The sequence below is a fragment of the Gracilibacillus massiliensis genome (genome assembly GCF_001458115.1).
Classification (GTDB): domain Bacteria; phylum Bacillota; class Bacilli; order Bacillales; family Amphibacillaceae; genus Gracilibacillus; species Gracilibacillus massiliensis.
In genome coordinates this window covers 575,336-690,678 of the sequence record NZ_CZRP01000013.1, presented here as the reverse complement: position 1 = coordinate 690,678, position 115,343 = coordinate 575,336, and the positions used below count along the sequence as shown (strand labels likewise).

77 protein-coding genes and 1 pseudogene (2 of these 78 running past the window's edge) are annotated in these 115,343 nt (G+C 36.0%); 63 read left to right on the top strand and 15 right to left on the bottom strand.

Annotation, left to right across the window (positions count from 1 at the left end; genetic code table 11):
• Both BN3107_RS15375 and BN3107_RS15370 read left to right on the top strand, forming a co-directional pair.
• Positions 1–6,122, top strand: the 3' portion of a protein-coding gene (locus BN3107_RS15375) for a Cna B-type domain-containing protein (protein WP_058308511.1). Its footprint begins 1,165 nt before the window's first position; only the last 6,122 of its 7,287 coding nucleotides appear in the window; its start codon lies beyond the left edge, outside the window; the stop codon is at positions 6,120–6,122.
• Between the two features lie 258 nt (positions 6,123–6,380).
• The gene (locus BN3107_RS15370) at positions 6,381–6,635 is read left to right on the top strand and encodes a hypothetical protein (protein ID WP_058308510.1); all 255 of its coding nucleotides are present in this window, start codon (positions 6,381–6,383) and stop codon (positions 6,633–6,635) included.
• Positions 6,636–6,771: 136 nt separating this feature from the next.
• Here the strand turns inward: BN3107_RS15370 and BN3107_RS15365 are convergent, their stop codons facing one another.
• Positions 6,772–7,914, bottom strand: a complete 1,143-nt coding sequence (locus BN3107_RS15365; protein ID WP_058308509.1) for a response regulator — start codon at positions 7,912–7,914, stop codon at positions 6,772–6,774.
• Between the two features lie 369 nt (positions 7,915–8,283).
• Positions 8,284–11,367, bottom strand: coding sequence for a hybrid sensor histidine kinase/response regulator (locus tag BN3107_RS15360; RefSeq protein WP_058308508.1), 3,084 nt, complete (start codon positions 11,365–11,367; stop codon positions 8,284–8,286).
• 272 nt (positions 11,368–11,639) lie between these two features.
• On the opposite strand from BN3107_RS15360, the gene BN3107_RS15355 reads away from it, so the two are divergent.
• Positions 11,640–13,106, top strand: coding sequence for an MFS transporter (locus BN3107_RS15355; RefSeq protein WP_058308507.1), 1,467 nt, complete (start codon positions 11,640–11,642; stop codon positions 13,104–13,106).
• Between the two features lie 17 nt (positions 13,107–13,123).
• Positions 13,124–15,151: a glycoside hydrolase family 3 protein gene (locus tag BN3107_RS15350; RefSeq protein WP_058308506.1), complete on the top strand. Its 2,028-nt coding sequence runs from the start codon at positions 13,124–13,126 to the stop codon at positions 15,149–15,151.
• A gap of 47 nt (positions 15,152–15,198) precedes the next feature.
• Here the strand turns inward: BN3107_RS15350 and BN3107_RS15345 are convergent, their stop codons facing one another.
• Entirely contained in the window at positions 15,199–16,413 is a 1,215-nt protein-coding gene (locus BN3107_RS15345; protein ID WP_058308505.1) for an AraC family transcriptional regulator, read from the bottom strand.
• A gap of 332 nt (positions 16,414–16,745) precedes the next feature.
• Here BN3107_RS15345 and BN3107_RS15340 point away from each other — a divergent pair, with 332 nt between their 5' ends.
• Positions 16,746–17,537 (top strand): REP-associated tyrosine transposase, encoded by a 792-nt coding sequence (locus BN3107_RS15340; protein ID WP_316245038.1) that lies wholly within the window; start codon positions 16,746–16,748, stop codon positions 17,535–17,537.
• Between the two features lie 50 nt (positions 17,538–17,587).
• Here the strand turns inward: BN3107_RS15340 and hpaB are convergent, their stop codons facing one another.
• Positions 17,588–19,009 (bottom strand): 4-hydroxyphenylacetate 3-monooxygenase, oxygenase component, encoded by a 1,422-nt coding sequence (hpaB, locus tag BN3107_RS15335; RefSeq protein WP_058308504.1) that lies wholly within the window; start codon positions 19,007–19,009, stop codon positions 17,588–17,590.
• Between the two features lie 172 nt (positions 19,010–19,181).
• Between hpaB and BN3107_RS15330 the strand changes: the two genes are divergently transcribed.
• Positions 19,182–19,622, top strand: a complete 441-nt coding sequence (locus tag BN3107_RS15330; RefSeq protein WP_058308503.1) for a cell wall hydrolase — start codon at positions 19,182–19,184, stop codon at positions 19,620–19,622.
• A gap of 105 nt (positions 19,623–19,727) precedes the next feature.
• Positions 19,728–20,372 carry a ThuA domain-containing protein gene (locus tag BN3107_RS15325; protein WP_058308502.1) on the top strand — a complete coding sequence of 215 codons (645 nt, stop codon included), beginning with the start codon at positions 19,728–19,730 and terminating at the stop codon, positions 20,370–20,372.
• A gap of 133 nt (positions 20,373–20,505) precedes the next feature.
• Here BN3107_RS15325 and BN3107_RS15320 read toward each other — a convergent pair whose 3' ends face one another.
• The 7 genes from BN3107_RS15320 to BN3107_RS15295 all read right to left on the bottom strand — a co-directional run bounded on the left by BN3107_RS15320 (position 20,506) and on the right by BN3107_RS15295 (position 27,840).
• Complete coding sequence (locus tag BN3107_RS15320) at positions 20,506–21,945, bottom strand: response regulator transcription factor (protein ID WP_058308501.1); 1,440 nt, start codon at positions 21,943–21,945, stop codon at positions 20,506–20,508.
• Positions 21,926–23,746, bottom strand: coding sequence for a sensor histidine kinase (locus BN3107_RS15315; protein WP_058308500.1), 1,821 nt, complete (start codon positions 23,744–23,746; stop codon positions 21,926–21,928). The genes BN3107_RS15320 and BN3107_RS15315 overlap by 20 nt, the downstream gene beginning before the upstream one ends.
• Before the next feature lie 111 nt (positions 23,747–23,857).
• Positions 23,858–24,307 carry a glycoside hydrolase family protein gene (locus tag BN3107_RS20160; RefSeq protein WP_231735351.1) on the bottom strand — a complete coding sequence of 150 codons (450 nt, stop codon included), beginning with the start codon at positions 24,305–24,307 and terminating at the stop codon, positions 23,858–23,860.
• Between the two features lie 87 nt (positions 24,308–24,394).
• Entirely contained in the window at positions 24,395–24,778 is a 384-nt protein-coding gene (locus BN3107_RS20155; protein ID WP_231735349.1) for a glycoside hydrolase family protein, read from the bottom strand.
• 37 nt (positions 24,779–24,815) lie between these two features.
• Entirely contained in the window at positions 24,816–25,631 is an 816-nt protein-coding gene (locus BN3107_RS15305) for a carbohydrate ABC transporter permease (protein ID WP_058308499.1), read from the bottom strand.
• Positions 25,628–26,509, bottom strand: a complete 882-nt coding sequence (locus BN3107_RS15300; RefSeq protein ID WP_058308498.1) for a carbohydrate ABC transporter permease — start codon at positions 26,507–26,509, stop codon at positions 25,628–25,630. Before BN3107_RS15300 ends, BN3107_RS15305 begins: the two co-directional genes overlap by 4 nt.
• Before the next feature lie 62 nt (positions 26,510–26,571).
• The gene (locus BN3107_RS15295; protein WP_058308497.1) at positions 26,572–27,840 is read right to left on the bottom strand and encodes an ABC transporter substrate-binding protein; all 1,269 of its coding nucleotides are present in this window, start codon (positions 27,838–27,840) and stop codon (positions 26,572–26,574) included.
• Positions 27,841–28,130: 290 nt separating this feature from the next.
• On the opposite strand from BN3107_RS15295, the gene BN3107_RS15290 reads away from it, so the two are divergent.
• The 18 genes from BN3107_RS15290 (at position 28,131) to BN3107_RS15205 (ending at position 61,033) form a co-directional block, all read left to right on the top strand.
• Entirely contained in the window at positions 28,131–29,189 is a 1,059-nt protein-coding gene (locus BN3107_RS15290) for an ABC transporter substrate-binding protein (protein WP_058308496.1), read from the top strand.
• 174 nt (positions 29,190–29,363) lie between these two features.
• Positions 29,364–31,163 carry a cache domain-containing sensor histidine kinase gene (locus tag BN3107_RS15285; protein WP_331456364.1) on the top strand — a complete coding sequence of 600 codons (1,800 nt, stop codon included), beginning with the start codon at positions 29,364–29,366 and terminating at the stop codon, positions 31,161–31,163.
• 15 nt (positions 31,164–31,178) lie between these two features.
• Entirely contained in the window at positions 31,179–32,378 is a 1,200-nt protein-coding gene (locus BN3107_RS15280) for a response regulator transcription factor (protein ID WP_058308495.1), read from the top strand.
• Positions 32,371–34,248: a substrate-binding domain-containing protein gene (locus tag BN3107_RS20040; RefSeq protein WP_058308494.1), complete on the top strand. Its 1,878-nt coding sequence runs from the start codon at positions 32,371–32,373 to the stop codon at positions 34,246–34,248. Before BN3107_RS15280 ends, BN3107_RS20040 begins: the two co-directional genes overlap by 8 nt.
• Positions 34,249–34,459: 211 nt before the next feature.
• Entirely contained in the window at positions 34,460–35,989 is a 1,530-nt protein-coding gene (locus tag BN3107_RS15270; protein WP_058308493.1) for a sugar ABC transporter ATP-binding protein, read from the top strand.
• Positions 35,970–36,974: an ABC transporter permease gene (locus tag BN3107_RS15265; RefSeq protein ID WP_058308492.1), complete on the top strand. Its 1,005-nt coding sequence runs from the start codon at positions 35,970–35,972 to the stop codon at positions 36,972–36,974. The genes BN3107_RS15270 and BN3107_RS15265 overlap by 20 nt, the downstream gene beginning before the upstream one ends.
• Positions 36,971–38,014, top strand: a complete 1,044-nt coding sequence (gene yjfF / locus BN3107_RS15260) for a galactofuranose ABC transporter, permease protein YjfF (protein WP_058308491.1) — start codon at positions 36,971–36,973, stop codon at positions 38,012–38,014. Before BN3107_RS15265 ends, yjfF begins: the two co-directional genes overlap by 4 nt.
• Positions 38,015–38,208: 194 nt before the next feature.
• On the top strand, positions 38,209–42,111 hold the full coding sequence (locus BN3107_RS15255) for a PA14 domain-containing protein (protein ID WP_058308490.1): 3,903 nt from the start codon (positions 38,209–38,211) through the stop codon (positions 42,109–42,111).
• A 121-nt stretch (positions 42,112–42,232) separates the two neighbouring features.
• Entirely contained in the window at positions 42,233–45,367 is a 3,135-nt protein-coding gene (locus BN3107_RS15250; RefSeq protein WP_058308489.1) for a family 43 glycosylhydrolase, read from the top strand.
• A gap of 148 nt (positions 45,368–45,515) precedes the next feature.
• The gene (locus BN3107_RS15245) at positions 45,516–50,528 is read left to right on the top strand and encodes a family 43 glycosylhydrolase (protein ID WP_058308488.1); all 5,013 of its coding nucleotides are present in this window, start codon (positions 45,516–45,518) and stop codon (positions 50,526–50,528) included.
• Between the two features lie 165 nt (positions 50,529–50,693).
• Positions 50,694–51,617, top strand: coding sequence for an ArsR/SmtB family transcription factor (locus BN3107_RS15240; RefSeq protein ID WP_058308487.1), 924 nt, complete (start codon positions 50,694–50,696; stop codon positions 51,615–51,617).
• A 227-nt stretch (positions 51,618–51,844) separates the two neighbouring features.
• On the top strand, positions 51,845–53,149 hold the full coding sequence (locus BN3107_RS15235) for an extracellular solute-binding protein (protein WP_231735348.1): 1,305 nt from the start codon (positions 51,845–51,847) through the stop codon (positions 53,147–53,149).
• Positions 53,150–53,223: 74 nt separating this feature from the next.
• Positions 53,224–54,105, top strand: a complete 882-nt coding sequence (locus tag BN3107_RS15230; protein ID WP_058308485.1) for a carbohydrate ABC transporter permease — start codon at positions 53,224–53,226, stop codon at positions 54,103–54,105.
• Positions 54,106–54,969 carry a carbohydrate ABC transporter permease gene (locus BN3107_RS15225; RefSeq protein ID WP_058308484.1) on the top strand — a complete coding sequence of 288 codons (864 nt, stop codon included), beginning with the start codon at positions 54,106–54,108 and terminating at the stop codon, positions 54,967–54,969.
• A gap of 17 nt (positions 54,970–54,986) precedes the next feature.
• Positions 54,987–56,762, top strand: coding sequence for a glycoside hydrolase family 2 protein (locus BN3107_RS15220; protein ID WP_058308483.1), 1,776 nt, complete (start codon positions 54,987–54,989; stop codon positions 56,760–56,762).
• 67 nt (positions 56,763–56,829) lie between these two features.
• On the top strand, positions 56,830–57,825 hold the full coding sequence (locus BN3107_RS15215; protein ID WP_148434754.1) for an acyltransferase: 996 nt from the start codon (positions 56,830–56,832) through the stop codon (positions 57,823–57,825).
• 305 nt (positions 57,826–58,130) lie between these two features.
• Positions 58,131–60,281, top strand: a complete 2,151-nt coding sequence (locus BN3107_RS15210; protein ID WP_058308481.1) for a family 43 glycosylhydrolase — start codon at positions 58,131–58,133, stop codon at positions 60,279–60,281.
• A 266-nt stretch (positions 60,282–60,547) separates the two neighbouring features.
• Positions 60,548–61,033 (top strand): HIT family protein, encoded by a 486-nt coding sequence (locus BN3107_RS15205; protein WP_058308480.1) that lies wholly within the window; start codon positions 60,548–60,550, stop codon positions 61,031–61,033.
• A gap of 190 nt (positions 61,034–61,223) precedes the next feature.
• On the opposite strand, the pseudogene BN3107_RS20380 reads toward BN3107_RS15205, so the two are convergent.
• Positions 61,224–62,791, bottom strand: a pseudogene (locus BN3107_RS20380) (IS1634 family transposase).
• A gap of 13 nt (positions 62,792–62,804) precedes the next feature.
• Entirely contained in the window at positions 62,805–62,984 is a 180-nt protein-coding gene (locus tag BN3107_RS15190) for an HTH domain-containing protein (RefSeq protein ID WP_058308478.1), read from the bottom strand.
• Positions 62,985–63,527: 543 nt separating this feature from the next.
• Here BN3107_RS15190 and merR point away from each other — a divergent pair.
• The 3 genes from merR (at position 63,528) to BN3107_RS15175 (ending at position 67,149) form a co-directional block, all read left to right on the top strand.
• Positions 63,528–63,920, top strand: a complete 393-nt coding sequence (gene merR / locus BN3107_RS15185; protein ID WP_020220203.1) for an Hg(II)-responsive transcriptional regulator — start codon at positions 63,528–63,530, stop codon at positions 63,918–63,920.
• Between the two features lie 24 nt (positions 63,921–63,944).
• Complete coding sequence (gene merA / locus BN3107_RS15180; protein ID WP_041094406.1) at positions 63,945–65,585, top strand: mercury(II) reductase; 1,641 nt, start codon at positions 63,945–63,947, stop codon at positions 65,583–65,585.
• A gap of 241 nt (positions 65,586–65,826) precedes the next feature.
• Complete coding sequence (locus tag BN3107_RS15175) at positions 65,827–67,149, top strand: ISL3 family transposase (protein WP_039671354.1); 1,323 nt, start codon at positions 65,827–65,829, stop codon at positions 67,147–67,149.
• Positions 67,150–67,246: 97 nt separating this feature from the next.
• Here BN3107_RS15175 and BN3107_RS15170 read toward each other — a convergent pair whose 3' ends face one another.
• On the bottom strand, positions 67,247–68,167 hold the full coding sequence (locus tag BN3107_RS15170; protein WP_058308477.1) for an AraC family transcriptional regulator: 921 nt from the start codon (positions 68,165–68,167) through the stop codon (positions 67,247–67,249).
• A 192-nt stretch (positions 68,168–68,359) separates the two neighbouring features.
• Between BN3107_RS15170 and BN3107_RS15165 the strand changes: the two genes are divergently transcribed.
• The 19 genes from BN3107_RS15165 to BN3107_RS15070 all read left to right on the top strand — a co-directional run bounded on the left by BN3107_RS15165 (position 68,360) and on the right by BN3107_RS15070 (position 88,579).
• The gene (locus tag BN3107_RS15165) at positions 68,360–69,343 is read left to right on the top strand and encodes an aldo/keto reductase (RefSeq protein WP_058308476.1); all 984 of its coding nucleotides are present in this window, start codon (positions 68,360–68,362) and stop codon (positions 69,341–69,343) included.
• 27 nt (positions 69,344–69,370) lie between these two features.
• Positions 69,371–70,222 (top strand): aldo/keto reductase, encoded by an 852-nt coding sequence (locus BN3107_RS15160; RefSeq protein WP_058308475.1) that lies wholly within the window; start codon positions 69,371–69,373, stop codon positions 70,220–70,222.
• A 459-nt stretch (positions 70,223–70,681) separates the two neighbouring features.
• On the top strand, positions 70,682–71,041 hold the full coding sequence (locus BN3107_RS15155) for a hypothetical protein (RefSeq protein ID WP_148434752.1): 360 nt from the start codon (positions 70,682–70,684) through the stop codon (positions 71,039–71,041).
• A complete protein-coding gene (locus tag BN3107_RS15150) occupies positions 70,995–71,717 on the top strand; it encodes a flavodoxin (protein ID WP_187371038.1) in 723 nt (240 codons plus the stop codon). Before BN3107_RS15155 ends, BN3107_RS15150 begins: the two co-directional genes overlap by 47 nt.
• 96 nt (positions 71,718–71,813) lie before the next feature.
• Entirely contained in the window at positions 71,814–73,013 is a 1,200-nt protein-coding gene (locus BN3107_RS15145; protein ID WP_058308473.1) for a sugar efflux transporter, read from the top strand.
• A gap of 432 nt (positions 73,014–73,445) precedes the next feature.
• Positions 73,446–73,811 carry a nuclear transport factor 2 family protein gene (locus tag BN3107_RS15140; protein ID WP_082631327.1) on the top strand — a complete coding sequence of 122 codons (366 nt, stop codon included), beginning with the start codon at positions 73,446–73,448 and terminating at the stop codon, positions 73,809–73,811.
• A 247-nt stretch (positions 73,812–74,058) separates the two neighbouring features.
• The gene (locus BN3107_RS15135) at positions 74,059–74,475 is read left to right on the top strand and encodes a cupin domain-containing protein (protein ID WP_058308472.1); all 417 of its coding nucleotides are present in this window, start codon (positions 74,059–74,061) and stop codon (positions 74,473–74,475) included.
• An 87-nt stretch (positions 74,476–74,562) separates the two neighbouring features.
• Positions 74,563–74,886: a carboxymuconolactone decarboxylase family protein gene (locus BN3107_RS15130; RefSeq protein ID WP_058308471.1), complete on the top strand. Its 324-nt coding sequence runs from the start codon at positions 74,563–74,565 to the stop codon at positions 74,884–74,886.
• Between the two features lie 297 nt (positions 74,887–75,183).
• Positions 75,184–75,603, top strand: coding sequence for a MerR family transcriptional regulator (locus BN3107_RS15125; RefSeq protein WP_077065141.1), 420 nt, complete (start codon positions 75,184–75,186; stop codon positions 75,601–75,603).
• A gap of 130 nt (positions 75,604–75,733) precedes the next feature.
• Positions 75,734–76,489 (top strand): carboxymuconolactone decarboxylase family protein, encoded by a 756-nt coding sequence (locus tag BN3107_RS15120; RefSeq protein WP_058308470.1) that lies wholly within the window; start codon positions 75,734–75,736, stop codon positions 76,487–76,489.
• Between the two features lie 95 nt (positions 76,490–76,584).
• Complete coding sequence (locus BN3107_RS15115) at positions 76,585–76,992, top strand: cupin domain-containing protein (RefSeq protein ID WP_058308469.1); 408 nt, start codon at positions 76,585–76,587, stop codon at positions 76,990–76,992.
• A 16-nt stretch (positions 76,993–77,008) separates the two neighbouring features.
• A complete protein-coding gene (locus BN3107_RS15110; protein WP_058308468.1) occupies positions 77,009–77,875 on the top strand; it encodes an aldo/keto reductase in 867 nt (288 codons plus the stop codon).
• A 752-nt stretch (positions 77,876–78,627) separates the two neighbouring features.
• Positions 78,628–82,020, top strand: coding sequence for a family 78 glycoside hydrolase catalytic domain (locus tag BN3107_RS15100; RefSeq protein WP_077065140.1), 3,393 nt, complete (start codon positions 78,628–78,630; stop codon positions 82,018–82,020).
• Positions 82,021–82,087: 67 nt separating this feature from the next.
• Positions 82,088–82,315: a hypothetical protein gene (locus BN3107_RS15095; RefSeq protein WP_058308466.1), complete on the top strand. Its 228-nt coding sequence runs from the start codon at positions 82,088–82,090 to the stop codon at positions 82,313–82,315.
• A gap of 120 nt (positions 82,316–82,435) precedes the next feature.
• Complete coding sequence (sipW, locus tag BN3107_RS15090) at positions 82,436–83,047, top strand: signal peptidase I SipW (RefSeq protein ID WP_058308465.1); 612 nt, start codon at positions 82,436–82,438, stop codon at positions 83,045–83,047.
• 35 nt (positions 83,048–83,082) lie between these two features.
• Positions 83,083–83,670, top strand: coding sequence for a CalY family protein (locus BN3107_RS15085; RefSeq protein WP_058308464.1), 588 nt, complete (start codon positions 83,083–83,085; stop codon positions 83,668–83,670).
• Positions 83,671–84,126: 456 nt separating this feature from the next.
• Entirely contained in the window at positions 84,127–85,173 is a 1,047-nt protein-coding gene (locus BN3107_RS15080) for an autoinducer 2 ABC transporter substrate-binding protein (RefSeq protein WP_058308463.1), read from the top strand.
• A complete protein-coding gene (locus BN3107_RS15075) occupies positions 85,163–86,947 on the top strand; it encodes a cache domain-containing sensor histidine kinase (RefSeq protein WP_058308462.1) in 1,785 nt (594 codons plus the stop codon). The genes BN3107_RS15080 and BN3107_RS15075 overlap by 11 nt, the downstream gene beginning before the upstream one ends.
• Positions 86,948–88,579, top strand: a complete 1,632-nt coding sequence (locus tag BN3107_RS15070; protein WP_058308461.1) for a response regulator — start codon at positions 86,948–86,950, stop codon at positions 88,577–88,579.
• 126 nt (positions 88,580–88,705) lie between these two features.
• Here BN3107_RS15070 and BN3107_RS15065 read toward each other — a convergent pair whose 3' ends face one another.
• Positions 88,706–89,569, bottom strand: coding sequence for an AraC family transcriptional regulator (locus tag BN3107_RS15065; RefSeq protein WP_058308460.1), 864 nt, complete (start codon positions 89,567–89,569; stop codon positions 88,706–88,708).
• A gap of 234 nt (positions 89,570–89,803) precedes the next feature.
• Between BN3107_RS15065 and BN3107_RS15060 the strand changes: the two genes are divergently transcribed.
• The 16 genes from BN3107_RS15060 to BN3107_RS14985 all read left to right on the top strand — a co-directional run.
• Complete coding sequence (locus BN3107_RS15060; protein ID WP_231735344.1) at positions 89,804–91,306, top strand: L-fucose/L-arabinose isomerase family protein; 1,503 nt, start codon at positions 89,804–89,806, stop codon at positions 91,304–91,306.
• Between the two features lie 193 nt (positions 91,307–91,499).
• Positions 91,500–93,023 carry a sugar ABC transporter ATP-binding protein gene (locus BN3107_RS15055; RefSeq protein WP_058308458.1) on the top strand — a complete coding sequence of 508 codons (1,524 nt, stop codon included), beginning with the start codon at positions 91,500–91,502 and terminating at the stop codon, positions 93,021–93,023.
• Complete coding sequence (locus BN3107_RS15050; RefSeq protein ID WP_058308457.1) at positions 93,023–94,015, top strand: ABC transporter permease; 993 nt, start codon at positions 93,023–93,025, stop codon at positions 94,013–94,015. The genes BN3107_RS15055 and BN3107_RS15050 overlap by 1 nt, the downstream gene beginning before the upstream one ends.
• Position 94,016: 1 nt before the next feature.
• Entirely contained in the window at positions 94,017–94,991 is a 975-nt protein-coding gene (locus BN3107_RS15045; protein WP_058308456.1) for an ABC transporter permease, read from the top strand.
• Between the two features lie 66 nt (positions 94,992–95,057).
• The gene (rhaS, locus tag BN3107_RS15040; protein WP_058308455.1) at positions 95,058–96,146 is read left to right on the top strand and encodes a rhamnose ABC transporter substrate-binding protein; all 1,089 of its coding nucleotides are present in this window, start codon (positions 95,058–95,060) and stop codon (positions 96,144–96,146) included.
• 211 nt (positions 96,147–96,357) lie between these two features.
• Positions 96,358–98,145, top strand: a complete 1,788-nt coding sequence (locus tag BN3107_RS15035; RefSeq protein WP_058308454.1) for a cache domain-containing sensor histidine kinase — start codon at positions 96,358–96,360, stop codon at positions 98,143–98,145.
• A 14-nt stretch (positions 98,146–98,159) separates the two neighbouring features.
• Positions 98,160–99,653 (top strand): response regulator transcription factor, encoded by a 1,494-nt coding sequence (locus BN3107_RS15030; protein ID WP_058308453.1) that lies wholly within the window; start codon positions 98,160–98,162, stop codon positions 99,651–99,653.
• A gap of 108 nt (positions 99,654–99,761) precedes the next feature.
• Positions 99,762–101,114, top strand: coding sequence for an ABC transporter substrate-binding protein (locus tag BN3107_RS15025; protein ID WP_058308452.1), 1,353 nt, complete (start codon positions 99,762–99,764; stop codon positions 101,112–101,114).
• 87 nt (positions 101,115–101,201) lie between these two features.
• A complete protein-coding gene (locus BN3107_RS15020) occupies positions 101,202–102,062 on the top strand; it encodes a carbohydrate ABC transporter permease (protein WP_058308451.1) in 861 nt (286 codons plus the stop codon).
• Complete coding sequence (locus BN3107_RS15015; RefSeq protein WP_316245037.1) at positions 102,062–102,925, top strand: carbohydrate ABC transporter permease; 864 nt, start codon at positions 102,062–102,064, stop codon at positions 102,923–102,925. The genes BN3107_RS15020 and BN3107_RS15015 overlap by 1 nt, the downstream gene beginning before the upstream one ends.
• Positions 102,926–102,948: 23 nt before the next feature.
• Positions 102,949–105,594, top strand: a complete 2,646-nt coding sequence (locus tag BN3107_RS15010) for a family 78 glycoside hydrolase catalytic domain (protein WP_058308450.1) — start codon at positions 102,949–102,951, stop codon at positions 105,592–105,594.
• A gap of 178 nt (positions 105,595–105,772) precedes the next feature.
• The gene (locus BN3107_RS15005; RefSeq protein ID WP_058308449.1) at positions 105,773–109,915 is read left to right on the top strand and encodes a glycoside hydrolase family 3 protein; all 4,143 of its coding nucleotides are present in this window, start codon (positions 105,773–105,775) and stop codon (positions 109,913–109,915) included.
• A gap of 155 nt (positions 109,916–110,070) precedes the next feature.
• The gene (locus BN3107_RS15000) at positions 110,071–112,089 is read left to right on the top strand and encodes an alpha-L-rhamnosidase-related protein (RefSeq protein ID WP_058308448.1); all 2,019 of its coding nucleotides are present in this window, start codon (positions 110,071–110,073) and stop codon (positions 112,087–112,089) included.
• 22 nt (positions 112,090–112,111) lie between these two features.
• On the top strand, positions 112,112–113,680 hold the full coding sequence (locus tag BN3107_RS14995; RefSeq protein WP_148434748.1) for an alpha-L-rhamnosidase-related protein: 1,569 nt from the start codon (positions 112,112–112,114) through the stop codon (positions 113,678–113,680).
• Positions 113,681–113,762: 82 nt separating this feature from the next.
• Entirely contained in the window at positions 113,763–114,344 is a 582-nt protein-coding gene (locus tag BN3107_RS14990) for a thioredoxin family protein (protein ID WP_058308446.1), read from the top strand.
• 288 nt (positions 114,345–114,632) lie between these two features.
• Positions 114,633–115,343 carry the 5' portion of a peptidoglycan-binding protein gene (locus BN3107_RS14985; protein ID WP_058308445.1) on the top strand. The gene runs 93 nt beyond the window's last position, so only the first 711 of its 804 coding nucleotides appear in the window; it begins with the start codon at positions 114,633–114,635; its stop codon lies beyond the right edge, outside the window.

The window sequence follows — 115,343 nt, the reverse complement described above, 5'->3', positions numbered from 1 at the left end:
CTAGAGATTTTGTCATCCATGAGTTAACTCTTGGCTATGATGGAGACAAAACGGTTGGTGAGGAAGTCTTACCTGGATCAGAATCAGTAGCTGAAGATGAATTTGAAGTGGAATTAGGCACTATCGCTCCTTATACGGGTTATCGTATTCAATATACAACAACCATTGAAGATTACTCGAAAGATTCGTTTACCAATGATGCATCATTTAATTATGGTGGTGAAAGCTTGCCTGCACAAGCTACAGTCGATGGATTGACAAGAAGTAATCCAATTGAAAAATCAGGCTGGCAAGTGGGTGACGAGGATAAAATCAGGTGGCAAATAGATATTAATAAAAATGGAAGTTTAATTAATGATGCTATAGTAGAAGATAGCCTACCTGACGGGTTAACTGTCGACTCAGAAAGTATTGAGATTGTGCGCATTACACAAAATGGTGATAGCTGGTCGGAAGGGGATGCTTTTGAAGATGAATTCACTGCATTTCCGATCGAATTAGGCGAATTAGGACAAGAGGATGCCTACCGTATTAAATTTGAAACAGATGTTGATTGGGGAGAGGTAGAGGAAGGCATCTACCAAAAAGAAAATGGCTTCTTAAATACGGCAACACTTTTTGACGGTACAGATGAATTAAATGATGATGATGCAACTGTTACTATTGACAGAGATCCTGTCCTGCGAAAAGTAGGAAGATCTAATGTCAATTATGACGACAAAACGGTTACCTGGACCATTCATGTGAACGAAGCAAGACATCCAGTTGGAGAAGCGGTGTTAACAGATTTAATTCCAGAGGGGTTAGAAATTAGTGAAGATGATATTGTGATCACGGATGAGAATAATGAAGCGTTTATTCCTGATGACATTACGCTTGATCCTAATGCTGATGATGGAACAGAGGTTGTTATTGACTTAGGGTATGTAGGAACTAAACAGCTTACCGTTACTTATACAACCAATATTACCGATTTTACGATTAATTCTTTTGATAATGGTGTTGGTATGACTGGTGATGGTATCGGTGTAGATGGTGAACACGGTAATGCAACAATCAACCCAATAGGTAATAGCTATACGAAAAGTTTTGCAGGAATAGACTATGCTGCAAAGACGATCGATTGGAGATTAAATGTAAACCCAGTAAGGGAAGCCATTGACTCTTTAGTAGTAGAAGATACCTTTCCGAATAAAGGGATGATCTTACTTCCGGATACAGTAAAGGTTACCCAGAGTGGAGAACCATTGACAGAAGGTACAGATTATACGCTTGCTCCTAGAACTGAAGATGGTGAAACAGGCTATCATAAAGGGTTTATCATAGAGCTTCAAAGTGTGGCATTACCATTAGATGATGGTCAGCTTAGAGTTACGTATCAAACTTCTTATGATCCACAGAAAGAGGTAGATGGTAAGACGCTTGATCCACATGTGGGTGATGGACAGGATAGAGTATATATCAACTACGCTGATTTTACTGGGCAAACCGAAAATGGTAATCCTATTACACAAGAAGACGAAGCAAATACAAAGGTAAGAGAAGACTCTTGGAACAGTGGTAAAAAAGAAGGTCAACTTGTACATGATGATGGTGAAGGAAACTTAGTTAATGGTTGGGAAAGCGGATCTGAAAGAAAAATCGCTTGGCAGCTATATACGAATTATCAAGAACAAAATCTTGGATCAGATGTTACCATAACAGATACTTTAGCTTATGAAGGAGAAATCGATGAAGGTAGTATCCAAGTATCTGTTTATAACGTAAATTCTAATGGAACTACTGAGATTACTGATGAGGTCTTAGCTTCTGATAGCTACTCCGTAGATGTGGAAGGTAAACAATTCAGCTTAACTTTTGCTGACGGGTTTAATGTATCGAAAAGGTATGTGATTGAATTTACAACCTCCGTACCAGACATTTCAGAACCACACTATACGAATAACGCAACGGTTAAAGTTGGGGATAAAGAATATCCATATTCTTCAACACTTAACTATGATAAACATAACCGTTTCTTAGCAAAGGAAGCAGTCGGTGTTGATGGAAATAGTGTTTTCACAGGCGATGAAATAGAGTGGGAAGTCAACGTCAACGAAAGTCTATCAAACATTAAAGAACCTATTATTACTGATACCATTAGTGCAGGTCTTGTTTATGTAAATGATAGCCTTGAAATTGTCAGATTAAAAGGAACCGATGAAATCATTTTAGAAGAAGGAACAGATTATACGCTTAATGTAAGTACAACAGCAGATAATGAGAATGTACTAACGATTCAACTTAATGATGAATTGGAAGACACCCTAACCTTGAGGTATTCTACTGTCGTAACTGAAGAAGACGGTGCAGTGAACAATGCTATCTCATTAGATGGATCAGCAATAGAAGAGAAATCTGTGGAATCACAGGAGCTTCAAGCAAGAGTATTCTCTAGCATAGGTGGCGAATGGGCTAAAGATAGAGGGGCATTACGAGTAACTAAAGTCGACTCTGAGACAAAAGAAGTAATAGAAAACAATGAAGAAGCGACCTTTGTGCTTGAATTTGAACTAAATGGTGAAAGACAACAATTTGGTGAGTACACCACAGAAAATGGAGTACTGGAAGTTGGAAATTTACCACTTAGAACCTATTACTTAACAGAAGTAACAGCACCAAATGGCTATGTTTTATCTGAAGAAGAGAAAGAAATAGTGGTCGATACTGGCTACAACAACAATGAAGAGAATATAGAAGAAGTAACTTTTGAAAACACCAAAGAAAAAGTAGATATCACAGGAACAAAAGTCTGGGAGGGCGGTCCAAAACCAGCCATTGATTTACAATTGTATCGTAATGGTGAAGTATTTGAAGAGCCTCAGACTTTAGAAGAGGGTTCAGAAGCATACACTTGGTCGAATTTAGATCGAACAGATATCGATGGTAACGAGTATACCTATACGGTAGATGAAGTGGACGTTCCTGAGAATTACGACAAGACAATATCAGCAGATGGTCTAACCGTTACAAACACTTTTGATGCAGGAGAAACGAGTATTGATGTAGAAAAAGTTTGGGAAGATGCAGAAAACCAAGATGGTATCCGTCCAGCATCTATTATTGTTAGATTGTTTGCAAATGATGAATCAACAGACAAGGAATTAACTTTGAACGAAGCAAATAACTGGAAAGGTACATTTACCGAATTACCAGAACTTGCTCAGACAGGTAAAGAGATTGACTACAGCATTAAAGAATATAGCATAAATGAAGGAACTGAAATTCAAGGTGTAGAAGGTTACGAAATAACAATGACTGGCAACCCTAGTGAAGGCTTTGTGATTACCAACAGTCATACACCAGAGTTAATCGATCTAAACGGTACAAAGACATGGAATGACGCCGATAATCAAGACGGCAAACGTCCAGAAAATATTACAATTCGTTTATTAGCCAATGGAGAAGAAGTAGACGATGTTGAATTATCAACAGAATCAGATGAAACTTTTACCTTTACCGATCTACCAAAATTTGCGAATGGTGAAGAAATTAATTACACTGTTCAAGAAGAGCGTGTTGCTGATTATTCAACGGTAATTGACGGAATGGATATTACCAACAGCTATACTCCAGAGCAAACAAGTATCAACGTAGTGAAGAACTGGGACGATGCTGATAATCAAGATGGTATTCGTCCAGATGCGATTACAGTAAAGTTACTGGCGAATGAAGAAGAAACAGGTCAAGAATTGGTCCTTAATGAAGCAAATAATTGGCAAGGTGACTTCATCGAGCTGGATGTATATGCGGATGGCGAAATGATTGAATACAGCATTGAAGAAATAGCCGTAGAAGGATATCAAACAAAAATAGCTGGTGACCCTGACGAAGGTTATGTAATTACCAACAGCCATACACCAGAGCTCATTGATTTAGCAGGAACCAAGACATGGGATGATGCTGACAACCAAGATGGTAAACGTCCGGAATCCATCACGGTTCGTTTATTAGCAAATGGTGAAGAAGTTGATAATGTTGAGGCAACAGCAGAAACGGATTGGGAATTTGCATTTACCGATCTGCCAAAATTCGTAAACGGTGAAGAAATCAATTATACAGTTCAAGAAAAAGGTGTAGCAGATTATTCAACGACAATTGATGGTATGGATATTACCAACAGCTATACACCAGAACAAACGAGTATCAATGTCGTGAAAAACTGGAATGATGCAGCGGATCAAGATGGTATACGTCCAGATGCGATCACGGTGAAATTACTGGCAGATGGGGAAGAAACGGACCAAGAATTGACATTAAATGAGGCAAACAACTGGCAAGGCGACTTCACAGAACTGGATGTATATGCAGATGGTGAAGTGATTGACTACAGCATCGAAGAAGTAGCCGTGGAAGGTTATGAAACAGTGATAGTTGGAAATCCAGATGAAGGTTATGTAATTACCAACAGCCATACACCAGAGTTAATTAATTTAACTGGTACAAAGACATGGGATGACGTCGATAATCAAGATGGCAAACGCCCAGAATCTATTACAATTCGTTTATTAGCCAACGGAGAAGAAGTAGACGATGTTGAATTAACAACGGAATCAGATGAAACTTTTACCTTTACCGATCTACCAAAATTCGCAAACGGTGAAGAAATTAATTACACGGTTCAAGAAGATGGTGTAGTAGATTATTCAACGACAATTGATGGAATGAATATTACCAACAGCTATACTCCAGAGCAAACAAGTATCAATGTTGTGAAAAACTGGAATGATGCAGCGGATCAAGATGGTCTACGTCCAGATGCCATCACAGTGAAATTACTGGCAGATGAAGAAGAAACAGGTCAAGAATTGGTTCTTAATGAAGCAAATAACTGGCAGGGAGATTTTACAGAGCTGGATGTATATGCAAATGGTGAGACAATTGACTACAGCATCGAAGAGGTATCCGTAGAAGGCTATCAAACATCAATAGCTGGAGATCCTGAGAAAGGCTATGTGATTACCAACAGCCATACGCCAGAACTAATAGATCTAAGTGGTAAAAAGTCATGGGATGACGCTAACAATCAAGACGGCAAACGTCCAGACTTGATAACGGTTCGTTTATTAGCTAATGGCGAAGAAGTAGACGATGTTGAATTAACAACGGAAATAGATGAGACTTTTACCTTTACCGATCTACCAAAATTCGCAAACGGTGAAGAAATCAATTACACGGTTCAAGAAGATTATGTAGAAGGCTATTCTGTTGCAATTGATGGATTGGATATTACCAACAGCTATACTCCAGAACAAAAAAGTATTAATGTAGTGAAAAGCTGGAACGATGCGAATAATAAAGAAGCACGTCCAGATTCCATTACTGTTAATTTATTAGCTAATGGAAATGAAGTGGATTCAGTAGAATTGAACGCATCAAACAATTGGCAAGCAGATTTTGAGGCATTAGACATCTATACAGGAGGAGAAGAAATTGACTACACTGTTAAGGAAGAAGAAGTACACGGTTTTGTAAGCACCGTTGAAGTAAAAGATAAAAACAGTGTTATCATTGTTAACAGTCCTAAAAAAGTTAGTGTGGGTGACTATGTATGGTTTGATAAGAATAAAGACGGACTTCAAGATGACACAGATATTCCAATCCAAGGCGTAGTTTTAACCCTTGAAGATGAAGATGGCAACCCTGTAACAGATGTTTACGGTAATCCAGTTGAACCAACAACAACTGATGAAAAAGGTTGGTATACATTTGATAACTTACCAATTGATAATACTTATATCGTGAGAATTGACAGGGAAGCATCTGCTAAAGCTTTAGAAGGATATGAACCAACCTTAAATAAAGTAGGCAATGATGTAGCAATCGACTCATCTACCTGGTTTGCAACATCTCGTTATTTAACAGAAGATGAAGAACGTGATCCAACGCTAGACTTTGGATTTGTAAGAGAAAAATCGGAAGAATCAACAAATCCTGAAGACTCAGCTGATTCAGAAAATACAAGTAACGAAGAATTACCTGATACAGCAACAGGAACCTTTAACTTGTTAGCAATCGGTTTAGGTCTATTAGCCTTAGGCATAGTGTCTATGATCGTATATAAACGCAGAAAACTTTCATAACAGTTACGCGTAAAAAGCTCTCACTTTTTTGGTGAGAGCTTTTTACAAATTTCGGAATATACATGAGATAATGATTCAAAATTAGGTGAATATAATAAAAAAAGTTTTTTCATCAGTATTGGACACTTGTAAAAAGCATCCGTCCAAAAGAGGTAGAAAAATTCATAAACAAACTGATCCTAAATGATGATATTTGCGTTAGCCCTAAAGAAGATCAGGATATTACATAATGCAAATAAAATATGAGGTGAGAAAGAAATGGAACGAGTTAAAAAAATATTAATGAATGAAAAAGAGATATTACTTAAAAGGATTAGTAATGAAGAAAATCATATCAAAAAAACTAATGCAGATTTAAAAATTACACACAACAAAAATACGATTTCTTTATTTATTAATGAAAAAGAACGAGCAGATGAACAAATCAAATCTTATAAAAAATCTCTTGAAGAAATAGAAGCAGCGATCGAAATAATAAATGAAAAAATAACGACTAGCCAAGGCATCTTGTAACACAGAGATAAATGTCCGTAAGCCCCCTACTTCAATTTTTGAGTAAACAAAGAAAATCAGTGGGGGATAAAAGACGCTAAACATCTGTTTGGCTAACGTTCTAATAGAGATCATTAGCCCCCACTGATTAAAAATATTACTTTATTTTGTTTTTTATCGATTTAGACGACTTCCAGCGACGATACCACTCTACAACCTCGTCACTCAATGGTAAATTAAATTCCGCTAAAGCATTTTGAAGCTGATTATATTGGTGATCCACTAATACCCCATATCCCTTTGACGCATAAATTTTCATTAAATTAAAGTTCACTTCTTCATCTTCCGGAGCTACATCAGAAAGTTTAACAAACCATTTTGCAGCCTCTTCGAAGTATTGATGCTTCATATAATAGTTTGCAATTTCACGTGCATGCTTTATCCATAACTTCTCTAAACGATAGCGTTCTCCTTCAACCCATATGTAATCAAAGCCATTAAGATAACTACCATTATAATAACTCATAATTTGTTCATGATGTTCTATCGTTGTAATATCGATTGCTGGAGCAATATTAAGTTCTTGCTCCCAAACTTCTTTATCAATACTAGTGTCTGATAGCTTTAAGATATAACCGTTTTGAATATTTCTTACAGAGATGTATGAATTGTACTTCGAAATTGCTTGACGTACTTGATAAATCGTGACATACAATAGAGACGTCGCTTTTTCGACCTTTAAATTAGGGAAAAGTAATTCAATTAATTCGGATTTAGAGACAATCGTACCCTGATGATGAAGTAAATATAAAAATAACTCTTGAGCATTCGTTGTTCTCCAGGCAATTATTTCTTTATCATCATGTAATTGAAACGTAAATTCCCCTAATACATTAATCGCTAAATGATGCATGTTTTCATTTTTTTGGACCTGATTATATTGGAGATAGCTCTCAATACGATCCATTGTTTTTCTTAATCGACTGATTTGAACAGGTTTTAATAAGTAATCCAATGCATTTAATTCAAATGCGTGAAGGGCATATTTATCGTATGCAGTGACAAAGATAATTGGTAGATGTGGTTTAATTTCCGCAATTTTTTCCGCTAATTTTAATCCGTTAAGACTTGGCATTTTTATATCAAGGAAAACAACATCAGATTTCTTAATCTTTTCTGAGATTTCATTTATATTAGCGTGTGAATATTTACCTATTATATTAACATTTCTCACTATTTTTAATTGGTGTTCTAAAAAATCGAGTGCAAGTGGTTCATCATCAAAGAGAATGATGTTCATTTATTTATCCCCCTAAGCCATTTCTTTAACGATAGTACTATTAGACTAATTAACAGTAATTGTTTAGAAAATGTATAGTTCCTAACGTTACAATATTTATGTTTAGTAGAATATTGCTTGTTTAGGGGGGTGGAGTTAAAATATTCATTTTATTCCTATATCTGTATACTATTTATTTTACATGACTATGTACATTTAATCAAAAATTAAAAGGGTATATTTATAGTAATTGTATAATTTTTTTGCAATGATTCTAATATCTCTCTTAGAAAGAAAATAATATATAAATGAAAGCGTAAACATAACACCTCCCATTGACAAAAAAACAGTGGGCGTAATAAAACGCCCACTGTTTGAATCCACACTCGATTAATAAGCTTGAGATTTTTCTTTTAGAGCTATCGATTTTGGTATCGTTATACTAACCTTTGTTCCTATCTGCTCTTTACTACTTATTACAAGTCCTTGTCCAAATAATTTTTCTAATCTTTTGTTGGTATTTACTAAACCAATACCCTGTTGTTTTCCTTGCTGAGTCATGATCTCTTTTATTTTATCCTCCGACATGCCTACACCGTCATCTTCTACAGTAATTTCAAAGCTGTCTTGCGTATTAGTGCCCATAATTGTAATTGTCCCACCTGTATTCTGTTTTAAGATACCGTGTTTCAATGCATTTTCCACTAATGTCTGAATGGATAAAGGAGGTACCTGAATTTCTTCACTTTCTTCCATTTGCCATTCAACATTAATCCGGTCTTGAAAACGTTGCTTATTAATATAAATATACGATTGAACCAGATGGAGTTCATCCTTTAAAGGAACTAATGGCAATGTATTTTTGACATCAAAGCTTTTATATAGATAGTTTCCAAATTCATTAAGTAGAGCAGTCATTCTTTCTGAATCGATGGTACTAAGCGATGCAATCGTATTTAATGTATTAAAAATGAAATGTGGTTTGATTTGCGCCTGTAACCACGCTGCTTCCATGTGCAGTTGTTTTTGTATCGATTGTTGTATGTCTGTTAAAGCTTTGACACGAGCTTGTAATTCTAATGCATCTACTGGTTTGGCAATATAATCATTAGCACCTGACCGGAAACCAGCATAAATATCTTCTGGTTGATTTCTTGCGGTTAATAACAAGACAGGTAATTCAGAAATAGCGTATTTATTTCTGATTTGTTTTGTTAATTCATAACCAGAGATGTGGGGCATCATTACATCGGCAATGATCAAGTCCCAATTATTTTCCTCTATTAAATCTAAAGCTTCTCGAGGGTCCGTCGTGCTTACGATCTGATAGTCAAGTTCCAATAAATTTTTTATCACTTTGACATTGATCGGATCATCATCCACAACTAATAATTTTGGATGATTACTGTTTGTAGTGTTAGATGCTACCAATTCGATTGGTTGATTCGAATGTAACAGTAGGGCATCAGATGTCGATGGATTTTTGAGTTCTGTGCCGCTTGCTAAAGGAATATCGATGGCAATCGTCGTACCTTTTCCTAATTGTGAATCAACACTTATCCTTCCATCATGGAGTTCTACTAATTGTCTACAAATATTGAGTCCTAAGCCGATTCCACCACTATCTGTTTCTGCTTTGCTCAATTTTTCATATGGTAAGAAAATGCGTTCCAATGCGCTTTCACTGATTCCAATACCAGTGTCACGAACGGTAATGATAGCGTAATCCTTTTCCTGCTTGGCACTAACAGTAATGGAGCCAGTATCCGTAAATTTTACAGCGTTATGAACAAGGTTAAAAAGAATACGAATGATGCGATTTTCATCTGCGAGAATGGGTGGAAAAGATGTAGATACCGCATTATTCATTTTAATTGATTTGTTATCTGACATAAATTGAACCATTTCCATTACAATCGATGAAATTTGATGTAAATCAATCGCTTCTTTATTTAATTGCATTTGTTTTTCTTTTAATCTGGTAATATCTAAAAGGTCATTCAAAGTAAATGTCAGTTGATGACCAATCCGAACTAATAGATTCAGGTTATTCGTTGTTTCAGAGTCGAGGGTCTTTGAATATTTATTTATAATAGCTTGAGCAATATTTATCATGCCATGTAAAGGGTTCCTGATTTCGTGTGACGTATTGGCCAGAAATTCATCTTTTTTCTTATCTTCTTCCAATAATTTAGCTGTTTGTTTTTTGGTTAGTTCTACTAAATGGATATGTCTTCTAAAAAGAAGGATAGCAATTAGTAAAATGGAAATTAGAAAATCAAATGGGTAGAATGGAAATTCAATTTGACCAGTTTGAATGGCAGCGCCCCATATAATATTCGATGTATAACTGCAAATGAACAGTAGGATGAAAATGGCGTTATTATCCCCATTACGGATGTGCTTTAGCGTTGTAACAAACATATATGAAATAGATATAAAATAATATAAATATAGAATCATGACTAAAATAACGAAGTGTTCAAAAGGAAAAAGAAACAACGTTAATGCTGATAATAGAATATTACTTACAGATAGAATTCTTATAAAAGTAAGATGTGTCTTATACAATTGGTGAATAAAATGAATCAGCACATATAACGTAGCAATGAAGATAAACATAAGTAACCGAAATGAAAACTCTGTGCTAAAAGGTAATTGAATAAATACCTCATCATCTATTAAGTTACCAATTGCCATTAATGAAAGCATGGAACCGAAGTAGATTAATTCTTTCTGAGATTTACCTTTTCCTAAAAAGAAGAGTGCAAAAGCATAAAAGGCATGTAACAAAAAGATGACGATAACTGTCAGTTGAAAAAATTCTAATCTATTTGTTTCCTTTGTGATGGCTTCGTCGGTACCAAAAGAAATTGATTTGTTGATACCACCGAAGAAAGGTATTTCATAATTGGATGCTTGGATAATAATATCTAACTCGTTTTTTTCTTCGTCTATGTAAAACAGTGAAGTCAGGGGGCCACGAAAGGTTGCAGCTTCTTGTTGCTCTGTTGTTGGGTTGTTAATAGTAGCTAGTGTTTCACCATTTATAACGATATTAGCAGCAGTATGGATATTATTCGTTCGAAGTCCAAAAAAGTCCGTTTCGGTATTAGGTAGAAGGATTTTAAGGTGATAACTACCATAGCCATAGCCAGAAGAAATCGGATGATTACTATTTAGCGTGTCACTCCAGTCTCCAGGAACTTCTATAGAGCTTTTACTTACTAGATTGGTTCCATTTATATCATTGATAAATTTCTCCGGATAAAAGTCCCATTCCCCATTTAAACTAATCGTCTCATCGTTGGTAAGCTCCCATTCCGTTAGATCAAGAATACCATTTTCAACTAAAGGTTGATCTGGCTTCTCATGATAATCAATCCAAACTAATCGAAAAGTAACAAGCAAAGAAATAAACACAATTAATATAATAAATATTTTAAAATATGTAAGTCGGTTTTGGTTTAACATGATCCTTTTCACTCCATCCATAATGCTCATAGTGATTTTATCATGAAACATGGGGACGGTTCTACTGTTTCATAATGAAACAGTAGAACCGTCCCCATGTTTCAATGTCAAAATAAACTGTATTTGATCAAAATATTTCTAATGGATTGAATTGTTGGTTGTTATAATAAGTTTCAGTAAGCGTTATCAATCATCTAGACCTTAGTTATATTTTTTTGCATCTAATGAAAGTGTTTTCAATTGGTGTAAAGCATCAAAGAGGAGGAAGCGATATGTCAGAAGTTACGTTGGATAATCAAACAAATTATAATACCTCAAAATGGTGGAAAATAGGGTTATTTGCCTTAAATAATACTGCTACGAATCTCTATTTATTTATTATCGGCTTTGTCTCGTACTATGTGACAGGTATTGCTGGTTTAGCAGTGGTAGCAGCAAGTGCAATTATCGGAGGAAGTAGGGTATTTGATGCGATTACCGACCCTATTATCGGGTTTATCATCGATAAGACAGAAGGAAAGTTCGGTAAGTTTAGACCACTTATGATCGCAGGTAATATTATTTTAGCAGGTTCTGTTTTGATCATTTATAATGTAACGCATTTATTACCTGAATCTATGCAATTGATTTTCTTTGCACTTATGTATGGGATTTATATTATTGGCTATACCCTTCAAACCGCTTGTACCAAGGCTGCACAGACGGTATTAACCAACCACCCGAAGCAGCGTCCATTATTCACAATATACGATTCGATCTACAGTATTGGTGTTTTCACTGGTGGTCAAATCTTCGTTGCTAATTATTTAATGGAAAAGTATAACGATAATTTTACGATGGAACTTTTTGCCGAATTAAACATGTATGGTATTGCTTTATCCGGATTATTCACGATTTTGGCGACGATAGCGATCTGGCAAAAAGACCGAAAAGAATACTTTGGATTAGCGAAAAACAATGTAAAAACTAGATTTCGTGATTATTGGCCAATTTTAAAAGGAAACCGAGCACTTCAAATGTTAGTACTGGCAGCGTCAACCGATAAAATTACGGTAATGGTGATGCGGCAGCCGGCAGTATATGTCATGTTCTTTGGCATTATGATGGGGGACTATGCGTTAAGTGGTACAATGTCAGCGATAACCATTATCCCAGCGATTTTGATTACCTTTTTAGGGGTAAATATTGCAACCAAGACAGGTTTAAAAAGTGCTCTCGTTAAAGCAACATGGATCGGAATTCTATCGGCAGCCTTCTTATTTATCTTTTTCTTAATAGTCGACCCAAGCACGGTGACACTTGATAATTTAGGAATTACCACGATTATTTTCTTAATTGCCTATAGTATTCTGCAAGGGATTGAAAAATTAACCACACCGCTTGTGATGCCAATGATTGCAGATGTAGCAGATTATGAAACCTACAAGTCTGGAAGATATGTTCCTGGTATGATTGGGACGGCTTTTTCATTAATCGATAAGGTGATGTCCTCCTTAGCACCAGTGATTGTCGGGTTAGCCGTTGGTTTCATCGGTTACAAAGATGAATTTCCACAAGTAGGAGAGGCGCTGACGCAACCATTATTAATCACTACGCTAATTCTAATGTTTGGTGTACCCATTTTCGGATGGATGATTTCACTGATTGCGATGAAATTCTATCCATTGGATCATACAAAAATGGCGAAAATTCAACAAGCAATATCAGATATGAAGAAAACAGAGGAAAGTGACACGTAATACGAGGAGGAGAAAACATGCATGGACAAAAAGTAACAACGAGAGTAAAGGATATGATCACTGTCAATGGTAAACAGTACCGGGATTTAAATGGGAATGGCGTACTGGATCCGTATGAAAATTGGGAGCTTCCCGTTCAAGAAAGGGTAGAGGATCTAGTATCGCGTATGACTTTGGAAGAGAAAGCTGGCTTAATGATGATATCTTCACAATATATGCCAAATTCCGCAAAGATCCCAGGAGAAAATAAGTTAAAAGATACAGATGAAACAGGCTTATTAAATGAAACAGATGTCGTATTAAAAACACACCCATTCTCGAAACCAGGAGATGATAACTATGAATTACCAAAACCTTTGTTATACAATGCTGGAACAACAAAAGGGATACTTGATTTAAATTTAAGATATTTTATTGTTCGTGATAATCCCGAAGCTAAAGATTTGGCGAAATGGACGAATAAAATTCAAGAGGTGGCGGAAAGCTCCCGATTAGGAATTCCAGCTGTAATGGTATCCAACCCCCGAAATCATATCGGTTATTTGTATCATGGGATGATGGAAGCGTCAGGGCAGTTTTCGATTTGGCCAGGGGAATTAGGACTAGCTGCTACTAATGATGAAAAGTTGGTGAAGGAATTCGCTGAAATTGCGGCCAAAGAATGGCGAGCAGCAGGCCTTCATAAAATGTATGGTTATATGGCGGATATCTCAACAGACCCACTTTGGATGCGCTATAATGGCACTTTTGGTGAAGATCCTGATCTTGTATCAAAAATGATTCGTTCCGTGATCACAGGTTTTCAAGGTGAAAAATTAGGAGGAAATAGTGTAGCGATGACAACGAAACATTTTCCTGGCGGTGGAGCACGGCATAAAGGATATGATCCTCATTATCCGTGGGGCAGCTTTAACCCATATCCGACAGAAGGAAGTTTGTATCGTTATCATATTCCACCTTTTCGAGCGGCTGTCGAAGCAGGAACATCATCGATCATGCCATACTATTCTTATCCTAGCAATCAGCATAGCGCGCAACAATTGAAAGAAGATCAAGCCTTTGAAGAGATTGGTTTTGCTTATAATAAAGCGATTATTCAAGGTATCTTAAGGAAAGAACTAGGATTTAAAGGCTATGTCAATTCAGATACCGGGATTATTAATATGATGCCATGGGGCGTCGAGCAGTTATCTGCAGAAGAAAGATATGCGAAGGCAATTGAAACAGGTGTTCATATGTTTTCAGACGAAGCAGATCCTTCTACATTATTAAGAGCTGTAGAACAAGGATTGGTTAGTGAGGATAAATTGGATCAATCGGTTACGTATCTGCTGACAGAAATGATGGAATTAGGTTTATTTGAAAATCCATATGTCGACGAGCAGAATGCCCAAGCGGTTGCCAAAAGTAAGGAATCTCAGAAGTTAGCAGATCAGGCACATCGGAGGTCGATGGTTTTACTCAGAAATGATCAAGATCTGTTACCAATAAAAGACGAGCGATTAAAAGATATGACGTTATATGTTGAAGTTTTCCAAAAGGATGGAGCGGTCCAGGAGAGCGACAAATTAAAAGAAGCGATCCACCATCATGAGCCAGATTTGGTGATAACCGATAACCTAGAGGAAGCGACAGATGCTTTATTGCTTGTTTCTCCAACCCCTGTAGCTGATCGTCCGGATCAACCATTATCAGTAGCGTTAGGGTTAGAAACAGGTGTGGATGTGACACGTATCAAAGAGATTGAAGAAAAAGTTCCAACTCTTTTAGGTATTAACATGACGAATCCATGGTTAATCGGTGAAGTGGAATCAGGTGCGAGTGCGGTATTTAGTACTTTTGGTATCAAATATGAGCCATTAATTGATGTGCTTCGTGGAAGGTTTAATCCAACTGGAAAGCTGCCGTTTACGATTCCAGCAAATCAAAAAGTATTGGATAATAGTCCTGGGGATATTCCGGGGTCTGCTAAAGGGAAAGACTATGTGTATCGGGACAAGCATGGGAATGCGTATGGGTTTGGATTTGGCTTGTCTTATGAATAAAATACTAGGAGGAGAAGGGTTAGCATTGTGCTTTCCCTTCTTTTAGGTTAATAATAAGCATGTTCCTTTTGATATTGAGCTGGAGGCTTTTGATAGTATTTTTTAAATACTTTTGTAAAGTAATTGAGGTCATAGAAGCCAACATATTCACCAACCTCTTGTACTGAATGCTGGCTGAACTCAAGCATTTGAGCGGCTTTATCCGCACGAGCATGATTGATATAATTAGGAATCGATTCGTGTACCTCCTTATTAAAGGTACGTGATAAGTGAGAGGTACTCACTCCTGTATATGCAGCTAATTGATCTAATGTCAGCTCATCACTTAAATGAATTTGTATGTAGTTCACAACTTTTCGAACGAGTGGTGAGAAATTTCGTAAACTGTATTTTTTAACAAGACGACAATATTCTTTAATCATCTCAATACCTAATTGCTCCAATTCGAAGACATTTGTCGATGCTTCAATCAGAATCGCATAATGATTGGAAATAGAGTCCAGATAAATTGGATGCACACTCGCTTGCTCAGTGGCAATTCGGAGGTGGGTATTATGAACAAATGCCAGATTTTTCTGATTACGTAATGGATTGCGGTTGCGCTTAATCACTTTTAAATGTTCTTTAAGTGTTAAATGGTGCTCAATGGCCTTTGCAGTATTTCCATATTGCACTTCCAAATTCAATTGGTTGATCACCTCATACCTTTTTTCTAATAAGGGCATGATTGATTCAGCATAATCTTTTTGTTCAGTATCCTTATCCAATGATTTATCTGCTTTCTCTAATACAATTTCTTTAACGATAGGATCTGATTTCATGTGGAGCAGCTTGTTGATAATAGTTTTTGCGACAAAAAGTAACTCGGTACTTCGACAGACGGGTAGTGACTCATAATAGGTATAAAAAGCTAATGAGTAAGAAATAGGAAAATGATTCTCCTGCATTAACTCCTCCGCTATTTCCTTTGTTATTTCTTGTTCAATGAATGGCCCGAAAACGACAACATGTTCAGGATCAGCATAAAAAGTAATATAATTCATCATCAAAGAATCTTTATAATGAGTAATCATTCCTTGACTCGGGAGTGTCATCAATTTACTTGTCATTTGCTGTTTTTGACGAGCAGACAAAAACAACGGCAACTGATCCTCATAATCACCCTTCAAACTCTCAAGATCAGCACCCAAAACCAACACCCTAAGCGAAAACAACCCACCCATCAAATCATCAATAAAAGAAACCAACTCATCCCACTTCATGTAATCAACCTTTCTGCAGTAAGTGAAACACGGGGACGGTTCTCGTGTTTCACTTTTGATATATTTTGGCGAAATCCTTTTTGAAATGTTGAACTTTAGGAAGGATTTTCGGTTACTTTGTAGAAATATATATATGTGTGCAACTCTTTGGGCAAACTCACGATATTGCAATTATCTGTTCCCTCTCACGCGCATCCTGTCCACCTTTTCCTTTAACGATCCATTATTTTTTCTCCCAATAAGAAAAACTAATCCTGTTCTGACCTTCGAATGAATTTTTAAAACCTATAACACTTTCACCGTAATGCCTTTAAAAAATATGTTATGTAAATGTGGTGATTAAAATCCCTCGTCAAGCCAGAAAGAAAAGTAAAAGTGGTATCTATCATGTCATGCTTAGAGGTGCCAATAAGCAAGAAATCTTTCATGACGATGAAGACAATGTGAGATTTTTGGATATTTTAATCAAGTATAAAAAGCAAGTAGAATGCCATATTTTTGCATGGTGTCTGATGAATAACCATGTCCACCTACTATTAAAAGAAGGTAATGAAGAACTATCGATAACAATGAAACGTATTGAGGTCAGTTATGTCCATTATTATAACAGGAAATACAAAACAACTGGACACCTTTTTCAGGATCGCTTTCGAAGTGAAAACGTAGAAACGAAACGGTACTTCATGACGGTTTTGAGATATATTCACCAGAATCCTGTGAAAGCCGGCCTTGTCTCTCGAATAGAGGAGTGGGCTTGGAGTAGTTGCTCTGGATACTATGATAAAGGTAGTTCTCATAAGCATTTACTTGATAGTGATGTGGTACTGAACATGTTTTCAGGTGATAAAGCAATTGCACTGGGGCATTTTCGTAAGTTTAACGAGCAAAACAATAATGATAGTTGTTTTGAAAATCAGGCTAAAAAGGTGCGACATTTAACAGATGAAGAAGCAAGGGATAAAATAAAAAGAGTTCTCGGTTCTAGAAATCTTGCTCAGGTAAAAAGTTTGCCTAAAGCCGAACGAGACGATCTTTTGCGAAGAGTGAAAGAAATAGAAGGTCTATCCCAACGACAAGGCTCAAGGATTTTAGGAGTTTCGGTTAGCTTGATTCATCGAGCGTAATGAAACAGGAGGAACCGTCCCCCCTGTTTCGGAGGAACCGTCCCCCTGTTTCACCCCAAAAATCGTTTGACATAATCTGTTTGCTTTTTGATGTCATAATTTTTGTAGAGTTCTCTGGCTAGGTGGTTGGGATTTCCGAGGAAAAAGCGTTCATATTGAGTTTGTCTGCTGCCGAATGCACTCATGGTGGCGTCCCATGCTAGTCGAAATAATTGTACTCGGTCTTTTGCGTTTAATGTCGCACTTTGTAAATATTGATCTAAATCGGTTTTTATCTCCGATTCAAAGTCTGCTTCGGTTGGGATCGATACTAATCCGCTGGAACCTAATAATTGGATGATTTCAGATAGGCGAGCACACACTTTTGGATAAAGAGCTGTCGCTACTTGTAAGGGTGCAAGCTCAGGGCGCATCAACGCAAACTCATCCGTTTCAGCATTGACTTCCGCTTTTATGATCAGTGCTTCCATCGTTTCGAGCACTGTAATCATTTCTGCCATCATTTCCTGAACATGCGGATATTCCTGAATATTTATCGCATCCACAATTGATTCTGCGAGTCCTATTAAAAAGTCAGTTTTAATAATTTGCCTACTCACAATCTGATGTAATGTAAATGGAAGAAAAGCACTGTCGTTTTTAAACGTATTGGATATTTCGGTATTATGATAAAAAAACACTCGATCCCACGGAACGACTACATCATCAAATACTACCAAACTATCAGATTCTTCAAATCTCGAACTGAGCGGATAATCATACGCAGACTCACCATCAACAAAGGAATCTCTGCTAATAAATTTCAATCCCTTTGTATCGCTTGGAATAGCAAAGGCAAAGGCGTAAGCTTTATCCGTGATTCCACCTGGAGAAAAGACGATAATCTCATCTGTCAGTCCTCCTTGTGTTGCGAGTAATCGTGCTCCTTTAATTACGATGCCTTCTTTTGTCTCATTTACAATTTTTGCAGCTATCGGTTCTTTAGAATCTTCAAAGTAAAGGGCCGAGCGATTGACCTGTGGATTTATAAATGTATGTGTAAAAGAGAGATCTTTTTCTCTTGCCTTTTCATAGAAATCAATTAAATGCTGTGGAAAGCAATTTTCTTTTCCACTTAGTAGTTTAGCGGATGAAGCAAACGTCATAAGTATGGTATTCATATAGTCAGGACTTCTACCAAGCATGCCTCCACTTAGCTTTGCCCATTCTTGCACCATTTTTCTTCGCTGAATAAGATCTTCCTTGGTAACGGGTTGTAAATAAGAGACGCCAATCGGATGACCTGTTACGGGTGATCGATACGTCATAAAATCCTTTTTGTGTTGTAAGTCATAAAGAGCGGCTTGGCTTTTGATCACTCCTTTGAAGGCAGAATGATTGATAATATCGTCTATTCGTTGTCCATTATGCCAAAGCTCTATTTTGAGGTTTTGTAATCGATGCGTATAGACATTTCCAGTTATTGCAGGCATATATTCACCCCTTGCTAAAAAATGAACTCAGATTATTATACAAATATTTCAGGAAAATGTTACGAGAACAAAAAATAGTCTTTTGTATATGATAAAAATGACTATCTAAATAAGTAAGTGAGCTTAATGAAACAGGAGAACCGTCCCCATGTTTCACAGGAGGTGATGATGAATGCCGAGGGTTAAATACACTTCGAATGATGTTAATCTTATGGCGAGGATGATGCGTGCGGAGGCTGAGGGTGAGGGGCGTCTTGGGATGTTGATGGTTGGTAATGTGATTGTGAATCGTGCGAAGGCGGATTGTTTGGATTTTGAGGATTTACGGTCGATTCGAGATGTGATCTTTCAAGTGCAAGGTGGTAACTATTCCTTTGAAGCAGTTCAAAAAGGAAACGTTTTTTATAACCGGGCAAGAGGTGTAGAAAAAAGGTTAGCGGAACAAACGCTAAAGTATTGGCGCCAACATCCTTCTAAATATGCACTATGGTACTTTAATCCGTATGGTGAGTGTCCACCTACATGGTATGATCAACCATTTACAGGACAATTCAAACAACATTGTTACTATGAACCACAGGCAAATACTTGTGCAAGTGTTTATAGATGGTAAAACAAAAACCCCATATAATTTATTGGGGTTTTTGCTTTGTATTTAATTCTTTTGTAGAATGTAATGATAACGCTTTAATTTGATTTCAACAAGGAGGAGAGAAACGTGGCCAAAAAAATATTAGCTGTTTTAGGTGATTATTATCATCGAAAAGATTGGGCAGTACATGCGCTTGAATCTGCTATACAATCTATCGAGGAGACCGTTGTGCTAGAATATAGATCTGTTGATCAACTTGTAGAAAGCTTAGCCAGCAACCCAGATGCCGTCATCTTGTTTGCCGAAAATCGAATAAATCCAGAGGATGAACAGGTTAAAACATGGATGGATGAAGAGGCAGCATCCGTAATTGCTAAGTATGTAGAAAATGGTGGAGGTTGGTTGGCTTGGCATTCTGGCCTTGCTAGTTATGATAATGTTCAGGCTTATACATCCATGCTTCATGGTCAATTCAAATACCACCCACCAGAACATCAACAAGTAACATATAGGGCAAAACCGAACTCTGTAATAATAGAAGAAGGAACGAGCTTTACGATCCTGGACGAACATTACTTTGTGGAGTGTGATGAAGAGAAGACTAATGTGTTTTTGACAACAGAGTCCGTAGATGGAAAGTCGATTGGAGGGTGGAATCATCGGTTTGGAAAAGGGGATGTGATTTGTCTGATACCAGCACATTTGGAAGAAGGATTAATGGATGATAATGTTCAAAGGCTTTTAACAAATTGTGTAAAGAAGATTTTGTGATAAATCATAATCGTTTGAGATGAAAAACAGCCTTACCATATATTGCTATGGATAGGCTGTTTCATGTTGATAAAGTTATAACTCTATTTTTAACGACAATTATACAGGATATTTAAATATAGATTTGTATGGTTTAACGATTACGATATTTTTTGGGACTAATCCCATAGTATTTCTTAAAGACATTACTAAAATGACTCTCTTCATCCATGCCAATTTTTTCACAAATCTGATAGATCTTTAAATCAGTATCTGTAAGTAATTCAGCAGCTTTTTCCATTCTTACTTTTGTTACATAAGCCCAAAGTGTTAATGAAAATTCAGTTTTGAATAATTTGCTTAATTGGTATTTATCGATATGAAACTGATCTGCTAATAGCTGTAAAGATAAAGGCTCAATATAATAATGATCAATATATTTTTTAATGTTTTGAATGCGCTTTATTTTATCTGAAGAATCACTATTTTGTTTTAGTATGTCTTCCACAGCTTTTACGATCCAGATTTTAATGTCATCATATGTTTTATTTTGCAATTGAAGAGATTCCACTGTAGCTTTTGATGAAGCAGGCATTACTGTATCTACAATATCACAAATATATTCCAGCACATATGTTGGGTGTAGGGATTGCTCTTTAAAATTATTTAAAATCTCGTTCAACTCATTCGTAATATCGGTGTCTTTCATATAGTCATACTCGATACTTTTTTTAAACGTGTTAAAAAAGTGTTCCGTATTAAGGGCACGTTGGTAGCGGAACGGTTGATCATGTTCCTGAAATTCATGAATGGTATTAGGTTGATAAAAACCCATATCTGAAAAAGTTTTGGCTAATTCACCCATTTCTAAAAATTGCGTAATGTAAGAACACGGTGGACTTATACCTGCGAAATATTTTAATCCATTTGTAGCTTTGTTTAGATCATTGTTTAATTGTTGAATCGTTAATTGGTTCATAGGATCTTTTATAAATAGATATACTTCCGTTGCATTTAGTTGTATAACAACAAGATCCCAATTTTGTAAATGCTGCTTGAATGTGTTTGTTGCTGAACCATTTAGTAATTTTAAATACAGTATTCTATATTCAGTACTATTTAGGTGATCAAAAAGCTGTTGTAGCTCTGTAAAGTCTTCTTCATTGTTTCCTCTAATCAATAGATTATAAAACCTATCATGAAGCAAATTTGACTTTTCGTTGTTAATTTCACTAATGTAATTCTTTACTACTGCTACCAGTTCTGTTTCATCTACTGGTTTTAGAATATATTTTTTCACATCTAACTCGATCGCATTTTGTGCATATTCAAATTCATTAAATGCGCTTAGAATAATGGTTTTAGGAATAACATCATTCGATTTCTGAAGATGTTTTAATACATCAATACCACTCATTTTGGGCATTTCAATGTCTAGAACTAACAGATCTGGCTTTTCTGTACGTAAAAGATGAAGTGTGTCTTCACCATTATAAGAATGGATGACTTTTTCAAATCCTAATGTTTTCCAATCAATCACTCCGGTTAAGTATTGATGAAGGGATTTCTGGTCATCAGCTATCAATATTTTCATTGAAGACACCTCCCTTATTGTCTAAAGGTATTTTGATAAACACTTTCATATATTTTCCCTCTTCACTCTCTAAAGATAATCCATATAAATCGCCAAACTCTAGTTTAATACGCTGGTTTAAATTAAAAATGCCAATGCTTTGAGTTTCGATGCTTGAAAGTGAGAGTGCTTTATTCATTCTATCCAATGCTGTTTGCTTCATACCAACCCCATCATCGGTAATGATGATATTGAGTGATTGTTGCATTTTCTGTGTGTGTATACGAATTTCGCCGCCATCTTCATTAAATCCATGTTTAATTGTATTTTCAATGATCGGTTGAAGGGTTAATCTTAGCACTTTCGTAGTTAACAATTCCTCATCTATATCGATTGCTAGCTTAATTGGTTCTTGAAATTTTTTATTAATGATATATAGGTATTCTTTGATGTATTCAATTTCTTCTTTTAATGTAACAAGTTGGTGTGTTTGATTCATCCCATATCGTAATGATTTACTTAGAGCCAAGATGATTTGGTTGGCTTCTTTTTTATTTCCAAATACAATTTCTGTTTGCAATAATTGTAAGGTATTAAAAATCATATGTGGATTCATTTGTGAGTGTAACGATTTAATCTCACTTTCTTTTAGCGAAATTTCAGTAAGGTAATTGTTACGGATCAGAGTTTTAATTTTTTTCATTAAATTGAAATATATGTTATAAATAGAATTCAGTTCATATAGTTTGTACTCACGTTCAGGAATATTGAAATTTTCATCCAAGTCATTGTTAATGTCATTCAACATGTGTTGGAATGGTTTAGAAATCTGTTTCGAAATCAGAAAGATTACCAAAATATTGACCACTAAACTGATTAATAGTATGTTTAATAATTTGTCACTTAATTGGTTCGTATTTTCAGTGATTTCATTTAAATTTGTAGCATGTACTAATTTCCACCCTTGAATAGAACTAGGCAGGGAGACCACGATCGATTGTTCTCCATTTAATTTACCTTCTGAATATTCAAGGCCTTCCTTACTTCTTGTTGTCGCATCATCTAACGCGAATGCACTTCCGATTAATTGATTATCTGAATGAGCTAAAATCGTATTATCTTCATCAAGTAAAAACAGTTCTCCTCGATTATAGGGATTAAAATTAAAAAAGTCTTGAATCATTGCAAGCTCCAAATTAAGAATGACAGAACCTATTACGGTTCGTTGGTAACTATGAATAGGGATGCTCAAGGAGATAGTGTATTCATCGTGTTCACGGTATTCATCTAAATAGTACACTTGTTGATGTAATCCTAAGCTTTTAATTTGTGTATTTTTATTTGCAAGAGCATTTTGAAACCATTCCAACTCATTAAAATCAAATTCCCAGTCAATTGTTTTCGAGCCAATTAAATTATAGTAGTATCCGTTCTCCCCAAGTATTAAAATATCACGGATAATTGGTTTGTATTCACTAACACTCGAACTAACTTGATTAATGTTTCTTTTATAAATAAGCTGTTGACCGATGTCCATATCTTCATGGTTGATAATAGACTGAATCACAGATCGATTACGTGATAGGATGAATAAGGGTTGCTTGACCTCATCAATCATATTGTTCAATCCAACAGATGCCTGCTCTACGATTTTGTAATTAAAGAAGAGCGCTTCTTCTTTAATGGCATTTGTCGAGTCCCTTATCATTGTAATACCCACAATTAAAATCATTAAAATATTAATGAAAGCGAAACTAACAAAGATATGCAACACGATACTTTTCTTAGAAAAAAAGGATGGGAATGAAATTTTTCTATTCATGGTTGTAAGCACCTCATAGATGAAATGTGTAATGCAAATTTTAACTCCACGTTTCTTTTTCATATAGAAAGATGGTGCTAACCAACTGGGGGTTAACACCTGCTAAACTTTCTAAAGTATAAGACGAAAATCTTTGTTACGGTCACAGATAATTTTACCATTGTTATGTTCCAATTCTGCTATTTGGATAGAAGATCGTTTACTGTGATAGGATTGATTAGGGTCCTTACCACGTTCAGGATGAGTAAAATAAAAGATATAAGCTTTATCTTGATTGACTAATACATCGGCATGATAACCATAACCAGTATCATCAGGTCTGGTACCATCTTGATCTAATATGGTACTATTATAAGTCCAGTCTTGACCATTTTCGGAACGATATACAGCTTGTCCGTCCCATTTATCTACGATTAACCAATAGCTATCCTTCCATTGAAAGACGTTTACTCCTTCATGTGGAAAGTCGGTAATTACTGGTCCAATCACTTGCCAGTTATATAAGTCACTACTATCTGCGCAATACGTTTCACTATTATTTCCTTCATCTTTATACCACATTCGATAGCGTCCGTCTGGGAGTTGGTGGATAGCAGCATCAATCACATAATTGGAGCTTAAGGACAACGTTGATTCAAAATGCCAATCCTATAAATCTTTACTGGTATAATGTAAAATATGGCGTTGATGGCCTTCCCATTTGCAAGGAACCCCAGTTATATAGCTAACATACATGTGATAGGTATTGTTCGCAAAAATGATTTCTGGTGCCCAAAAAGTATTTCGACCTTTTTCAATGTCTAGATTCTCGATAATTCCCCGATATAACCAATCGACGCCATCTTTTGATGTGGCAATTCCTAAATCTGTTCCATGCACCCAAGAAAAGTCATCGGCAGGACTTGTTGCTCTTCTGTTAGTATAAACCATCCACCACTGCTTTTCTAGGTGATTCCAAATGATAGTCGGATCTGCAGCACCGTCATAGATAGGATCTCTGAATAGCGGGGCTTTCACTTCTTTGTTTTCCATTTTTAGCCCTCCCAATTATAATAATTTTAAATGATTCTTAGCCTTTGACAGCTCCACCCACTAGTCCTTTGACGATATATTTTTGCATCGTTAAAAAGAAAATAACCATCGGTATTAATACAATCACACTCAATGTCATAAATAAGGGCCAATCGACAGTATATTGACTCCGTGCGTTAAAAATTTCTAATACTAATGTATTTTTACTTGGAGAATTAAGAAATAAATTGGGTGCAAGGAAGTCATTCCATACCCACATTGTTTGAAAAACAGCAATCGTAACAATAATTGGTTGTAATAGTGGAAGAATAATCTTCCAAAAGATCCCGAAAACACTGCAACCATCAATTGTTGCTGCTTCAATTAAATCTTTAGGAATCGTTCTCATGTATCCCATTGTTAAAAAGAAGCAGAAGATCGTTCCAATCATGTAAACAAATACAAGACCATATAGTTTGTCAACGAATTGAAAATTGACCATTAATTCAAATAAAGGAATCAAGGTTGTCTGAAAAGGGATTAGAAAACCTGCAATTAAATACATCATGATCACTTTATTCCATTTATTCATGTTAAAAACTAAAGGATAAGCTGCCATTGCACCAATAATGATCATTAAAAGAATCGAAAAAAACGTGACAAAGAAAGTATTCCAAAAGCTTTGTAACAGTGGTACTTGGGTAAATACTTCAACATAATTGTCTAAATAAATCTCCTTAGGCAAAGCTAAAGGATTTTGAGCTGCTTCTTGTGGCGATTTAATTGTATTTACTAAAATATAATAAAAAGGAATAATCATGATAATCGTGATCGGAAGCATTACCAAGCTTAAGATAATATTACTTTTTTTCATTGTATTTTTTCCTCCCTTTTTTGCATAATGGTCACTTGGAATATAGTGATGAATAGAACAAGTACAAAAAAGACAATCGATAAGGCAGAAGCAAGACTAAAGTTAGACTCAGCAACCCCTCGTTGGATAATAACTTGTGTAAGTGTATACGTTGAATAACCTGGTCCACCACTTGTTAAAGCAAAGGGCATTTCATATACTTTTAAACCGTTTGTTAATAGTAGCATTACACTTATTGTCATGGCAGGCGCTAATAATGGAACGGTGATTTTTCGGAATTTTTGCCAAGCGTTTGCTCCATCAATTTCGGCTGCTTCATAAAAGTCTTTTGGTATTGCTTGCAAGAAAGCTAAATAAATAATGGCATGCCAGCCCGTTTGATTCCAAGTTGCCACAATAATCGTTGATATTCTCGCTAGGTCTGGATCAGACAACCAAGGAATTGGTCCTATATTAAATAATGTTTCTAATCCGTTATTTAATACTCCTGTAGAAATTGGTGATAGAATAAACCCCCATACGAAACCTAATAGTAAAGTACTTGGTATCGCAGGAAAGAAAAAGGCTGCTCTAGCAAAATTGCGTCCAATAAACTTCGTGTCCAACACAATCGCTAATGGTATTGCTAATACTGTAATAATAATTGTTGACAAAATTGCGTAATATAATGTGAAGCCTAAACTTTGGACAATAGCGGAATCACTAAATAATTTAATATAATTATCCAAGCCTACAAAGCTGAAATTCCGGTCATACCCTCCAAAGTCAGTCAAACTATAATAAAAAGCTTTCAACAATGGATAGACCATTAATAGTGTATAAACAATTAAAATTGGTATTAAAAATATTTGATATTGCCATTGGAATCTTGATTTCATTGTTATACCTCCCATCATGAATAGGGTGCAGATCATGATCTACACCCTTCATTTGTCAATGATTAATTACCTTCTAATTCATTCAATCTTTGATCAAGTCTATTAGTTATATCTTCAGGTGTGCTGTTTCCCATAATCATATCTTGGATGCCAACGATGAATTCTTGGCTTAGCTCATTATTATGTCTTGGCCAAGATATTTGTGGTAAATAATATCTATTATCTAACAATGCTTCACTAATTAATTCAAGGCTCGGATGTGTTTCTGCCTCATATCCATCTGCAGTAATGAAAGCGCCTGTTCCTTCATATATTAATTCCAGACCCTCTGGACTTGATAGGTATTCTAAAAAAGTTTTTGCTGCTTCCATATTTTCTGTGCTCTTATTGATAGCATAACCTGGAGAAGCTGCACCAGAAGCAAATAGTGTTCCTTCTTCAGTTCCAGGGATTGGCATTACGCCAAATTCAAGATCTGGATTCCCTTCTTCAATTGCATTAATATTCCATGGCCCTGTCATAAGCATTGCAACGTTTTCATTAATAAATTCACTTAGTATTTGATCACCGTTCAGACCTAAAGCTGCTTCTTTGACAATTCCTTCGGTAAATAATTGATTATAGGTTTCTAAAACAGATGTCCATTCATCTGAAAAAGTTGTTTCTCCGTTAAACAGTTGTGTGTCATAATCAGGGTTATCGGAAATGATTTCGGCACCGGATAATGCGGATAAACTCCCTGGAATTTCTGATTGAAATGTATCATAAAAAGGTGTTACGCCAAATTCTTCTAATTGTTTACCTATTTCAATGAACTCTTCCCATGTTTGTGGTTTTGGGTCAATACCTGCTTCCTCAAATATTTTTTTATTGTAGAATGCTCCACCACCCCATGAAGAAACAGATAATGCATACGTTTTTCCATCCTGTGAGTAAGCTGCTTTATTTGCTTCACTAATAGGCTCCATAAATGCTTCATCGGTTAAATCGACTACGTAATCTCCTTGTATTAGATCATTTCTGTTTTCGGCAGCCATAATAAATACGTCTGCTGCTGAATCAGATAATAATCGTGTTTGCAAATTTGAGATATAGCCTTCAACAGGTGGTGCATGAGAGAATTCAATCTCAATTTCCGGGTGTGCCTCTTCGAATCCTTCTATTACTGGATTCATAGCTTCTTCCCCGTCCCATGAAAGGAAGCTAAGTGTAACTTTCTCCTCGCTAGATTCAGTTTCAGTAGTATCATCACTTTCCGCTTCATTTTCTGAGCTACTACATGCGACGAAAGTTAATAATGAGAACAATAAGATGAACAATAATTTTTTCATTGATGAAACCCCCATTTGATTTATTTTTGCTTCTTGTTCATCATAAAGCGAACTGGTTTGAAAGTTAATATAAATTATTGGTGAAAAAGTTATAAAAAATTGTATACGGTTTCAATTTGAGTAATGCTTATATTTTGAACAGTATTTTAGAATTACTGATTACGCTTTTTAAAATGTTTGATTAATAATGAACGGAAATTTATAAATAAACAAATATTATTGTAAATACTTTTATAGTGTTCCCTTTTAAACTAAACAGGAGTCAAAAATTAATAAAAGGGGAGAGTTACATGAAAAGTATCAAGCAAGTGTTGATGATTTTTGTTACGGTGTTATCATTAGTTTTTATTCTTTCAGCATGTAATACAGAGAACACAAATTCTTCTAATGAAGACACTACTGCAGAGGAGAATAATGAGGAAACAACAAATGATAGTGAAGAAAGTGAAGGTGAAGAATCCTCTGATCCAATTGTAGTTGGTTTTTCACAAATTGGCGCAGAAAGTGGCTGGAGAACAGCTGAGACAGAATCGATCAAAGAAACATTAGAAAATGATCCACAGTTTGAATTGAAATTCTCGGATGCTCAACAAAAACAAGAAAATCAAATAAAAGCACTTAGAAATTTCATCGCGCAGGAAGTAGATATCATTGCTTTAGCGCCTGTAGTAGAGTCAGGGTGGGAAACCGTCTTAACGGATGCGAAAGACGCAGGTATTCCAGTAATCTTATTAGATCGTGGTATTGAAGTAGAAGACGAAACTTTATACACCAGTTTTATTGGTTCTGACTTTATTCTTGAAGGTGAAAATGCAGCTAAAGAATTAATTAACCTAATTGGTGAAGATGTAGAAACAAATATTGTAGAATTACAAGGTACGGTAGGAGCAAGTGCTGCAAATGATAGAATGGAAGGATTTGCGAATGTAATAGAAGAAAATGATAATTATAATATTATAAAATCGCAGACAGGAGAGTTTACAAGATCAAAAGGGAAAGAAGTTATGGAAGCCTTTTTGAAATCAGATGGGGAAAATATTGATGCGGTTTATGCACATAATGATGACATGGCACTTGGGGCTATTCAGGCGATTGAAGAATATGGTTTAAAACCAGGTGAAGATATAAAGATTGTCTCTGTTGATGGAATTAGAGATATTTTTGAAGCAGTAGTTGCCGGAAAAGCAAATATCATCGTCGAGTGTAATCCGTTGCTAGGGCCACAATTAGCACAGGCTGCAAAAGATTTAATGGATGGTAAGGAAATTGAGAGATGGATTAAAACAGAAGAAACAGTATTTGTAGGTGCTGAAGAAGCAGAAGCAGCCCTACCTGATCGTAAGTATTAAAAAGTTTAAAAAATCGGGATTGTTTTTGCAATCCCGGTTTTTATGCATCTGTTAAAACGGACAAATAGAATGGAAGAGTACGAACTTCAAACCGTTTTATATAAATTGCCTCTTGATAAAATGTTCTTAATAATGAATAATAAAATTTAACACGGTATAACCATTCATAATACCTTGATAATTTTCGTTAACATTTTTAAAAAAGGGGGAAGACCCATCAATGTAAAAAAGGTCGTCTACTATTTTAATAATAGAAGTATTCGATTCAAGCTCTTATTTTATTTTTTTATAATTATTATTTTATGTGTATCTACTCTAAGTTTTTTGGGAGGGAATATTTATAAAGATTCGCTTGAGGAAGAAGCGAATATGCATACGGATCAAATGATTAATCAAGCTTGGACTAATATTAAAACAATGATCGAAGAAAATGAGAATATTATTTACTACCTTTTTCAAGAAGAAGCAGTGAAAGCATTTATGTTAGATGTAGATTCTTCTGATCAGATAATCAAAGAGAAAATGAAGGTTTATAAAGAGAAACATCCCGAAATTGCAGGTATTTTAGTCTTAAATAAGCAGGATAAATTCTTAAGTAATGAGATTAATCGTATATCAAGAGATCCACTTACAAAAGAGCCGTGGTATCTAGAGGCGATTCAGTCACCAAATAAAATTCATTTGGTAAGTAATCCGATCGGTAGAAATATAAAAAATAATTCCAATTATCAGGTCAACAATGTTCTTACACTTGTAAAGGCATATAAACACCCTATTACAAATGAGGCGATAGGTGTTATATTAATTGATTTAAAATTAGATTTTATAAGGGATATAATCGAATCTATTAAGCTGGGGAAAAGTGGATTTGTATTTATTACGGATGAAAATGGAAAAATTGTGTATGCACCTGTTAATGATATTGTCTATCGAATCCATCCCAATTGGTTGGTAGAGCAGAATCGATCACCAATCGAAAAAACAATAAATGGAGATAATTATCAAATTATTTATAATACAATCTCAGATATTGAATGGAAGGTTGCTGGTGTGTTTTCATTAGACGAGACGACAAAAGTGGTATCTGAAGTTCAAAAACTCACATTTGTAATTGCTCTAATAACTTTGGTTGTAGGATCTATGTTCTCGTTGTTTTTTGCGAGTATGATTACCAAACCTGTTAATAAATTAAAAACATTAATGGGAAATGTTGAAGAAGGAAGGTTTGATCTAAGGTTTCATTCCAAATATACAGATGAAATAGGGCAATTAGGAAAAAGCTATAATAAAATGATAGACGAAATAGAACGTTTAATTGAACTGGTATATAAAGAACAGAAAAGTAAACGAGAAGCGGAACTAGAAATTTTACAAGCACAAATTAAACCACACTTTTTATATAATACTTTGGACACAATTCAATGGATGGCAGATGAATACGGGGCTACAAAAATAACGGATTTAGTGAATGCGCTTACAACCTTATTTAGGATAGGATTGAATAAAGGTAAAGAATATATCACTGTAGAGGAAGAAGTGGAGCATGTAAAAAGTTATCTTATTATTCAACTGACAAGATATCAATCAAAGTTAGAGTATGAAATAAATATAAATGAGAAAGTAAAAGGGTTCCAAGTTTTAAAGCTGATCTTGCAACCCCTAGTGGAAAATGCCATCTATCATGGAATTAGAAATAAAAGAGGGAAAGGGAAGATCCTAATAGATATTGATTCAAAAGATGACAAACTCTTATTCTCAGTACATGATACTGGAATAGGTATTAAAAAAGATAAATTATGGGAAATAAATAATTATTTAAAAACAACAGATTCTAATGAGTCGAAGGGTTATGGGTTGTTTAATGTGAACGAAAGAATTAAATTAACATACGGATCTGATTACGGGGTGGAAGTAGATAGTGACTTTCAAAATGGGACAACAGTAAAGGTAATCCTTCCTCTTAAGACATTTTAGTCAAGGAGGCTAATTATGTGGAAATTATTTATTGCTGAAGATGAAGATATTATAAGAAGAGGCTTGAAAAAATCACTAGATTGGCAATCATTTTCTATTAATGTTGTAGGCGAGGCAGAAGACGGAGAAGAAGCTTTGGAAAAAGCGAAGGAATTGCAGCCTGATATACTTTTTGTAGATATAAATATGCCTTTTTTAAATGGGTTAGAATTAATGGATCAGCTACGTGTCCTCTTACCTGATGCTGTCTTTATTGTAATATCAGGTTATAATGAGTTCACTTATGCACAAAAAGCAATACAGATGGGAACGCTTGATTATATATTAAAACCAGTTAAGAAGCCAGAATTAAAACTAGCAATAGAGAGAGCAATTGAAGTTTTAGAGAATAAAACGAGAAATAAGTTACGCGAAAGCCAGTTGGAAGGGAATAAACAGTTTCTAAAAGAAAAATTCTTGTTAAATTGGAGTCTGGGCCTTTATCTAGATGAGACACTTGAAAAACATGCTAATTTATTTGGAATCCCTTTAACCAAAAATACAGGTTTAACGGTTTTCAAAGTAATTAAAGAGATTAATATCGGAAGTAGCGAGCAGAACTGGAATGATGTTTTGTTAAGCTTTTCAATAAAAAATATTATGAGTGAGCTTTTAAGTGATTTTGAATCCTTTGAAATATTTGAAGACCAATCCGGGCATATTGTCTTATTGGTTCCTGATATTGATACAGAAACATTACTTGATATAAATCGAACCATTGTAAAACATTTAGAACGCTTCTTAGGGAAGGTGGTTACATGCAAGGAGTGTTTATTATCAACTTTTATGGATTTTCCTTCTGAATATAAAAAAATGATAAGAGATTTAAAATCAGCAAACAAAATGACGCCGATTGTGGCATTAGCTAAAAACTATATTGATCAACATTTTCATAACCATTCTATCTCTTTAAAGCAGGTTGCGAATTATGTGCAAGTCAATCCCACATATTTAAGTAAACAAATCAAGAGTGATATTGGTGTTTCCTTTGTGCAATATCTTACTAATGTTCGAATTAACAAAGCATTATATCTGATGAAGGATCCGTATCTGAAAATATATGAAGTAGCTGAAATGGTGGGATATAGTACCCAACACTATTTTTGTAATGCATTTAAAAAAGTAGTTGGATTTTCGCCTACAGAATACCGTACAGGGGAAAAAATAAATGAGTAAAAGAATTGTGCTGACTATTATAGGATTAGCAATTCTTATCATTGTATTTTTAATGGAAACGAATGGTGTGTACAATGTTAATTCCAATTCTGAAGCAGAAGTCGACTATGTAATAGGGGTGTCACAACCTAATCTAGTAGAACCATGGCAAATTTCTATGTATGAAGAGTTACAAAAAGAAGCGTCTCAGTATTCGAATATTCGGATGATCTATACAGATGCAGCTTTAAGTACCGAACAACAAATGGAGGATATCCATACGTTGCAGGAATATGATATTGATTTGCTAATTGTTTCTGTTGAAGATTCTCAAGAGATGACCCCGATTATCTCAAGTGTATATGAGGATACACCAGTAATTGTGTTAGGAAGAGGTGTGGAGGGCTATAATTATACACTTTATATAGGCACTGATCATTATTTAATAGGGGAAATGGCTGCAGAGGCCACTAGAGAATTATTAGGAGATAATGGTGGTGAAATCATTGAGGTTCAAGGCTTGAAAAGTGCGTTGCAAGCGGAAGAAAGAAGTCGTGGATTTAGAGAGCGAATTGATGAATGGGATACATTAAAGATTTCAAATACTCTTGTCGCAAATTGGCAACGTGATAAAGCGGAGGACGAATTAAAGAAACTCTTTAAATCTAGTAATGTAAATCCTGATCTTGTTTATGCGCACAATGATGCGATGGCTTTAGGAGTATATAGAGCACTTGACTCCTTAGGGTTAAAAGAAATAAAAATTATCGGTAGTGATGGAGTAGATAAGCCGAATGGAGGACTCCAGTTAGTTAAACAAAATATCATAGACACGACTTTTATAACGCCAACAGGTGGAAAACAAGCTATGTTATACGCAGTCCGCATTTTAGCAAAAGATACTGAAATACCAAAAAAGATTATATTAAGAAATCATGAAGTAAATGACGATAATGTGGACAGTTATTTGGCTGAAAAGAGTGACTCGCCCGATATTGTTTCGTCTGACGAGAAAGTTACATTGGGATTTGCGCAAGTAGGAAATGAAAGTGCTTGGAGGTCGGCAAATACTGATTCGATAATAAAAGCAGCTGAACAGGAAAACGTAGATCTGCAATTGAAGAATGCAAATAACAATCAAGAAAGACAAATCGAAATCATTAGAGGTTTTATCGAACAAGAAGTCGATGTGATTGGTTTTTCACCGATGGTAGAACATGGTTGGGAAGAAGTTTTAGCAGAAGCAAAAGCGGCTGGTATTCCTGTCATACTTTCAGATAGAGAAATAAAGGTCGAAGATGATTCACTGTGGACTACTTTTATCGGTTCTGATTTTGTAGAAGAAGGAAGAAGAGCTGCACAGTGGGTAGTAGATCACCAAAAAGCCAGTCAAGAAAAAGTTAATATTATTGAGCTAGAGGGAACAAAGAACTCGGCACCAGCAGTAGATAGAAAACAGGGTTTTAATGAAGAAATAGAAAACGAACAAAATCTACAGGTTATTGATTCGTTATCAGGTGATTTTACTTTGGAAAAAGGGCGAGAAATGATGGAATATGCTTTATTAAAATATAGTACTAAAATAGATGTTGTATATGCTCATAATGATGATATGGCAATGGGTGCAATTGAGGCTATTGAGCAATATGGTTTACGGCCTGGGGTAGATATAAAGGTTATTTCGATTGATGCTACAAATAAAGCCTTTAAAGCATTGAGTACAGGGAAATTAAATTTTGCAGTAGAGTGTAATCCATTGCTAGGTCCACAAATTATGCAAGCTGCCAAAGAATTAAAAAATGGTCAGGAAATACCTGTGAAAATTATTACATCCGAGGAGACGTTTACCCAGGATGAAGCTAAAAAGGAAATGAAAAAACGAAATTATTAGTATTACCATTATTAACCCCGCTCACTAACAGTGAAGCGGGGTTATCTTTTTGAAAGATAAGCAATCATGACATTGCAGTAACTTAGTTCGGAAATGTGTAAATAATCACTTTTATTTTTAAATACAAATTTACTACGAAAAATTATACTTTAAGTAAGCCTGTTCTTACATTATAGCAATAGGTTAAAACAGATATAAGAGGGTGTTTTATGTGGTTTCTGACTACTTAATAAGAGCGGAAGGAATAAACAAAGTATTTCCCGGTGTCAAAGCATTATCTGACGTATATTTCACCTTAAAAAAAGGAGAAATTCATTCGCTTATGGGCGAAAATGGTGCAGGTAAATCAACACTAATTAAGGTGCTTACAGGGGTTCATAAAATGGATAATGGTTCCTTATTTTTTAAAGAAGAAAAAATAAATATCAATTCTCCTCAAGACGCACAGAATAAGGGAATAAGTGCAGTTTATCAAGAAGTGAATTTATGTGAAAATCTCTCTGTTGCAGAAAATATTTTTATTGGAAGAGAGCCAATGCGAAATGGAAAAATCAATTGGAAACAAATGAATGTAAGCGCAGAGCAATTACTGTTCACAAGATTGAATATAGACATTGATGTAACGAAGGTTCTATCTGCTTATTCTACAGCCATTCAACAAATGGTAGCGATCGCAAGAGCGGTAGATATGTCTAGTGGGGTTCTCATTCTTGATGAGCCTACTTCAAGCCTCGATAAGAATGAAGTCAACCAGTTATTCAAGGTGATGAGGGTTTTGAAAGAAGAAGGGATGGGCATTATCTTTGTTAGTCACTTTTTGGAACAAGTCTATGAAATATCTGATAGAATCACTGTTTTACGAAATGGCCACTATATAGGAGAGTATCAAACAAAGGAACTACCTAGAAAAGATTTAGTCTCGAAAATGATAGGAAGAGAGTGGGAGGAGAGCTCAAATCAAAAACACAAAAGTGAGAAGCAAACCTCAGCTGAAGTACTTTTAAGTGGAAAAAATCTCGCAAGAAAGGGTTCGATTCTCCCACTCGATATCGAGTTACGTAAGGGAGAAGTATTAGGCCTAGCTGGTTTGTTGGGGTCAGGGAGAACGGAGCTAGCAAAGTTAATCTTTGGTATTGATAAACCTGACCAGGGAGTACTGTATCTTAACAATGAGAAGATTCGGTCTTTAAACCCAAAATCAGCTATTGAAAGAGGGTTCAGCTTCTGTCCAGAGGATCGGAAGGTAGAAGGAATCATAAATGATTTAACCATTCGTGAAAATATCATTCTCGGATTACAAACAAAAAAAGGATTATTAAAATATATCCCTATGAAAGAACAAGAAAAGATCGCAAACAAATATATCGAATTATTACGAATCAAAACCCCAAGCATGGAACAACGAATTGATAATTTAAGTGGTGGAAATCAACAAAAGGTTATTCTAGCCAGGTGGCTAGCGACAAACCCAACTTTACTTATCCTTGATGAACCAACTCGTGGAATTGATGTTGGATCAAAACAAGAAATTAGACAATTAATTTTTGATTTAGCAAAAGAAGGCATTACGATTTTGTTCATTTCTGCTGAACTTGAAGAAACGGTCGCTTGTTGTGATCGAGTCATTATTTTAAGGGATCGCAACAAAGTTGGAGAATTACAAGGTGAGATAATGACAGAGTCTAATATTATGGACATGATAGCTAAAGGAGATGAAATAGATGAAGCAATCCCTTCTTAGATTTTCGAGACGAAAGATATTTTGGCCGTTAATAGCTTTAGCGTTGTTACTTGTCTTAAACCTTATTATAGATCCTAGTTTTTTCCAAGTTGAAGTAAAAGACAATCATTTATTTGGAAGTCTTATCGATATATTAAATCGCTCGATACCCTTAGTCATCATTTCAATTGGCATGACACTCGTTATTGCAAAAGAAGGTATCGATATTTCAGTTGGTTCGGTATTGGCAATCTCTGGTGCTACAGCAATAGCAATTATGGAACATCAAAATGTTTGGGTGGCATTAATCATAGCATTGATTGTCGGAATTGTCTGTGGTTTTTGGAATGGGGTTCTTGTTTCGGTATTTGAAATTCAACCAATGGTAGCAACATTAATTTTACTTGTTGTCGGTAGAGGAATTGCGCAATTAATAACAGGAGGACAAATATTAACCACTGATAATGGGATCTATGATTATATTGGAACAGGTTTTTTGTTTGGTTTTCCATTTCCTATTTATATCGGTATATTTGTTTTTCTAATTATGATTTTTTTAAAGAGACGTACGGCGATGGGATTGTTTTTAGAATCTATTGGTAATAACATGACAGCCAGTAAATTTGCAGGCATTCAGCCTAAAAAAATTATCCTAATAGTTTATACGATAAGTGGACTTTGTGCGGCAATCGCTGGGATTATTGTCAGTGCAAATGTCAGTAGTGCGGATGCTAACAATGCGGGATTATGGCTTGAACTTGATGCCATCCTTGCGGTTGTAATCGGTGGTACATCTATGCGAGGCGGTAGGTATTTTCTAGGTGGAACAATTGTTGGAGCCCTATTTATACAGACTTTATCTACAACGATTTATTCAATTGGGATAAATCCACAAGTGGTGATGGTCGTTAAAGCAGTGGTCGTCATTCTTGTTTGTTTAATGCAAGCTGAATCCTTTAGAAAAATGTTTGCAAATTTCGGTAAAAAGAAGGTGCTATCCACATGAGATTTTTTAACATAGCTTTAAAGGAAAATCATATTTTTATCTTGGCTACAACCGTTCTACTTGTTTTGTTATACGGATATGGGTCTTTATCCTTTACTGGTTTTTTTAGTTCACAAGTTTTTCTGAATTTATTTATTGATAATGCTTATCTGATTATTGTCGCTACCGGAATGGCATTTGTCATTATTACTGGGGGAATTGACCTTTCGGTGGGAGCTTTTGTTGCATTTATAAGTATGGTTTCCGCTACTTTACTGGATATGGGTTTTAACGCCTTTTTAGTTATTTTCCTTACCCTTTTTATCGGGGTGTTGTTCGGGGGGTTTCAAGGTTTCTTGATTAGCCAATTTGATTTACACCCCTGGATTGTAACGTTAGCTGGTATGTTTTTAGCTAGGGGTGCTAGTTTTTTAATTAATACGGAGAGTATAGTCATATCGAATGAAACCTTTAGTTATCTTTCGAGTGCGAAAGTACCTATTTTTGGTGGTTATTTAACGATTGGGGCAATAATTTCGTTATTTGTCGTTGTTATCGCAATCTTTATCGCCAAATACACGAAGTTTGGCCGGAATGTGTATGCGATTGGCGGTAACGTAAGCTCAGCCAAACTAATGGGACTTCCTGTCAAACGAACAACTATTTTAGTTTATATGTTTTCAGGATTTTGTTCTGCTTTAGGTGGTTTTGTTTTTACTACCTATATGTTATCAGGATATGGTTTGCATTTAATGGGCATGGAAATGGATGCAATTGCTGCATGTGTAATAGGAGGTATCTTATTAACTGGTGGTTTCGGGTACTTAATAGGACCTTTGTTAGGCGTCTTGAGTATGGGTATTATACAAACGATTATTATGTTCCAAGGGACCCTTAGTTCTTGGTGGACAAAAATAGCGGTTGGCTTTTTGCTTTTTATCTTTATTGTTCTTCAACGCCTTGTTGTCTTGAATAGACGAAGGAAGGAGACGAAATTCAGTAAGCAAACGACTTCTAAAAGAGAGCCAGAAGCACGGGCTGTAAATCAGCTAGATTCGTAGTGACATTCCTTAAATGTTAACAGCATGTAACTACTTATACAACCATTGTTCATTATAAAGAATTAAACGTGCGTTTTTAAATTCGTAATTCACCATTGGATAGTGAGGGAGGTGATATAAGTGTAATTGAGAATGAGAATATAGGTTTGTCAGCGAGATTTTTTATTTTAATATGCATTTTAAGGAGGAATTAAATGAATAACAAATGGATTTATTTTCTGTTTATTATGATCTTTATGCTGCTGTTCCCGTTATCAAACGTAATAGCAGAATCTGAAGACGATCTGCAACAGGGGTTAAAGGGAGAATTTTATACGAGTTCCAATCCAGGTGCTTTTGATTTTGCTAATCATACTGGAACGGTAGTATCTCCTAACATCAACTTTGGGGATTTAGAACAACTATTAGAACAATTAACGGGCCAAACAAATGATGCGGCTGTGAGATGGACAGGCCAGCTAAAACCAGAGTTTACAGAGGATTATACGTTTTCAATGATTGGTGACAATGGTTTTAGATTATGGGTGGATGAGCAACTTATTATTGATCACTGGGTTAATGACTGGGATAACGAACAAGTTAGTTCTCAGGTGTCACTGCAAGCAGGAGAGTTATATGACATTAAAATCGAGTATTTTGAAGATATGGGTGGTTCCAATTTAAAGTTACGTTGGCAAAGTCCATCACAAGAAAAAGAAATTATCCCAAGTGAGCGTTTATTTTTACCGGATGATTATACGTATTCGGGACCACTGAGTTCCAGTGTTTCAGAGGATGGGACAACAGTGGAAATTACTTTTGAAAACGCTCTAAACGAGTTACCAGCTAATGTGCTTGATCATTTTTCAACTATTGGAAATAGTACAGCAACTTCAGTAGCTTTAAAGGATGGAGACAATACAACTATTGTACTTTCTTTGGACTATCCAATTACAAGTAAAGATAATACTACATTGCCTTTATCATATGATGGTGAAGGTGGAATTAGTACAACAAATGATGATCCGCTTGAAGAATTCACCGTATATACAGAAAACAACTCCACTTATTTAATTGCTTCTCCTTGGGCAGATGAAGTGGATAAGAATAATGTGCTCCCTGAATATCCAAGACCTCAGATGGTGCGAGATCGATGGATGAATTTGAATGGTGAATGGGAATTTGAAGCTGCTTCAGAAGGTGATGAACTGCCAACTGGTCAAACGTTAATGGAAGAAATTTTAGTGCCATTTGCAGTCGAGTCGAAATTATCCGGCATTGAGCGTTATGAAGATCATATGTGGTACAAGCGTCACTTCACGATACCAGAAGATTGGTCGGGTGATGATGTACTGTTACACTTCGGAGCTGTTGACTGGGAAACAAATGTTTATGTAAATGGCACGGAAGTAGGATCACATAAAGGTGGCTATGATGCATTCAGTTTTGACATCACAGACCATTTAGAACCAGGAAATAATGAATTAATTGTGGAAGTTAAGGATTCAACAGTAGAAAGTCGTGCGCTTGGTAAGCAACGTTTGAATCCAGGAGGTATTTTCTATACTTCCGTATCAGGTATATGGCAAACGGTTTGGCTAGAACCAGTAGCAGATGCACATATAAATAACTTAAAAATGACACCAGAAATAAATGATGAATACTTAGAGTTAGAAGTGGAAGGGTCTAGTGGCTTAACAGTCGAAGCTATAGCTTATAAAGAGGGGGAAGAAGTCGGACGAGTAACTGGTGCTGTCGGAGAAAACCTCAACGTTCCTGTACCTGATCCGAGACTATGGTCAACTACTGATCCATTTTTGTATGATTTAAAAGTTCAGTTGAAAGATGGAACAACAGTTGTTGATGAGGTAAGTAGTTATTTTGGTATGAGAGAAATTTCAACAGGTATGGTTGATGGAAAACTTCGTCCACTTTTAAATGGGAAGTTTGTCTTCCAAATGGGACCACTTGATCAAGGGTACTGGCCTGCAGGTTTATATACGGCTCCAACAGATGAAGCATTAAAATTCGATATTGAGCAGGCAAAAGATCTTGGATTTAATATGATTCGGAAGCATGCAAAAGTGGAACCGCAACGTTTTCACTACTGGGCAGATCAAATGGGAATGTTGGTTTGGCAAGATATGCCAAGCATGTTTGACACCACTCCTTCCCCAGAAGATGCGGCACAATTTGAACATGAATTTGAAGAAATGATTAACGAGCATTATAATTCACCTTCTCTAATATTATGGACAGTGTTTAACGAAGGATGGGGACAATACGACACGGTTAGAATTACAGATTGGGTAGAAGGATTAGATCCAACCCGCCTTGTGGCCAATGCAAGCGGTTGGACAGATATGGGTGCAGGCGATGTCATTGATTTCCATGCATATGTTGGTCCTGATTCGCCAACCCCTACCGATGATCGTATCGCTGTCCTCGGTGAATATGGAGGCCTTGGTTTACAAGTTCCTGGGCATGAATGGAGTTCCAATGTCTTTAATTATGAAATGCAAAGTAGCAAGGAACAGTTAACTAGTCGTTATCTTGGGTTAATTGACGGTATAAAAGAATTGAAAGAAAACCCAGGACTAAGTGCTGCAGTATATACCCAAATTACAGACGTAGAAATTGAAATCAACGGTTTGTTAAGTTATGACCGAAAGCTTGAGAAAGCTAATTTTGATAAGCTTCGGAAAGCACATCGAGAATTAATAGGTATAGTTGATTCTAGTGATCTATTAGATGAAATCGATCGTGCGCAACAACTTATAGATAGTGCTATTGCTGGTTCAGAGCCTGGGCAATATGAGCAAGATATTATAGATACACTAACAAAAGCAATTGAAGATGCACAGACTATTGCAGATGATAGTGCTGCATCTGAGGAAGCATTGAATAACGCAATAAAGGAACTGAAGCAGGCAACTAACGCCTTTAAAGATCTAATAAATCCGCCAATTAAGTTAGGTGCTACGGTAGATCATTTTGATAGCGACCTCCTAGCTGATGAGTGGACTATCTTTAGAGAAAATGAAGAAAAATGGAGTTTAACTGATTTGCCTGGGAAATTACGAATTTTAACTTCCGAGGGTGATTCTCATGAAGGTGCTAATAGTTTGAAAAATCTTTTCTTGAAAGACGCGCCTGATGGGGATTTTGAAATTACGACAAAAGTTCATGCACCTATTCGTAATAACCATCAACAAGCGGGACTATATATTTGGCAGGATGAAGACAACTATATAAGACTTGGTCATGTTTGGGATACGAGCACTACGGATGGCTACAGTATTGAAACAGCAAAAGAAGAAAATGGGGTATATAGCAAAGCCGATAACATGGTTGCACACCCTGAAACAGATACGATCTACTTGAAAATGAAGAAAATGGGAGATCAGGTTACGACCTATTATTGGAATGGTTCCGAATGGATTCAGGCAGCTGACCCAATGACTGTTTCACTTGAAAATTTAAAGGTTGGTATTTATGGTACTTCCACTTTTGCTGCGGATTTTAATGCAGACTTTGATTACTTTACGGTACAAACGCTCATTGATGATCTAACACCTTTACAAAACCTAATTGATACCGCAAAAGCAATTTCAAATAAAGATAATTCTTATACGGAAGATACATTTGAAGAATTGCAAACTGCCATTGAAGAAGCGGAAGCAGCTCTTGAAACCATTCAGACACAAGCAGAATTAGAAGCGGCGTTGACTGAACTGCAAGTGGCAATCGATGGTTTAGAAGCAATTGACCCGGATGAAGGTCAAGATCCAGATGAAGGTCAAGACCCGGACGATGGTCAAGATCCAGATGGAGGTCAAGACCCGGACGATGGTCAAGACCCAGATGAAGGTCAAGACCCGGACGATGGTCAAGACCCAGATGAAGGTCAAGACCCGGACGAAGGTCAAGATCCAGATGGAGGTCAAGACCCGGACGAAGGTCAAGATCCGGGTGAAGGTCAAGATCTAGGTGAGGATCACGATAACAAGATGCCTAATACAGCAACCACTATGTACAACTTACTTATGATCGGTCTTCTCCTGCTCGTGATAGGTGCTATATCGATGTTTGTTATCAAAAGAAGAAGGCAACAATAGGAAGCTAACATCATAAGGGGAGCGAGCCTTATCAGTGAGTAGTAAATGTCAATTCATTTTACGAGGATTTTATAACTCGCTCCCTGTTTTATACGTTCTAAGATGATAAGGAGGTGCGGAATTGAAAAAATTAATCGGAATGACCATGACAATTATTATCATGATAGCCACGTTTCAACTCCCTATAGATGTACATGCTGCAGATTCCACGGTCGATGGAAAGGGTTTACTTGGGGAATTTTATAAAGTGGAACCAAATCCTGATGATCGAGAAGACATCAATGTGTTTGATTTTGATGATTTTCGAGGAGAGAGAGCTGTTGCTAATCTAAATGGTGATTCGTTTGTGAGTGTATTTAATGAATTATCAGGAACTCCTGATTATAATACTGCTCGCTTTACAGGAACCATCGTACCAGAATATACAGAAGATTATACTTTCTTTATGGAAGGTGACGATGGATTCAGACTCTGGATTGACGGAGAGTTGGTTATCGATTTCTGGGAACAAAAATGGGAAGTCGAACAAACTAGTACATCGATTTCATTGGAAGCTGGAAAACACTATGATATCAAAGTGGAATATTTACAAGGATGGGGCGGTTCCTGGCTTCGGATGGATTGGGAAAGTACTAGTCAAGAAAGAGAAGTTGTTCCAGAATCTGCTCTTTATTTACCGCTGGAACATATCATTCAAACGGAAAAGTCTGATCTAGCTGGAGAGATTCAAAAAACTGAATATTTAACGGCAAACTTCGCTGACAATGTAACGGAGGAATTATTAGATGAAATAATTGCTACAAAAAATAATGCAGAGGAATTACTGAATACTATTGATGAACAAGAAATCAGTGATAGGGACAAAGCAGACGTAATTATAGCTATGACAAAGAGTCTATCAACTACTCGCTCTAACTTTATGAAAGCGATGGGGGTGCAAAGTTCTTCCGTACATGATAAATTTAATAACCCGCTATATCAAGGACAAGACCCTTTTGTAACGTATAAGGATGGATTCTATTATTTTGTTTCTTCTAGTAATTTAGATTCTAATAATAAAGTCTATGTATCTAAATCCCGTACGTTGACGGATCAGGGTGAAAAGGTTATGGTATTTGATTCAAAAGGGACACAAACGCGTATTTTCGCTCCTGAAATTTTATTTTTTGATGGTAAATGGTATATCTACTATTGTGCTGATTTAGAAGAGTATGATTACAAACATATGGCAACCGTTTTAGAGTCTGTGACCGATGATCCACAAGGTGAATATGTCGATAAAGGTGCCTTATATCTTGGAGAAAATGGTGAGTATAAACAAGCAAATGACTTCACTGTATTTGAAAGTGATGGACAACTATATGGTGTGTGGGGAACGTTAGGTGCTGGAGAACCAGCTGGTCCGGCAATTGTTCCGATGGATAATCCATATACAATTACAGAAGATCGCTCCTTTTTACCAGGAGACGGTGGAGAAGGTCCACGTGTATTACAAAAAGATGGAAATGTGTTTATCACTTTATCAGAAGGCGATTATCAATCTGACGGATATCGTCTATCGTATTATATGAATACGAATGGAGATTTTTTAAACGAGGATTCGTGGACTCGTAAAAATGATGTTTTCGTTGCGACGGATGAAGTATCTGGTCCAGCAAGAGCAGGTTTTGTTAAATCTGCTGATGGTAAGGAAGATTGGATGATATATCATTCACGCGTATATAAAGACACTAGTCGTAATTGGTGGAGACAAGTGAATATTAAGCAATTCGGATGGAATGAAGATGGAACACCTGATTTTGGCGAGCCTGTTTCTCCGTATCAATGGCAAGATCTTCCGTCAGGTGACTTGGGACAAGGAGACATGTATCAAGCGGAAACAGCGATCCATTATGGAAATATTACAACAGACAACAGCAAACAAAATTATCAAGGTACAGGTTATATTCATTTACCAAACGAACCTAGTGCTGAAGCAAGTTTTGTTGTCAATGCGGAAGAGGCTGGGGACTATATTGTAGGTGTTCGCTATGCCTATGGTGTCGCAGTCGAAGGGGAATCGACTAGTCATCCTACAACACAATTACCTGCTAGAGCTAAAATCAATGTTTTTGTAAATGGTGTTCAAGTGAAAACCATTACACCAGACAAAACAGCAGTCAGCTGGGAAGAATGGTTTACAGCTTCGGAACGATTGAGCTTAGAAGCTGGAGAAAATGTAATCAGTTATCGGATTGATGAGGATAGTATCGGAAATGTGAATGTCGACTATCTAACGATGTATAAAGCAGATGTACCAAATCCTGTAGCGGTCACTTCTCTTAATATAACGAGTAAGGATAACGTTATCGAAATTGATACTAAAGAAGGAACACTTCAACTTTTAGCGAATGTTCTACCGAAGGACGCAACAGATAAAGCTGTGACTTGGTCAGTGGAAAGTGGAGCTGAATTTGCTAGCGTTTCTGATACGGGTGTAGTTACTGCTAAAGCTAATGGCAGTGTTATTGTTAAAGCAGCTTCTATAGCAAATCCAGATATTACAGCCACAATTGAATTAGTAATTTCTAATCAGACAATTGATATAAGTTTACTAGAAAATTTGCTAGATGTAGCAAAAGCCATGTCTAATGTAGATGGATCTTTTACAGAAGCTTCATTTACAACGTTACTAAATACTATTGCAGATGCGGAAGCTGAAATGGATAACATTCAAACTCAAACAGAATTAGAAGAGCAGCTAGCGAAATTACAAGCAGCAATGGATGGTTTAGAGGCTAGTGAACCGGACTCAGATCCAGTGGATGTTACGGAACTGGAAGAACTACTTAGTATTGCTAAAGGAATGATCAATGATGATCGTTATTATACAGAAGCATCATTTCAGGCGTTACAAGTTGCAATTAAACAAGTAGAGGAAGCAGTAGAGACGATTACAACAGAGTCAGATCTACAAGTTCTCATTGCTGAACTACAGGTAGCACTGAAAGGATTAGAAGTTGCAGATCCAAATCCAGAAGAAGATCCTGAGGCAGAAGAACCAGTAGACGAAGATCAAGACTATGAAACTGAGGGTTCAACCGATGATGAGTCTGCCCAGGAAAAAGAGAAACAGAACGACAAGGAACAAGATCAGACTGATAAAGGTGAAAAGCTGCCTGATACAGCTACGTCAGTGCATACTCTTCTATTATTAGGTGTAACAATGCTATTATTGAGTGCGCTTACGATGCCTTTGGTGTATAGGAAAAAGTAACTTTATCATCACACTTGATTTGTAACAAGATTAAAGAAGGAAGATAACTAGGTTTTTTTCTTAAATGGTCTAGTTATCCTATTAAACTACTAACAAACTTGTCTGTACAGCTCAGTAAATAGTAGCAAAATTCAGAGGAGGTCTAGCAGTGAAGAAGAAATCGAAGCAAAAAAATCAATGGTTTCAAAAAGTATTAATATTTTTTCTTATTATGAGTACTATGGTTTTATCATTGCCAAGTAATATGTCCATACAAGCAGTTGAAGGAGAAAACACGTTTACCAATCCCATTGTTCCAGTTTCAAGTGAGGCTGGCTCAGCGGATCCAAGTGTTGTCTATAAAGATGGCTATTATTACTATGTGAAATCAGACAGGGATTCATCCCTAATTGTAGCAAAAGCAAAAAGGCTTCAGGATATTGGGACATCACCACGGGTAACTGTATATACACCTCCAAAAGGCACCAAATATTCTAAAGGGATTTGGGCTCCGGAGTTACAATATATTGAAGGAAAATGGTATATTTACTTCGCTGCTGACGATGGTAATAATACAAACCATCGGATGTATGTCTTGGAAAGCAACTCACAAGATCCACAAGGGACTTACACATTTAAAGGGCAAATAACTGATCCTAGTGATGTCTGGGCAATTGATGGAATGGCTTTTCAGAAAGAAGATGGCTCTTTATATTTTGTTTGGTCAGGGTGGAGAAACGAAGAGGATCAAATGCCACAGCGTACCTATATTGCACCAATGAGTAATCCTTGGACAATTAGTGGTGAGCGGGTAGAAATTTCCTCCCCAACAGAGCCATGGGAAGGAACGATCCAAGAAGGGCAAGAAGTGATTATAAAGGACGGCACGATATCGATTATTTATTCAGCGAATGGCAGTTGGTCAGATGATTACGTATTAGGTCAATTAACAAATACGGATGGAGATGTACTTAATCCTGATTCCTGGACAAAACATCCAGAACCGATCTTTAGGAAAAATCCAGACGGGAATGCTTACGGGACCGGACATCATGGTTTTACTGTTTCTCCAGATGGTACAGAAGACTGGATCGTCTATCATGCGTTTAAAAGTTCTGGAGGAGGCTGGGGTGATCGAAGTGTGAGGGCACAACCGTTCACCTGGAATGAGGACAACACGCCAAATTTTGGTGAAGCTGTTGCCTATGGAAGTGAAGTTACGGAACCATCCGGTACTCCTAACACGGACCGTATAGCATATGAAGCGGAGGATGCTACACTTGGCGGTGATGCATTTGTCCATGGCTCTGATCGTGCATCAGGAGAAGAAGTAGTAGGTAAAATTGATAGAGAAGATGCTGATTTTGTTTCATTTGAAGTAGAGGTACCAGAGTCTGGATTATATACACTGATTGCAATGGCGGCAAACGGTACAGCTGGTGCTGCACAAGCGCAACATAAAGTGATTATTAACGATAGTGACACCCGCATAATAGAATATGATAATTATGGTTGGGAGCATTATAATCCTACATCGATTGATGTGCAATTGCAGGCAGGTACTAATACTGTGAAATTCACAAAACACGCAAATTTTGCTGAACTTGATCAAATTATATTACAGCCTATCGATGATACAGCAACTAATGTTGAAGTAGAAGAAATTCAACTTGAAAAATCATCAATTACAACGGATGTAGGAAATGTTGAGTCGCTTGATGTGTCTATTAGACCAATTGCAGGGACAGATAAGAATTTAAACATTTCTGTATCGGACTCGGAGATCATATCTGTGGCGGAAGTTAGTCGGGATTCTGCAACCGGGTCTTTAAAATTAGAGGTAGAAGGTTTACGACCAGGAACAGCCATGATTGACATTGCTAGTACGACAAATCATACTAGTACATCTTTAGAAGTGACGGTGCGTGGAGAAGCAACGGAACCAGATCTATCTGAATTTAACCTTGACGAGTTCGAAACATCGACATTAGATAGTAGCTGGTCCATTTTTCAAGAGACTGAAGAGGATTGGAGTCTAACATCTAATCCGGGAGCATTGACGATTCATACAAAGCCAACTGATATTTATCAAAATAACAATAGTCAAAATAATGTCTTTTTACAAGAAATTGAAGAGGAAGATTTTGAGATTGTTACAAAAGTAACAGCACCAATTGCTAGAAATCATCAACAAGCTGGGTTATTTGTTTGGGAAGATGCAGATAATCTTGTGAAATTGGCTCATGTTTGGGATAACGGTAAAAAGATAGAAACAGCATATGAACTTGATCAATCCTATCAAAAGCCTGAGAATTATGTCGATCATCCTGGAGCGGATACAGTTATACTCAAGTTGAAAAAAGTAGGGAATACGTTCACCTCATTTATTTGGGATGGCTATAGTTGGGTGCAAGCATCTGCACCTATCACAGCAAATCTAAACGATATTCAAGTTGGATTGTTTGCGAATAATGTAGTAGCAAACGATTACCGAATCGATGCGGAATTTGAGTATTTTGGTTATCGAACAATTGCAGGTGGGGTTGAACTTGAGCAAGATGAAATTACGTTAGAAAAAGGAGAAACGAAACAGCTACAAAATATCGGACCTAGCACCAATATCATATGGGAATCTGCTAATCCAACTATTGCAAGTGTTTCAAGTGATGGAATTGTTCAGGCAATAAGTCAAGGCAGAACCCTGATTACTGTGGAATCAGAGTCTGGTACCTATCAAGACAGTATTTTTGTTACCGTTACTAGTACTGATGACCAACCAGATCCTTTTTTTACGGATAACTTTAATGACAATAATGCTGATGGATGGGTAACATATGGTGGAGACTGGTCTGTTTCAGATGGTAAATACAAGGTTAACAGTGGTCCAGGGCATAAAGCGGTAATAGACGAAACAGAGTTTACCGATTTTATAATGGAAGCAGATGTCACGATAGAGTCTGGGACAGAAGCTGGTTTCATTTTTAGAGCTTCTGAATTATCAGAAGGTGCAGATGCGCTCGATGGTTATTTTGTAGGCATTAATGCTGAAAATGACTATGCAGTACTTGGCGAATTTAAAGATGGGAGCTGGCAAGAGATAGCTTCTAAAAAAATACCTATTGACGAAAATCGTGCATATAAAATTAAATTATTAGTGAATCAAGGTCATATCCAAGTGTTTATTAATGATAATCCATTAAATGAGGAGCCATTTCCTAAATTTGACCTTGTAAGTGAAACCTATTTAACTACTTCAAAGATTGGTCTAAGAACATGGCATGCCGATGCAACCTTTGACAATATTACGATAGAGCCTTATGAAGAAACGATTGAGGGTCCAACTTACACAAATTCTATTTTACCAGGCGTTGCTGATCCTTATGTCCTTTTCCACGATGGTACGTACTATTTGTATGGTACAAATACAGAAGACTGGCCAAATATGCCGAATGGTATTAAAGTATATACATCCACAGATCTTGTTAATTGGACAGAACATGATGATTGGGCCTTGGATAAACAAGATTCATGGGGTGATAATCGCTTCTGGGCGCCAGAGGTGATCGAGAAGGATGGTACCTTCTACATGTATTATGCGGTAGAGGAACATCTAGCAGTAGCAACAAGTGACTCTCCTTTAGGTCCGTTTGTGCAGGAAGAAATGGAACCGATACATCCAGATACAAAAGAAATCGATGCACATATTTTCACAGACGACGATGGCAAACAATATATGTATTTTGTACGGTTTGATCAAGGAAATGTGATTTATGTAGCAGAATTGAATGAGGATATGAAGTCTATTAAAGAAGATACGTTGAAATTCGTGATGCGTTCCACACAGGACTGGGAAAATAGTCAAAAGCCTCCTGTTGCTCCGATTAACGAAGGAGCATTTGTAGTCAAACATAAAGATACGTATTATCTAACCTATTCAGGTAATCACTTTGAAAGTCCAGATTATGGAGTGGGTTACGCGACATCTCCGACACCAATGGGGCCATGGACAAAATATGAATATAATCCAATTATGAAATCGAATCTAATTGTTCCTGGTGCTGGACATCATTCATTGATTCATTCACCTGATGGCGAAGAATTATTTATGATTTATCATACCCATAATAGTCGTTCGGCAACAGAACCTAGAAAACTAGCAATTGATCGCGTTCAATTTGTACCACAAGAGGATGGTCCAGATGTTATGGAGGTGTGGGGTCCAACTGTCACTCCTCAACCTATGCCATCAAGTGATATTGATGTAGAATCGATTAACATTATTGGGGAATCTGCAATTGAAACGAAAGGTGGCACGCTTCAATTAGCTGCTGAAGTGTTACCAGAAGATTCGACAGATCAAGCTGTGACATGGTCCATCGATAGTGGAGCAGAATTTGCTACCGTTTCTGATACAGGGTTAGTGACTGCTTTAGCAAATGGGACTGTCGTTGTAAAAGCTACATCTGTTAGTAATCCAGAAGTAAGTGAAACGATTGAAATTGTGATAAGCAATCAAACTTTTGATGTCACAGAGCTAGAAATGCTGATTGGAGATGCAAAAGCTATTTCTAATGACAACGGTGGTTATACCGATGACTCCTATACAGCGTTACAGGACGCAATTGGTAAGGCGGAAGATGCACTTTCTTCTATTGAAACAGAGGAAGAACTAGATGCAACTGTGGGAGCATTACAAAATGCAATTGAAGGACTGGTAGTGAGTGAACCAGATCCACAGCCCGAGCCAGTGGATGTAACTGAATTGAAAGAGTTAATTGCTGATGCTAAAACAATATCTAATGAAGCCGGTTATTACACGGAAGGTTCCTTCGTCACATTACAAAAGGCTATAAAGGAAACAGAAGCTAAATTGAAATCCATTAAAACAGAAACACAATTAGCAACAGCATTAAAAAGATTACAAGTAGCAATTGGAGCATTAGTAGAAAGTTCACCAGATTCAGATGATGAAACCGAAGATAAGGAACCTGGTGACAAAAAAACTGATGTTGAAGACCAAGACTCAAAAGATCCAATTGATAAGAAACCCACTAGTCAAGAAGATAAAAGTGAAGAATTACCTGCAACCGCAACATCTATCTACACGTTCTTAATGGCAGGATTGATGTTATTATTATTAGGAGTTTTGCTTGTTACAATAAGAAGAAAATTAGAAAAATAAAAAAAGAAAAGACGACTTGAACTTAATAGTTTGAGTCGTTTTTTGTGTTACAGTATATTGAGATCAAAGAAATTACATTCATTAAATACAAACATATTGTAATATAAACCTCATTAGTATAAAATATTTAATTAAATACACAAAAATTAAAAAGGTGGATTAAGAATGTTAGAACTTTCTATAAATAACATGGAGCAATTAAGTAGCGTAACTCGTGCGCTTTCTTCTAAAGTTAGATTACAAATTATTGACCTACTTAATACAGGTAATTTGAATGTACATCAATTAGCAGAAGAATTGGAAATACCAATATCAACAGCTGCTTCTCATGTGCGCATACTAGAGGAAGCCTCACTGATTCATACGGAATTAAGACCAGCTAAAAGGGGAGCAATGAAGGTTTGTACAAGGAATTTTGATGATGTTCATATTGCTTTGAATCAGAAAAAGAAAGAAGCAAATGAACTAGAAAATTATGAACTAGAAATGCCAATTGGCCAATATTCAGAATTCGAAGTAGCACCAACTTGCGGAATGGCAAATCAGGATAAATTTTTAGTCCCTGAGGATGAACCCGTTCATTTTTATAATCCATTAAAAAGTGATGCTCAAATAATATGGACAAGGAAAGGGTTTTTAGAATATAAATTCCCAATCATATTAAAAGCTAATGCAAAGATAAAGAGTATTCAGTTTTCATTGGAAATATGCTCGGAAGCTCCAAACCATGATCATGAGTGGCCATCTGATATTACTGTTTGGATAAATGACATTGATGTTGGGACATGGACGAGTCCTGGTGATTTTGGAGATCGCCCTGGTAAACTCAATCCAAAATATTGGGCTGATTCAACAAGCACACAATACGGAATTTTAAAAACATGGAAAGTTACCAATGAAAAGACGATGCTAGATGATATTAACCTTTCGAATGTGACGACACAAGATTTGAATTTGTTGGATAATAACTACGTGAAGTTTAGGGTGGGAATTAAAAATGATGCGATTCATAAGGGTGGCATGAATATTTTTGGAGAAGAGTTTGGTGATTATGCACAAGGCATTAAGATGAAAATAGATTATTACTAAATATCTAGCTGACCAATAAGGATAAATATCCTTATTGGTCAGCTTTTTTATCTTTTGAAAAAAAATCACTGTCATAATTACAATATTTTTGTATTAAAATCACATTTTTAAGAATTATCATTGACAAAAATAAAATGTAAGCGTATACTTCTGTCTAAGTTACGATAATATTAATTTAAAACAAAATTATTGTAACAAAAGATAGACTATTTTAAAGAGGAGGAGTCATGATGAAAAAATCGTTGTTTTTGTCTTTATTGTCATTACTATTAGTATTAGCAGCTTGTTCAGGATCAGGTGGGTCCGGTGATGAAGAAGTTGCGCCAGACGTTGATTTGCCAGAAGGTACTACTGAGGTAACGATGTGGAACTTATTTGGTGGCGGAGATGCTGAATTCATGGAAGAGATAGTAGATGCCTTTAATGAAAGTCAAGACGATTATTATATTAATAATGTGATGCAAGAATTTGATGAGTATTATACCAAGCTTTTAACAAGTATTGGGTCAGGGCAAGGTCCTGATTTAGCCATTTCGCACTCGCATGTATTGCCAGAGCTTGTTAATCAAGGATTAGTTGTTGATATGACAGATATTGCCTCTGAAGTCGGTGTGAATTGGGATGAATTTAATCAGAATATTCTAGACGCAACGGTTTATGACGATCAGCATTTTGCAATTCCTATTGATACACATGCACAAATTATGTATGTAAACAATGAATTAGTAGATGAAGCTGGACTAATGAATGATGACGGCACGATTCAAATGGAAGAATCTCCTGAAGGATATATAGAATTTTTCAAAACGTTAGATGAAAATCTTCCAGATGAAATCATACCTTTTACCTTTTCTTCAACTGGTGGAGATCCATATTGGCTATGGTGGGGAATGTATACGCAACTTGGTGGCGAGCACATCTTAACTGAAGGTGACCTTGAAAATCCAACATATGACATAGATTTAGATAAAGCAATAGAAGCAGCAGAATTTGTTAAAAGTTTATATCACGAACATGAAATTGTTCCTTTGAATATTCAAGATTTTGTTTCTGAATTTCAATCAGGGAATGCAGCAACAACAACTACGGGTGTATGGACAACTGGATTACTGGAGACAACGGAAGATTTAGACTTCACTCCAATGCCAATTCCTAATATTTTTGGCGAAAAGGCAGCATGGGCTAGCTCTCATACTTTGGTTTTACCATATTATGATGATGCGGACTCCGAGGTGCAAAAAGGAGCTGTCGAATTCATGAAATTTGCTACTGACAATGGTGCGATGTGGGCTGAAGCTGGACACATCCCGGCTAAAGATTCAGTAGTTGAATCAGAAGAATTTCAAGAACTACCTTACAGAAGTGAGTATGCACAGGTAGCCGATTATGTTAATTTCGTTGACAGAAATGTATATGCACGTGGTATTGAAGAAATTATTACAAGAAATCTCGATTCGATTTGGGCAGGTGAAGTTGAGGTAGAAGAAGCTTTTTCTTCTATAGAATCTGAAATTACAGATTTAGTTGAATAATCAAAGTAGTGGATGTCTATAGGTGTGAAATAGACGTCCACTTCTAAACCTATCCAATTGAAAGGAGTCTTGTGATGAACTCGAAGAAGAAAGCATGGATGCAAGATTTGAGAGCTCTACCATTTCTACTACCTTTTTTTATTGCATATCTTATTTTTACAATCTTCCCAATCTTTAAAGGGTTAGAAATGAGTTTATATGAGTGGAATTTAGTGAGGAAGTTAGAATTTGTTGGATTAGAGAATTATACCGAAATGTTTCAAGACGAGTTCTTTTGGGATAGTTTATGGAATACTACGTTGTTTGTAATTCTTACAACACCCACAATGGTAGCATTAGCCTTGGTCTTAGCATTATTAGCTAATTTAAATACAAAATTACAAACCTTTTTTCGAGGATCATTCTTTCTTCCAAGTATCCTATCCGTAGCGGTAATTTCGTTCTTAGCTATCTTTATGCTACAACCGTATAATGGCTTGGTAAATACCGTATTGCAATTAGTAGGAATTAATGCTGAACCATTCTGGATGGCTGATAAAACGTTAGCTTGGGTAACAATTGTAGTCGTTACACTGTGGTGGACTGTTGGTTTTAATATGGTGTTGTTTCTCGCGGGTCTACAGGATATTCCTGAATCACTTTATGAAGCAAGTGAAATTGATGGGGCAACGAGATGGGAGCAATTCCGATATATTACCCTTCCACAATTAATACCAATTGGGCGAGTCATTTTATTATTGCAAATTTTAGCATCTTACAAAGTGTTCGCACAAATTCTATTAATTACGGGTGGTGGACCAGGTGGGGCTACTCGTCCGTTAATCCAATACATTTATGAGGTAGGATTCACTAAAAATAATCTAGGGTATGCAGCAACGATGTCCTATGCATTATTCTTTATCCTGTTGGTTCTATCTATTATTCAGCTTCGAAGTCAACGATCGGAGGGGAGTTAAATGACGAAAAATAGCATGAAAAACAGTTCAAAGATTTTAGAAAAAAATCGTGATCCTTTTCGAAGTGTAAAATTAGCTGTTGGTATTACCGTATCTATAATATTCATATTTCCAATCATTTGGATGATGTTTGTCTCTATCAAACCGGATGGATTTATGACTACCAACCCTGTTGAATGGTTTACGCCTCCATATACATTCTCCAATTATGTCGATTTAATCATGAACAGTTTGATTTTACGATGGCTTTGGAACAGTCTAATTGTAGCGGTAATCACAACAATTCTTACACTTGCGATTACATCATTAGCTGCTTTTGCGATATCACAAATGCAATTCCGCTTTAAAAATACGATCTTTATCTTTTTCTTACTGGGATTAATGATTCCTGGTGAGGCAACAATCATTCCGTTATATGAAATTGTTAAAAGTCTTAACATGATTGATAGTTATGCAGGACTTATCTTGCCGATGATTGCTTCACCTTTAGGTGTTATTATCTTGAAGAGTTTTTTCGATGGAGTGCCACGGGAAGTTATTGAAAGTGCGATCATGGATGGCTGCTCCTATCTAAAATTATTTTATAAAATCGTTCTACCATTAGCAAAGCCTGCAATGGCGGCTATCGGTATCTTCACTTTTATTGGTTCCTGGAATAATTTCTTGTGGCCATATTTATCAATATTATCAGAAACATTGTATACATTGCCTGTTGGTTTACCAGTATTTAATTCGACATATTCACAAGCATATGTTCAACCGATGACAGCAAATGCCATTGCATCGATACCTGTAATCGTAGCCTTTCTAATATTTGAGAAACAAATTGTAAAAGGTATTAGTTTTACAGGAATTAAAGGATAACAAAAGGAGAATAAAAAATGACTACAAAAAATTCAACTTATCAACGAATAGAATACCCAAGACCACAATATGTTCGTGAATCTTGGCAAAACTTAAACGGAACTTGGAAATTTTCATTTGATGACAACAATGAAGGGGAAAAAGCTAAATGGTTTACGAATCCCGCTTTTACTACTGATATTAACGTTCCCTTCACATATGAAACAAAAGCGAGCGGAATTAGAGAAGAAAAATTCCATCCTTATATATGGTATAAACGAGATTTTGAGATACCAGAGAAAGAACAAGGAAAAAATACAATACTAAGATTTCAGGCTTCCGATTATCGAACAAAAGTCTGGGTAAATGGTACTTTTATTGGGGAACATGTAGGAGGAAATGCTGCATTTTTCTTCGATATTACAAATGCAGTAAGAGAATCGGAAACAAATGAGCTAGTAGTTAAAGTAGAAGATAGTAACAGTTGTTTTCAGCCAAGGGGGAAACAACGTTGGATTGATGAGAATTTCGGTTGCTGGTATGTGCAAAATACCGGGATTTGGCAAACAGTTTGGTTAGAGTTTGTCAATAAAGAACGTATCGACAACGTAAAAATCACCCCTAATATTGATACAAGCTCTGTAGTTTTCGAATATAAATTAAACGGCGAAGTAGATGATTCATGGCGAATTGATACGACCATTTCATTTAATAGTCAAGTAGTGAAAAAAGTATCGTTAAACCCTAATCGATCCAATGCCACTTCTGAAGTGGACTTATTATCAGAAATACATGAATGGAAAGTGATGCACTGGACACCAGAACATCCGAATTTATATGATGTGGAATTTACTTTGCTCAAAAACAATGAAGTAATAGACCAAGTAACTTCCTATTTCGGAATGCGAAAAGTATCAATTAAGAATGGACAAGTGCTTCTCAATAATCGTCCGATTTATCAGAAGTTGTTGTTGGATCAAGGGTATTGGCCAGATACGATGCTGACCCCTCCATCCGATGAAGCAATGTTAGAAGATATTGATAAAACAATGGCAATGGGCTTCAATGGTGTGCGAAAGCATCAAAAAATTGAGGATGAGCGTTTTCTATACTGGTGTGACAAAAAAGGTTTATTAGTATGGTCTGAAATGGCAGCAACCTATGAATTTTCAGATGAAGCGGTAGAGAACTTTACGAAAGAATGGCTCGAAATCATGCAGCAAAACTATAATCATCCATCTATTATAACCTGGGTACCTTTTAACGAATCATGGGGTGTCCCTAATATTTTAACAAATAAAAAACAACAAGCATTTACAGAATCCATTTATTATCTAAGTAAATCGTTGGATAATGAGAGACCGGTAATCGTAAATGATGGTTGGGAGCACACGATCTCAGATATTATTGCCCTTCACGATTATGAAGAAGTAGGTAAAGTATTCTACGATCGTTATAAGGAGAAAGATACTATTCTTGGCAATAAAATTCCACACAATCATCAAAAATATGCCTTTGCAGAAGGGTATGAGTATCAGGGTCAACCTGTCATCCTAACGGAATACGGTGGTATTGCGTTCAAAGATGAAAGTGGCTGGGGCTATGGAAACCAAGTGGCATCAGAACAAGAATTTTTGGACAGATATAAAGAGATCACAGACGCAATCAAAAACATTCCATATATTAGTGGCTATTGCTATACACAGACAACGGACGTACAACAAGAAATCAACGGGCTCCTAAATGAAGATCGCACACCGAAAATAGCGATGGAAAAAATTAAGGAAGTAAATGATGCGAACGCAAATAAATAGAGAAAATAAGAAGGGTTGTTCAGCAGTTTATGAACAATCCTTTTTCTCTAGAGAAGGGGGTAAGTGTTTGAAAAGAGACGATGCCATGGATTATATGAAAGGATTTTTAGTTATTGGAATGGTCTACACGCATATTATGCAATTTTTTAGTGATGTAGCTGTTTACCTTGCTACTGTATTTAGTATTGAATTATTTAATTTAATTACATTTTCCGGCTTTATATTTTGTTTTGGATATGTGAATGAATTGGCTTACTATCGAAAAAAATTTAGTGATGTTTATATGAAAATGCTAGTTACCAGCCTGAAAACTTTGGTCACTTTTTATATCTCAGGACTTGCCTATCAAATTTACGTGAATAGCATGCCACCAGACAGTATCACGATAGTACCCGTTCTATTATTACAAGAAATACCTGGATGGTCAGAATTTCTATTGTCCTTTTCATTAATTATGTTAATGGGACTAATTCTTTTTCCTATCATCAATTGGTTAAAGATGAGAAAAGTGCTGTTCTGGTTAGTTACTTTCGCATTATTATTCAGTACGTTTATCGATTACAGTATGATTGAATCACCTTATCTGGGCTTATTAATTGGGACGGAGTTATTTCCTACTTTTCCAGTTATTCAATATCTGCCATTCTATTTAATCGGTATCTATTTTGCTAAATATCGAATTATTTTTAAATGGAAATATCTAATTGGTGCCATTAGTGGTACAGCTATATTCATTTTCTACCTTGTCCAAAATGAATGGCAGCTCCCAATTAGATTCCCACCTTCTATCTACTGGGTAGTAGGATCGACTTTTTGTTTGTATATCTACTATTTGGTAAGCAAATTCTTAGAAAAGCAGAAGTTTGAATTAACTTTGTTGAAAGGTATGGGAAAGAATGCTCTTTTTTATTTGGTGATGAGTAATATTTTTATATTTTCTTTAGATAATGCGTTAGAAGCAATGATAATTGGACCAGGGGCTGGTTTGCTGTTTACTTTTGTATTATTGTTACTAATTTCGTTTTTAAATAGTATTTCCACTTATACAAAAAGAAGAACGTAATCATTTTTATGACAGATTTTACAGGGAAGTATTTTCATGCCAAATCAAATTGTCTTTTTTAGTGGGCCTTTGATTTCTTTTTGTATAATCTTGAAAAGCGGCCGAGTTATTCATTAGTTGTTAAGGGAGATTAAACTATTGACCAAAGGGGGTGAATTGCAACCATTATAAAAGTGTAAGCGTCCGTAATACCCCACCTTCATGATTTGAGTTAAGCAAAGAAGCTAAGATGGGGATAAAATGAAGTCTTAATTTTTCAAACCAAACGACCTACAAATTTCTTATCAAAAAGGAGAGTGCCTTTATTGAAAAAAATCACAGTTGTATTGTTAATTACTTTGTTAGTGGTATCTTTTAATGTTTTAAGTAAAGACTCCAGTGTTCTTGCTTCATCGGATCCTATTCGAATAGATGGAAATGACAAACCAAAAAATAAGCAACTACCAGATGAACTAAAGGAACTAAAGCAATTTAAGTTGGAGTTGGATGATAGTTCTCTTGAAAGCGGAACTTATCACGATGGAACCGTTCATATCGACTTTCATAACAGTAAAACATTTGATTGGCAGTCAGATATTAGCGTTAAGTATGTATTTGTGAAGGGTGGTAATGCGGGAAATCTCTATAGCTATAATCAGGAGGACACAATGGGAAATAATTTGAACGCTCCTAAAAATAATGGCGGACAACAGCCGGATATTGGCCATATAACTTTTTATTATGAGGAAGAGCCTGTACAGCTATTTGAAAATCCGATTGTAGGTGATGGGGCAGACCCGTGGATTGTAAGTCACACAGATGGCTATTATTACTATACCAATACAACAGGAAACAACATTACTCTTTGGAAATCAAAAACAATTACAGGCTTACAAGATGCAGAAAGTAAAGTCGTTTGGACGCCAGAACCAGGTGCACCTAATAGTGCTCACATATGGGCGCCAGAGATTCATTTTGTTGATGGAAAATGGTATATCTACTTTGCAGCCTCTGGTGGTGACATGGAGAAACAGCGAATGTATGTACTTGAGTCTGCAACATCTGATCCATTTAGTGATTATGCTTATCCGGAAGGGACGAATCTTGGGAAGATAACAACACCTTCTGACAAATGGGCAATTGATGGTACGATTTTAGAAATGGATGACGACTACTATTTTGCTTGGTCGGGTTGGGAAGGTGACGTCAACGTGCGTCAGGATATCTATATCGCACCAATGGCAAATCCGTGGACGATAAGTGGAGAGAGGGTAGAATTATCAAGACCGGAATATGATTGGGAAAAGATTGGAGAACCGCACGTCAATGAAGGTCCACAATTTTTAAAAAATAATGAGGAGGAGTTATTCCTTATATATTCAGCGAGTGGAAGCTGGACAGACGATTATACATTAGGAATGTTAAGATTTACTGGATCTGATCCACTTGATCCAGACGCATGGGAAAAGAATCCGGAACCAGTCTTTGAGAAGAACCCAGATGTTGGTGTGTATGGTCCTGGACATAATGGTTTCTTTAAGTCACCAGACGGAACCGAGGATTGGATCATATATCATGCAGCTAAATTCCAGGGATCAGGTTGGGATCGGAATGTTAGAATGCAAAAATTCACTTGGAATGGTGACGGTACACCAAACTTTGGTAAACCTGTAGCAACTGGAGCATTATTAGAAGTGCCATCAGGTGAACAAGATGGAAGCTTAACACCGAAGCTACCAGTAGGTCACAAATTTGAAGCAGAAGACGCTACAGTGAATCGAGCGAGAATAGTATCTAATTCATCAGCATCCAATGGGGCTAAGGTTGGTCATATTGATTTTGAAGATAGTTTTATAGAATTTGATATTGATCTTCCGGCAGGTGATTATACGTTAAAAATAAGGTATGCAAATGGCATGGGAGAGCCATCCTCACATAATCTCTCTGTCAATGGTAATTCAGTTGGTGAAATTACTTATAACAGTTACGGCTGGGATAGTTGGTATTTTGCAGAAAAAGATATTAATCTGGGTCAACAGAAAAATAAAATTAGATTGTCAAAAGTAAATTCATTTGCAGAACTAGATTTTATTGAGTTAATTCCGGAGCAGCCAGAATTCAAATATGAAGCAGAACATGCAGAATTGTATAAAACTACTGTTATGAATACCTTCACTGCATCCAATAAGCAAAAAGTAAACTTTACAAGCAATGAGAGCGAACTAGAGTATCGCATTAACGTAGAGAAGTTAGGAACCTACAATTTGAATCTAACCTATAGCAACGACACCAATGAGACTAGTGTACAGAAATTAGTTATTAATAATAAGGAAATCGGAGAAATAGAGTTTCCGCCGACAACCAATAGTCTGGAAAGTGTTTCTATTCCAGTAGAGTTAGAAGAGGGAGTACAAACTATTAAACTATCACACCTTGCGGGAGAGCTAGCCCTGGATTACTTGCAATTAACACGATAAACTACTTGCCACCTAACCTATTTCGATAGGTTAGGTGGCAAGTCTTCTAGTTAATACGAATGCTTCTTATCTTTGTTAGTACCTATCCAGACTTTGACTCAACAAAAGAATCGACACAGAAGTTCCATGGTAATATCAATCATTTGCTTTATAAAAGAATTTTTAAGTCGGCTGTACCTCTCTCATAGTTGACTATACAAAAACATTTGAATAAACGGGTCAATAATAGTATTTAGAGAAGTTAAATAACGATTGGAAGTTATAAAATGAAATCAAACTTAAACGAAAACGAAGAATGGAAAAAGAATAGAATCACATCTGCACATTGTGGGAAAAATCCAATGATTATTACAAAAATGAAAAGTGGCTTTGCTGCAATTGGTGATACTCAGTTTCTACCAGGTTATTGTGTGCTTTTACCGTCTGAAGAATGTAATTCATTGGAAGAACTTGATTTCAGTCAGAGAAGTGACTATTTGTTAGACATGAGTTTAATTGGTGAAGCCATAGTAAAAGTATGTAATCCCAGAAGAGTTAATTATTCAATTTATGGTAATACAGACGCTTATTTACATGCTCATGTGTTTCCACGCTATAGTTGGGAACCTAAAGAACGAATTCCTTATCCAGTTTGGCAATACTCTAGCGAAAAATGGCGTAATTATGAATATCAATACTCTGATGAAGAACATGGGGCCATGAAAGAGAAATTAAGTATCGAGATTTATAAGTTAATGGAGAAGGCATATTAGCAAACTAAGCTCTGTTCTTAACACATGGTTGTGGCAGTGAAAAGCAGTTAGACAATTAGTTGTGCACGTATATATTTATTAAACAATAATTTCAATATTTTAAGATATCAGTAGCTTATATTTAACCTAGATTCCCTCCTACTCATAACGAGGTTGGAGGTTAAATTCCTAGTTTCTTGTAAATGAGCTTTTATTTCTCCAATAGTTCACCCACTTGTATTTTACGCCCTGGTTTTTCGAAACATTCGATCACATCTAACTTATCGATCATTTCGTGCAAGGTTCATTCCTTAAACAATTGTGTCTCTTGCATCTTCTTTTTTAAATAAGCAAGATAAATGAGAGCTAAGAACTCTGTGAATTTTTTACCATCAAGGCTTTGTTCAGAGAAGACCAGCGTTCGTCGTAGATTCCGCCGATCTTTTAAGTTTTGAAATCCTTTTTCGACAAGATCCTTATTCCGGTTGACTTCTAGTGCTGTAATGGCATCCATTGTTTCGTTTGTCATTAAAGCAAAAAAACCAACATATCGTTTGGCTCGTTGAACGGCCTCTTCTTTCACCAACGCTTTTGTTCCACGCTTTGGTGTGGTTTTCACTTCAAAGTATCTTTTATATTGCGCTTCATGCTTCGGATTACTTTGATTATTTTCTAGTTCCTTTCGCAGGTTCAGAAGCTTTCGATCAAAGGCTTTTTCGTCATCCGCTGCCTTTTCGATATTATAGTAATAATGAATGTATATTCGTCGGACTTCTACCAATACGTCCCCTTTATAAGGTAGCTCTTGCCTGTATTCCCACTTTTTCTGCACCGTGTGGCAATAGAGTTCATATTCTTAGTTGTAGTGATCCAAGTTTTGAAAATGAGAGTAGATAGGTTCTAGTTCATCTCTTACCTTACATATCGGAGAGACATTTTCGTTCCTATCAAGAATTTCAGACGTTCTTTGAATAGGGCATTAATGTTAGCTTTGGAATAAAACCCTCGATCCATTACCAATTTCATCTTGGAAAATCCTGAAGCATCAAAATCTGCCAGTAGTTGTTGGAGCGTTTTTGCATCTGGTATGTTTCCCGCAAGCTTCGGTAATAAAAAGGTAAAGAAGTTTCCTCACCAAATACGAGAGCGAGATTAAGCTGCGAAAGACGGTCGTTCTCTTTATTCTGACCATAATGCACCTGTCTGAGCGTTTCGGAATAGCTAGAAATAGAGGAATGTCATACACCCAATACTCTCTTTCTGTGCGACGTTTTCCCTGTAACTCGAAAAATTGCTGACGGTTCTTTTCTTGTATGGAGGTAAACAGATCGCTACTACGCTGGGAACTAATCGTTTTTCCATGCGGATGCTTGTGTGGTTCTCCCCACTTTTCAAATCGATACAGCGGACTTCGATCTTCAAGAATCGGATAGTATTCAAGGGATAAAATCTGCTTATATGTATTTGGAAAACATTTCTCTAAGTTATCCGCGATGCCGAGTTGCTTCCCAATTTGATCCGAAGATACGTGCCTCCATAGAAATAACGTTTCCATTCTAGGTTTGGTATCACACCTCGTTTAACAAGCGTGGCATCGTCTGCATTTTTCTTTTGCCCACGACCATCTGTTGGTACAATTTCCCCTGTCTTTTCATCCACATATCCAATCATTTTTCTTTTCGCTCGAGATTGTTTTTTCTCTTTATCCCATTATGAAATCGATTCATAGGCATAAGTAATGCCCGATCTTTTATCTTTTTGGTAGACTATGGTGGCCATTCGAACATCCTCTTTATGTTTTAGCGGGAGAGTAGGTTAGTATAGCTGATGGTCCTTTTCCAGCTTGGTATTCGTCATGAAAACGTTCTTTAAATTCTTTTGTGTAAGAAATAGTTGTTTCACTTACTTTCTCGATGAAAGGATTGGAGCTTAGCTGTTTCTGTTGTTCTTCTGAAAATTTTTTTCTCCCCATTTTTTCAATCTCGCCTATTAGAATAAGTTAACTATAACAAAAAAAAGACCCTGCAAAACAGAGTCAGTAAAAAATTCAAGGACAAGCCTCTTTTTTTAAACTGTCTATTCTACAGGGTCCATTTTAAAGAAGATTAGCTTTTATTTATTTCTCTGCTTTTATCTTGATCTAATTTCTACCTTATGGAGATTAATACCATCTTTTGGTGGACAACTGAACATGCGGAAAAATTTTCGGCTGCTGTTGAAAATGAATTGTTCTTATAGCGGTCTGGATGAAAGAATCTTTTCAAATTCATCTATAATTTTTCTGACAGGGTAATAAAAAAAGGGTCTTCGGAATATATAGTGGAATTACTTTTTTAATAGTTTAAAAACAACTGGTGTTTAAATCGGATTTTCTAGTGGGATGTTAGGACAATCAATAGTATTATAAAAGTATCAATCACATACGAGTGATACGTTGGGAAAAAAATAAAATAGTCCAATTTACTTTACCGTGTACTATGGTACACGGTTTATAATATTCATGGGGTGAAATAAGATGATTTACCGCATTAGTGAGTTTGCAGAAAAATGTGGCGTTAATAAAGAAACGATTAGATATTACGAGCGAAAAAATTTACTACAAGAACCTCACCGAACGGAAGCTGGTTATCGGATATATTCATATGATGACGTTAAGCGTGTTGGGTTTATTAAACGAATACAGGAACTTGGATTTTCTTTAAACGAGATTTATAAATTACTTGGTGTTGTAGATAAAGATGAAGTTCGTTGTCAAGATATGTTCGAATTTGTTTCTAAAAAACAAATGGAAGTTCAAAAACAAATAGAGGATTTAAAACGAATTGAAACTATGTTAGACGACTTAAAACAACGATGTCCAGATGAAAAGCAATTACATTCGTGTCCAATAATAGAAACATTAACATGAGAGATTAACGAAAGGGGCTTTATTATGAATAAATTTAAGGTAAACATTCAAGGAATGACCTGTGCGGGTTGTGAAAAACACGTTGAATCAGCACTTGAAAAGATAGGTGCTAAAAATATTGAGTCTAGTTTTCGTCGTGGTGAAGCAGTATTTGAACTACCCAATGAAATTGAGGTTGAAAGTGCAATAAAGGCGATTGATGAAGCAAATTACAAAGCCAGAGAAATTGAAGAAGTATCATCACTAGAAAACGTGGCGTTAAGTAATGAAGACAATTATGACCTTCTTATTATTGGTTCTGGTGCTGCTGCCTTTTCATCGGCAATTAAAGCTATAGAATACGGTGCAAAAGTTGGAATGATTGAGCGTGGAACGGTTGGGGGAACCTGTGTGAATATTGGCTGTGTTCCGTCAAAAACTCTTCTTAGGGCAGGGGAAATCAATCATTTATCAAAAGACAACCCGTTTATAGGTTTACAAACATCCGCTGGAGAAGTGGATTTAGCTAGTTTAATCACGCAAAAGGATAAATTGGTGAGCGAACTTCGGAATCAAAAATATGTGGATTTAATTGATGAATATAATTTTGATTTAATTAAAGGTGAAGCAAAATTCGTTGATGCTAGTACGGTTGAGGTCAATGGGGCAAAGTTATCTGCAAAACGCTTTTTAATTGCAACAGGTGCATCTCCTTCATTGCCCCAAATTTCAGGACTTGAAGAAATGGACTATTTAACTAGTACAACACTTCTTGAGTTAAAGAAAATACCAAAACGATTAACTGTAATTGGTTCAGGATACATTGGAATGGAGCTTGGACAACTATTTCATCATTTAGGTTCAGAAATAACGCTTATGCAAAGAAGTGAGCGACTTTTAAAGGAGTATGATCCTGAGATTTCAGAGTCAGTTGAAAAAGCGTTAATTGAACAGGGGATAAGCCTTGTCAAAGGGGCAACTTTTGAGCGTGTTGTACAAAGTGGAGAGATAAAAAAGGTTTACGTAACAGTAAATGGCAGTAAAGAAGTTATTGAATCAGATCAGTTACTTGTTGCCACTGGAAGAAAACCAAATACGGATTCTTTAAATTTAAGTGCGGCAGGTGTTGAAACCGGAAAAAATAATGAAATCCTGATCAATGATTTTGGTCAAACAAGTAATGAAAAGATTTATGCAGCAGGAGATGTGACGTTAGGACCGCAATTTGTATATGTAGCAGCCTATGAAGGTGGAATTATTACTGATAATGCTATCGGTGGGTTAAACAAAAAAATAGATTTATCGGTAGTTCCTGCTGTTACGTTTACGAATCCAACGGTTGCAACGGTTGGTTTAACAGAAGAACAAGCAAAAGAGAAAGGGTATGATGTGAAGACATCTGTATTACCTTTAGATGCTGTTCCAAGAGCAATTGTAAACCGTGAAACAACCGGTGTATTTAAACTAGTAGCAGATGCAGAAACACTAAAAGTATTAGGGGTTCATATTGTATCTGAGAATGCAGGAGATGTCATCTATGCAGCATCATTAGCTGTTAAATTTAACTTAACGATAGAAGATTTAACAGAAACCCTAGCACCATATTTAACAATGGCTGAAGGGCTAAAATTAGCTGCACTTACGTTCGATAAAAATGTTTCGAAATTATCTTGTTGTGCAGTCTAAGGGAACTTTTTTTACAATTCCCTATTCAAGTGAACCAGCTAATACTGTACTAAAGTGTGCAGTAGTTTAGCAAAGTCTACAAAAGGATTTCATACACTATTTTGCGATCACCCATTATATAAATGCTTTAAGGGATTTTCTAAGTGCATTTGTGGTCACAAAAATAATTTAACACTGATGATTTCGACATCAAATCTATATTTGATACCTTAACACCGCAGAGTAATAAAGGATGAACAATATGTCAGACTTATTATCCCTACCAGACATTAAAACAATAGAATCACCACAAGAAAATGAAACCGATATGATGTTTAAAGTTGAAGCAGTCGGACCACCTGAACGTTGTCCTGAATGTGGTTTTGACAAGTTGTACAAACACAGTTCAAGAAATCAACTAATTATGGATTTGCCCATTCGTTTAAAGCGAGTGGGCTTACAATTGAACCGTAGACGATACAAGTGTCGTGAATGCGGATCTACCTTCTGGGAACGCCTAGTATCTGTAGATGAAAAGCGTAGTATGACCAAAAGGCTTTTAAAGTCTATTCAAGAGCAATCCATGTCTAAGACCTTTGTAGAAGTCGCAGAAAGCGTTGGCGTTGACGAGAAAACTATTAGGAACGTTTTTAAGGACTATGTGGCACTCAAAGAACGTGAATACCAGTTTGAAACTCCTAAGTGGCTTGGGATAGACGAGATACATATTATCCGAAGACCTCGGCTTGTATTGACTAATATTGAACGCAGGACTATTTATGACATCAAGCCTAACCGTAACAAGGAAACAGTCATCCAACGTCTTTCAGAAATTAGTGACAGGACTTATATTGAGTACGTCACAATGGATATGTGGAAGCCCTACAAAGACGCAGTGAACACTATCCTTCCACACGCTAAAGTGGTCGTAGATAAGTTTCATGTAGTTAGAATGGCTAATCAAGCCTTAGATAACGTCAGAAAGTCTTTGAAAGCTCATATGAGCCAAAAAGAAAGACGTACCCTTATGCGTGAAAGGTTTATCCTTCTAAAGCGTAAACACGATCTAAATGAACGTGAATCATTCCTCTTAGAGACTTGGTTAGGTAATCTTCCTGCCTTAAAAGAAGCCTATGAACTCAAAGAAGAGTTTTACTGGATATGGGATACTCCTGATTCAGATGAAGGTCGTCTTCGTTATAGTCAATGGAGACACCGTTGTATGTCCAGTAACTCTAAAGATGCATATAAAGACCTCGTGAGAGCCGTAGACAACTGGCATGTCGAAATATTCAACTACTTTGATAAAAGGCTCACTAACGCTTATACGGAGTCAATTAACAGCATTATTAGGCAGGTAGAGCGAATGGGTAGAGGTTACTCGTTTGATGCCTTACGAGCCAAAATCCTTTTCAATGAGAAGCTCCATAAAAAGCGTAAGCCACGATTTAATTCAAGTGCTTTCAATAAAGCTATGTTACACGATAATTTCAATTGGTATGAAGTGAATGATCATAACATTACAGACAACTTTGGTGTCGATTTTTCCACACTTATTAAGAATTTGGAGAAGGGTGATTTATAAGCCCTTTTCCACCATAAAATCCGAATACCCTAAAAAAATAAACATACTCGCTTCCCCTTAATAAATGGACTTCTACTCCAAAAATCCCTCAAAGGATTCACGCATTTAACGTTTCGTCATAGTTCTCTCTCATGCGCTTTATATCTTCTTTAGGTGGTAAACCAAACATACGCGAATATTCGCGGCTGAATTGTGATGGACTTTCATAGCCAACCTGGAATGCAACATCAGCAGCATCCGCCGCCGACTCGGATAATAACAAACTTCGAGCTACTTGAAGTCTTAGTTGTTTTTGGAATTGAATGGGACTCATTGCTGTTACCTCTTTAAAATGCCGATGTAGTGATGAAACACTCATATTTGCTATTTCCGCAAGTTCCTCAATCTTAAAAGTATTTTCGTAGTTATTCATGATATGTTCAATTGCGTCACTGATTTGATTAGCTGGACTTCCATCTATCACCATCTGTTTAAGTATCCCACCATGCTCTCCTTGCAGAACCCGATAGATGATTTCTTTTCTAATTAAAGGAGCAAGTATTGGGATATCTTTCGGATTATCTAGGAGGCGGGCTAATCTGGTTACAGCATCTAGCAATGGTGATTCTATTTTGCTGACATACATACCTCGTTTAGCATTTTCCTTCTTGTCAACTCCTATTTCAAATTCGCGTAACACCTCTAATATTTCACTTGGCGTGAATTCCAGTTTGAGAGCCAGATAAGGCACTTCAGGAGAGGCTTCTGTAACTTGCCCGGTAATTGGAAGGTTAACCGATGCAACAAGATAATCAGCAGGGCTGTACACATAGCTCTCCTGTGCGAGCAATACCTCCTTCCTACCTTGAATGATAATGCATAATGAAGGGTTGTAAACTCCGTAACTCGGACCTATAGTATCAGAGAAACGAGTGAACGATAGAGAAGGAATAGTAGTTGCATGAACCCCATCATTATCAGTGTAAGTCTCTATAAGTTGGGTCAGTTCATCCTGATTTTTATTAATTTGATTGGACATAAAATACCTCCTTGTGTTCTTATTATTAATTCTATACTAATACATATTTCCTCAGAATGTAAGCGACATGAGAGGATTAGGCAATAATATAGTAGGATTAGTATAGGGGTTTATTAGTTCTTTATTGCATAATAAAAGTGTGACAGTTTTATTCTCACATATCCATAAATACTTTAGGGAGTTGATTCGTACATGGAGAAACGCAACTTAGGAAATAGTAACTTGAAAGTTTCCTCTATCGGACTTGGATGCATGGGTATGAGCTATGGTTATGGTCCTGCTTCGGATAAGAAAGAAATGATTTCACTTATTCACGAGGCAATTGATCGTGGGATTACTTTCTTCGATACTGCTGAGGTATATGGTCCATATATCAATGAGGAATTAGTTGGAGAAGCCCTTGCTCCATTCAAGCGAGAAGTGGCTATCGCTACTAAGTTTGGTATTCAAATACAAAACGGCAAACAGGTTCTCGAGAGTAAACCGGAGCGAATTAGACAATCCGTTGAAGGATCACTCAAAAGGCTTCAGGTAGAGACCATTGATCTTTATTATCAACATCGGGTGGATCCGAGTGTTCCGATTGAAGAGGTAGCTGGAGTAATCCAAGACCTAATTAAGGAAGGTAAAATTAAACATTGGGGACTTTCAGAAGCAGGAGTGGAAACGATTCGCCGTGCGCACTCGGTTCAACCGCTAACTGCCATTCAAAGTGAATATTCGATGATGTGGAGAAGTCCTGAAAAGGAATTATTACCTACCCTTGAAGAGTTGGGAATTGGGTTTGTTCCATTCAGTCCTTTGGGCAAGGGTTTCCTTACTGGAACAATAAAGAAAGATACAACGTTCGGTGGTTCCGATTTCCGTAGAGTTGTTCCTCGCTTCAAGCCTGAAAATATCGAAGCGAATCAAGTATTGGTTGACCTAGTAAAAGAAATGGCAATAGAAAAAGACGCAACACCCGCTCAAATTGCACTTGCATGGGTACTTGCTCAAAAGCCTTGGATTGTGCCAATTCCAGGTACGCGGAAGTTAAACCGTCTTGAAGAAAATCTTGGGGCGACAGATATTGTACTTCGACCTGAAGAACTTAATAACTTGAATGATGCTTTATCAAAAATAGAAATATCTGGAGATCGTTATCCAGCGGAATATGCTAATAGAGTCAATAAATAATTTAATATGAAAACAGGAGGAATTTATATGCAAAAAGTAACGTTAAATAATGGTGTAGAAATGCCAATTCTAGGTTTTGGGGTTTTTCAGATTCAAGATGAAAGTGAATGTGAACAAGTTGTTTATGATGCTATTATGGCAGGATATCGACTTATCGATACTGCTGCCTCTTATCTAAATGAAGAAGCAGTTGGTCGAGCAATCAAGCGGAGTGGTGTACCTAGAGAAGACCTGTTTATAACAACGAAGCTTTGGGTTCAGGATACTGGTTACGAGGGCACAAAGAAGGCAGTTGCAAAATCCCTTAAAAGGCTTCAATTGGATTATTTAGATTTGTACTTAATTCATCAGCCTTTTGGAGATGTACACGGTTCTTGGCGAGCGATGGAAGAATTGTACGCACAGGGAAAAATTAAGGCTATTGGAGTAAGTAACTTCCATCCAGACCGTCTGATTGATTTGATTAGTCATAACGAAGTTGTTCCTGCAGTTAACCAAGTTGAAACACATGTTTTCAATCAACAATTAGAAAGTCATGACTTCATGAAAGAAAACAATGTTCAGATAGAGTCATGGGGGCCATTTGCGGAAGGGAAAAATAACATGTTCCAGAACCAAACTCTGATATCCATAGCTGAAAAATATAATAAATCTGTTGCACAAGTGATTTTACGCTGGCTGACACAGAGAGGCGTTGTTGCGATTCCAAAATCTGTTCATAAGGAAAGAATTATCGAAAACTTTAGTATCTTTGACTTTGAATTAAGTCCAGAGGATATGAACGAAATCGCAACATTAGATACGAAAGAGAGTTTATTCTTTTCCCATAGAGATCCTGAAATGGTGAAGTGGATCGGTACAAGGAAGCTTGATATTTAATATTTGTTTCTTTTTTTAAAAGGACAATTTTCTTTTTTTAAAAGGACAATTTAATAATAAAATACGACTTTATGAAGATGGCTTCTGTATTACCAGGGGTCATCTTTCTAGTAAAAACGCTCAATACCTTTAGCTGTCTTCGTGATTCATGAAAAATTTGCTTCACGTATTAATAGATTATATTTATTCCTTTATTAGTTTTATTTTGTATTGAATATTAAATTTGTTGACCTTTGACTAAGAATCAACCAAACAGTTGAATTATCAAACGAAGAAATCGGTAGGATAGCAACTCTGAAAAAATAAACCGTACTATAATCTTTCTGAATGGAACAAAAGATTATGTTTAAAAATTATTAAATACATTGATGAGGTGGTCGTATGCATTATGGGAAATACAGAATGGTATTAGCAACCTTTCTGATATTCCTTGTACTACTTACGGGATGTAATAGGAACATGGCAGATGATCCGAGTTCTTCACCGGGAACAGAAACATCCAGTGAAACTATCAACGAAGGACAGGTAACGGTGAATGAGTCCGATACGGAAGCAACAGCGGATACCCAGGTACCCACAGAAGATAATATAGAGATAAGCTACACAGCGGACACAAAAATATGGGATATCATTGATGAACCAGTATTTGAGGGATACGGGAGACTGATTTTTCCTGCCATTATGGGAATTTATATAGGTGGTACTCATTATGTGCTCAAATTTGTACAAAGAAAGAAAAAAAGACGACTAGCAAGAAATAACGAAAAAGGAAGTGAGTATTATAAAACAAGCAATAATAACAGCAGGTGTAGCTTTTAGTTTCCTTCTAGTTGGCTGTCAAAATAGTGGACCTAGCGAAGGAACATCAAATTCAACAAATGACAATTCTGAAAAAGGGGTACCCTCTGGATCTCAAGATTCTACATTACCACTGGAAGAGACTGAGTATGGTCGCGGAGCAGAATCCGATGGTGAGGACACGAATGCACAAGAAGAGCCCACACGAATTATTTCAGATGATGCTAATAGTATAATAATCTACTTTTCAAGATCAGGTAACACCCAAAATCTTGCAAGAATGATCTACAACGAAGCTGGCGGAGATATGCTCGAATTAACAGTTGCAAACCCATATCCTTCCGATTATGAACAAGCAGTAGAACGAGCTGATAACGAAAGAGATAATCAAGAATATCCTGAGATTAATACAGATATTCCTGATTTATCCCAATATGATACTGTCTATTTAGGGTACCAAACCTGGTCAATGACTTTATCTAATCCTATGATCTCTTTTTTAATGGATCATGGTTCTAATTTTTCAGGAAAAACGATTTATCCCTTCTCTACCAATGCGGGGTATGGTGAAGGTGATACGATAGAACGTATTAAGGAACTCACACCAGATGCAAGTGTCGCCACAAGTTTTAGTATACAAGATGAAGAATTACTCGATAACCAGGACAAAGTAAATACATGGTTAAATGATAATTGATCATAAAGAGGAAATTAATTAAAAATAAATAGTAAGTTGTTTGATGGTTTTAAAGTGTTTTATTTTTAAAAATGACATTCAGAGGGGGGCTAGTACTTGTTAATACGCTTAAAAAAACTATTTGATATCAAAGGATATAGTTTATTTGCTATTAGTGTGTTGCTGGTTGGCTTTGGAATTTCGATTACGATGCCGTATTTAGCCCTGTATTGTACAGAGGTACTTGGAATGAGTCCAGGAGCCTTTGGCGCTTTCATAGCGATCAGTTCGTTAGGAAGCGTCTTGGTAAATACACTCATCGCAAAACGTTCAGATAGTGGATTGGATCGAAAATGGCTGATTATTACAGCCTTGCTTTCGGCTGCTTTAGGGTATGCTTCATATGTATTGTTTCAAAACTTCTTTATTTTGCTGATCATTGTAACCGTTTTTAGTGGTTTTGGAGCTATTGCTATGCCACAAATCTATGCATACGCACAAGAATCTGCAAATGATAGTAAAACGGATGATAAGACTTTTGCAATATCTACATTACGTTCACTGGTCTCCCTTGGTTTTGTAATAGGGCCTTTAGGTGGTACATTGATTTTGGCAGCTTTAGGATATAAGGGCCTTTTTTTGGGAACATCCGCTATTTTTCTTATAATCGCCTTACTTATGTTCTTGTTTTTGCAAAAACGAACATTTCAGAAAACTACCAAGAAGAAAAAAATGATGTCTCTTAAAAACAGACTGGTCTGGCAGCCGATGATTGCCTTTATTTTTCTGTTTGCGCTTAATGCCGTAAACTCGATTATCACGCCGCTGTTTATTGTAAATGAAATTAATGGTACGCATTCGGATGTCGGTTTGGTAGTTAGTATTTGCGCGGGTTTAGAAATTCCCATCATGATTGCATTTGGTGCATTGAGCAAACAAATATCGAACCATACTCTGCTAATTATCAGTGGTTTTATCGCGCTTAGCTATTTTTCTATCTTAGCTCTATCGACTCACTCATGGCAATTAATGGCAGCACAACTTTTGCAAGCAACTTTTGTGGCGATTGTTATGGGTAATGGCCTAAGTTATTTTATGGATCTGCTGCCTGATTCACCAGGTGTAGCTACAAGCATTTACTACAACGGAACTATTATTGGGAGGTTGCTGGGGAATTTTGGCGGAGGTATGATTGCCCAGTATGTAGGGTATCGTGATGTTTTTTTTGTATGTCTTCTCATTTCGGCCTTATCGATTTTTATCTTATGGACGACAAAATCTGGTAACAAGTCACATGTATCAATCGAAAACCCTTAAATACTATTAATTTGTATCTCTCCATGTTCTCCGTGCAGAATACTAGTTCACTCGGTATGAATTCAAGCTTGAAAGTCAGTAGGATTGTTGTAATTATGGCCAGTATCACGCGAATGATAAAAGGAAAGAAAGACGTTATAGCAGTTAATTGGGTTCCACCCTTTGAGCCCTGGATTATTTTGGTGAGCTAGATTCATTGTTTGTATAATTGTTCAAACATAAAAAAGCTTCTCTTTTTTTTAAAATTTAATTTCTTTGTAAATGATTGTGAGAAGATTAGACAATTATTCGATAGGAATGTGATACCGGTTACTTTTACATATGTTGCATAATTAGACACAGAGCAAATGAGCAACAGTCGAGATTTAAGTGATGGTAATTTATTGAAGGGAAATATGCAAAAATACAAATTTAAAAAGGAATGATACATACATGGAACAAGCAATTAAAGATCTTTCAATGAAGAAATGGGACTGGATGATAGGGAAACGACTAGACAATTTAAGTAATCTTTTTCATGAAAAAGCCGTTTTCGTTCATATGGGAGCTACATTTTCTAAAAATGAGGAAATTGATGTAATTAAAAGCGGTTCTATCGTTTATAAGGATGTAGATATTCAAGAAACATCCGTTCGAGTAATCGATACAACGGCCATTCTTCTAAATAAAGTACAGCTAACAGCGGTTGTTGGGGGCAATGAAGTGACGAATCCATTTGTGGTGACAGAGGTATATGTGCTAAAGGACGATCAATGGAAACTGGCATCAATGTCTTTCACAAGGCTGTTAACATCATAAAGTTATTTGTAGATTTATCTGTAATATATATATCATACAATTTCTATTTTGAAAGATAGAAACCCCAAATAGAGGGGTAAATCTACAAAAATCGCTCTGTGTATTTTTATTATAGTCTATAGTGTAGAGGTTCTGGAATCGAACCAGGATGCATGAGAAAAGTTTGAACAAAGTGTACTTGAAAACGAGATTATTATTAAAAGAATTCGAAAATAGAATCAACAAAATGGAAAGGGTGTGCTTTAGTATGTCCAGTAATCAAGATATAAGCAAAAGTGTAATCTTCCCGAAAGGAGCCAAAGTTCTGAATGACCATTTTATAGGAGCAGCATACCTGGAACTGCTAAACCCTCGTGAAAACACTTTAAATTGTCCCATTGGTAACGTAACTTTTGAACCAAGGGCAAGAAATAATTGGCATAAGCATCCCGGTGGACAGATTCTGCTCGTGACTGGAGGCAAGGGATATTATCAGGAAGAGGGAAAACCCGTACAAGTTCTTTCCGAAGGAGATGTAGTTCAAATCCTTCCAAATGTGAAACATTGGCATGGCGCTACACCAGATAGCTGGTTTACACATATCGCAATAAGTACGAATGTTCAAAAAGGGGACACCGAATGGTTGGAGCCTGTAACAGATGAGAAATATAACATTTTAAAATAATATTTATTTGATTCTTTGGTATCACTGACAGTTGCTTTTTTTTACAGTCAAGCTTAGCTAAAAAATGAAAGAAAGAAGGAATATAAAATGTCTAATTCTAAAGAACCTACTGTTGCACAGAGAAAGCTAGGAAATTTTGCTCCAAAACTAGTGGAATTAACTGATGATGTTTTGTTTGGAGATGTATGGGCGCGCAAGGAGCTTTCTCCGCGTGACCGCAGTTTAATCACCGTTGCTTCTTTATTAACTGGTGGAAATACAGAACAGTTAAATTCCCATTTAAACTTAGCAAAACAAAACGGTCTTTCAGAAGATGAACTTATTGAAGCAATGACTCATTTGGCTTTTTACGCTGGATGGCCTAAAGCGATGTCTGCAATGATGGTTGCTAAGGAACAGTTTTCGGAATAGGTTAAATTTTATATTTTTTTATAAAGATATTATCACACTCCCATTTTGAGAGGAGTAATGTGATAACTTCAAACCTAACATGGTAAAACATAAAATCGACTTTTCATTAGTTGTTTAAACTTCTGAAAAGTCGATTTTTTATATAACATGAAGACAGATATTTTTTGTCTTTTTGCAGAATTACCAAATCGATATGAAGATTTATTTGAGTATAAAATAAATAATGCATTGACTTAGAGTTAACTCTAAGTAATATGATTTATCATAAACATTGTCTTTAAAGCGAGGTGACATAGGATGAAGTACCGTATTGGTGAGTTATCTAAAACAATAGGTATTAGTGAGCATACGTTGAGATATTACGAAAAAGAAGGGTTGATCGTACCAGATCGAGGTATTAATAATATTCGATATTATACAGAAGAACACAAGTTGTGGTCAGAATTTATCCTGCACATGAAAGAAACGGGTATGTCTTTAGAAGATTTAAAAAGATATACGAAGTCATGGGAATTAGGTGATGCTGGTATGCCTGAACTTCTAGAAATTCTTATTAACCACCGGGCAAAAGTAATGGAAAAGCTAGAAACTTATAAAAAAAACCTGGAGTTAGTTAATACAAAAATTGATTTTTATCAAAGCAATTTAGAGAAAAACAAAGCGGCAGACCTTTATGAAACGTTTGTACAAAAGAAAAAGAACGAGGAAGAAATCTGAAAAAATGTAGTTGAAAGCTTGACTTAGAGTTAAGTCTAAGAAATATAATGACACTCATATTCAAAGTCATTTGTTTTTTGCCTTCTTGGAAAATGCAGGAGGAATACACTCAGTTAAAAGGAGGATTGCTATGGATCGTATTGAGAAAAGTAAGGAAAAGTTCAAACATTTATTCGGTGACGGAGTATCAGCAATATCCACTACCGATCCGGATTTCCAGAACATACTGAGCCACTTCCTTTTTGGGGAAGTTTTTTATCAAGGTAATCTGGATGACAAACAGCGTGAGTTGATTACCCTGGTGGTTCTTGCAACTAGCCAAACGTTGCCACAACTAAAGGCACATGTGAATGCTGCACTGAATGTTGGACTAACCCCGGTAGAAATCAAAGAGGCGGTCTACCAGTGCGCACCATACATCGGAATTCCCAAAACACTAAATGCGATCGATGGAGTTAATGAGGTTTTCCAAGCGAAGAATATCGCTTTACCGATTGAAAGTCAAAAGACTGTGAATGAAGATAATCGTTTTGATAAAGGACTTGCTGTACAAGTAGATATCTTTGGTGATGTAATTGCAAAAATGCAGGAAAGTGCTCCTGAAAATCAAAAGCATATCCAGGATTACCTTTCCGCCTTTTGCTTTGGAGATTTCTACACTCGGGGTGGACTTGATTTAAAAACACGAGAATTGTTAACACTTTGCATTATAAGTGCACTCGGCGGAGCTGAAGGACAAGTGAAGGCACATGTGCAGGGTAATAAAAATGTGGGAAATGATAAGGAAACATTGATTGCCGCGATTACCCACTGCCTTCCATATATGGGCTTTCCGAGAACACTGAACGCATTAGCATGTGTTAATGAAGTTGTTCCTGAAAATTAAGAAGTGTTGTTGTGTTTGATATAGCGATCAATAAATTGATTGTAATCCGCCAGTATGACTAGGTAAACAGAAAAAATTTTATTGGAGGAGTTAGAATGGCAAAACATGAAGAAGTAAAAAATGGCGTTATTTTTCCAGTGGGTGAAAAAAATGAAGCATATGCACAATATTTTGTGAGACAAAGTTATCTTAAAAGTCTGGTTTCCGATCCACATGTGAATGTTGGTGTTGGGAATGTAACCTTTGAACCAGGATGCAGAAATAACTGGCATATACATCATGGTGGCTATCAAATTTTACTAGTAACTGGTGGTGAAGGCTGGTACCAGGAAGAAGGAAAGTCTGCTCAATTCCTAAAAGCTGGTGATGTTATTGTAACCCATGATGGTGTAAAACACTGGCATGGTGCTACAAAAGACAGCTGGTTTGAACACATTGCAATCACTGCAGGTACACCGGAGTGGTTAGAACCTGTCGATGATGAAACCTATAACAAATTATAAAAAGGAGATTTTATATATGATTTTAAAAGAAAATTATAATCTATCAAATGGAATTGAGATTCCAAAATTAGGTCTTGGAACATGGATGATAGAAAATGCAGATGTCGCTCAGGCAGTAGTAGATGCTGTGAAAATTGGATATCGTCATATAGATACCGCACAGGCATATGCTAATGAAAGTGGTGTTGGAGAAGGAATTAGAGCTTGTGGTGTGAACAGAGAGGAGTTATTTATTACTACAAAACTTGCTGCAGAAGTAAAGTCATATGAAGAAGCCGTTTCAGCTATTGATCAATCACTAGTGGCGATGGGACTTGATTATATTGATATGATGATTATTCACAGTCCACAACCCTGGATGGAATTCGGTGAAGAAGATCGTTTCGTCGAAGGAAACCGTGAAGCATGGAGAGCTCTGGAGGAAGCATACGAAGCAGGAAAACTTCGCGCAATAGGTGTATCTAACTTTCAAAAAGAGGACCTGGATAACATTCTTAGTGCTTGTAAAGTCAATCCGATGGTGAATCAGATTTTGGCTCATATAAGTAATACACCGAAAGACTTGATTGAATATACGCAAGACCAAGGCATTCTTGTGGAAGCTTATTCACCGATTGCCCACGGAGAATTGTTAAAAAATCAAAAAGTTGTAGATATCGCAGAAAAATACGGTGTTTCTGTACCTCAATTAAGTATTCGTTATGATTTACAGCTTGGTCTTCTTCCGCTGCCTAAAACTGCAAATCCGGAACATATGAAAAATAATGCAGAAGTGGATTTCGTTATTTCTGAAGAGGATATGGAAATACTGAAAAACGTGGAAACCATTAAAAATTATGGTGAGGCAAGTGTAATGCCTGTTTTTGGTGGAAAGCTGAAATAGTAAGTTAGTGAAATATTCTTTATGAAAAAAAATCAAAATAAAATTAATAAATATAATTATCTATTCAAAGAATACTTTTTGTTTAAAAGTTAAAACAATGGGGCGCAATCATAGTAAAAATGATTGCGTCTTTTTCTTCGGCCAGATTATATTACTAAATACTCCCGGTGTAAAAGATTTAGCGTTTGGCAGTGTTACACTTTCCATTAATTCCTCAATCGATACATTAACCTCCTTTTCCGCAATTCTCTCTGAAATCTGCATGACCTCATTTTTGTTAGGTTTTTTTAAAAAACCTTCTTGATTCAATCAAACATTAACTTTCTCTTCTAGAAATCTCCTTCTCTATTTTTAAAAATCTAAAATTTGTCACCCTAAACAGAATATTAAGTCCTATCAATATGTTAAAAACTCTGTCAGTATATTAGATAATTCAAATCTATTATCAGAATTTCGAAGTGAAGGAGGTGATAGGTTTCGAAAATCGTCTAGTAGAAGCAAGAATTAGTTAGTTCCAAACTAGTTAAATTCTGTGAAAGGAGTGTGTACCATCGTTCTTAATAAAGATCAATACGCAAATGTATTTTTGCCAGGGTAATTATTTTCTTCCATCTAAGAAAAAAGCGATGCAAAAATGAAGTAGCATATTTTAAGTTCCGAAAATAATTTAAAAAGCTGTTTAGAAGGTTACCATAGTTAGAAAGCTATGTTGAAGAATGGAAAGTCTATTAAAAGCTAATGAGGTGGATATTATGGAAGAAGGTCAAGTTAGAATTAGAAATCATTTTTTTATGATTTCTATGATTGTGGCTTTGTTAATTCTGAATGTCATTAGTTCAGCAGTCTATGCTGCCCCATCAAAAGATGCAAGTACAACTGCTGAAACAAATACAGAAATTACAGATTTGAGAGTAGAATATAGAACTAATCCAATTGGAGTCGATTCTGAAAAACCTCGCTTCAGCTGGGAGATGGCATCAAACATGCGTGGTCAAAAGCAAACAGCTTATCAATTACTTGTTGCAAGTAGTCCTGAAAAGCTTACACCAAATGAAGCGGATGTATGGAATAGCGGAAAAGTTGATTCCGATGAATCATTGGCAGTTGAATATGGAGGAGATTCCTTTAATCCTACAACACGCTACTATTGGACAGTTATGGTATGGGATAAAAATGAGAATTTAATTGAAACTCCAGAAGCAAATTATTTTGAAACTGGTATTTTAAGCACAGATGGAGTTACAGGATGGGACGGTGCTAAATGGATCTCTATAGATAGCTCAGAGGAAATGGGTGCACCTATGTTACGAAAAGAAACCTCACTAAATGGTGACGTGGAAAGCGCTCGATTGTATATTTCTTCATTAGGAGTTTTTGATGCTTATATTAACGGAGAAAGAGTGGGCATTGTTAACGAAGATGGTAGTACTAGTTACGAGTTACTAGCACCAGGTTGGACAGCTTATCATAAAAATATCAATTACATGTCATATGATGTTACAAGTTATGTTCAAGGCGACGAAAATGTCACTCTTGCTGCTGTTCTAGGCAATGGATGGTACAACGGTGATATATCTAGCGGTGCAGAATATTATAGTCGATCAGGGAACGACCTTGGCTTACTAGCAAAAATGCTAATTACTTACGAGGATGGTTCTTCTGAAACAGTAGTCACCGATACTACTTCAGGCTGGAAAGCTACCAATAATAGTCCTTACACTGAAAATGATATCTATGATGGTGAGACTTATGATGCAACAAAAGAAATACCTGACTGGAATAAAAATGGATTTGATGACTCTAATTGGAACGACGTAAAAGAGCATGATTATACTCAAACTTATCCTGACGCAACAGTTACATCATATAATGGGAAAACAGCACAAATTGTAGATGAGTTAGATCAAACACCAATTTCAGTCACGACTTATGATTCCATAACTAATGAAGAATCAAGTAGTAACGGAGAAGGAGAAATTGAGGTTGATCCTTCTAGAACAGTAACTGATCCTTCAGTTGCAAACGAATATGAAGCAATTATTTCCCAAGGAGATACGGTAATATATGATCTTGGTCAAAACATGGTTGGAGTTCCTCGTATCAATGTAAAGGGAGAAGAGGGCACTCAAATTAGAATTCGTTTCTCTGAAATGCTTAATGATGATAGTCAAGGTGCTGACGGTCCAGAAGGTTCCGTGTATTTAGAAAACCTTAGGGGTGCAGATGCAACAGCATACTATACACTTAAAGGCACAGAGGAAGGAGAAACCTATCAAACTTCCCTTTCATTCTTTGGTTTTAGATATGTGGAGGTTAGCGTAGTTACCCCAGACGATTCCGTAGAAATTCAAAATCTGACTGGTAAAGTAGCGACGTCTGCTGTAGATGTTACAGGCACAATTGAAACATCTGATGAGGATGTGAATCAGCTAATTAGCAACATTCAATGGGGCCAACGTGGTAACTATTTATGGATCCCTACTGACTGTCCTCAAAGAAATGAACGTGCAGGTTGGCTAGGAGATGTACAATTATTTGCTAAAACCGGTTTCTACAACATGGATTCTTACAATTTCATAGAAAATTTCGCGGATAATATTGTTGAAAATCAATATGACAATGGATCTATTCCAGTTACTGTTCCACGTACTCGGTATAGTAGAAATACTAGTCCAGACTCTGGATGGTCAGATGCTGGGGTTATTGTTCCATGGACTCATTGGCAAATGAGTGGAGATACCAGAGTAATAGAAAAGTCATATCCAAGTATGGAAAAGTATATGGATTTAATTTTCGAAATGACGGGGGACACTTATCGTGGTCCGGGAAGTTTTTATGGTGATTGGTTGTCATTCCAAAGAGAAGACGTTAATCAAATGGGAGGGGCAAATCATAATTTAATTAGTGATGCCTTTTATGCTTATGATGCAAAGCTAATGGCGCAGATGGCAGAGGCCCTTGGTTATTCCGATGATGCGGAGAAATACCAAAACTTGTTCGATAATATTAAGAGCGCTTTCATTGAAAACTATATAAAGATTGATGGCGATAGTGGAAGTCTAACATTATTATCCGGAAGTAGAGAGGGAACAGGTGGAGAAGATAATGCTCAAACCTCATTACTATGGGCTTTGAAGTTAGAGATGTATGAAAGTGAAGATCAGAAACAACAAATGATTGATTTGCTCACTGCAAATATTCGTAATAGTGATGAATATAAGGAAGCTAATCCTACAAGTTCTAGGGTGGACTATGCGGAGAATACACTAGCTGTAGGTTTCCTTGGAGTTAATGTGTTAGCTCCTGTCTTAAGTGATCATGGTAATTCAGATTTAGCGTATACACTTCTTTTACAAGATGAAATGCCGTCTTGGTTGTATTCCGTTAAAAATGGTGCTACAACCATTTGGGAACGCTGGAATTCGTACTCTAAAGAGGATGGTTTTGGACCAGCTAGTATGAACTCTTTCAACCATTTCTCTTATGGTGCGATTGGTGAATGGATGTACAGTAATATGTTAGGTATTGCAAATGATCCAGCTAATCCTGGCTTCAAGCACATAATTTTGCAACCCTCCATCGATGGAAATAACCAAATCACTCATGCTGATGGCTCTTTTGATTCATTATACGGTATGATTGAAAGTGGCTGGGAAGTAGAAGGAGAAACATTAATGTATAATACAGCAGTTCCTGCCAATACAACAGCAACTCTTCATCTTCCTGTTGGGGATATAACTAGTGTTAAAGAAAGCGGACAACCAGTTAGTGAAGTGGAAGGAGTAAAATTTGTAGAGTATAAGAATGGAAAAGCTATTTATGAACTTTCTTCTGGAAGCTACAATTTTACTACGAATCTAAGTAATGAGCCAGGAACAGTGGAAAATATTGATGAATTACATGCACTCGTTAGTCAGTACACGCAATCAGGTTATATATCTGACGAGCAGTTCGCACGCACTATGGATACTCAGTTAACTTCTGTTAAATTGTATGAGGAAAGCGGTGAAACAGAAAAATTGATCAAACACTTAAACAACTTTCTAGCATTGCTTGATTATGTGAAGCAACAAGGGTCCATTTCTGATGTCCCTTATAATGATCTCAAAACTGGTGCAGAATATTTAGTTAACAACCAGCAATAAACTGAACCTTCTGTGGTAGGTTGAAATCTATCGCAGAAGGGTTATAAAAACGGAGGTGTTGGATTTATTGGGGGTAATTCGTTTTAGCCAAATAAACCACATCACTAATAGAGGTTGGACTGCCTTTTTTATCCAATTACTTGCGATGTTATATTTGATATTTCTGTTGGTATGTCAATTATCGTCTCCAACTATAGCGTATTATAATAATAGCCAAACAGTTGGTATTAATATAACATTTGTTGATCAATTAGTAGACACAAAGGGAAATGATGAAATCAAAAATTCAAAATAGTGAGATGCTAGCAGAAAGTAAGGCGTATAAGGAATAAATAATTTGGTATTAGACTTATAGGAATGCTAAAAAATATTTATCTTTCTATATAACTTGTAAAGTATCGGAGTGTTATTATCCATGAATTGGAAAATATTATTTGGTGTAATAAATAAAACTATCACAGGTATAATGTTTATCGTGTTAATCTTCACTGTAATCGCTGTGATATCTGTTCGGATTTCAGGTGGGGAACCAACAATATTTGGATATCAATTGAAAACAGTGTTATCTGGATCAATGGAACCTGAGATTCAAACTGGATCGATTATTGCAATCAAAACAGGTGGTGATATGAGAAGGTTTGATGAAGGTAATATTATTACTTTTTGGTCAAAGGATAACATCCTAATCACTCATAGAATTTTTGAAGTGTCAGGAGATGGAAAACAGTATTTGACAAAAGGCGATAATAATGATGGGCCAGATATAGAACCGGTACTTTCACAAAATATAGTAGGGCAATATACAGGATACAATTTACCGTTCATTGGGTATATAACGAACTTCACTCACACAAAGCAAGGTGTTGTATTATTAATTATACCCGGTGTTTCCTTACTCATCTATTCAGCTCTCAATATAAGACATGTGCTACGACATTTTGAACAACAAGAAAAAGCAAAAAAAGAGCAAAATTATGTGGTATCGTCACAAACAGAATTTAAAAATTTTAATAATGAACAAAAATAAACTAATATTAGAAGATAAATTAGGAGGAAGAAAAAATGGATATTAAAAAGAAATTAGGAATAAGTGTTGTAACTGCTGCATTAGGGCTTTCATTAATTGGTGGAGGTACATTCGCATATTTTAGTGATAGTGAAATAACAAACAGTTCATTTGCAGCTGGTACTTTGGATTTAACTGCTGAGCCAACAGAAATCATTAATGTCGATAATCTCAAGCCAGGTGATCAAATGATTCGTACGTTTGAATTGCAAAACAGCGGTACATTAGATATCGCCAAAGTTCTTTTGGAAACGGATTATGAAGTAACCGATGTACAAAATGACAATAGCGAAGATTTTGGTGAACACATTCAAGTGGAGTTTTTAATGAATCTAGATAAATTGGATGAAGTTGTATATCAAACAACATTAGCAGATTTGAAATCAATGACTCCTGAAGCTGTTGGAACATCTATCCTGGGACCAATACTGGGTGAAGACGGACTTGAAGCAGGAACAATTGATGACTTGTCCGTTAAATTTATCTTTGTTGACAACGGCGAAGATCAAAATGAGTTCCAAGGTGATACTTTAGAGCTTGAATGGACATTTAATGCTCAACAAACTGCTGGTGAACAAAGATAGAATTATAACCATGCTGTGCCTAGGGTAACAATATCTATGTTTACAATGTTGTTGCCTTAGGTTTATTGATTTGTTCTTTTCCTTTATTCAAAAAATTCCCAAAGAAACGTTTAAATCTGAATGTCCATTTGTTTGTTAGGGTTATTATATAATAGTCTCACATCTATTGAAACAGTCTCTTCTAATTAAATGGAGGGGCTGTTTTTTATTGAAGGTAAATAACTTTAAAAATGGATTGACTTATGCTCTTTCAATAATACGATAAATAATTAATAAAGAAAAAATAGAAAATCCTCATAAATACAGTATGTTTGGTATAATAAAGATATGGACCTAGAGTATTACCAAACAATAAGAACATTGAGCCATTAATATAATTATGTAGTTAGGAATAAAAGATAAATAAAATATAGAGGGAGTAAAATCTTTTAGCAATACTAACTGGAGGTGAAATATATGCGAATAAGTTATAAGACACTCATAATTGTGGTGTTTGTGTTTGTAAGCGCTTGCTCCACTAAAGGTACGAGTAAAGAACCTTTCCATGTCATTTATTCTGCTGAGGAAGAAGTGGTGGAAACCAGCGTTCAACATAATGAAGAAATTAAAATAGCAGTTGTTCCAAAGGTTGTCAATATTCCATATTTTAATGCAGTTGAACAAGGGGTAAAACAAGCAGCAATAGATCTCCAAGTAGAGGTTATTTATCGAGGACCGACGGTTGCAAATGCCGAGCAGCAAATTGTAATTATTGAGAATTTATTACGAAGTGAATCTTTAGATGTACTAGCAGTATCCGCCAACGATCCTGAAGCATTACTGCCTGTAATGGAAAAAGCTGCAAACAGTGGAGTGCAGGTGATAACTTGGGATTCTGATACATTAAAAGAAGGAAGATCATTCTTCATTAACATGGTTCAAGATGAGACATTAGGAAGACATTTAATGGATACATTGGCATGGCATGTCGATGAAAAAGGGGAATTTGCGGTTATGACAGGAGCTGATTCTGCTGCCAATTTACAAGAATGGTTGTATTGGATTGAACAGCAACATCTGCATTTTTATCCAGAGATGGAATTAGTGGATATTGTCCCAACAAATGACGATCCACAGCAGGCATATGCTGTTGCAAAACAGTTACTAGCAGATCACCCAGATTTAGATGGAATTATTGGTAATTCTTCTGTAGGACCTCCTGCAGCAGCACAAGCTGTCAAAGAAGAAAATAAAATAGGTGAAGTAGCTATTGTAGGGCTATCTTCTCCCAATCCAATGAATGAATACTTAAAGAAAGATATCGTTCAAGTGGTTACACTATGGAGTCCCAAAAAATTAGGTTATTTGACGGTAGCTCTAAGTAAACAATTTGCTAACGGGATTGAACCGATTGATAATCAACAGATTTCGAGTGTTGGTAAAATAAGCGTAAACGAAGACATAGTAATAATGGGAGAGCCGATTGATTTTACCAAGGAGAATGTAGATCAATATGATTTTTAAATATTTTCGTAATAGTAAATTAATGTCTAAATTAATGATAACGTACATTATATTAACGGTTATACCCGTATCCATATTGGGTTATATTGCATATAAGCAATACACTTTGTCTATAGAAAACCAAGTGGGAGAGTATATACCAAAACTACTAGAACAGGCAAATATCAATATAAACAATCAACTAAATGACTATCGTTCCTTGCCAGACTCTTTATATAACTCTTCTGACGTGATCGAAGTGTTAAGGAAAGATGCCTATCAAAATAATTCTGCTTTGTTTCGGGACGAATTTTTAGTAAATAATGCATTATCAAGAATGTATATGACAAATGGAAACTCAGATATTTTAGGTGTTTTCATATTAAGCAATAATCGGCTTTTTCAAAGTACAAATAAAACAGAGACAGGATTTCAGACTGAAGAATTTTCTTCCTTTCTGGGAGATACCTTTGACTTGAATGGTGGTACAGATTTTATATTACCAAACCAAACAGACTTAAAGTTTGAAAATAATCCTCCATTTTTACTTATGATGAGAGAGTTACGAGATTATGAAAACCAAGAAAATTTAGGTACTATGTTTATTGCTATACGATTAGATTTTATTGAAAGAGCAATGAAAGGCTTGACCGCAGACCGTGATCCATCTATTTGGTTAACGAATGGAAGCGGAAATATAATCTATCACAGTGATTCAGATAAAATAGGTGAAATAGATACCAAATTCTCGCAATATCCTAAAGTTAATGGGAGCTTTAGAACAACCAATTGGCTGGAGAATGATTTAATAAGTAGTTATAAGTTCCCCTCTGTTAATTGGTATTCTTTTCATAAGATACCGCTTCGTGAATTAATGGAAGACACTAACCTTGTTCGAAATGGAACGATTATTGTTTTTATTATAATTGTAGTTTTAAGTACGATTATATCCGTTTTATTAGCTTGGAATGTTTCTAATCCATTAAAAAAATTAACTGTTTTAATGAAGCGTGTAGAAAAAGGGGATTTTAAAGTTGATTTACCAATGGATAAGAAAGATGAAATTGGAATACTTGCTAAAAGCTTTAATTCAATGATACAAGAAATTGAATATTTAATTAGAGAAAATTATCAAATTGAATTGAAACAAAAAGATGCTGAACTTTATGCTTTGCAGTCACAAATCAACCCTCATTTTATGTATAACACTCTAGAAACGATAGCATATGCGGTAGAGGAAGAAGAAAAAGACGAAGTAGTAGAAATGGTAACCATTTTAGGGAGAATGTTACGCTATTCTATCAATAATAAAGAGAAAACTGTATCCATTCATAAAGAATTAAGCCATACAAAAGATTATTTGACCATACAACGCTTTCGCTTTGAAGACCGAATAGAATTTTTTATTGAAACAGATGTGGATGCTGATGAATATGTCATACCCAAATTCATACTGCAACCTGTGATTGAAAATGCTATCAAATATGGTTTAGAACAGTCAATAAAAATCCATATTGAAGTAACGATCATTGTGAATGAATTGGATGAATTAGAAATAAGAATAAAAGACAACGGACCGGGTATGACTGAAGCTGAGCTAAAACAAATTCATCTAACATTAGATCAAAATCCAATGAAACGAATGTCCCAGTTTGGCTTATTAAATGTTCATGCACGTATAAAGATGATGTATGGAGATTCATATGGTTTAGCGGTAAATAGTCATGAGGGAAAAGGCACAACTGTCGTTTTACATTTACCATTAGACGATGATAGAAAAAAAGGGGTGTCCTAATTGCACAAAATTAATATATTGATAGTTGATGATGAACCAAGATTACGAAGAGGTATAGAGAGGCAAGTTCTACAAGCGAATGAAGATTTTGAGGTGATTGGTAGTTTTAGCGATGGGATAGAATGTTTAAATGCAATAGAAACAAAGGATACATCTTTTGATTTGTTAATAACCGATGTTAAAATGCCAGAAATGGATGGATTAACGTTAATTAAAAAATTAAAACAAAAGCATTCGTTTTTGTCGGTTGTCATAAGCGGGTTTGATGATTTTAAATTTTTGCAAACTGCCATACGTGAAGGTGCAAGTGATTATCTTATAAAACCGATTGATCGCAGTGAGTTTCGCTCCCAGCTTTTGATGTTTCGAGATAAAATAATGAAAAAAAGAATGGAAAACAAAAAGCTCAGAGAGATAACTAAAGATGCGGAACAGAGTAACTATTTAAAACAAATTCAGTTGTTACAAGAAATCACTAATGATCAAAAACAGGATATATCTCAGATTGATTGGACGAAAGAATTTCCTAAAGGTTATTACCTTTCATTTTACGTATGCATAGATCAAAGAGGTAATAAAAGAAAAAAATATAGTGATCAAGAGTGGGACAATTGGATTTTTGCTATTGGAAATATTATGGATGAAATGCTTCAGGAAAGAAAAAATAGACACTTAGGATTTGGTTGGAAATGGATAGAGAATAAAAGTTCTTGGTGGGTAATGTTACATTCTAATCAATTAATAGATTTCGATTCACAAGCTCAAACATTTGCTACTCGATTATTAAGCAATATTAGACAATTTACAATGTTTAGTTGTACGTTAGCAATGAGTGACCCGTTTGACCAATTGCCTCTATTACAATCCTTAAAAGTTCAATTAAAAACAGCGATTAAATTTCGGATTTTCGATGGCGGTAATCAAATTATTACTGCGAATAATGTAGCAACAATAACAAATCATAAAACATTTGTTCAAGACCCACAGATAGTTCACCAAATTGATCAAATTGTGCTTGCACTCCATCATACTGAACGTGATCAAGTTCAAAAACATTTAACAATCTATTTAAAAACCATAAGTGCGTATAAACATCCGATGGATATAGAGAAAGCACTCCATTTGTTAGCTGTTAAAGTGTGGAGTGAACTAAACTCATATACGATCGGTTTAAGCAGTGAAGCATTTCAAGATGTTTTCTCTGTAATGGAAAATATAACGAGTTTGCCAGAGTTGAAAATAGAGGTATGGAATTGGATGGACCGTTTAATGGAAATTTCCGAGTTATCAAAAATATCAGACCATGAAAATCAAGTTGAAAAGGCGAAAAAATGGGTGATAAAAAATCTGGATCAACAAATTACTATTGATCGTATAGCGGACCATGTATATATGAACCCCACATACTTTTGTCAACAATTTAAAAGTGATACCGGAGAAACGGTTCATGAATTTGTGACTAGACAACGAATGAAAGAGGCAAGACGATTGTTGAAGGAAGAACACTTTAAAATATCTGAAATTACAGAAAAAGTAGGTTATCATGATACAAAATATTTTAGTAAGTTATTCAAACAGTATTACGGTGAGACCCCTTCTAGGTATAAAGTGACTTTAAATATGAAAGTATGAAGGCATCAACCTTCATACTTTTTTTGCGTTTGAATGGAAAATTTAGAATTTACAAGGTTAAAGTAAGTTTCAACATTTGTTAAAAGAAGGTGCGAATGTTAATTTTTTAAGGGTGAAGAAATATGATTATTTCCAGCTTTTCCGAAATTTCAGTGGTGTAGTGCCTACTCTTTTCTTAAATAAATTAATGAAATGGGTAACATTGTCAATCCCAATTTCGAATGCAATTTCATTTATGGATAAATTCGTATATTTTAATAGATCCTTTGATTTATTAATTCTTGTTTCAATCAAATACTCGATCGGAGAAATACCTACTGATGTTTTGAAGTTTTTTACTATTTGATATTTGTTTAATTTACATATTTTCGAGAGATCATCCAATGTGATTCTTTTTTTATAATTCTCTTCTAGGTACGATTGAATATCAAAAATATAGGATGGTATTTCTGCTTCGTCATGATATTTCGAACGATTTTTTTCAACCAATAATAGTGTCAAAAGATTCATAATTTCCCTCGCAGTTATTATTTCAAGAGTTCGGGTCTTATGTTTTTGTAAAGCTATTATTGTTTGGATAATATTTTTAGCTGTATCATCTTTCACGGACGTACATATATGAGCATCTTGTGAAAAATCCAAATAATAATCCTCTACCTGTTTACCATTGATATGAACCCAGTAAAATTCCCATAATTCTTTACTAGTTTTGTAAAATTGATAATTTCTACAATCTATAAAACTTAAAGTATAGGGTTCTAAGATGAATTCTTCATTTTGATAATAAAGTTTCCCTTCTCCTTTTACGGTAAATATAATTAAGTAGGATTCAACGTTATGTCTTTCAGTATAATAAGAAGAATATGCTTTAAAGTGACCAATTTCTTGAATGTGTAAATATGAATTCACAGTATGTTTTGATGGGTTTAGCGTCATTCTTAAGGAATCTTCTGTCCAATCAAAAGATCCGTTATCAATCCAAGCTCCCATAATATTTCTCCTTTCGTTTTTTAGTTATAACGGTGAAATCGTCCGTAATACTTCCACTGATTGAAGTCTCTCTTTATCACAGCGCTAATCGTCTCTAATACCCCCACTGATCAAAGTCTCACTTTATGCAATTCATTATACCAAGATACTATTATTTTTTCTCAATATAACTCGATGTTATTCATAGTGAAACCGTATACAATTAAGGTGAATTAATAAGTTAGGAGGATGACATTGAATCCGTTAAACACTTTAAAAAAGTATGATAAACCAAAGATAGGTCTTTACTCAACAGGGTTAAAAGCCTATTGGGGGCAATTTCCAGGGTTAAAGAAAAGGTTGGAGGGATATGGTAAATTTATTGAAAGTAAAATGAGTGAATGGGGTGAAATATTTAATTATGGGTTAATTGACTCAGAAGAGAAAGGAAGAGATGCTGGTAATTATTTCAATGAAAACAGTGTAGATATTATATTTGTGCATGCGGCAACCTATGCAACTAGTTCTATGATTTTGCCGATTCATCAACGTTCCAATGCAAAAGTGGTTATGCTAAATCTTCAGCCGAGTAAACAATTAAACTACAAAGAAACAAATACAGGAGAATGGTTAGCTCATTGCGGAGCTTGTCCTGTTCCAGAATTCGCCAATGCCCTTAACCGTTCTGGCATTGAATATAAAGTAGTTAGTGGATTGCTAGGTCTTGAGAAATCACCGGAAATGTCTGTTGCAAATGAGGTTACAAAAGATGATCCAAAGGCAATACGAGCCTGGACAGAAATTAGAGAATGGATTCAAGCAGCTCATGTAAAAAATGTACTTAGTAATGCTAAATTTGGCTTTTTAGGAAATACCTATAATGGAATGCTTGATTTATATAGCGATTTCACCATGATACAGGCACAAACAGGCATTCAAGTGGATGTATTAGAAATGTGTGACCTTGATGAGATTTTACCTACCATTAAAGAAAATGATATTAACCGAAAAGAAAGACAAACATTGGAAATGTTTTCAATTAGTGAAGGTTCACCTTCAGAACAACTTGCGAAAAAACCAACTAAGGAAGCTTTGACTTGGGCATACCATGTAGCAGCTGCTCAAGAAAAGTTGATAAAAGAAAGAAACTTGGATGGGTTTACTTATTATTATCATGGAGCTCCTGGAAATGCATATGAAAAGCTGCAAAGCGGATTTATTTTAGGCAATTCTCTGCTTACCGCTCAGCATGTTCCTGCAGCTGGTGAAGGTGATATAAAAACAAATATTGCAATGAAAATATGCGATGTTCTCGGAGTTGGCGGAAGTTTTTGTGAAATTGTCACAACAGACTATGTAAATGAAACCATTTTATTAGGACATGATGGTCCTTTTCATTTGGAAATCTCTAATGGCAAACCGATTTTAAGAAGTATGGGACTCTATCATGGCAAACAAGGAAGTGGTGTTTCGGTAGAGGCAAAAGTTAAATCTGGTCCTGTTACAACCCTCGGACTGACACAAACAGGTGATGGAAAATTAAAGTTGATTATTAGTGAAGGTGAAGCAACTGATGGAGAAACAATGAAAATAGGAAACACGCAGACACATGTGAGATTTAATACAGATCCAGATAGCTATTTTGAAAGATGGTTTGAAGAAGCACCAACACATCATTGCGCAATGTCTATAGGGAATAATGCGAATTTGTTTAAAAAAGTTGGAGATTTATTGGGGATAAAAACAGTTATTATTTAAATTACAAAAATTTCAAGTTAAATATATGAAAAACTTACTAGATTGTTCACATATAAAGTTGAAAATACTCAGATAGTTTCATTTAAATAGAAATATCCGAAATTCTTCCCCCATATCAGAAATATGTCTCCTACTTTTCAATATAAATATTTCTTATAATACATGTAACCGGATACAAGAGAGAGGTGGTAAAATGTCTGATTATATATTAGAACTAAAGGACATTACAAAAGAATTTCCGGGTGTGAAAGCCTTAGATAAGGTTTCCTTTCAATTAAAGAAAGGTGAGATACATGCCTTAATGGGGGAGAACGGAGCTGGAAAATCAACGTTTATTAAAGTAATTACCGGTGTTCATCAACCAAATGAGGGTGAAATTTATTTGAATGGTGAATCAATCGAAATAAATGGCCCTAAAGTTGCTCAACGTTTTGGAATTGCGGCAATTTATCAACATGTAACCAATTATCCAGATTTAAGTATTACAGAAAACATTTATATGGGTCATGAAAAAATTAATCCTACTAGTCGCATGATTAAGTGGAAGCAAATGCATGCTGATGCTAAAGCTTTGCTACAAAGTTTAGGTTCTGATTTAGATCCTAAAACAGAGATGGGATCACTAAGTGTGGCGCAACAACAAATCGTTGAAATTGCTAAAGCACTTTCCGCACAGGCTAAAATTATTATTATGGATGAACCTACTGCTGCGTTGACACACAGAGAAAGTGAAGAATTGTATGCGATTACAGAGGGATTGAAAGCTGACGGTGTATCGATTATTTTCATCTCGCACCGTTTTGAAGACATGTATCGGTTAGCTGACCGTGTTACTGTATTTCGTGATTCTCAATATATTGGAACTTGGGATGTTGATGACATCAGTAATAATGATTTAATCGTTGCAATGGTCGGTCGAGAAATTAAACAGCTATTTCCAACTAAGAGTGGAAAAATAGGAGACGAAATATTAAGAATTGAAAATCTCGGACAAATTGGTCGATTTAAAGATATTTCCTTTTCACTACGAAAGGGAGAGATTCTAGGTTTAACTGGATTAGTAGGTGCCGGTAGGAGTGAGTTATGTCAGTCCCTTTTCGGAATTGATTCCTATGATGAAGGAAAGATATTTTTCGATGGCAAGCAGGTTTTCATTAATCAGCCAAAAAGTGCAATGGATCTTGGAATTGGTTATTTACCTGAAGATCGCCAGGCACAAAGTCTGATTATGCAATGGTCGATTAAACAAAATATTACATTGGCATCTCTAACTGAACTATCTAATAATGGTTGGTTGAATGAAAAAAATGAAAGGGAAGTATCTAAAGAGCTAGCAGAAAAAGTAGATGTAAAAACTCCAAGCGTTTTTCATTTAGCTAATTCCTTGTCAGGTGGTAACCAGCAAAAAGTGTCGGTAGCGAAATTATTAACGACCGACCTTAAGGTAATCATTTTTGATGAACCGACTAAAGGGGTTGACATTGGTGCTAAATCAGCAATCTATCAGATAATAGTAGATTTAGCGAAACAAGGATATGGCATTATTATGGTTTCTTCAGAAATGCCAGAGGTACTGGGATTGAGTGATAGAATTGCAGTTATGTGTGAGGGGAGATTAACACGAATAATGGATCAACAAGAAGCGAGTCAAGAAGCTATTCTTGAAGCGGCTATGTCAAAAGATAATGTCACAGCGAAACAGGAGGTGACAGGTTAATGCTTCAAAAATTAAATTTAGAAAAAGTAGCAAGGTTCAGGGAAGTAGGATTGTTGGGGTTTATTATTATATTGGCAATTGTTATTCAACTACTTAATCCTGCCTTTCTAACTATGGGAAACATACGAGATTTGTTAACAAATACCGCAATATTAAGCATTCTAGCATTAGGAATGATGCTTGTATTAATTACAAGAGGCATTGATTTATCGATAGGTGCAACTCTAGCTTTGTCAGGTATGATAACAGCATTAACAGTCAGTGCTTTTCCAGGTTTACATCCATTATTAGCCATCTTGTTAGGAATAGTGATTGGAGCTGTTTGTGGAGTAGTGTTAGGGTTATTAGTTTCAAAAGTAGGCATTTTACCAATCATTGCTTCACTAGGTTTAATGAATGTATTTCGCGGAATGACATTCTGGGCAAGTGGAGGTGAATGGGTGAGTGCTTATCAAATGCCTGACACATTCAAAAATATCGCTACGAGTACCATTCTCGGAATAAATACTTTGGTATTTGTGGCAATTCTTATCTTCATCTTTTTCTATTATTTTGTGAATACAACGATTACAGGGCGACAAATCTATGCAGTTGGAAGTGATCCAGACTCTGCTAAAGTAAGTGGAATCAATCAGACTAAAATTTTGATGATTGTTTATACAATGATGGGTGGTTTGTCTGGTTTGGCTGGTGTATTGTGGGTATCTAAATATGCTTCTGCGCAAGGTGATACAGCATCAGGCTATGAGTTGACAGTTATAGCCGCTTGTATCTTAGGTGGTGTTAGCATTGCTGGCGGTGTTGGAAAAGTAACAGGTGTTTTACTCGGAGCAATTCTTTTAGGAGTTTTGAGCAATGGTCTTCCACTAATAAATGTTTCACCATTTTGGCAGATGGGAATTGAAGGGTTCATTATTTTAATTGCAGTTCTATTTAACACGAATATTAGAGAATTTATTGAACGTAGTCATCGTTTAAGGAGGGAAATATAGTATGTCGACAAGAACAATTGAAAACGTCCAACCTTTTTCATGGAAGAGATTCTTTCTGCAATGGGAGTGGATGTTGATCTTATTAATTATAGCTATTTTCATGATGAATAGTTCGGTCTCTCCTTATTTTTTGAATTTTACAAGTGTAACAGATGCAACGATGACCTTTTTAGATAAAGCGTTTATTGTATTTCCGATGGTTATGATTATGTTAATGCGAGAGATTGATATCTCAGTAGGTTCTACAGTGGCGTTATCATCCGTTGTGATGGCAACAGCTTTTAATGCCGGTTTACCAATGATTCTATCAGTACTTCTTTGCTTATTTGTTGGAGCTTTATGTGGTTTCGTTAACGGCTTTTTATTAGTAAAGTATCGAGAGTTGTCTGCTGTTATCGTAACACTTTCAACAATGATTCTTTATCGTGGAATCGCTTATATGATTTTAGAGGATCAATCAGCAGGTAGTTTTCCAACATGGTTTTCCTTTTTTGGATGGGGATATATCGGTACCATTCCATTTATTTTAGTGTTGTTTATTGGCTTAGCCATATTATTTGTCATGATTCAACAGAAAACGGTCTTTGGTAGACAGATCTATGCTATCGGAAGTAATCCTACTGCGGCACGTTTTTCAGGGGTAAAGGTAGATAAAATCAAATTGATTGTTTTTACTCTAGCTGGTCTAATGGCAGCGATTACAGCGATATTTCTTACATCCAGAATGGGAAGTACAAGGCCGAATGTTGCTAATATGTATGAATTGGATGTTATTGCAATGGTAGCTCTTGGAGGAATTAGTACTGCTGGTGGAAAAGGGAAAATGTTAGGTGCAGTTCTTGCAGTATTTGTAATTGGGTACTTGCAATATGGTTTAGGGTTAATTAATATTCCAGCTCAAGCACTGTTGGTGATTATCGGTTTATTATTAATTATTTCCGTAACCATTACTAATTTACGAATTAAGAAAAAATAATTGAGGTTAAAACAGTCTATCACTGTTTAACATATAAATTTTTATGAAAAAGGGGAGGAAGTTAGTATGAAGAAAAACTGGATGTGGCAATTGTTAGTAGTATTCTTTTTGGTTTTATTAGTAGCTTGTGGCGGTGACGGTGAGACAAGTGGTGATGACGCAAACTCAGACAATGGCTCGGATAACACAGAAGAAGAAAATGCGGATGGAGGCGACGGAGAACAAAAACGACATGCATTTGTTTTCAAAAATACGGGGAATCCATATGGTGATAAAATGATGGAAGGTTTCGAAACGGCAATCGAAGAAATAGGTGGAGAATCAATTCTTCGTGCTCCAGATCAACCGACAGTGGAAGGCCAAATTCAAATTATAGAAGAATTAATTGCTCAGCAAGTGGACAGTATTTCTGTAACTGCAAATGATTATGATGGTTTACAACCAGTGTTAACGAAAGCCATGAACCAAGGTATTAAAGTTCTGTCAGCGGACTCAAGCGTTAATAGTGATTCACGCATGGTCCACATTAATCAAGCAGATCCAGAAGCAATCGGTCGTACTCTAGTGCAAGCTGTATCAGAAATGATTGATAATGAAGGACAATTTGCGATTTTGAGTGCAACGTCGCAAGCATCTAACCAAAACTTGTGGATAGAGTGGATGCAAACTGAATTAGAAAACGAAGAATATGCCGATGTGGAATTAGTAGAAGTGGCATATGGTGATGATTTACGAGACAAAAGTGTATCCGAAACAGAAGCATTGTTACAATCGCATCCAGACCTAAAAGCAATTGTCGCTCCAACTACAGTAGGAATTGCAGCAGCATCAAAAGTAATTACAGATAAAGAGCTACAAGATGAAGTAGTCGTAACTGGACTGGGTTTACCAAGTGAGATGGCTGAGTATATTACAAATGGTGTAAGTCCATGGATGTATTTATGGAACCCAATTGATGTAGGTTACTTGACAGGATATGCGGCAAATGCCCTAGCTGAAGAAGAGATTACTGGTGACGAAGGTCAATCTTTTGAAGCTGGTGATTTAGAAGGACAATTCGTCATAACGGAGAGCGAAGATGGTACAGAGATCCTGTTAGGAGAACCTTTCCGCTTTGATCCAGATAATATTGATGAATGGAAAGATGTGTATTAAATTTGATGATGTAATCTAGGGAATGTCAAAATCTAATTTATTAATTTTGCAATAGAAACTAAAAACAGCCTTGAACCATTTAATACAATTGGTTGATAGGCTGTTTTTAGTTTTGAGATGAAACAGCACGACTTTCAAATAACATTGAATTTATTTTGAAACAAGATTATAATTATCGCTACCAGTAAAATGTCGAATATAGGGGGATAATATGAAACATTTCTTTCGCTCTTTACCAATCAGGAATAAAATATTCATCACATTTGCAAGCGTTTACGTTATTGTTATTACTGTAATAGGGATAGTAATGTATGTAAACAATGTCAATGAAATGAAAAATCAGACACAATCGATGTCAAAAGTATTATCTACCCAGTTTTCGAGAACGATTGATTTGTATTTTGAAGACATTGAAAGGTTATCATTAGCGATTTTTACAGACTCTTTAGTACAAGATACTTTATCAAATTATGAGAAAGATATTTTGTATAATGATATTTCCATTCGAAATAGTCTTTATCCGAGGTTATTTAATCAAGTTTACCCTCAATCAGATGTTGCTGCTGTTACAATTTATACAGATAGTGGCACGGTTTTTGATTATGAAAAAAGCGGCGATATGGAAGTGAGATATGAAACAGAAGATCCGGAATGGGTTAAAACTTTAAATGGAACAAATAAAAATCAGTTTTTATTACTTCCTACAACTGAAATCGAACAAGCAAATGGTGAGAATAAGCAAGTTGTATCCTTAGTACGTGATATTTATAAGATTCCACAAAGAAATAAAATAGGAAGTATTAAAATTGATATTGATGTTACCATTTTTGAGAAATTGTTAGAGATGGATAATGTTGATGAATTAGAAGAACATATGAGAATCTTGGTAATGAATGAGAATCAATCGATCATCTATGATCACCGGAAAGAGTTAATAGGAGATAGAGAAGTAGGCTTAAATTTACCAAATGTGACAGAAAATGAGCCGAAAGATGGTACATTGTCATGGCAATCAGACTCCTATCTTTATGCCAACGATCATTCAGATTTTACCAAATGGGATACGGTGGTATTAATTGATAATGAGTTTATTATTTATGAACGAAACCAAATTTTATTATTTATTGCCATAAGTGGTCTTGTAGCAATTTCTTTTATTGGAATTATTTCATATCTATTATCCTACAACATTACGAAACCATTTAACGGTATGATTCAAAAAATGCGCAGAGTTGAAAAAGGTGATTTGACCGATCGAATGAAACTCACAGGTCATCCTGAGATGGATGTACTTACTAGAGTATATAATAGTATGTTAGATAGTATCAATAAGTTAATTACGGAAGTGTATCAAGCAAGTATTACTGAAAAAAATGCAAAAATTTCTGCACTGCAATCTCAAATTAATCCGCATTTTCTTTATAATACATTAAATATTATGAAATCAATTAGTAGAGTAAAGGGTGTAGAGGAAGTCGCGGAGATCTCTGAATCGCTCTCAGATTTGTTTAAATATAGTATGAAAGATTTAGATAAAACGGTGAGATTACAAGACGAAATAACTCATATTGAGAATTATATACGTATTCAGCAACATCGTTTTCGCGATCGATTTGATTTTTCTAAAGAAATTTCACAAGATGCACATCAAATTTTGATTCCTAAATTGTTAATCCAACCAATCGTCGAAAACTCGGTCAATCATGGATTGAAGGATCTGAAAGTGGGAGGACACATCCATCTAAAAGCATTTATAAAAGAAGATGATCTTGTTGTAGAGGTTTCTGATAATGGACAAGGAATGAGTAAGGAAACGCTTGAAATGGTAAGGGAGAAAACCAAAAGAATTAGGATGGAAACTGATACAGAAGGAATCGGATTAAATAATATCGCACAACGTTTACGATTAATGTATGGTTATCGTTTTCAAATAGAAATGGAAAGTGAAGAAAATAAGGGGACAAGAGTAAGAATCATTTTACCCACCAATATCAACTAGAAAGGGCGAATGGTATGAATGTTTTTATTGTAGAAGATGAATATTGGGCATTATTAGAATTACAAACGTTATTAAAGAAATATGAGTCCAACCACTACATTTATTATTATGAAAATGGAGAGGATGCTTTAATAGATTTAGAAGAAAAACAACCAGATCTATTGATTACAGATATTACAATGCCTGGAATTGATGGTTTACAATTAGTTGAAAAAGTAAAAGCATTTGATGAAAAAATAGAATGTATTTTGTTAACGGTACATGATACCTTTGAGTATGCGAAAAAAGGTATACAGTTAGGAGTAACTGATTACATTTTAAAACCTATCAAAAAGTTGACATTATACGAAACAATCGATGCACAAATACAATTTATTGGTGAACGAAAACTCGAAGAAACTGAAAAACAACATTGGTCAATTAATAAACTGTTATTTCAGTCGGTAAATAAAAAAAATTATGATATGGAAAGATTTAATAATCAATCCTATCTATTTAACTATATCTTGATCGAAAATTGGAAAACACCAATTTCTAAGGAGTATAAATTTGACATCAACAAAGTAGAAGGTTTATTAACGGACACTGAGAAGTGTTGGTTTTTATCGGTTGATGAACATAGGAAAATACTATTAATAGCAAATCCCGAGCAAAAATATTTGATGGATTATCCTATTAACGAAATTTATCAAGTATTGAGTGGTGTTGGACAAGTGCATGTATGCAGTCAACTTAAAGATGTAAATGTTCCCCTCAACAAATGCTTTTATGAAACCGAACAATTAATGGACAAACATAAATTGTTCGGAGAAACTACGATTTTAGATCCTTTTCACTTACCAAAAGATAAGGACATTCAAGATCTGTGGAGTAATGTAAGAATCATTGAAAACAAAATAAGAGATCATCAATTCGCTGCAATATCTGTTCAAATAAATGAATTGGTGGCTCAATTGGAAAAATCAAAATTACCTCAAAAACAGTTATTTCGATTTTTAATTGATATGTATTACGCGATTATTTATAAATTACAACAATCTACAAGTAAAGAGATCAGAATAAATGAAAGTAATGATTATTTTGATCAATTAGAAACATTCACTACTTTTGAACAAATAAAAGAGTGGTTAAACGACTTATTAAATGAAATTGGTAAAGTTACTTCTCATCAAGATATTGCGCCTAAACACCTTATACCAATGGTTCAGTCATGGATAAATGATTCATACTCTCAAAATATTACGTTTCAACAATTTGCGGATGAACATCATGTAAGTGTCAGTTATTTATCAAGAGAATTTAAAGAACAGACGTCCATGACTTTTTCTGAGTATCTCAGTAACGTACGGATCGATAAGGCAAAGAAGTTTTTTGATAAAGGAATGGAAAGAACGGCAGAAGTAGGGGAACTAGTCGGTTATCAGGATCCTAAACATTTTCGTACCGTATTTAAAAGAATCACAGGTATAACACCAAAGGATTATAAAAAGATACAAAAAAGGGGGTGATTTGATTTAGTAAAAATCACCCCCTTTTATAGTTAAATATTTAGGTTTTTTCTTAATAGGTGTGTTTATATAATAGAGTTGTACCAAACAAACAAGGGGGTTAAACAAATGAAAAGGTTAACATTAAAAAATGTTTTGTTTAGTTTTATGGTTTTATTACTTTTATTATTAGTAGCTTGTGGAGGGGAAGATGAAGATACGGGTTCTTCAGATGCTGGAAATGACGATTCTGGTGAGAATGCGGAAGGTACGGAAGAAAATCCTGAAACAACACTTACGTTTCTCGTAGATAATCAAACAGTAACCGATGGTATAGAAGCAGTCGCAGCAGATATTGAAGAAAAATTCAACATAAAAACAGAGTTTGAGCTTCGTCCAGGTGGAACTGAAGGTGATAATATTGTTAAAACGAGATTAGCCACTGGAGAAATGACAGATCTAATGTGGTATAACTCAGGTTCATTGTTTAAAGCATTGAATCCTTCAGAATATTTTATGGATTTATCAGGTGAAGAATTTATCGATCGTTTAACAGATGAATTCAAAGGTACCGTTTCTGTAGACGATGCAGTTTATGGGGTTCCAGGTGAAGCAAGTTCTGCTGGTGGATGGTTATATAATAAAGCAGTATATGAAGAGTTAGGATTAGAAGTTCCGAAAACATGGGATGAATTAATGGCAAATAACGAAGCGATTAAAGAAGCAGGTAAAGTACCAGTATTAGCTTCTTATAAAGATACATGGACATCTCAACTTGTCTTATTAGCAGATTATTATAATGTTTATTCAGAAAATCCTGATTTTGCAGAAAGTTTCACGAATAATGAAGCTAAATTTGCGAATACACCAATAGCTTTAAGAGGTTTTGAAAAATTACAAGCTTTACAAGAAGCAGGTCATTACAATGAGGAACAATCAGCTACAGGATATGAGGATGCACTAGAAATGTTAGCAACTGGTGAAGCTGCACACTATCCAATGTTAACATTTGCGCTAGCGGCTATAGCTGATACACATCCAGATGCGATTGACGATATTGGTTTCTTCGGTCAACCAGGTGATGATCCAGAAGATCATGGGATGACGCAGTGGATGCCGGGTGCAATATATGTAAATAAAGATTCTGAAAATGCAGAAGCAGCGAAACAATGGGTAGAGTATTTTGTTTCCGATGAAGGGATGGAAACCCTTATGTCGACGATGAAAGCAAATGGACCTTATGTGGTAGAAGGTGTTGATTTACCAGACGATGCCTATCCAGCAGTCCAAGATATGACAGCATATTTGGAAGAAGGTAAAGTAGGTCCTGCCCTTGAGTTCTTATCACCACTTAAAGGACCAAATTTAGAACAAATTACAGTAGAAGTAGGTCTAGGAATGGTTACACCTGAAGAAGGTGCAGAAAAATACGATCGAGATGTAGAACGTCAAGCACAACAATTAGATATTGAAGGCTGGTAATCTTCTAGAAAGATAAATAAAGGCCCTGTTATGTAACCAAAAAATAACAGGGCTTTTTCCATAAATAAAGTAATGGGGTGACAATCGATGAAAAGTAATAAAATGTATAGTTATGCCTTATTAATACCGGCTGGATTAATTTATGGACTATTCTTCTTATATCCGACTGTCATGTCCTTCTTTTTCGGTTTTACCAGATGGAATTTAACTGATTGGGAATGGATAGGATTTGATAACTATATTATGTTTTTTGAAGAATCTTCACTAATGATTGGCTTTAAAAACACCTTTATTTTTGCATTTTTAACAGCTGGTTTAAAAGTTATATTAGGTTTAATCTTCGCTGTTTTATTAACAGCAAAATTGAGAACGAAACGCTTTATTAGATCGCTTGTTTTTTTTCCAGTATTAGTGAGTACCATTGCAGTTGGTATTGCGTTTAGTGTATTAATGCACCCATCAGAAGGTCTCATAAATATGAGTCTTGATTTGATAGGTATAAATGGTCCAAATTGGTTAGGAAATCCAGATTTAGCTATTTATTCTGTTGCATTTGTTGATGTTTGGAAAGGTGTAGGGATCGCAACGGTTATATTTATAGCAGGAATGATGTCCATACCTGTTGATTACTATGAAGCACATCAAATCGATGGTGGTAATAAATTTAATGCGTTTTGGCATATAACACTCCCTTTATCTCGTCCAGCTATCAATGCGGTTATCATTCTGGCCTTAATAGGTGGACTGCGAACATTTGATTTAGTATGGGCGATGACAGGTGGCGGACCTGGTTTCAGTTCAGACTTAATAGCTTCGATTATTTATAAACAATATCAAGCTGGTTTTTATGGGCTTTCAACGGCAGGTAACGTTATTTTATTTTTAATGGTAGCACTTATCGTATTCCCAATCTTTAGGTACTTGAATAGAAAAGAGGTGGATCTATAATGAATCAGCATGAAGAAATGAGAAAAGTAAAAAGAAAGAAAACGTTATTTCAAACAATGCTTGAAACACTTATTGTAGTCGTGTTTTCTGCTGTATTTTTAGTTCCATTCTACTTTATTATTGTCAATGCAATGAAAACAAGTCCTGAAGCTTCGCAGTTATCGATTGCTTGGCCAACAGAATTTCGTGTATTAGAAAACATTCAAGAAGTCTTAGCAGCAAGAGACAATATGTTACTTCTAGCGTTTTTTAATAGTACGGTTATTACGGTATCTTCGATTTTAATATTATTAGTCGTAGGTTCGATGGCGGGATTTGTTTTGCAACGTCGCAGTGGTAAAGCAATTAATTTAATCGGAACTACTTTTCTGGCTGGTTTAATGATTCCACCAGCTGTTGTACCGACGATTTGGGTTTTAGAACAGTTTCAATTATTTAAAACATTTCCAGGTATAATTTCGGTGATGGTGGCAATTTCCATTCCATTTACGATAATTTTATATACCGGTTTTATTGCTACTATTCCTAAAGAACTGGATGAAGCAGCGATTATTGATGGTTGTGGTGGTTTTCGGTTGTTTTTCAGCATTATTTTTCCAATGCTAAAACCAATTCATTCTACGGTTATCATTTTAAACGCGGTACAAATCTTTAATGATTTCGTGCATCCATTGTATTTCTTCCCGGGGTCAGATAATGCAACCGTCCAGCTAACTTTATATAACTTTATGAGTATGTATAATACGGACTGGAATTTACTTTTTGCCAATGTATTATTAATCACGATACCGCCATTCATCTTATTCATGATCTTTAGTGAAAAGATTGTAGCAGGTATGACAGCAGGTTCGGTTAAAGGATAATTTTTATGAAAAGAGGTTTTTAAATGTTACAAGTTCAAGATTTACGAACAGAATATCGCAAAAATCCAATAGGTATTGACGTTACTGCACCAAGAATTAGTTGGAAGCTCTCATCAGATAAACGTAATGTCATGCAAGCTTCCTATCAAATTCAAGTAGCAGAAGATGATGCATTTGAAAAGTTAGTATGGAATTCCGGAAAAGTAGATTCCGATAAAAGTAATTTCATTGCTCTGACAGGTGTGCAGTTGGAATCAAGAGCTAGATATTATTTTAGAGTCAAAGTAACGGATACCAAAGAAAACGTTTCAGAATGGTCTGATTCAAGTTATTTTGAAATGGGACTGTTAAATAAGGACGAATGGGTTGCAGATTGGATTGCAGCTCCTTTGAAATGGAACGGCGAACCGGCACCTAAGCTAGCTAGAAGTTTTCAGGTTAATGGTAATGTTAAGAAAGCAAGAATATATGTTACTGCATTAGGTTTATACGAGTTACAACTGAATGGTAAACGTGTAGGGGAAGACTATTTTACACCTGGTTGGACGAGTTATCAATCAAGATTGCAATACCAGACCTATGATGTTACGGATCTTATTGCTAGTGGTGATAATGAAATCACAGGATTATTAGGAAATGGTTGGTATAAAGGTAATTTAGCATGGGAAGGTAGAGAAAATGTTTTTGGAGATAGATTATCTTTACTAGCTCAGATCCACATTGAATTAGAAAATGGAGAAGAGCTGCTTGTTGCAACCGATGATAAGTGGGCTGCAACCGAAAGTTCGATTCGAATGTCTGAGCTATATCATGGTGAAACAATAGATGCTAGTTTTGAAACGGACCAAACAGAAGCTGTAGAAATTTTAGAACATTCATATGATATTTTAGTAGCGCAAGAAAATGAACCCGTTAGAAAGATAGAGACACTTTCACCTAAAGAGTTAATCCAAACACCAAATGGTGAAACAGTAATCGATTTTGGGCAAAATATGGTTGGATGGGTTTCATTTGATATCGAAGGTGAAGCAGGTCAAGAAGTGCAGATGAAGCATGCGGAAATTTTGGATGGGGAAGGTAACTTTTATACAGCGAACCTTCGTACGGCAAAACAAACCAATACTTTTATTCTATCAGGTAATGGCAAAGAAACATTTGAACCTTCTTTTTCATTTCAAGGTTTTCGTTACGTACAGTTGATTGGATTTAACGACAATCAACTACATTTGAAGAAATTCCGAGGAGTAGTCTTACACTCTGATATGGAAATAACAGGTGATTTTAAAAGCTCGGATCCAATCATTAATCAATTACAACATAATATTCTTTGGGGATTGAAAGGTAATTTCTTAGACGTACCTACGGATTGTCCGCAACGTGATGAACGCTTAGGCTGGACTGGTGACGCACAAATGTTTATCCGTACTGCAAGTTATATTGCAAATGTTGGTCCGTTTTTTACAAAATGGTTAAGAGATGTAGAGGCTGATCAGGATAAAGAAGGTGGGATTCCATTTGTTGTTCCGAATGTTTTAGAAGATATGGAAGAGCCACATGAGAATACGGTACAGAAACCCTTTAGTTCAGCAGCCTGGGGTGATGCGGCAGTAATCTGTCCATGGACACTTTACTTGGCATATGGTGATAAACGGATTTTAGAAGAACAATATCACAGTATGACACTATGGATTTCATATATTAAAAACCAAGGAGAAAATCCATATTTATGGAATACCGGTTTTCATTTCGGCGATTGGCTAGCACTTGATGCGAAACCAGATAGTTATGTTGGTGCGACAGATCGTTCATATATTGCAACAGCATTTTTTGCATATTCCACTTCGTTAGTGAAACGAATTGCTAAAATTATTGGAAAAGAAGAAGATTATTCGTATTTTGCTGAATTACAAGAAAATATTATTCAAGCATTTACCGATGAATTTATAACACCGAACGGAAAAATTGCCGTTCCAACACAAACAGCACAAATTTTAGCATTAATGTTTAATTTAGTTGATACGAAAGCAAAAGAACGTGCGGTAGAAAAATTAGAAGAATTGCTCGAGGAAAGTAATTATCATTTGACAACTGGATTTGTAGGAACACCTTATTTAAATCATGTATTAACGGAAAATGGTATGAATGATGCTGCCTATACGTTGTTGTTCCAAAAGGATTATCCATCATGGCTTTATCAAATTACCAAAGGAGCTACTACCATTTGGGAGCATTGGGATGGTATCAAAGAGGACGGATCCTTTTGGAGTACAGATATGAATTCCTTTAATCACTATGCATATGGAGCGATTGGGGATTGGTTATATCGAAAAGTAGCGGGGCTTGAATTAGATGAAGAAATTCCAGGATTTAAGCATTTTACGGTTAAGCCCTATATCGGTGATGGCCTCGAATGGGCAGAAGCAACACTTGAATCCATGTATGGTGAAATAAAGAGCGGATGGAAAAAAGACGACACTGGTAATATGCAATTAGAAATTATTGTACCTCCGAATACAAATGCTACCGTCAAACTATTAGGTGTAGAAGGTAACGATGTAAAAGAGAATGGAAAAGAATTGTCTCAAGCAGAGGGTGTATTGTCTGTTAATCACCAAGATGGTGAAGTAGCCATTTCCTTGGGATCAGGGAAATATCTGTTTACTTATTAGAAATAAATTAATTTATGTTATAAGAAGAGAGTAACTTATTTTAGGAAACTCTCTTTCTATATAAAAATCCTCTAGAAGCTATCATCTAAGAAAAATATATATAAGGAGGGACGTATAATTTCACATCAATGTCAGTCATCTTCGAGAAAGCGATAACAAAAAGGAGGAAGATGAGTGAATGCGAAAATTTAAAAAAGGAATTAGGATAGCTCTTATTGCATTAATTACTTTAACACTAATAAGTACAGAATTCAGTATGATAGTTAATGCAGAGACCACAGGTGACGAGGAAGTGACATTTAAGAAGCAAGTTGGTGGCATTTTTGATGGTATGCCCTTATTTGATAGGAATCCGGACCATCTAGACAAGTTTGTGGATGCTTATTTTGAATATACTGGTCTAGAAGGACCGGCTGTCTATGCTACAGGCTCCCGTAATCATTATACATTGCAACAAGGTGAAAATGAAGGAAATAAAATTCCAGGTGCACTTTCTGCAGCTGATAACGTACAAGGTGTTTCCACGGATTTTCCAGCTTTAGTAGGAATGGGGCAGACGTGGAACAAAGATTTATTGGCAGATATAGGTACAGTTATAGGAAATGAGAAGATTAGTACATTGAAAGTTAAACAAGGAGATTCTAACTTGCACCCGGTTGGATGGGGAGCAAATCCAGATGATTATTCTCAAACTGTAGCTTTTACAGTTGTAAGTGATTTGAGAATTAATCCTTTAAGTGGACGATTTGACGAAGGTTTTTCAGAGGATCCATTTATGGCGGCAACAATGATTGATACTATGGCTGCAGGGTTGGGTGGAACTGATACAGAAGAAAGTGAAGATGGTTTTTGGATGCGTGCAGCTGTAGGTACAAAGCACTTCTCAAATTATAGTGCCCAATGGTATAGGGACTCGGTTAGTAATAATGCCAGCAGTAGAGCTATATATGAATATCAAACTCGCAGCGCGATAAAAGCATTAAGAACAGGTTCTGTATCAGGTGTAATGACTTCATTTGGTAGTACCAATGGAATACCTAATATTTTATCACCTTATCAGAAGTATGCTAATAATCAATCGAAATATGGGGTCTATAGTTCACCAGATTTTAATGGAGATGCTAATGTATTTGGTGAAAATCAACTTGGAAATGGTTATGATTCTAAATATGCAATAGATCGCACGCATGCAACGGTTTTAATGATTCTTGCGGATGCAAACGCTGGAAGACCTTCTGTTGATACTGAAGCCGCAAAAGAAGATGTAATGAATCTTGTTCAGGCAGTTGAAGAAGGATTATATGGTATCACGGAAGAAGATTTGATCGATGCTGCAAGATCACATGTCAATCAAATGGTACGTGTCGGAATATTTAACGAAACAGATGAAAATGGTATACCTAAATATTATCCGTTTGCGGATGCTGCTAAAGATGTTGCAAATGAAGTTTCAGATTATAATGATGCTGAACATCAGGATGTAGCATTAAGAGCCGCTAGAGAAAGTATTGTCTTACTAAAGAATGATGGTGTATTACCCTTAGAAAAAGACAAAAATGCTGCTGTATCAGGCGTATACGCAGATTCGCGTTTTAAAACAACATACTCAGTAGGTGAGACTCCTGATTTAGATAATGCTGGGATATCGCCGTTATTATCAATTATTAATAAAATTGGAAGCGATAATGTATCATATAATACCGGCAATCAAATAGTAGGTTACAAATCACCTCTAAACGATGAGGTGGTTACAGCAGATGAAACTGCTTCAGATATTTCTGAAGGAGCAGCACTTGTGACGACTTCAGATTCTTTTGATCAGGAAAATAGTGCACATTTGTTTGAAAAATTTGATTGGGGTCAAAATGGTCATAGTTTATTATCATTGGTAAATAATAAATGGGTTACTTCCCCAAATGAAGAAGGTATGTCACTAGAAAATACTGATAATACACTATTGAACTTAACCAATAATGATTGGAACTTAGCAGAAATGGATGGTAATACAAGTACCATTCCATCGCGATTGCGAATTGAAAAGAACGATGACGAAACTGTCTCCATTATTACAGATGGCTATCAATCTGGTTTCGGTGGCGGATTTACAAATTGGTATTATACCAATGGTAGATTTGCTATGGCAACTGAGGATCAAAATGTAGTAGCATCTGAAACCCTTAATAATCCGGAGAACGCTTCCAATAGGGGGGACGATGTAAAATTTGATGAGGTAGTGGTTAAAGATGTAGGAGAAGAAGCTGTTGAAAGGGCAAAAGAAGATGATTATGCAGTAGTATTTGTGGGAGCAATACCGCGCCACAGTGCTGGTGAAGGTAATGATCGGTCAAGTTTAGAAATGGGTGATGCAGACTATGAATTAATTGAAAAAGTATCTGAAGCATTTACTGCTGAGGGAAAAGAGACAATTGTAGTCGTGAAATCTAGTTTTCCTGTAGCGATGGAAGACATAGAAAATAATCCGAATGTTTCTGCTATTGTTTATCAACCATATGGTGGTCAGTATGATTCTTCTGCATTAGCAGATGTACTTTATGGAGATTATGCACCAACAGGTAGATTAAGCTCAACATGGTATCAAGATCAATCTGTATTACCATCTATTGATAAATATTCTATTCCAGTGAGTAAAACAGCTGATTCATTATCTACAACAGATCCAAGATATAATGTAGATATGACCAATGCTGATCCTATTGAAACAAATCTGACATATATGTACACGGATGCTCCTGTGACATATGAATTCGGACACGGACTTTCTTATAGTGATTTCGAATACAGCAACTTTAGTGCACCTTCAAATGTGAATAGTGAAGAAGCATTCGAAGTTTCTGTACAAGTAACAAACGCTGGTTCTGTTGATACATCAGAAGTTGTACAACTATATAGCAAAAATAATGATTCGGCATACGGAGAATATGCAGTTAAAAAGCAATTAGTTGCATTTGAAAAAGTAGAAATAGAAGCAGGACAAACAAAAACTGTTACCCTAACTGTTGATCCAAAAAATCTTGCTATCTGGGATGTGAACCTAGGTGAATTGGTTGTAGAAGATGGGTTATATACGTTGATGGTAGGAGCCTCCTCAGAAGAGATAAAAGCGGAACAAACAACAAACCTGGAGGGGAGTATTGTAGCAAATTTAACATCAGAATCATTTAATGTTTTTGATCATACTTTCGCTTCTAATGAAGTTATCTATCATGAAGTTTCTAAAGATAACACAGCACAAAGTTTGAAAGAGAATAAAGTGGTTGGTGGTTATCATGCAGTAGGCTCCAAAACATCAGGATCTTGGGTAGCAATTCCTAAAGTAGATCTTACTGATGTGGAAGAAGTAACAGCTAGAGTAGCATCGGATGTTAATGCTGGCACCCTTTCACTTCGTGTAGGTTCACCGGATGGTCAGGAAATTGCCTTAATTGATGTGCCTAAAACTGAAGCTGTTACTTATACAGCAGATAATACAGCAGCAGAAGTCAATGAGTTGGGATATGAAAACATTACCCAAGACATTTCCAATAATGTCTCAGGTACTAATGATTTATATGTTGTCTTTAATAAACCTGATTTAAGAATCGATAGCTTGACCTGGAAGGTTTCTGAAAGTGAAGAACCAGTAGACGGAGAAGAACCTGGTGACGGCGAAGAGCCAGGAGATGGAGAAGAACCAATAGACGAAAAAGATCTTGAAATAGGTATCGATCAGAGTGAGAAAGAAGTTCTAGCGGGTAGAACATATACTCTTTCTGGCACAAATGTTACTTTAAGTATGCCTGAGGATCTACCTGTAGGTACAACATTAATTATTCGAAAAAAAGACATTAATGAAACAAATTATGAAGGTTTAACTCCTGCTGGGGATATGTTTACGTTTGATTTTAAATATCCAACAAATTCTTCAGAGTTTTCTGGAGCGTTCACTTTAACAATGGGTTATTATGCGAAAGCAGATCCGCAAGAAGTAGCAATCTATTATTATGATGAAGAAGAAAATGAGTGGTTAGTACGTGGAGGGGAAATAGAAGAGCAAGAACGATTGATTTCCTTAAATGTTTCTCATTTTTCAACATACGGTGTTTTTGTAGAAGAAAAATCTTCTCAAGAAACAGACAAAGATAAAGAAGATCAAAACAAGGATAATGATCAAACGCAGGGAGGTAAGGATAATGGAGATGGCTCAGGCTCGTTGCCTAATACATTTTCAAGTCTTTATAATTTCTTGCTAATAGGTTTATCGTTACTTATTGTAGGTGGTATTGTACTATTAATTCAAAGAAAACGAAAATTGAATCAATAATCATCTAATATATTGATAGGGTTCAAATTAATTTTAACAGGTACCAATTAAATAAAATTAATCAATGATATTTCCTAGTATTGGCTAGCAATTTCCTTATAAAGGAGAGCGCTAGCCATTTTCCAATATAGAAGGACAAGGAGTTTTTAAATACAATGAATAAAAAAGCATATTGGATATGGTATCCAGGTGATTGGGAAATTTGGTTGCATGAAAAAGTATCTCTTAGGCGCGAAATGAGAGAAGTGATTTTTCCACCTTTTTGGCGATTGGATCAGCATTACAGTTCTGTTGTATTTTCATATCAATACGAGTTGGATCAACCTGAGGAAGTAACAATTCATGTTGATGGACAATTTTCGGTTTACTTTGATAACAAGGACAATGGCCGTTATCATGATCAAATTGTTACCTTGCCAGCTGGAAAACACGAAATGAAAGTGGCTGTGTATAATAAAGAGAATGTTCCCACGATTTATATAGATGGAGCTACGATCTTTTCGAATGATAAGTGGACGGTATCTTGCTATGACAAACAAAGTCGAAAAGTGGGGAGTTGGAAAAAAGTACTCTCTTCGCCTCAAACACCACCTTCTAAATATCAATTGGAAACTAAATTACAATCGCCGATTAAGGTAGACAAAATAAATGATGGATGGTTCGTTGATTTTGGTAAAGAGACCTTTGGCTTTTTACAGTTGAACGGTATAAAAGGGGCAAGTAAAGTTACTGTATATTATGGTGAGTCGAGAGCAGAAGCAGAAGATAGAAATCATTGTGTGTTATTAGATCAAGTTGAATTAGATGAAAATACGGACATTAACTATACGTTCGCAAAGTCACGTGCATTTCGATATGTCCAAGTTGTAAGTGAGTCTGATGATTTTAATGTTGAATCAATTCAAATGCATTATGAATATTTACCTGTTGAATATCGCAGCCATTTTCGCAGCTCCAATCAGCAACTTAATCAAATTTGGGATACATCGTTATACACTTTCCATCTAAATACAAGAGAATTTTTCTACGATGGTATTAAACGAGATAGGTGGGTGTGGTCAGGGGATGCCTATCAATCGTTCTTAATGAATTATTATAGTTTTGTTGACCCTGACGTCGTCAAAAGAACTTTAATTGCACTCAGAGGAAAAGATCCGATTGTTATGCACATTAATACGATCCTTGATTATAGTTTGTATTGGTTCACAGGTATTTATGATTATTATCTGTATACAGGTGATATTGACTTTGTAAAAGAGCAATATCCACATATGGTTTCATTGTTGGACTTTTGTTTAGAGAGACGAAATGAAGATGGTTTTATGGAAGGTAAATCAGAAGATTGGGTGTTTGTTGATTGGGCAGATATCGATAACCGTGGGCAAGTCAGTACGATTCAGATATTGTTGACTCGGACTTTAGAAACAATGGCCCTTGTTGCGGATATCATGAATGATAAAGAGAACACAGTAAGCTATCAAAAACAAGCAGACCAGTTACGCGAAAGTACCATGAAGCTATTTTGGGACAATGAGCAGCAAGGGTTAGTGCACCAACGCTATCAAGGTGAATTGCAGAAAAAGATGACAAAGTATCCAAATATTTTTGCTCTTTTATATGATTATTTTGATGAGGAACAGAAAGAAAAAGTCAAAAATCATGTACTGATGAATAAGGATGTACAATCGATCAAAACTCCTTATATGCGATTTTTTGAGTTAGCGGCACTCTGTGAAGTTGGGGAGCACCACTATGTGCTTGACGAAATGCTTGATTATTGGGGTGGGATGCTTGATTTAGGAGCAACAAGTTTTTGGGAAGAATATGATCCCGCTCAAACGGAAGAAGAGCACTATCAAATGTACGATATGAAATATGGAAAAAGTCTTTGTCATGCCTGGGGGGCAAGTCCAATTTATTTAATTGGAAAATATTTACTTGGTGTAAAACCATTGCGTCCGGGTTATCAGGAGTTTATCGTTGAACCAGAGCTTGGAGGGTTGGATTGGTTTGAAGGTACTATTCCTGTGGGTGAGGGTGAAGTCAACATCTATATGGATCAAGAACAAGTGAAAGTGCGTTCTAATTTTGGAAAAGGATTGTTAAAATTACGAAATACAAATGATGTATATGATATACCATCAGATCATTCATGGTTAGAAATACGATTATAAACTTAGAAAGGTGAGTCTTAAGATGAGTTTTCAAAAAAATCAAACACATGTGGTCAATCGAAATGAAAGATTTGAAAATATCGCCAATGAGTTAAAACCTACATTTTATAGAAAAAATGTTCCAGCAAAAAAGGTTATTGAAGTAGTAGAAAATAAAGAAAAAATACATGGTTGGGAAGTAAAGCCTTTACAGTCTGCTGATCAATTACCTGATCAAGTGTTAGGTAAAGGAGATCAAGTTATTCTTGATTTTGGCGATCATCAGGTAGGCTATCTATCACTCAACATTCAACCAGTTGGAAGTCCACCTGATGCCCCCTTACATCTGCGTTTAACTTTTGGAGAAATGCCAGTTGAAATGGCAGAGACGTTCTCCAATTATGATGGTTGGATTAGTAGTTCTTGGTTACAAGAAGAAACGATGCATGTGGATGTGCTGCCGAATCATTTGACATTACCGAGACGATATAGTTTTCGTTATTTGAAAATAGAGGTATTAGACACTTCTCAAAAATATAAAGTATCATTTGATGATGTATCGATAGAATCCGTTACTTCAGCTGATGTTGATAACGTTGAAACCTTTGAAAATCCGGATGAAGAGCTAGTAGAAATAGATCGCGTCAGTATAAAAACGCTTCAAGATTGTATGCAAGATGTTTTTGAAGATGGACCAAAGCGAGACCGTAGACTATGGTTAGGTGACTTACGGTTACAGGCGATTGCCAATTATGCTACTTTTCAGAATAATGATCTTGTTAAACGAAACCTCTATCAATTTGCAGCAGTTCCGAATCAAAACGGACAAGTGTCTGCGAATCTGTTTGTGGAACCGAACTTGATTCCAGATGATACCTTTTTGTTCGATTATTCATTGTTCTTTACGACAACTCTCTATGATTATTATCAAGCAACGAAAGATGAGGTTACTTTGCGAGATCTATGGTCGGCAGCTTATCGGCAAGTTGAAATCGCATTAGAACGAATGGATGATAAGGGGATTGTCGAGGACGATGATAGCTGGTGGTCGTTTATTGATTGGCATCCTGAATTAAATAAACAAGGGTCATCACAGGCAATCCTAATTTATACGTTACGTCGTACTATTCAGTTAGCGGAAGTGTTAGGAGAAAATAAGCAAAAAGAAACGATGATAGCCAAACTTAAAAAAGCAGAAGAAGCTGTGAAAAAGTATTTATGGAAAGAAGATAAACGTTTTTTTGTGAGTGGTGAAAAAGAGCAAGTATCATGGGCGACACAAGTATGGATGGTGCTAGCGGAAGTGCTTGATCAAGACCAAAATCAAATGTTGTTAAAACGATTGTTAAAAGAGCAACCAGAAATTGAAATGAATACACCATATATGCATCATCATTTGGTAGAAGCACTCTTTCATGTAGGTTTAGAACAAGAAGCAATCGAATGGATGAAAATGTATTGGGGTGGCATGCTTCGCGATGGCGCAGATACGTTTTGGGAGTTATACAACCCTAAGGACAAAGAATTTTCCCCATATGGTAACCATTTAATTAATAGTTATTGTCATGCATGGAGTTGTACGCCTACTTATCTATTACGTACATATTTGTAATTATATTGAATTTAATTTTTGCTACTCACCCTTCTCTTTGGTATCGTTTTCATATAAAATGAAAATGGAGGTGGATATAAAAATGGCTTTCACATTACAAATAGGAGAAAAAGCTCCAGATTTTAAGTTGCCGGCAACAGATGGTAATACCTACAGTCTGTCAGATTTTAACGATGCAAAGGTTTTGGTGGTCTTCTTTACTTGTAATCATTGTCCTTTTGTTGTGGGATCTGATGAAGTAACTCGTACGACTGCGGAGAAGTTTGCAGATCAAGGCGTGAAATTTGTTGGAATTAACGCTAATAGTGTAAGAACCAAGCCAGATGATTCGTTCGAAGTAATGGTGGAAAGAATGGAAGAGAAGAAATTCCCATGGACCTATTTACGGGACGATTCTCAAGAAGTAGCGAAAGCATATGGCGCTTTACGCACCCCTCATTTTTACGTTTTCGATGAAAATCGTCAGTTAATTTATACTGGACGTGGTCTTGACAATCCACGCGAATCAAAAAAAGCAACGATTAATGATGTGGAAAATGCTTTATCGGAGCATCTAGCAGGTAAAGAGATCACAATGCCATTAACCAACCCTTTAGGATGTAATGTTAAATGGGATGGTGAGGATGAACATTGGATGCCGAAAGAAGCGTGCGATTTAGTTTAGTGAGAGTGGGGACAGTCCAAGTGATCTGTCCTCTTTATTTTTATCACGGTGTAACCTTCCATAAAACGTCACTGTTTGCATTCTCTCTTTATAAACATCTATTGCCCCACTTATTTGATCCATAATGCTCGTGATGTGACCCATTTTTCCATGGACCATATGAAATCGAAAAATACAAAATAATGGATGTTAAAGGGTGGAAGGATGTGATTTTGCTAAATACATTCATGTAAACATATCTTCTCTCGAAATCTATGTTTGTAACTAGAAATCGGGGAGGATTTTTTTATGTTTAACAGACTTAGAGTTTTATTAACAGCCGTATTAATAGCTGCTTTCATGTTGGTGGGAGCACCTGCTATTACAGAAGCAAAGCTGGGTGATCGTGTCATAACCAATGGATCATCAGGCTCGGACGTTGCTGAATTACAAGATTATTTAATGACGAAAGGCGTATTTCCCTATCATACTTCGACAGGGTACTATGGGGATATCACAGAAGAAGCAGTTAAGGATTTTCAGCGAAAACGTAATTTGAAAGTAGATGGGATAGCAGGCCCACAAACAAACCATGCTGTTGAAGTATTACGAAGTGGCAATATTGGAAAGCAAGTCATTCAAATTCAAAACCAGTTGAAAAAAACAGGTCATTATAAGTCTGCGGTAGACGGTATCTATGGATCTGGAACCAGGGAAGCAGTTAAGAATTTTCAAAGACAACAGGGGTTATCTGTAGACGGAGTTGCCGGACCAAATACAAGAGCAAAGCTAGATAGTAAGGCGAACCGCAGTACAGCTGCTGGTAAAACATTAACAGTGAAAAGTACAGCATATACAGCAAATTGTGATGGTTGCTCTGGAGTAACGAAGATGGGGCTTAATTTAAATCAGTATTCTGATGCAAAGGTAATAGCTGTGGATCCCAGTGTGATACCGCTTGGATCAATAGTTAAGGTTGAGGGTTACGGGACTGCAATTGCAGCTGATATCGGCGGCGGA

What these genes read in the sequence shown, in the direction of transcription:
- BN3107_RS15160 (WP_058308475.1), top strand. Translation starts at nt 69,371, where the DNA reads ATGCAAAAAGTAACGTTAAATAATGGTGTAGAAATGCCAATTCTAGGT.
- BN3107_RS15115 (WP_058308469.1), top strand. Translation starts at nt 76,585, where the DNA reads ATGGCAAAACATGAAGAAGTAAAAAATGGCGTTATTTTTCCAGTGGGT.
- BN3107_RS15360 (WP_058308508.1), bottom strand. Translation starts at nt 11,367, where the DNA reads ATGTTAAACCAAAACCGACTTACATATTTTAAAATATTTATTATATTA.
- BN3107_RS15190 (WP_058308478.1), bottom strand. Translation starts at nt 62,984, where the DNA reads ATGGGGAGAAAAAAATTTTCAGAAGAACAACAGAAACAGCTAAGCTCC.
- BN3107_RS15320 (WP_058308501.1), bottom strand. Translation starts at nt 21,945, where the DNA reads ATGAAAATATTGATAGCTGATGACCAGAAATCCCTTCATCAATACTTA.
- rhaS (WP_058308455.1), top strand. Translation starts at nt 95,058, where the DNA reads ATGAAGAAAAACTGGATGTGGCAATTGTTAGTAGTATTCTTTTTGGTT.
- BN3107_RS15080 (WP_058308463.1), top strand. Translation starts at nt 84,127, where the DNA reads ATGCGAATAAGTTATAAGACACTCATAATTGTGGTGTTTGTGTTTGTA.
- BN3107_RS15255 (WP_058308490.1), top strand. Translation starts at nt 38,209, where the DNA reads ATGAATAACAAATGGATTTATTTTCTGTTTATTATGATCTTTATGCTG.
- BN3107_RS15005 (WP_058308449.1), top strand. Translation starts at nt 105,773, where the DNA reads ATGCGAAAATTTAAAAAAGGAATTAGGATAGCTCTTATTGCATTAATT.
- BN3107_RS15225 (WP_058308484.1), top strand. Translation starts at nt 54,106, where the DNA reads ATGACGAAAAATAGCATGAAAAACAGTTCAAAGATTTTAGAAAAAAAT.
- BN3107_RS15205 (WP_058308480.1), top strand. Translation starts at nt 60,548, where the DNA reads ATGAAATCAAACTTAAACGAAAACGAAGAATGGAAAAAGAATAGAATC.
- BN3107_RS15110 (WP_058308468.1), top strand. Translation starts at nt 77,009, where the DNA reads ATGATTTTAAAAGAAAATTATAATCTATCAAATGGAATTGAGATTCCA.
- BN3107_RS15025 (WP_058308452.1), top strand. Translation starts at nt 99,762, where the DNA reads ATGAAAAGGTTAACATTAAAAAATGTTTTGTTTAGTTTTATGGTTTTA.
- BN3107_RS15015 (WP_316245037.1), top strand. Translation starts at nt 102,062, where the DNA reads ATGAATCAGCATGAAGAAATGAGAAAAGTAAAAAGAAAGAAAACGTTA.
- BN3107_RS15175 (WP_039671354.1), top strand. Translation starts at nt 65,827, where the DNA reads ATGTCAGACTTATTATCCCTACCAGACATTAAAACAATAGAATCACCA.
- BN3107_RS15000 (WP_058308448.1), top strand. Translation starts at nt 110,071, where the DNA reads ATGAATAAAAAAGCATATTGGATATGGTATCCAGGTGATTGGGAAATT.
- BN3107_RS15030 (WP_058308453.1), top strand. Translation starts at nt 98,160, where the DNA reads ATGAATGTTTTTATTGTAGAAGATGAATATTGGGCATTATTAGAATTA.
- merA (WP_041094406.1), top strand. Translation starts at nt 63,945, where the DNA reads ATGAATAAATTTAAGGTAAACATTCAAGGAATGACCTGTGCGGGTTGT.
- BN3107_RS15125 (WP_077065141.1), top strand. Translation starts at nt 75,184, where the DNA reads ATGAAGTACCGTATTGGTGAGTTATCTAAAACAATAGGTATTAGTGAG.
- BN3107_RS15305 (WP_058308499.1), bottom strand. Translation starts at nt 25,631, where the DNA reads ATGAAAAAAAGTAATATTATCTTAAGCTTGGTAATGCTTCCGATCACG.
- BN3107_RS15010 (WP_058308450.1), top strand. Translation starts at nt 102,949, where the DNA reads ATGTTACAAGTTCAAGATTTACGAACAGAATATCGCAAAAATCCAATA.
- BN3107_RS15035 (WP_058308454.1), top strand. Translation starts at nt 96,358, where the DNA reads ATGAAACATTTCTTTCGCTCTTTACCAATCAGGAATAAAATATTCATC.
- BN3107_RS15075 (WP_058308462.1), top strand. Translation starts at nt 85,163, where the DNA reads ATGATTTTTAAATATTTTCGTAATAGTAAATTAATGTCTAAATTAATG.
- BN3107_RS15290 (WP_058308496.1), top strand. Translation starts at nt 28,131, where the DNA reads ATGAAAAGTATCAAGCAAGTGTTGATGATTTTTGTTACGGTGTTATCA.
- BN3107_RS15120 (WP_058308470.1), top strand. Translation starts at nt 75,734, where the DNA reads ATGGATCGTATTGAGAAAAGTAAGGAAAAGTTCAAACATTTATTCGGT.
- BN3107_RS15315 (WP_058308500.1), bottom strand. Translation starts at nt 23,746, where the DNA reads ATGAATAGAAAAATTTCATTCCCATCCTTTTTTTCTAAGAAAAGTATC.
- BN3107_RS15280 (WP_058308495.1), top strand. Translation starts at nt 31,179, where the DNA reads ATGTGGAAATTATTTATTGCTGAAGATGAAGATATTATAAGAAGAGGC.
- BN3107_RS15170 (WP_058308477.1), bottom strand. Translation starts at nt 68,167, where the DNA reads ATGTCCAATCAAATTAATAAAAATCAGGATGAACTGACCCAACTTATA.
- BN3107_RS15345 (WP_058308505.1), bottom strand. Translation starts at nt 16,413, where the DNA reads ATGAAGTGGGATGAGTTGGTTTCTTTTATTGATGATTTGATGGGTGGG.
- BN3107_RS15265 (WP_058308492.1), top strand. Translation starts at nt 35,970, where the DNA reads ATGAAGCAATCCCTTCTTAGATTTTCGAGACGAAAGATATTTTGGCCG.
- BN3107_RS15240 (WP_058308487.1), top strand. Translation starts at nt 50,694, where the DNA reads ATGTTAGAACTTTCTATAAATAACATGGAGCAATTAAGTAGCGTAACT.
- sipW (WP_058308465.1), top strand. Translation starts at nt 82,436, where the DNA reads ATGAATTGGAAAATATTATTTGGTGTAATAAATAAAACTATCACAGGT.
- BN3107_RS14990 (WP_058308446.1), top strand. Translation starts at nt 113,763, where the DNA reads ATGGCTTTCACATTACAAATAGGAGAAAAAGCTCCAGATTTTAAGTTG.
- BN3107_RS20155 (WP_231735349.1), bottom strand. Translation starts at nt 24,778, where the DNA reads ATGGAAAACAAAGAAGTGAAAGCCCCGCTATTCAGAGATCCTATCTAT.
- BN3107_RS15045 (WP_058308456.1), top strand. Translation starts at nt 94,017, where the DNA reads ATGTCGACAAGAACAATTGAAAACGTCCAACCTTTTTCATGGAAGAGA.
- BN3107_RS15350 (WP_058308506.1), top strand. Translation starts at nt 13,124, where the DNA reads ATGCATGGACAAAAAGTAACAACGAGAGTAAAGGATATGATCACTGTC.
- BN3107_RS15330 (WP_058308503.1), top strand. Translation starts at nt 19,182, where the DNA reads ATGCCGAGGGTTAAATACACTTCGAATGATGTTAATCTTATGGCGAGG.
- BN3107_RS15165 (WP_058308476.1), top strand. Translation starts at nt 68,360, where the DNA reads ATGGAGAAACGCAACTTAGGAAATAGTAACTTGAAAGTTTCCTCTATC.
- BN3107_RS15135 (WP_058308472.1), top strand. Translation starts at nt 74,059, where the DNA reads ATGTCCAGTAATCAAGATATAAGCAAAAGTGTAATCTTCCCGAAAGGA.
- BN3107_RS15020 (WP_058308451.1), top strand. Translation starts at nt 101,202, where the DNA reads ATGAAAAGTAATAAAATGTATAGTTATGCCTTATTAATACCGGCTGGA.
- BN3107_RS15235 (WP_231735348.1), top strand. Translation starts at nt 51,845, where the DNA reads ATGATGAAAAAATCGTTGTTTTTGTCTTTATTGTCATTACTATTAGTA.
- BN3107_RS15355 (WP_058308507.1), top strand. Translation starts at nt 11,640, where the DNA reads ATGTCAGAAGTTACGTTGGATAATCAAACAAATTATAATACCTCAAAA.
- yjfF (WP_058308491.1), top strand. Translation starts at nt 36,971, where the DNA reads ATGAGATTTTTTAACATAGCTTTAAAGGAAAATCATATTTTTATCTTG.
- BN3107_RS15100 (WP_077065140.1), top strand. Translation starts at nt 78,628, where the DNA reads ATGGAAGAAGGTCAAGTTAGAATTAGAAATCATTTTTTTATGATTTCT.
- BN3107_RS15220 (WP_058308483.1), top strand. Translation starts at nt 54,987, where the DNA reads ATGACTACAAAAAATTCAACTTATCAACGAATAGAATACCCAAGACCA.
- BN3107_RS15065 (WP_058308460.1), bottom strand. Translation starts at nt 89,569, where the DNA reads ATGGGAGCTTGGATTGATAACGGATCTTTTGATTGGACAGAAGATTCC.
- BN3107_RS20040 (WP_058308494.1), top strand. Translation starts at nt 32,371, where the DNA reads ATGAGTAAAAGAATTGTGCTGACTATTATAGGATTAGCAATTCTTATC.
- BN3107_RS20160 (WP_231735351.1), bottom strand. Translation starts at nt 24,307, where the DNA reads ATGTGGTATAAAGATGAAGGAAATAATAGTGAAACGTATTGCGCAGAT.
- BN3107_RS15155 (WP_148434752.1), top strand. Translation starts at nt 70,682, where the DNA reads ATGGCAGATGATCCGAGTTCTTCACCGGGAACAGAAACATCCAGTGAA.
- BN3107_RS15295 (WP_058308497.1), bottom strand. Translation starts at nt 27,840, where the DNA reads ATGAAAAAATTATTGTTCATCTTATTGTTCTCATTATTAACTTTCGTC.
- BN3107_RS15055 (WP_058308458.1), top strand. Translation starts at nt 91,500, where the DNA reads ATGTCTGATTATATATTAGAACTAAAGGACATTACAAAAGAATTTCCG.
- BN3107_RS15230 (WP_058308485.1), top strand. Translation starts at nt 53,224, where the DNA reads ATGAACTCGAAGAAGAAAGCATGGATGCAAGATTTGAGAGCTCTACCA.
- BN3107_RS15370 (WP_058308510.1), top strand. Translation starts at nt 6,381, where the DNA reads ATGGAACGAGTTAAAAAAATATTAATGAATGAAAAAGAGATATTACTT.
- BN3107_RS15300 (WP_058308498.1), bottom strand. Translation starts at nt 26,509, where the DNA reads ATGAAATCAAGATTCCAATGGCAATATCAAATATTTTTAATACCAATT.
- BN3107_RS15130 (WP_058308471.1), top strand. Translation starts at nt 74,563, where the DNA reads ATGTCTAATTCTAAAGAACCTACTGTTGCACAGAGAAAGCTAGGAAAT.
- BN3107_RS15085 (WP_058308464.1), top strand. Translation starts at nt 83,083, where the DNA reads ATGGATATTAAAAAGAAATTAGGAATAAGTGTTGTAACTGCTGCATTA.
- BN3107_RS15050 (WP_058308457.1), top strand. Translation starts at nt 93,023, where the DNA reads ATGCTTCAAAAATTAAATTTAGAAAAAGTAGCAAGGTTCAGGGAAGTA.
- BN3107_RS15140 (WP_082631327.1), top strand. Translation starts at nt 73,446, where the DNA reads ATGGAACAAGCAATTAAAGATCTTTCAATGAAGAAATGGGACTGGATG.
- merR (WP_020220203.1), top strand. Translation starts at nt 63,528, where the DNA reads ATGATTTACCGCATTAGTGAGTTTGCAGAAAAATGTGGCGTTAATAAA.
- BN3107_RS15365 (WP_058308509.1), bottom strand. Translation starts at nt 7,914, where the DNA reads ATGAACATCATTCTCTTTGATGATGAACCACTTGCACTCGATTTTTTA.
- hpaB (WP_058308504.1), bottom strand. Translation starts at nt 19,009, where the DNA reads ATGCCTGCAATAACTGGAAATGTCTATACGCATCGATTACAAAACCTC.
- BN3107_RS14995 (WP_148434748.1), top strand. Translation starts at nt 112,112, where the DNA reads ATGAGTTTTCAAAAAAATCAAACACATGTGGTCAATCGAAATGAAAGA.